The 99,291-nt window shown below is 43.4% G+C and carries 82 protein-coding genes, 8 tRNA genes and 4 pseudogenes (1 of these 94 cut by a window edge); 78 read left to right on the forward strand and 16 right to left on the reverse strand.

What is annotated here, in order from left to right:
• From AB5618_RS06950 to AB5618_RS06960, 3 genes are all read left to right on the forward strand, one after another.
• Positions 1-175: the 3' portion of a phosphodiester glycosidase family protein gene (locus tag AB5618_RS06950; protein WP_368366607.1), read on the forward strand. It extends 1,163 nt beyond the left edge of the window; 175 of the gene's 1,338 nt are visible here — the last part of the coding sequence; its start codon lies beyond the left edge, outside the window; the stop codon is at positions 173-175.
• Positions 176-489: 314 nt separating this feature from the next.
• Positions 490-1,023 carry a methylated-DNA--[protein]-cysteine S-methyltransferase gene (locus AB5618_RS06955; protein WP_173734928.1) on the forward strand — a complete coding sequence of 178 codons (534 nt, stop codon included), beginning with the start codon at positions 490-492 and terminating at the stop codon, positions 1,021-1,023.
• A gap of 414 nt (positions 1,024-1,437) precedes the next feature.
• A complete protein-coding gene (locus tag AB5618_RS06960) occupies positions 1,438-1,608 on the forward strand; it encodes a hypothetical protein (protein WP_173734927.1) in 171 nt (56 codons plus the stop codon).
• 178 nt (positions 1,609-1,786) lie between these two features.
• On the opposite strand, the gene AB5618_RS06965 is transcribed toward AB5618_RS06960, so the two are convergent.
• A complete protein-coding gene (locus AB5618_RS06965; protein ID WP_368366608.1) occupies positions 1,787-3,271 on the reverse strand; it encodes a tagaturonate reductase in 1,485 nt (494 codons plus the stop codon).
• 109 nt (positions 3,272-3,380) lie between these two features.
• Entirely contained in the window at positions 3,381-4,862 is a 1,482-nt protein-coding gene (locus tag AB5618_RS06970) for a UxaA family hydrolase (protein WP_148461764.1), read from the reverse strand.
• 257 nt (positions 4,863-5,119) lie between these two features.
• On the opposite strand from AB5618_RS06970, the gene uxaC reads away from it, so the two are divergent.
• The 17 genes and pseudogenes from uxaC to AB5618_RS07055 form a co-directional block, all read left to right on the forward strand.
• On the forward strand, positions 5,120-6,526 hold the full coding sequence (gene uxaC / locus AB5618_RS06975; protein ID WP_195982889.1) for a glucuronate isomerase: 1,407 nt from the start codon (positions 5,120-5,122) through the stop codon (positions 6,524-6,526).
• Between the two features lie 59 nt (positions 6,527-6,585).
• The gene (locus AB5618_RS06980) at positions 6,586-7,593 is read left to right on the forward strand and encodes a LacI family DNA-binding transcriptional regulator (protein WP_195982890.1); all 1,008 of its coding nucleotides are present in this window, start codon (positions 6,586-6,588) and stop codon (positions 7,591-7,593) included.
• A gap of 127 nt (positions 7,594-7,720) precedes the next feature.
• Positions 7,721-8,038: a rhodanese-like domain-containing protein gene (locus AB5618_RS06985; protein WP_195477704.1), complete on the forward strand. Its 318-nt coding sequence runs from the start codon at positions 7,721-7,723 to the stop codon at positions 8,036-8,038.
• Between the two features lie 143 nt (positions 8,039-8,181).
• Positions 8,182-8,724: a phosphodiesterase gene (yfcE, locus tag AB5618_RS06990; RefSeq protein ID WP_118579808.1), complete on the forward strand. Its 543-nt coding sequence runs from the start codon at positions 8,182-8,184 to the stop codon at positions 8,722-8,724.
• 17 nt (positions 8,725-8,741) lie between these two features.
• Entirely contained in the window at positions 8,742-9,923 is a 1,182-nt protein-coding gene (locus tag AB5618_RS06995; protein WP_148461759.1) for a class I SAM-dependent RNA methyltransferase, read from the forward strand.
• Positions 9,920-10,510: an XTP/dITP diphosphatase gene (locus tag AB5618_RS07000; RefSeq protein WP_118579802.1), complete on the forward strand. Its 591-nt coding sequence runs from the start codon at positions 9,920-9,922 to the stop codon at positions 10,508-10,510. The genes AB5618_RS06995 and AB5618_RS07000 overlap by 4 nt, the downstream gene beginning before the upstream one ends.
• Positions 10,507-10,986 carry a metallophosphoesterase gene (locus AB5618_RS07005; RefSeq protein WP_148461758.1) on the forward strand — a complete coding sequence of 160 codons (480 nt, stop codon included), beginning with the start codon at positions 10,507-10,509 and terminating at the stop codon, positions 10,984-10,986. The genes AB5618_RS07000 and AB5618_RS07005 overlap by 4 nt, the downstream gene beginning before the upstream one ends.
• Positions 10,987-11,273: 287 nt before the next feature.
• Positions 11,274-11,348: transfer RNA gene (locus AB5618_RS07010), tRNA-Pro, on the forward strand.
• Positions 11,349-11,381: 33 nt separating this feature from the next.
• A tRNA-Gly gene (locus tag AB5618_RS07015) sits at positions 11,382-11,452 on the forward strand.
• A gap of 20 nt (positions 11,453-11,472) precedes the next feature.
• Positions 11,473-11,546 (forward strand) — tRNA-Arg (locus tag AB5618_RS07020).
• Positions 11,547-11,551: 5 nt separating this feature from the next.
• Positions 11,552-11,625 (forward strand) — tRNA-His (locus tag AB5618_RS07025).
• A gap of 9 nt (positions 11,626-11,634) precedes the next feature.
• Positions 11,635-11,706 (forward strand) — tRNA-Gln (locus tag AB5618_RS07030).
• A gap of 8 nt (positions 11,707-11,714) precedes the next feature.
• Positions 11,715-11,787, forward strand: a tRNA-Lys gene (locus tag AB5618_RS07035).
• A 62-nt stretch (positions 11,788-11,849) separates the two neighbouring features.
• A tRNA-Leu gene (locus tag AB5618_RS07040) sits at positions 11,850-11,930 on the forward strand.
• 300 nt (positions 11,931-12,230) lie between these two features.
• Positions 12,231-12,989 (forward strand): RNA polymerase sigma factor region1.1 domain-containing protein, encoded by a 759-nt coding sequence (locus AB5618_RS07045; protein ID WP_368366609.1) that lies wholly within the window; start codon positions 12,231-12,233, stop codon positions 12,987-12,989.
• A 252-nt stretch (positions 12,990-13,241) separates the two neighbouring features.
• Complete coding sequence (gene ade / locus AB5618_RS07050; RefSeq protein ID WP_148461756.1) at positions 13,242-14,939, forward strand: adenine deaminase; 1,698 nt, start codon at positions 13,242-13,244, stop codon at positions 14,937-14,939.
• A gap of 148 nt (positions 14,940-15,087) precedes the next feature.
• A pseudogene (locus AB5618_RS07055) lies at positions 15,088-15,192 on the forward strand (DUF6061 family protein); the annotation flags it as partial.
• A gap of 51 nt (positions 15,193-15,243) precedes the next feature.
• Here AB5618_RS07055 and AB5618_RS07060 read toward each other — a convergent pair.
• The 4 genes from AB5618_RS07060 to AB5618_RS07075 all read right to left on the reverse strand — a co-directional run bounded on the left by AB5618_RS07060 (position 15,244) and on the right by AB5618_RS07075 (position 20,281).
• The gene (locus tag AB5618_RS07060) at positions 15,244-17,889 is read right to left on the reverse strand and encodes an ABC transporter permease (protein ID WP_226837384.1); all 2,646 of its coding nucleotides are present in this window, start codon (positions 17,887-17,889) and stop codon (positions 15,244-15,246) included.
• Positions 17,890-17,904: 15 nt separating this feature from the next.
• A complete protein-coding gene (locus AB5618_RS07065) occupies positions 17,905-18,576 on the reverse strand; it encodes an ABC transporter ATP-binding protein (protein WP_148461754.1) in 672 nt (223 codons plus the stop codon).
• A 135-nt stretch (positions 18,577-18,711) separates the two neighbouring features.
• Complete coding sequence (locus tag AB5618_RS07070) at positions 18,712-19,611, reverse strand: sensor histidine kinase KdpD (RefSeq protein ID WP_173734922.1); 900 nt, start codon at positions 19,609-19,611, stop codon at positions 18,712-18,714.
• The gene (locus AB5618_RS07075; RefSeq protein WP_173734921.1) at positions 19,604-20,281 is read right to left on the reverse strand and encodes a response regulator transcription factor; all 678 of its coding nucleotides are present in this window, start codon (positions 20,279-20,281) and stop codon (positions 19,604-19,606) included. Before AB5618_RS07075 ends, AB5618_RS07070 begins: the two co-directional genes overlap by 8 nt.
• A gap of 704 nt (positions 20,282-20,985) precedes the next feature.
• Here AB5618_RS07075 and hflK point away from each other — a divergent pair.
• The 6 genes from hflK (at position 20,986) to AB5618_RS07105 (ending at position 27,603) form a co-directional block, all read left to right on the forward strand.
• Positions 20,986-21,936 carry an FtsH protease activity modulator HflK gene (hflK, locus tag AB5618_RS07080; RefSeq protein WP_173769614.1) on the forward strand — a complete coding sequence of 317 codons (951 nt, stop codon included), beginning with the start codon at positions 20,986-20,988 and terminating at the stop codon, positions 21,934-21,936.
• 37 nt (positions 21,937-21,973) lie between these two features.
• Complete coding sequence (gene hflC, locus AB5618_RS07085) at positions 21,974-22,837, forward strand: protease modulator HflC (protein ID WP_118579775.1); 864 nt, start codon at positions 21,974-21,976, stop codon at positions 22,835-22,837.
• A 62-nt stretch (positions 22,838-22,899) separates the two neighbouring features.
• Complete coding sequence (locus AB5618_RS07090; RefSeq protein ID WP_118579773.1) at positions 22,900-23,172, forward strand: acylphosphatase; 273 nt, start codon at positions 22,900-22,902, stop codon at positions 23,170-23,172.
• A 242-nt stretch (positions 23,173-23,414) separates the two neighbouring features.
• Entirely contained in the window at positions 23,415-23,915 is a 501-nt protein-coding gene (locus AB5618_RS07095; protein WP_173716161.1) for a MarR family winged helix-turn-helix transcriptional regulator, read from the forward strand.
• A 23-nt stretch (positions 23,916-23,938) separates the two neighbouring features.
• On the forward strand, positions 23,939-25,696 hold the full coding sequence (locus AB5618_RS07100) for an ABC transporter ATP-binding protein (RefSeq protein ID WP_173716160.1): 1,758 nt from the start codon (positions 23,939-23,941) through the stop codon (positions 25,694-25,696).
• Positions 25,693-27,603 carry an ABC transporter ATP-binding protein gene (locus AB5618_RS07105; protein WP_173716159.1) on the forward strand — a complete coding sequence of 637 codons (1,911 nt, stop codon included), beginning with the start codon at positions 25,693-25,695 and terminating at the stop codon, positions 27,601-27,603. The genes AB5618_RS07100 and AB5618_RS07105 overlap by 4 nt, the downstream gene beginning before the upstream one ends.
• A gap of 131 nt (positions 27,604-27,734) precedes the next feature.
• Here the strand turns inward: AB5618_RS07105 and AB5618_RS07110 are convergent, their stop codons facing one another.
• The 4 genes and pseudogenes from AB5618_RS07110 to AB5618_RS07125 form a co-directional block, all read right to left on the reverse strand.
• On the reverse strand, positions 27,735-28,688 hold the full coding sequence (locus AB5618_RS07110) for a DMT family transporter (protein WP_179962530.1): 954 nt from the start codon (positions 28,686-28,688) through the stop codon (positions 27,735-27,737).
• Positions 28,689-28,756: 68 nt separating this feature from the next.
• The gene (ilvN, locus tag AB5618_RS07115) at positions 28,757-29,269 is read right to left on the reverse strand and encodes an acetolactate synthase small subunit (RefSeq protein ID WP_118579761.1); all 513 of its coding nucleotides are present in this window, start codon (positions 29,267-29,269) and stop codon (positions 28,757-28,759) included.
• A gap of 19 nt (positions 29,270-29,288) precedes the next feature.
• Positions 29,289-31,007, reverse strand: a complete 1,719-nt coding sequence (gene ilvB / locus AB5618_RS07120; RefSeq protein WP_368366610.1) for a biosynthetic-type acetolactate synthase large subunit — start codon at positions 31,005-31,007, stop codon at positions 29,289-29,291.
• Positions 31,008-31,139 (reverse strand): annotated as a pseudogene (locus AB5618_RS07125) (DUF6783 domain-containing protein); the annotation flags it as partial.
• Here AB5618_RS07125 and AB5618_RS07130 point away from each other — a divergent pair.
• Both AB5618_RS07130 and AB5618_RS07135 read left to right on the forward strand, forming a co-directional pair.
• Positions 31,077-31,226 carry a DUF6783 domain-containing protein gene (locus AB5618_RS07130; protein ID WP_313721083.1) on the forward strand — a complete coding sequence of 50 codons (150 nt, stop codon included), beginning with the start codon at positions 31,077-31,079 and terminating at the stop codon, positions 31,224-31,226. The pseudogene AB5618_RS07125 and the gene AB5618_RS07130 sit on opposite strands and share 63 nt — an antisense overlap.
• Positions 31,227-31,471: 245 nt before the next feature.
• A complete protein-coding gene (locus AB5618_RS07135; protein ID WP_368366611.1) occupies positions 31,472-32,632 on the forward strand; it encodes an AI-2E family transporter in 1,161 nt (386 codons plus the stop codon).
• Between the two features lie 140 nt (positions 32,633-32,772).
• Here the strand turns inward: AB5618_RS07135 and AB5618_RS07140 are convergent, their stop codons facing one another.
• Entirely contained in the window at positions 32,773-34,008 is a 1,236-nt protein-coding gene (locus AB5618_RS07140) for an argininosuccinate synthase (RefSeq protein ID WP_118579752.1), read from the reverse strand.
• Positions 34,009-34,454: 446 nt separating this feature from the next.
• On the opposite strand from AB5618_RS07140, the gene argC reads away from it, so the two are divergent.
• The 4 genes from argC to AB5618_RS07160 all read left to right on the forward strand — a co-directional run bounded on the left by argC (position 34,455) and on the right by AB5618_RS07160 (position 39,027).
• Positions 34,455-35,495, forward strand: coding sequence for an N-acetyl-gamma-glutamyl-phosphate reductase (gene argC, locus AB5618_RS07145; RefSeq protein WP_148461744.1), 1,041 nt, complete (start codon positions 34,455-34,457; stop codon positions 35,493-35,495).
• Between the two features lie 100 nt (positions 35,496-35,595).
• Positions 35,596-36,819, forward strand: coding sequence for a bifunctional glutamate N-acetyltransferase/amino-acid acetyltransferase ArgJ (gene argJ, locus AB5618_RS07150; protein WP_368366612.1), 1,224 nt, complete (start codon positions 35,596-35,598; stop codon positions 36,817-36,819).
• A gap of 134 nt (positions 36,820-36,953) precedes the next feature.
• Positions 36,954-37,850, forward strand: a complete 897-nt coding sequence (gene argB, locus AB5618_RS07155; RefSeq protein ID WP_173771142.1) for an acetylglutamate kinase — start codon at positions 36,954-36,956, stop codon at positions 37,848-37,850.
• Complete coding sequence (locus AB5618_RS07160) at positions 37,837-39,027, forward strand: aspartate aminotransferase family protein (RefSeq protein ID WP_173734915.1); 1,191 nt, start codon at positions 37,837-37,839, stop codon at positions 39,025-39,027. The genes argB and AB5618_RS07160 overlap by 14 nt, the downstream gene beginning before the upstream one ends.
• Before the next feature lie 279 nt (positions 39,028-39,306).
• Here the strand turns inward: AB5618_RS07160 and AB5618_RS07165 are convergent, their stop codons facing one another.
• Positions 39,307-39,636, reverse strand: coding sequence for a DUF1292 domain-containing protein (locus tag AB5618_RS07165; protein WP_368366613.1), 330 nt, complete (start codon positions 39,634-39,636; stop codon positions 39,307-39,309).
• 346 nt (positions 39,637-39,982) lie between these two features.
• Between AB5618_RS07165 and AB5618_RS07170 the strand changes: the two genes are divergently transcribed.
• The 9 genes from AB5618_RS07170 to holA all read left to right on the forward strand — a co-directional run bounded on the left by AB5618_RS07170 (position 39,983) and on the right by holA (position 49,235).
• Positions 39,983-40,192 (forward strand): helix-turn-helix transcriptional regulator, encoded by a 210-nt coding sequence (locus AB5618_RS07170; RefSeq protein WP_330382771.1) that lies wholly within the window; start codon positions 39,983-39,985, stop codon positions 40,190-40,192.
• Complete coding sequence (locus AB5618_RS07175) at positions 40,185-40,988, forward strand: DUF3169 family protein (RefSeq protein WP_173718893.1); 804 nt, start codon at positions 40,185-40,187, stop codon at positions 40,986-40,988. The genes AB5618_RS07170 and AB5618_RS07175 overlap by 8 nt, the downstream gene beginning before the upstream one ends.
• Positions 40,989-41,150: 162 nt before the next feature.
• Entirely contained in the window at positions 41,151-41,585 is a 435-nt protein-coding gene (locus AB5618_RS07180; protein WP_173769620.1) for a DMT family transporter, read from the forward strand.
• Between the two features lie 126 nt (positions 41,586-41,711).
• Positions 41,712-42,548 carry a helix-hairpin-helix domain-containing protein gene (locus AB5618_RS07185; protein ID WP_226837378.1) on the forward strand — a complete coding sequence of 279 codons (837 nt, stop codon included), beginning with the start codon at positions 41,712-41,714 and terminating at the stop codon, positions 42,546-42,548.
• A gap of 13 nt (positions 42,549-42,561) precedes the next feature.
• Entirely contained in the window at positions 42,562-43,251 is a 690-nt protein-coding gene (locus AB5618_RS07190; RefSeq protein WP_173734913.1) for a response regulator transcription factor, read from the forward strand.
• 3 nt (positions 43,252-43,254) lie between these two features.
• Complete coding sequence (locus AB5618_RS07195) at positions 43,255-44,682, forward strand: cell wall metabolism sensor histidine kinase WalK (protein ID WP_148461740.1); 1,428 nt, start codon at positions 43,255-43,257, stop codon at positions 44,680-44,682.
• Between the two features lie 10 nt (positions 44,683-44,692).
• Complete coding sequence (locus tag AB5618_RS07200) at positions 44,693-45,631, forward strand: GerMN domain-containing protein (protein ID WP_195477720.1); 939 nt, start codon at positions 44,693-44,695, stop codon at positions 45,629-45,631.
• Positions 45,632-45,692: 61 nt separating this feature from the next.
• Complete coding sequence (locus AB5618_RS07205; RefSeq protein ID WP_226837375.1) at positions 45,693-48,071, forward strand: ComEC/Rec2 family competence protein; 2,379 nt, start codon at positions 45,693-45,695, stop codon at positions 48,069-48,071.
• A gap of 177 nt (positions 48,072-48,248) precedes the next feature.
• Positions 48,249-49,235, forward strand: a complete 987-nt coding sequence (gene holA / locus AB5618_RS07210) for a DNA polymerase III subunit delta (RefSeq protein WP_256144289.1) — start codon at positions 48,249-48,251, stop codon at positions 49,233-49,235.
• 143 nt (positions 49,236-49,378) lie between these two features.
• Here the strand turns inward: holA and rpsT are convergent, their stop codons facing one another.
• On the reverse strand, positions 49,379-49,642 hold the full coding sequence (gene rpsT / locus AB5618_RS07215) for a 30S ribosomal protein S20 (protein ID WP_330382769.1): 264 nt from the start codon (positions 49,640-49,642) through the stop codon (positions 49,379-49,381).
• Positions 49,643-49,938: 296 nt separating this feature from the next.
• On the opposite strand from rpsT, the gene gpr reads away from it, so the two are divergent.
• Positions 49,939-50,850, forward strand: a complete 912-nt coding sequence (gene gpr / locus AB5618_RS07220) for a GPR endopeptidase (protein WP_118579888.1) — start codon at positions 49,939-49,941, stop codon at positions 50,848-50,850.
• Here gpr and AB5618_RS07225 read toward each other — a convergent pair.
• Positions 50,804-51,016, reverse strand: a pseudogene (locus tag AB5618_RS07225) (DUF6783 domain-containing protein). The gene gpr and the pseudogene AB5618_RS07225 overlap by 47 nt on opposite strands.
• A gap of 118 nt (positions 51,017-51,134) precedes the next feature.
• Between AB5618_RS07225 and AB5618_RS07230 the strand changes: the two are divergent.
• From AB5618_RS07230 to AB5618_RS07340, 23 genes and pseudogenes are all read left to right on the forward strand, one after another.
• Positions 51,135-52,382, forward strand: coding sequence for a stage II sporulation protein P (locus AB5618_RS07230; RefSeq protein ID WP_272105108.1), 1,248 nt, complete (start codon positions 51,135-51,137; stop codon positions 52,380-52,382).
• A gap of 147 nt (positions 52,383-52,529) precedes the next feature.
• The gene (lepA, locus tag AB5618_RS07235; RefSeq protein WP_330382770.1) at positions 52,530-54,338 is read left to right on the forward strand and encodes a translation elongation factor 4; all 1,809 of its coding nucleotides are present in this window, start codon (positions 52,530-52,532) and stop codon (positions 54,336-54,338) included.
• A gap of 101 nt (positions 54,339-54,439) precedes the next feature.
• Positions 54,440-54,871 carry a hypothetical protein gene (locus AB5618_RS07240; RefSeq protein ID WP_148461736.1) on the forward strand — a complete coding sequence of 144 codons (432 nt, stop codon included), beginning with the start codon at positions 54,440-54,442 and terminating at the stop codon, positions 54,869-54,871.
• Between the two features lie 56 nt (positions 54,872-54,927).
• The gene (hemW, locus tag AB5618_RS07245; protein ID WP_195992025.1) at positions 54,928-56,064 is read left to right on the forward strand and encodes a radical SAM family heme chaperone HemW; all 1,137 of its coding nucleotides are present in this window, start codon (positions 54,928-54,930) and stop codon (positions 56,062-56,064) included.
• Positions 56,065-56,223: 159 nt separating this feature from the next.
• Complete coding sequence (uvrA, locus tag AB5618_RS07250) at positions 56,224-59,061, forward strand: excinuclease ABC subunit UvrA (RefSeq protein WP_368366614.1); 2,838 nt, start codon at positions 56,224-56,226, stop codon at positions 59,059-59,061.
• Positions 59,062-59,271: 210 nt separating this feature from the next.
• Entirely contained in the window at positions 59,272-60,261 is a 990-nt protein-coding gene (locus tag AB5618_RS07255; RefSeq protein ID WP_173773094.1) for a rod shape-determining protein, read from the forward strand.
• 126 nt (positions 60,262-60,387) lie between these two features.
• Positions 60,388-60,441 (forward strand): annotated as a pseudogene (locus AB5618_RS07260) (DUF6783 domain-containing protein); the annotation flags it as partial.
• 39 nt (positions 60,442-60,480) lie between these two features.
• Complete coding sequence (locus tag AB5618_RS07265) at positions 60,481-62,757, forward strand: ATP-dependent RecD-like DNA helicase (protein ID WP_368366615.1); 2,277 nt, start codon at positions 60,481-60,483, stop codon at positions 62,755-62,757.
• Positions 62,654-63,394, forward strand: coding sequence for a double zinc ribbon domain-containing protein (locus AB5618_RS07270; protein WP_368366616.1), 741 nt, complete (start codon positions 62,654-62,656; stop codon positions 63,392-63,394). Before AB5618_RS07265 ends, AB5618_RS07270 begins: the two co-directional genes overlap by 104 nt.
• A 92-nt stretch (positions 63,395-63,486) precedes the next feature.
• The gene (locus AB5618_RS07275) at positions 63,487-63,921 is read left to right on the forward strand and encodes a hypothetical protein (protein WP_256144523.1); all 435 of its coding nucleotides are present in this window, start codon (positions 63,487-63,489) and stop codon (positions 63,919-63,921) included.
• Positions 63,918-65,036 carry a hypothetical protein gene (locus tag AB5618_RS07280; protein WP_368366617.1) on the forward strand — a complete coding sequence of 373 codons (1,119 nt, stop codon included), beginning with the start codon at positions 63,918-63,920 and terminating at the stop codon, positions 65,034-65,036. Before AB5618_RS07275 ends, AB5618_RS07280 begins: the two co-directional genes overlap by 4 nt.
• A gap of 44 nt (positions 65,037-65,080) precedes the next feature.
• Positions 65,081-65,968 (forward strand): diadenylate cyclase CdaA, encoded by an 888-nt coding sequence (gene cdaA / locus AB5618_RS07285; protein WP_334301936.1) that lies wholly within the window; start codon positions 65,081-65,083, stop codon positions 65,966-65,968.
• Positions 65,946-67,241: a YbbR-like domain-containing protein gene (locus AB5618_RS07290; RefSeq protein WP_294671488.1), complete on the forward strand. Its 1,296-nt coding sequence runs from the start codon at positions 65,946-65,948 to the stop codon at positions 67,239-67,241. The genes cdaA and AB5618_RS07290 overlap by 23 nt, the downstream gene beginning before the upstream one ends.
• Before the next feature lie 75 nt (positions 67,242-67,316).
• Positions 67,317-67,580 carry an HPr family phosphocarrier protein gene (locus AB5618_RS07295; RefSeq protein WP_368366618.1) on the forward strand — a complete coding sequence of 88 codons (264 nt, stop codon included), beginning with the start codon at positions 67,317-67,319 and terminating at the stop codon, positions 67,578-67,580.
• A gap of 32 nt (positions 67,581-67,612) precedes the next feature.
• Positions 67,613-70,198, forward strand: a complete 2,586-nt coding sequence (locus AB5618_RS07300; RefSeq protein ID WP_368366619.1) for a L,D-transpeptidase family protein — start codon at positions 67,613-67,615, stop codon at positions 70,196-70,198.
• Between the two features lie 258 nt (positions 70,199-70,456).
• Positions 70,457-72,034: a GH25 family lysozyme gene (locus AB5618_RS07305; protein WP_368366620.1), complete on the forward strand. Its 1,578-nt coding sequence runs from the start codon at positions 70,457-70,459 to the stop codon at positions 72,032-72,034.
• Positions 72,035-72,077: 43 nt separating this feature from the next.
• Complete coding sequence (locus AB5618_RS07310) at positions 72,078-72,164, forward strand: DUF6783 domain-containing protein (RefSeq protein ID WP_368366627.1); 87 nt, start codon at positions 72,078-72,080, stop codon at positions 72,162-72,164.
• Between the two features lie 44 nt (positions 72,165-72,208).
• Positions 72,209-72,763 carry a dTDP-4-dehydrorhamnose 3,5-epimerase gene (rfbC, locus tag AB5618_RS07315; protein WP_118579668.1) on the forward strand — a complete coding sequence of 185 codons (555 nt, stop codon included), beginning with the start codon at positions 72,209-72,211 and terminating at the stop codon, positions 72,761-72,763.
• 10 nt (positions 72,764-72,773) lie between these two features.
• Entirely contained in the window at positions 72,774-73,589 is an 816-nt protein-coding gene (locus tag AB5618_RS07320) for an ABC transporter permease (protein ID WP_148461729.1), read from the forward strand.
• Positions 73,590-73,726: 137 nt separating this feature from the next.
• Entirely contained in the window at positions 73,727-74,980 is a 1,254-nt protein-coding gene (locus AB5618_RS07325; RefSeq protein ID WP_294671475.1) for an ABC transporter ATP-binding protein, read from the forward strand.
• 6 nt (positions 74,981-74,986) lie between these two features.
• Positions 74,987-75,916 (forward strand): class I SAM-dependent methyltransferase, encoded by a 930-nt coding sequence (locus tag AB5618_RS07330; RefSeq protein WP_173773104.1) that lies wholly within the window; start codon positions 74,987-74,989, stop codon positions 75,914-75,916.
• A complete protein-coding gene (locus tag AB5618_RS07335) occupies positions 75,913-77,148 on the forward strand; it encodes a hypothetical protein (RefSeq protein ID WP_173773105.1) in 1,236 nt (411 codons plus the stop codon). The genes AB5618_RS07330 and AB5618_RS07335 overlap by 4 nt, the downstream gene beginning before the upstream one ends.
• A 1-nt stretch (position 77,149) precedes the next feature.
• Positions 77,150-79,624: a glycosyltransferase gene (locus tag AB5618_RS07340; protein WP_368366621.1), complete on the forward strand. Its 2,475-nt coding sequence runs from the start codon at positions 77,150-77,152 to the stop codon at positions 79,622-79,624.
• A gap of 64 nt (positions 79,625-79,688) precedes the next feature.
• Here AB5618_RS07340 and AB5618_RS07345 read toward each other — a convergent pair whose 3' ends face one another.
• Positions 79,689-80,942 (reverse strand): D-alanyl-D-alanine carboxypeptidase family protein, encoded by a 1,254-nt coding sequence (locus tag AB5618_RS07345; protein WP_368366622.1) that lies wholly within the window; start codon positions 80,940-80,942, stop codon positions 79,689-79,691.
• Between the two features lie 262 nt (positions 80,943-81,204).
• On the opposite strand from AB5618_RS07345, the gene AB5618_RS07350 reads away from it, so the two are divergent.
• From AB5618_RS07350 to AB5618_RS07390, 9 genes are all read left to right on the forward strand, one after another.
• Positions 81,205-83,073, forward strand: a complete 1,869-nt coding sequence (locus tag AB5618_RS07350; protein WP_368366623.1) for a glycosyltransferase — start codon at positions 81,205-81,207, stop codon at positions 83,071-83,073.
• A gap of 9 nt (positions 83,074-83,082) precedes the next feature.
• Positions 83,083-84,039, forward strand: a complete 957-nt coding sequence (locus AB5618_RS07355; protein ID WP_368366624.1) for a glycosyltransferase family 2 protein — start codon at positions 83,083-83,085, stop codon at positions 84,037-84,039.
• Between the two features lie 209 nt (positions 84,040-84,248).
• Complete coding sequence (locus AB5618_RS07360) at positions 84,249-85,652, forward strand: undecaprenyl-phosphate glucose phosphotransferase (RefSeq protein ID WP_148461723.1); 1,404 nt, start codon at positions 84,249-84,251, stop codon at positions 85,650-85,652.
• A 14-nt stretch (positions 85,653-85,666) separates the two neighbouring features.
• Positions 85,667-87,079, forward strand: a complete 1,413-nt coding sequence (locus tag AB5618_RS07365; protein ID WP_368366625.1) for an LCP family protein — start codon at positions 85,667-85,669, stop codon at positions 87,077-87,079.
• Between the two features lie 153 nt (positions 87,080-87,232).
• A complete protein-coding gene (locus tag AB5618_RS07370) occupies positions 87,233-88,153 on the forward strand; it encodes a glycosyltransferase family 2 protein (RefSeq protein WP_173716144.1) in 921 nt (306 codons plus the stop codon).
• Positions 88,154-88,369: 216 nt separating this feature from the next.
• Positions 88,370-90,055, forward strand: a complete 1,686-nt coding sequence (locus AB5618_RS07375) for a S1C family serine protease (RefSeq protein ID WP_173719289.1) — start codon at positions 88,370-88,372, stop codon at positions 90,053-90,055.
• Between the two features lie 164 nt (positions 90,056-90,219).
• Positions 90,220-91,653, forward strand: coding sequence for an ATP-dependent Clp protease ATP-binding subunit ClpX (gene clpX, locus AB5618_RS07380; RefSeq protein ID WP_118579648.1), 1,434 nt, complete (start codon positions 90,220-90,222; stop codon positions 91,651-91,653).
• A gap of 107 nt (positions 91,654-91,760) precedes the next feature.
• A complete protein-coding gene (locus tag AB5618_RS07385) occupies positions 91,761-92,285 on the forward strand; it encodes a zinc ribbon domain-containing protein (RefSeq protein WP_173734899.1) in 525 nt (174 codons plus the stop codon).
• Positions 92,286-92,298: 13 nt separating this feature from the next.
• Complete coding sequence (locus tag AB5618_RS07390) at positions 92,299-92,763, forward strand: signal peptidase II (RefSeq protein ID WP_173734898.1); 465 nt, start codon at positions 92,299-92,301, stop codon at positions 92,761-92,763.
• A 37-nt stretch (positions 92,764-92,800) separates the two neighbouring features.
• On the opposite strand, the gene AB5618_RS07395 is transcribed toward AB5618_RS07390, so the two are convergent.
• Positions 92,801-93,049 carry a helix-turn-helix domain-containing protein gene (locus tag AB5618_RS07395; RefSeq protein WP_118579639.1) on the reverse strand — a complete coding sequence of 83 codons (249 nt, stop codon included), beginning with the start codon at positions 93,047-93,049 and terminating at the stop codon, positions 92,801-92,803.
• 267 nt (positions 93,050-93,316) lie between these two features.
• On the opposite strand from AB5618_RS07395, the gene AB5618_RS07400 reads away from it, so the two are divergent.
• The 4 genes from AB5618_RS07400 (at position 93,317) to AB5618_RS07415 (ending at position 99,156) form a co-directional block, all read left to right on the forward strand.
• Positions 93,317-93,400 (forward strand) — tRNA-Leu (locus tag AB5618_RS07400).
• Positions 93,401-93,636: 236 nt separating this feature from the next.
• Positions 93,637-94,713, forward strand: a complete 1,077-nt coding sequence (locus tag AB5618_RS07405) for a carbamoyl phosphate synthase small subunit (RefSeq protein ID WP_173719469.1) — start codon at positions 93,637-93,639, stop codon at positions 94,711-94,713.
• A complete protein-coding gene (carB, locus tag AB5618_RS07410; protein WP_173716140.1) occupies positions 94,713-97,928 on the forward strand; it encodes a carbamoyl-phosphate synthase large subunit in 3,216 nt (1,071 codons plus the stop codon). Before AB5618_RS07405 ends, carB begins: the two co-directional genes overlap by 1 nt.
• Before the next feature lie 325 nt (positions 97,929-98,253).
• Positions 98,254-99,156, forward strand: coding sequence for an undecaprenyl-diphosphate phosphatase (locus AB5618_RS07415; RefSeq protein ID WP_173719467.1), 903 nt, complete (start codon positions 98,254-98,256; stop codon positions 99,154-99,156).
• Positions 99,157-99,291: the final 135 nt, after the last annotated feature.

Consider the following 99,291-nt stretch of genomic DNA (forward strand, 5'->3'; position numbering starts at 1 on the left):
CGCCGGTCTGAACCACTGGGATCTTGTTAATATCTTCAATAGCTATGGCTGTCAGTACGCCTACAACCTGGACGGCGGCGGCTCCGCCACATTGTATTACAATGGTCAGGTCATGAATAAGCTGATTAATAATTATGAGAGACCATGTGGGGATTTTCTTTATTTTACGAATTGATGTGTTGACAATGAAAAACATTTAAGGATCATGTTGTTTGAACGACGGTAGTGTAAAACGAATTATGAAAAAAATTATCTCTTTTTTCCTTGGTGCTGACCAAGTATATTTTACTTACGGAAACCCCGTCAAGGCTGAATTTTACGGGCTTTCAGCCCGGCCTTGACTGGTTTTCCAACGTAAAATTAAGGTCACCTAAACCAAAGAAAGGGGAGGTAAAGGCTATATAGCCCAGAATCGTTGATTTTACTGGGGTTGAGCCGATTTTGGAGGTATGAAGTTGACACTACCTCATGCATTTTTGAGGTATAAATATGATATACACATACAAATATAAATCGCCGTTAGGGCGTATTTTACTGGCGGCAGATGAAGTGGGAATTACTGGTCTATGGTTTGAAGGACAGAAATATTTTGGGAATACACTTCCAGACAAGCATATTCCACAGGAAACAGAGATTCTCACGGAAGCAAAAAAATGGCTGGATGTGTATTTCTCCGGTGAAGAACCGAAATTTACGCCGCCACTCCATCCGGACGGCTCAACATTCAGACAAGCAGTGTGGAAGATTTTATTGCAGATTCCCTATGGACAGACGATCACATACGGAGAAATTGCCCGCAAAATGGCAGAGCTGAAAAATGTATCCCGCATGTCTGCCCAGGCAGTTGGAGGTGCGGTTGGACACAATGAAATTTCTATTATCATTCCCTGCCATCGTGTGATAGGCACAAATGGAAGTCTGACAGGGTATGCCGGAGGAATTGATAGAAAGCTTTCGCTGCTTGAACTGGAACACGCGGATATGAGTTATTTATTTGTTCCAAAGAAAGGGACAGCATTGTAGGAGGCAGTGATAAAACTGTCCTCATTTTGGGTTATTTTGGAGAGCCAAGATTGGACGGAAAATAGAATTTTGGACATATTTTGGACATATCTATTAAATATTACAGAAATATTACAAGAATGGTGAACCCCAAAATCCCGCAAACCCTTATAAATCCAAAGAGAAACACCCGGTAGGGGAGCTACCGGGTGTTTCGAGGGGAGTATAAATAATTAAATAAGGGGTTATGTAAAAAAATTTTTGAAGGGTAAATTCTTTTACAAAGTCAATTATAATATAAATTGGAAAAAAAAGCAATATCATTTTGATGAATATTCTTTCTGTAATTGGTCACAATACACAAAGTAATCTGAAAACAGCTGCTGGATGCGGAACAGAACGTGGACAGCGGCATTCAACAGGAGGAATACTCAAATGGCTAAAAATTATGAGTCTGAAAACAAGAACAGCAAAAATGCAACAAACAGATCTTATGAAAGTGAGATAAATTCTCAGGATTGCAAGAACTCTTACACAAAAAACAGCAGCAAAAACAAGAGCCGCAATTCTTACGAGTCAGGGGAAGATACTACTTCCAGATATTAAAATATTTTAAGAAAGGGCGCAGGGTCTGTTGACTCTGCGCCCATGTTGGGAGGTTTAATGTATGCCAGACGTTTTTGATGAGTAATCAGGAATGATTTTTCAGACACGCTCTAACGCTGCACGCGTCCTGCACCGTCGCTTTCAATCATGGAAAGAACTTATGATTCTGTAATATAATTTAAGCCAGTGCTTTCATTACTTCATACGCACCATTTTCACGGATCTGAGTTAAGTAATTGCATACAACTGCTTCAAATCCGGAAATCTGTGTCAGATCTTCGCCCCAGAAGGAAGTATTGGTGCAGACTGCATGAACAAGATCCGCTGCGGAATCATCTTTATGTGCAAGGTAGAATTCGAGAACTGCCTTGTCATCTTTTACAGTGTATTCATTAGCTGCTCTTTTTGCTGTAAGTACGTCTTCGCTCATAGCATATCCGTTATAGAATGCAATGTAGAAGGCGAAAGAAGCTGTGATGCATGCAGGAAGTGTACCTTTGCGTTCTACATATTTTTTGAGTGACGGCATAACACGTGCTTTCCATTTGGATGTAGAGTTCAGAGAAATGGAAAGAAGAGCGTGATCGATAAATGGGTTTTTGAAACGTTCTGTAACAGCAGCGGCAAAATCTTTGAGCTCTGCTTTTGGAAGGTCCAGAGTAGGGATGATCTCATCATAAATAGTTTTGTTCATAAATCCACAGATCACATCGTCGTTCATGCAGTCTCTGACAATATCCTGTCCTGCAAGGTAAGCACCCAGTACAAAGGAGGTATGAGCACCATTTAAGATACGTACTTTTCTCTGCTTGTATGGTTTGTGATTGTCTGTGATCAGGATTGGAAGGTTCGCTTTGTCAACCGGGAATTCGTCTTTGATTGACTGAGGTCCTTCGATTACCCAGAAGCCGAAGATTTCACCTGTGTCGATCAGGTTATCTTTATAGCCAAGTTCTTCACAGATTGCAGCAGCTTCATTTCTTGGATAACCTGTTACAATACGGTCTACAAGTGTAGAGCAGAAGATGTTTTCAGCTTTGATCCAGTTGATAAAGTCTTCACCAAGATTCCACTGTTCAGCATATTTTAATACACATTTTTCAAGCTCTTTTCCATTATCATCGATCAGCTCACAGGAAAGAATGATAAATCCTTTGCCGGCTTCCTGACCGAATTTCTGGAAACGGCGATACATAAATTGAGTAAGTTTTCCAGGATAGCTGCCAGCCGGAACATCAGTAAACTGACAGGAAGAATCATAAGTAATTCCGGCTTCTGTTGTATTACATGCGATAAAACGGAGGTCCGGGTTATCTGCACATGCGAGAACTGCTTCAAAATCCTTATATGGATTGAGACAACGGCTTACACAGGAGATAACACGCTTTTTATTTATTTTTTTGCCATCCTGGAATCCACGGAGAAATAAGGTATAAAGACCCTCTTGTTCGTTGAACCTGTCATCGAGATCTGGAGCGATTGGCTGGCACAGAACAACTTTGGAGTTGAATCCGGCTTTTTCGTTTAACTCATCTATAAAATAATCTACAAATGCACGGAGGAAGTTTCCTTCACCAAACTGAAGTACACGTTCCGGCGCTGATTCAAGAAGGTATCCATCATAGCCCTGTTCTTTTAAAACAGCATAAGATAATTTTTTCATTTTCATTTTTCCTCATATATAATGATATGAGTGTTAAAAGGTCTTTTGACACTCATTTGATATCCGGATTGCTACGCAGCTACGCTGCTTCCGCAATTCGATTTATGTTTTATAAAGTAACGCCCTGTTTGAAGATTGCCATATCATGGAAACCTGCTTCTTCGGATTTTGATTTCTTTCCGGATGCAATCTCAAGGACAAAATCCAGAAGATTTTCTGAAAGCTCATCAAGAGGAGTATCATTTACCATGACTCCACAGTTGAAATCAATCCAGTTCTGCTTCTTTTTTGCAAGCTGGTTATTTGTGGAGATTTTTACTGTAGGTACAGGACTTGCAAATGGTGTTCCGCGTCCGGTGGTAAAAAGTACAATGTGTGCACCGGATGCAGCAAGGGCAGTAGAGGCGACAAGATCATTGCCAGGTGCACTCAGCAGGTTTAATCCTTTTTCCTTTACAGGTTCTCCATAAGAAAGAACTCCCATGACAGGTGCACTTCCGGATTTTTGCGTACATCCGAGAGATTTATCTTCCAGACTGGAAATACCGCCTTTTTTGTTTCCAGGAGAAGGATTTTCATAAATGGTCTGGTTGTGACTTTTAAAATAGTTTTTGAAATCGTTGACAAGGGCAACTGTCTGGTTGAACAGATCTTCTGTCTCGCAGCGGTTCATAAGTAATTCCTCAGCACCGAACATTTCAGGAACTTCTGTAAGAATTGTAGATCCTCCCATAGAAATCAGTTTGTCAGAAAATGCACCAACAGTAGGGTTTGCCGTGATTCCGGACAAACCATCAGAGCCGCCGCATTTCATACCGATCACCAGTTCAGATGCACGGATTGGTTCACGTTTAAATGAGGAGGCATAGGAAATCAGTTCTTTGACAATTTCAATACCATCACGGATCTCATCTTCGCATTCCTGGGCAACGAGAAAACGTACACGCTCAGGATCATAGTCCCCGATAAATTTCTTTAATTCATCGATGTTGCTGTTTTCGCAGCCAAGTCCAAGAACCAGAACACCGCCTGCATTAGGATGGTTCACTAAATCAGCAAGAATCTGACGTGTGTTATTCTGATCATCACCCATCTGGGAACATCCGTAAGGATGTGGAAAAGCACAGACACCATCAATCTGGTCTGTCATGTACTTCTGTGTGGCTCGTTCAATAGCAGATGCCACATTGTTAACGCAGCCTACTGTAGGAATGATCCAGATTTCATTGCGTACACCAACACCACCGTTTTTTCTGCGATAGCCCTGGAAGAACTTTGGCTCCCGGTGTGGAAGCTCTGTGATAGTTTTGTTATATGTATAAGTAAGAAGATCTCCCAGCCCTGTTTTTAAATTGTGAGTATGAATCCAGGAACCTGCAGGAATTTCTGCGGTTGCACGTCCAATGGGATTACCATATTTAATAATGGAATCACCAGGCTTGAGACTTTTTAATGCAAACTTGTGTCCCTGCATGATTTCTTCTGTAAGAGTGAGTGTGGAGTTATCAAGTTTGATCACAGTGCCTTTCGCCAGAGGCTGAAGCGCAACGGCTACATTATCTGAAGGATTAATTTTAATAAAAGATTTCAAGAAATCAACAACCTCCTTTATGTGGAAATAATGTATGTAAGAGCTTACATACAAATTACATCAACAAAACGGGAACGTCAATAGGAAATGGAAAAAAAGCTGAAAATGGTAAAAATACACAATGTGTAGTGCGAAAATTTGTCTGTTCTGCAAATACTTCGTGAATTGAAAATGATACTTATTTGTCGTATACTGTAAATAAAATGTAAGACCTTACATTTTGTTGAAACGGATAGAAAGGAGAGGAGAATTATTTTATGAAAGCATTTATGGACAAAGATTTTTTACTTTCAACAGAAACTTCAAAAAAGTTATTTCATGAGTATGCAGAGACAATGCCAATTGTAGATTACCATTGCCATATCAATCCTCAGGAAATTGCAGAGGACCGTAAGTTTGAGAATATTACCCAGGTGTGGCTTGGTGGCGATCATTATAAATGGCGTCAGATGAGATCAAATGGAGTAGATGAGTACTACATTACAGGTGGTGCCAGTGATCGTGAAAAATTCCAGAAATGGGCAGAAACTCTTGGGAAAGCAATCGGAAATCCGCTCTATCACTGGAGCCATCTGGAATTGCAGAGATATTTCGGATATACAGGATATCTGAACGGAGATACAGCTGAAGAAGTGTGGAACCTGTGCAACAAAAAGCTTCAGGAAGATGATATGTCTGTAAGAAACATTATCCGCAAGTCCAATGTAAAATTAATCTGCACAACAGATGATCCGGTAGATGATCTGAAATGGCATAAAGTTCTTGCAGAGGATGACAGCTTTGAGGTGAAAGTGCTTCCTGCATGGCGTCCGGACAAGGCAATGAATCTGGAAAAACCGGAATATCCGAAATACATGAAAAAGCTTTCACAGGTCAGTGGCGTTGAAATTGCTGATTTCGCAGATCTGAAAGAAGCCCTTCTTAAGAGAATGGAATTCTTTGCACAGATGGGATGCAGCGTATCTGACCATGCACTGGAATATGTTATGTATGCGCCTGCAGCAGAAGAAAAAGTAAATGAGATCTTTAAAAAGAGACTGAATGGCGAAAGCATTTCAAGAGAAGAAGAAATGATCTTCAAGACAGCTTTTATGCAGTTTGTTGGAAAAGAATATCAGAAAAAGAACTGGGTAATGCAGATCCATTATGGATGCAAGAGAGACAACAATGCATTTATGTATGAGCAGCTCGGACCGGATACCGGATATGACTGCATCAATAACTATGCGCCAAGTGCTCAGACAGCAGATTTCCTGAATTCTCTGATCGCATCAAATGAACTTCCAAAGACAATCCTGTACTCCCTGAATCCCAATGACAATGAAGCAATTGGAACAATCCTTGGCTGCTTCCAGGGAACAGAGGCAGCAGGTAAAATTCAGCAGGGAAGTGCATGGTGGTTCAACGATCACAAAACAGGTATGATCGCACAGATGACATCACTTGCAAATCTGGGACTGCTTGCAAACTTTGTTGGCATGCTTACTGATTCAAGAAGCTTTTTGTCCTATACCAGACATGAGTATTTCCGCAGAATTCTTTGCGAGCTTATTGGCGGATGGGTGGAAAATGGAGAATATCCGGCTGATTATAAGACTTTAAAGGAAATCGTGTGTGGAATTTCATACAATAATGCAGTAGACTATTTTGGGTTTGACCTGTAAAATGATTGATATCAGAAAGCTTATTTTCTATTATTACCAGAACGAACAGGAGAACGATAGTGAATATATATGATATTGCAAAGCTGGCAAATGTTTCCATCGCAACAGTATCCAGAGTGGTCAATAACAGTCCGAAAGTCAGCCCGAAGACAAAAGAAAAGGTTCTTGCGGTTATGAAAGAAAATGAATACACGCCGAATGCGTTTGCCAGAGGCCTTGGTCTTGGGTCGATGAAAACAGTAGGAATCATCTGTCCAAATATTGACGATATCTATATGGCAAAAGCAGTATCTTATCTGGAGCAAAATCTTCATGCTCATGGATATGACTGTATTCTTGGCTGCAGCGGATTTAAACAGGAAGAAAAGGTGGATTATGTCAGACTCCTTTTGTCTAAGAAAATAGACACGTTGATACTGGTTGGTTCTACATATGCAGAAAATGGTAAAGATGAATCTGACACAGATTATATTCGGGAGGCAGCGGAACAGGTTTCGGTATTTATGATTAACGCAAAGGTTTCAGGCGATAATATTTATTGCACCTATGCAGATGATTTTCAGGCTACTTATGAAGTGACAAAAGCTTTTATCCGAAGAGGAAAAGAGAAAATTCTTTTTATGTATGATTCAGAATCCTACAGTGCCAGACAGAAAATGGCGGGATACGAAGCTGCATTGCAGGACGCCGGATATCCCATTCGTGGAAATCTGAAATTCAAGACCAGAAATGACATTGAATATACGCGGGATATGCTGCTTGAATATAACCGAACCCTTGATTTTGACAGCGTCCTTGCAACGGAGGATGGAATTGCAATTGGAGCAGTAAAGTATGCAAAGATTAAGGGACTGGTGATTCCTGAGGAACTGGCGGTCGCCGGATATAATAACTCAATTCTTGCAATCAGCAGTGATCCTGAGCTTACATCGGTGGACAGTAAGCTGGGCGTGATGTGCAAAAAGACAGTGGAACGGATGATAGACCTTCTTGAGAGAGAAATACAAATTGAAAAGAATGTGTGTGTTCCATGCGAAATAGTCCGCAGATGTACAACGGATTTCTGATCTTGTTTCATATTTAACCGAATCAAGTAAGTCCCCTGCGGAGGTTGCGAAAAGCAATACTTAAAAAAGGTGCATTTTGGCACCTTTTTTGTATTTGCGGATATACTGATAAAAAAGGGGATTTTCCATGTTTCCTGTAGAGCCGATTTCCGGAAAAATGCTGGATTATTATGTTGGACGGAAGGATTCCTTTATCATAGATTTAAGAGATGCAAAAGAGTATCATAACGGACATATAAGGGGAGCAGTAAATGTGCCATATGAGAAATTTGAAGAAATGCAGACATATGATTTTCCAAAAGGTAAAATACTGGTTCTGTATTGCGACCGGGGCGGGGCAAGTCTTCAGGCAGCCAGGATTCTGGCGCGAAATGGGTATAAGACAAAAACGGTGATCGGGGGAATGAAGGAGTACAGAGGGAGAAATCTGATATGCGATATATGAGAAAAAATTCAAAAGAGTACTATCTTGTAATTTCCATCAAGGCATGATAATGTAAAGAAGAAAAATGTCCTTTTCATGAGGTTATGTAAACCGAAAAGGAGAGAGACAATTCGAACACTAAAAACAGAGGAGAAACCAAGTTTATGAAATATATGTTTGCTTCTGACATCCATGGTTCTGCTTACTATTGCAGGAAAATGCTGGATGCTTTTGAGAAAGAAGGGGCAGAGCGCCTGGTTCTGCTGGGCGATCTGCTTTATCACGGACCAAGAAATGATCTGCCAAAAGAATATGCACCTAAGCAGGTAATTCCCATGCTGAATGCCATGAAAGACAAAATTTATGCTGTGCGCGGTAACTGTGAGGCAGAAGTGGATCAGATGGTTCTGGAGTTTCCGGTGATGGCAGATTACTGTATTCTGTCAATTGACGGCAAGACACTTTATGCGACGCATGGACATGTTTATAATCAGAATAACCTTCCGCCTTTATGCGAGGGAGATATTCTAATCCATGGTCATACCCATGTGCTGAAAGCAGAGCAGATGGAGGGATACATTCTTTTGAATCCGGGTTCCGTATCCATTCCGAAAGAAGGAAATCCGCCTACCTATGCGGTGCTTGAGAACGGTGTTTTTTCCATCATGGATTTTGAAGGAAATATTGTAAAAAGCATAGTGCTTTAAGAAGGGAAAAACGGTGAATGAGTACAGAAAGATTTGAACTGATCGCTCCCTGCCATTTTGGCCTGGAAGCGGTTTTGAAAAGAGAAATACTGGATCTGGGATATGAGATCAGCAAGGTGGAGGATGGCAAGGTTACTTTCCTGGCAGATGCCCAGGGAATTGCAGATGCCAATGTTTTTCTGCGCACTACAGAGCGTATTCTTCTGAAGATTGCGGAAGTGAAAGCTGAGACATTTGATGAGCTTTTTGAGGCAACGAAAGCTTTGCCATGGGAACGTTACATTCCAGCAGATGGCAAATTCTGGATTGCGAAAGCCAATTCAGTGAAGAGTAAGCTGTTCAGCCCGTCTGATATCCAGTCTATTATGAAAAAAGCCATTGTAGAGCGTCTGAAGGGCGTATATAACGTGTCCTGGTTCCCGGAGGATGGAGCAAGTTTTCCTATCCGCGTGGCGTTTATGAAGGATGTGGCAACTATTGGAATCGATACTTCCGGTGTTTCTCTTCATAAGAGAGGGTATCGTCAGATGACCGTGAAGGCACCTATTACAGAGACTCTTGCCAGCGCATTGATTATGTTAACTCCGTGGAAAAAGGACAGAAGTCTTGTGGATCCCTTTTGCGGAAGCGGTACTTTTCCAATCGAGGCAGCTATGATGGCTGCAGATATTGCACCGGGTATGAACCGTTCTTTCCTTGCCGAGGACTGGAAGCAGGTTGTGCCGAGAAGATGCTGGTATGAGGCTGTAGAAGAGGCTCAGGACAGAGTAAATCTGAAAATCGAGACAGATATTCAGGGCTATGACATAGATGCTGAGGCACTGAAGGCAGCCAGGGCAAATGCAAAAATGGCAGGGGTAGAAAGCCTGATCCATTTTCAGCAGCGTCCTGTGAAGGAGCTTCATCACCCGAAGCCTTACGGATTTATTATTACGAATCCACCTTATGGTGAGCGTCTGGAAGAAAAAGCAGCTTTGCCGCAGCTTTACCGCGAGATCGGTGAGAGCTACCGCGGCCTGGATAAGTGGTCTATGTACCTGATCACTTCTTATGACAAAGCTGAGAATGACATTGGACGCAAGGCGGATAAGAACCGTAAAATCTATAACGGAATGCTGAAAACATATTTTTACCAGTTCCTGGGACCAAAGCCTCCAAGACGTGCGGCACAGGAAAAGAAAGAGGGCACTGATAAATGAAGAAGATAATTTTTGCAACAGGAAATGCAGATAAAATGAAAGAAATCCGTAAAATCCTGGCAGATCTGGATGCAGAAGTGGTATCTATGAAAGAAGCCGGGATTCAGGCTGATATTGTGGAAGATGGCAAAACCTTTGAGGAAAACGCAGTGATCAAGGCGACTGCCATCAGCAAGCTTACCAGTGATGGCGAAATTGTACTTGCAGATGACTCGGGGCTTGAGATTGATTATCTGAATAAAGAGCCGGGAGTTTATTCTGCTCGTTATATGGGCGAGAATACAGACTATCATATTAAGAATGCAAATTTGATCCAGAGACTGGATGGCGTGCCGGATGAGCAGCGTACAGCCCGTTTTGTCTGCGCTATTGCAGCTGCCTTTCCAGACGGAAGAGTGGAAACTGTGCGTGGAACCATGGAAGGCCGTATTGGATATGAGGAAAAGGGTGCCAATGGATTTGGGTATGATCCTATCTTTTTCCTGCCGGAATATGGCTGTACATCTGCAGAGCTGTCTATGGAAGAAAAAAATAAAATCAGCCACAGAGGAAAAGCTTTGCAGGCAATAAAGGAAGAATTACGATGAAGGTGCTGGTTGTCAGTGATACTCATGGGAGAGATGAGTCACTGGAGATGGCAGTAGCTTTGGAGCAACCCTTTGACTATCTGATTCATTGCGGCGACGTGGAGGGCAGGGAATTTTTTATTGAAGCGCTGGCAGAATGTCCCTGTACCATTGTGGCAGGAAATAATGATTTTTTCAGTGATCTTCCAAGAGAGGATGAGATTTTGCTGGAAGGACATAAGATCATGGTGACTCATGGACACAATTATGGTGTGTCCATGGATCTTTATGGGGTTTCGGAAGAGGCGGCAGCCAGAGGCTGTGAGATTGTTTGCTTTGGACATACCCATAAGCCAGTGGTGGAGAAGAAAAATGGTGTACTGGTGATCAATCCGGGAAGCCTTTCTTTTCCGAGACAGGAAGGCCGCAGACCAAGTTATGCGGTGATGGAGCTGTATAAAGGGGAAGAGCCGGAAATTGAAATTCGGTATTTGTAACTGAAAATACTTGTATGTTTGACTGTGGAAATGAAATGTTTTTTGAAATATTTTTTTGAAAATAGTCGAAAAAGAGAAAAATGCAGGTGGTGGAGGGCCTGAAAACCCGCATTTTTAGCGGGTTTTCGGGAATTACATCTTTTTTCGAAAAAAATATAAAAATTTATAAAAAAGGTGTTGACAAATGGGAGACCATATAATATAATAACTCTTGCCTTGAGCGAGAGAAAAGAAATTCTTGAGAGCACAAGGAACGACAACTTCATAGAAATGATGTTGTAAGACATCGGGGTGTGGCTCAGTTTGGCTAGAGCGCCTGGTTTGGGACCAGGAGGCCGCAAGTTCGAATCTTGTCACCCCGACTGCTGTAACAACATTACCGTTTCAGCGTAAATGCGGGTGTAGTTCAATGGTAGAACACTAGCCTTCCAAGCTAGATACGTGGGTTCGATTCCCATCACCCGCTTCTCTGATGAAGAGAGATATGTGTCAGTAGCTCAGCTGGATAGAGCAACGGCCTTCTAAGCCGTGGGTCGGGGGTTCGAATCCCTTCTGACACGCTGTGGTGGGTATAGCGCAGTTGGTTAGCGCGCCAGATTGTGGCTCTGGAGGCCCAGGGTTCGAATCCCTGTATCCACCCTTTGCCTTTGGGCTATCGCCAAGCGGTAAGGCACAGCACTTTGACTGCTGCATTCGCTGGTTCGAATCCAGCTAGCCCAGTCCTATATGGAGCATTAGCTCAGTTGGTAGAGCACTTGACTTTTAATCAAGTTGTCCGGGGTTCGAATCCCCGATGCTTCACTTGCGAATGAGAACCGGAAGCCTTATGATTAGGGCATTCCGGTTTTTTAAATAATATATATGCGGATGTGGCGGAATTGGCAGACGCGCCAGATTTAGGTTCTGGTGTTTACGACGTGCAGGTTCAAGTCCTGTCATCCGCAGGAAATGAGGAATGATCTGGATCGGATTTTCGAGATGAAAATTAGATCTGGGTCATTTTTTTAATTTGTTTGTTGCTGTTCACTGGTAACGTTACGTGAGGTGTTTTTGTGAACAAAGTTCACAGAAAACCCGAGAGTTAAGTTTGCGCAGCAAACGCTACTTCTTGTGCTTGTCACAAGAAGGTTCGTCTTTCTGTGCATCGCGAAGCGCGTTACTGTGAACGGAGTGAACAGTAATGCCTTGATTTTACAGGACGGATTTGTTATAGTTTACACAACGAAGAAGCATGGAGGAATAATATGGACGTTATTCAGTTTCAGGAGAAATTAAGGAATATTTGTGAGCTTGGAAAGCAGAATGGAAATATGCTGACGCATGAGCAGATTCGGGAGCATTTTGCAAGTACTGATCTTGAGACCAGTCAGATGTTAAAGGTACTACAGTATCTGAAACTGCAGGGAATTATGATAGAGGGAGACACTGCCCCGGTGGAGACAGAGGAAGTGGGTGAGACGGAACCGGAGTCAAAAGGAACCAGCACCCCGCTTACTTCAGAGGAAGAAGCATATCTGAAGGATTACCTGGCAGAGGTAAGCAACGGTAAGAAAGTAAGTCCGGAGATGCTTCACACACTGTTTGAGAATCTGGCAGATGGGGATGCCATTGCAGAGGCAGCTCTTACCAGCATTTATCTGCCGGTAGCGGCAAATATGGCCGCAGATATGAACTGTACAGAGATTCAACTTGCAGATTTGATTCAGGAGGCGAATGTGGTGCTGCTCACGGCTCTTTCCGACCCGGAGACAGAACGTAAAGATGATGCTTGGCTACGTCTTCAGCTTCGCAAGGGAATCATCGCTGCCATTGAGGAGCAGACACAGCAGAAATTCCAGGATGATTGTCTGGTAACGAAGGTGGAGAAACTGGAATCGGCAGTGAAGGATCTGACGGACGATGACGGGGAGAACCGTTTTACCATTGATGAGCTGGCGGTTATTCTCGATATGAATGTGGATGAGATCAGGGATATTCTGCGTCTTACAGGAGACGATAAATAATTATGGCAAGTGAAATTCCGGGAAAATTATGGAGATAAGGCTATCCTGTCGGAAATGAAAACAATGCTGCAGAATTGATGGAAACACCGGAGGTGATTTAAAAGTAAAAATCATCTCTGGTGTTTTTTGTCTTTTCTGGATGTTTTGAAATTTACATTGAAATTTCACTGTACAAGTGTTACTATCATAAATAATAATCAAAATATTTTTGCGTACAATAAATATTATTTGATAAATGAAAGGAGGATATATATGAATTTGGAAAAATATCAGCAGTATTCCAGAATTGCAAGAGGTTTGGAAAAGGCAGACCTGGTATTGAAGGATGCGAGGATTGTGAATGTTTTTACGGAAGAGATCATCCGCGGAGACATTGCCATACAGGATGGGATTATAGCAGGAATTGGAAGCTTCCATGGGAAAGAAGAACGTGATCTGGCCGGCAGATATGTATGTCCGGGATTTATTGACAGCCATCTTCATCTGGAATCTACACTGGTTACACCGGCTGAACTGGTAACAGCTGCCTCCAGGCACGGAACCACTACTTTTATCGTGGATCCCCATGAATCAGCCAATGTGTCCGGTTTGGCAGGAATTGATTATATTCTGGATCAAACCGAAGATGTGAAAGCAAATGTATATGTGATGATGCCATCCTGTGTTCCTGCTACTGCCATTGATGATAATGGATGCACTCTTACTGCTGAAGATATGGTTCCTTACCTTCATAACAGCCGGATTCTTGGACTTGGAGAAGTAATGGACAGCATTTCTGTGGTACAGGGCGAGAAAAGCATGCATGACAAGCTAGAACTGTTTGAGGGCAGAATCCGTGATGGCCACGCTCCGTTTCTGGAAGAGGGAGATCTTCAGGCATATGCTATGGCAGGGATTGCTACAGACCATGAGTGCAGCTTCTTTGATTATGCCATGCGAGAACGGCGGAACGGTCTTACCATTCTTGTAAGGGAAGGCAGCGCTGCCCGAAATCTGGAGGCGCTTGTTGGCGGTCTGGTGCAGAGACATATGAATGGTGACGGATTCTGCTTCTGCACAGATGACAAGCATATTGAGGATATCCAGCGGGAAGGGCATATTGACCATAACGTGCGAAAAGCTATCCGCCTTGGCATGAATCCAGTGTCCGCTATTAAGATGGCAACTATCAATGCAGCTAATTGTTATGGACTGAAAGACAAGGGGGCAGTGGCACCCGGCAGGCAGGCAGATCTTTTGGTTCTTTCGGATCTTGTCAGTGTGACCATAGAAGATGTGTACTTTAAAGGGCAATTGGTAGATAAAAATGCAAAGATTGTTATAAAGCCGTGTGCCCCTGAATTGAAAAATACAGTGCATGTGGCTGAATTTTCCAGAGAGGCATTTCAGCTGGAGTCTGCAGATGGAATCTTTCCGGTGATTCTGGCAGAAGAAGGACAGATTACTACCAGAAAGGGAACTCTGAAAGCAGGGGATGGTCCCTGCAAATTCCAGTCCGATGACGATTATCAGAAGATTGCAGTTGTAGAACGTCATAAGATGACGGGGAAAATCGGCTGTGGCGTGATCGGAGGTTTTGGTATCCGTGGTGGAGCAATTGCGTCCAGTGTATCCCATGATTCCCATAATATTATTGTGATCGGAGATAATGATGAGGACATGGAGCTTGCTGTGCGGGAACTGATGCGTACTCAGGGAGGCTATACGATCGTAGAGAATCATAAAGTATTTGACACTCTTGCCCTTCCCGTAATGGGACTGATGAGTGATAATGGTTTTGAGAAAGACAATGAGACTCTTGGGCGAATGATCCATAAAGCTCATGAAATGGGTGTGAAAGACGGTCATGATCCGTTTATTACGCTGTCCTTTATGGCTTTGCCGGTTATTCCGCAGATCCGAATTACACCGAGAGGCGTTTTTGATGTGGAAGCGTGGAAGTTTTTATAAGATACCAGGATTGCGGGAGTGCAATGTACGAGACGGTAGTTTTGCTTTCCAAGGGCAAGGTCGACTCGAAAAAGATTCGGGTTGAGTTTCTTTGGAAGATATGGATATGTCAGAATTTCAGGATGGGGCAACCTACACCCAGATCAAGGACTATCTGATCTACAATGATCCGATTGGATATGCAGACTTGATATTGAACGGTGATCCCGAAATTTATCTAAAAACTGTAACTGAATATAAACTCTTAGATTAAAATTCAGCCCTCTGCCTTTTCATTGGCAGAGGGCCGTTTTTTGCTTAACAGTTATTGAGCATCCCTTAATTGCTCTACAACACTGCATTTCGCTGCGTTGTCATACATCATGCAAGGAATCAGCCACCCCAGCAGAAGAAATACCGGAATTGTCAGCAGGACAGGCAGAATGGTGAATCGATACTCAAAGAACCAGAACATACTGCCCAGCATTTTTCCCGCAAGAGGTCCCACCGCCAGCGACAAAATAAAGGCCGCCGCTACAGAAGACATTGCGTAAAACAACCCCTCGTAGATCAGCATGGTTTTGAGCTGCCGGTTCGTCATTCCTACAGCCTGAAGCACAGCAAATTCACGGCGGCGGGAAAGAATACCGGTCATCATGGCGTTGAAGAAATTTAAGAGTCCCACCAGCCCAATGATAGCACAGAGGATACCACCTATCAGAAGGAACATCTGCCGGAACTGAGCAAATTCAGAGCGAGCCGTGGCCTTGCTTTCATACATCAAGGGCGAAAACTCACCGGCAGTGAGCTTCGATAGATATTGCTCTGCTTCGGCCTCGTCAACTTCGTCCGCTGTGTCGAACAGGTAGAGCATCGGAATGGCTGCACCACCGCTGTCCCTCTGTGCGGTGTCCACAGACAAAACTGCGTCATATCCAATACCACCATAACGATAACTCATGGAATTCGGAAGTTCTACCAAGGCGCAGACCGTGTACTCTACATCTCTGGCTCCATACAATTTTGCCTGAAAGTACTCCTCCGGTGTATCTTCGGTGCGGAGTTCCCCGGTGCGGCTGTCGATATATTTCACATCATCCGCATAGGTAGCGGTAATCGTGTCCCCCACCTTGGGGTAGTATTCAGGATTGAGCAGATTGCCGTAATCATCCAAAGAAACCGCAATGGCAATAGCGTTATTGTTTGGCTCCAGCATAGGAGAAATATCTCCGTCGAGCACTTGCAGCTTGTCAAACAGACTGTTATCCAGAGCCTCGATTCTGGTATCTCCCATCACCATATTGCCCCGGTGCTCCAGACGGCTCATATGGCTGTCCAACTGCTCAGCACTTTCGTACCTTGCATAGTCCTGCCGCAGAGCATCCTCCGTCATCCACAGGTATGCGGGTTTTCGCACAGCATATCCCGTGCCGGAAAGATTGGCCTTTGTGTTTGCTGCGATCTCTTCGATTTGTTCTGGCGTGATGAATTCATCTGCCGGGTTGTAACGGAAATAGTCGGGCGTGCTGACGATAAAATCGGCGCAGGTCATGAAGGATACATACTTCTCCATGCTGAAGCCTCCCACAAAGGCACACAGCGCATTGAACAGTGTCACCGACAGTGCCAGAGACACCACCACCAGCACCGTCTTTTTCTTGTTTCGTCCCAGATTGGCAAAGGCCATCTGATGGAGCTTGGCTCCCCGGGTGCTGCGCTGTTTTTTCTTAGTCTGCATTGCATCCGTATATTTGGTAGCCTCTACCGGAGAGACCCTGGCTGCCATTTTTCCGGGCTTGGAACAGGACAAAAGCACCGTCAACAGGGCAAACAGCATGGAACCAAGGAAGATCACAGACGAAGTGCTGATGGTGGTGATGCCTGCATCCAACTGGGTGGAGCGCAAGACAACAGGTACCAGAACAGCGCCGATGCCGTAGCCCAGCAACAGTCCTGCCGGAATGCCGATCAGACAAAGTAGAAGTGCCTGCTGGCGAATGATACGTTTGAGCTGCCGGGGCGTTGTGCCAATGGTTTTCAGAAGTCCGTAAAACCGGATATCCCCTGCAACAGAGATCTGAAAAATGTTATAGATGATAAGATACCCCGTGAAAATCACCAGCAGCAAAAAAGCTGCTATGGCGATCATCAGCTCTGGATCGAGCTGTGACTCCAGCTGGGATGAGGTATATCCCCAGTTGACGCCGATCCGGACGCTGTTGGGATCGGTATAGCTGTCCCATGTGTAGCCAAGATCGGTATCCACCTGCTCCATCTGCCCTTGAATATTTGTGCTGGAGGCCAGCATGACATTCAAATCGGTGCGGAAAGGCTGTAACCCTGTTTTCACTGCCTGCGCTTCGATGTCATCTGCGTAATCACGGCTGATGTTGATGTAATGAACAGGCATTAGTTCATCATAGTCCCAATAGCCCACCAGCGTAAAGGTATCTGTTACAGTAAAGGCGGTTTGATCCTTGTCCGTGATGGAATAGGAAACCGTGACCTCGGCGCCCAGCTCCGGCGTTACGCCAAGCAGCTGCAACGCTGCCGTATCCATGGCTACTTCTTTGCCGCTTTCGGGCATCCGCCCGGTAGTAGGGGTGGCATAGCTCCATTTGGTGCAGTTGGCATCCATGTAGCTGATCTCTGCAGGCGTTTTGGAAAAGACACCATCCACAGTGATGCCGATCACCTTCCGTGCCCCCGCAGCCTTCACCTTTGGGTGGGCAGCGATACGTTCCGCCTGCTCGGGGGAAACATCTTTAAAGGTACCGTGTGCATAGCCACCTACCTGCCGAAACTGGTAGGTTTCATAACTGGCGTTCAACGACAAGACAATGGTGAACATGGACGTAAATAGCATCGTTGTCAGCGCAATGGCAAAAATGGCGATCAGATTGCGGCGGCGGTTCGCATAAAGGGATTTTAAGCTGAGCTTTCGAATACATTTTCTGTTTTTGACATTCATCGTAGCCACCTCCCGTTAGTTCTGGGAGACGATCCGACCGTCTTCGATACGGATAATGCGGTCTGCCATCTGCGCAATTTCTTCGTTGTGGGTAATCATTACGATTGTCTGGGCGAACTTTTGACTGGTTACTTTCAAAAGGCTCAATACATCCTGGCTGGTTTTGGAATCCAGATTACCTGTCGGTTCATCTGCCAGAATGATAGCGGGTGCTGCCGCCAGCGCACGGGCGATTGCCACACGCTGCTGCTGACCGCCCGAAAGCTGATTGGGCAGGGCATCCAGACGCTCATCCAGCCCAAGGGTCTGCACGATCTGCTGTACGAAATCCTTGTTGACCTTGCCGCCGTCCAGCTCAATGGGTAGAACGATATTTTCATACACATTCAGCACCGGAACAAGATTATATGCTTGGAACACAAAGCCTATTTTTCTGCGGCGGAAGATGGTCAAGGCTTCATCCTTCAGGGAGAAAATATCCTGTCCGTCCACCATGACCGTGCCGCTTGTAGGGCGATCCAGCCCGCCCAGCATATGCAGCAGTGTGGATTTGCCGGAGCCGGATGTGCCGACAATCGCCACAAATTCACCTTTCTGCACACTTAAATCCACTCCGTCCAACGCATGAACCGCATTATTGCCGGAGCCATAAATTTTTCTCAGGTTTTTTGCCTGTAAAACTTCCATAAACGAGTACCTCCATGAAAAAATCTGTATGTATGCAAAGAAATCATCCTTTGATACATACAGATTATCGCATAGGATTCTTTCCACATTCTTTCCAGCGGAAAATGAAATCTAACAGTTTTGAAAGAATGGATGCTATTTCGGCAGAAATATGGAAAACGTACTTCCTTTTCCCGGAACGGAAGCGACCTTGATATAACCGTCCTCGCCGGATATGATCTGTCGGGCAAGGTATAAGCCGATGCCTACACCTTCTTGTTTCCGCACACTATTTGAGCGGTAAAAGCGAGCAAATATCTTCGCTTGCTCGCTTTCCGAAATGCCCGAACCGGTATCCGATATATCGATCCTTGCAAACATTTCATAGCTTACAGCAGAAATCCTGATTGTGCCATGCTCTGTATATTTGATGGCATTATCTACGATATTAGCCAGTGCTTCCGCTGTCCATTTGAAGTCGAATACAGCAAAAGCATCGGTATCTTGCAGTTGCAAAGACAATCCTTTTTCAGAAACCTTGGCGGCATATTGTTCTGCAATACCTTGAAGCAGTGGCTGTAATGCTGAGCGCTGCGGCGATAGTGAAATAATTCCGTTTTCCAGCCGGGACAGCTTTACAAGCGAGTCAATCAAAAATCGCAATTTCTCCGATTGATTGTACAGTGCCTCCATATTTGCCTTCGCCGATACAGGCAGAGTTTCCTCCATCAAAAGCTCGCTGTATAACAGCAGGTTTGCAATCGGCGTTTTTGTCTGGTGGGAGATGTCCGCAATCAAGGTCTTAATTCTGTCCTTCTCCTGTGCTACATTTCGAGAGGAAGTTTCTGCTGCGGAAAGATAGTGTGCAAACTTTGTTTCCAAAGCAGACAGCTGGCTTTCATCAAAAGTGGCTTCAGAAAAGGAGCCGGTCATGGCAGCGTCCAGCATCCTTTCGATTTCTTCCATCGTTTTTCTGACCTTTCTCCGCTCCCATAATACAGTAGCTATCGCCGCCAGAAAACATAGCAGTATGATCACAATGCCGGTTTTATTCATCTTTTGTCACCCAGCTATAACCGATTCCATAGATGGTTTTAATGTATTTCTGTGCACCAAGCTTATCCCTCAGACGCTTGATCGTAACAGACAAAGCATTTTCATCCACATATTCTGCGCCATCTGTCCAGATCCGGTCGACAAGGTCTCCACGGGTCATGGTTCGACCACGGTTTTCAACAAGCAGACGCAGTAATTTTTGTTCTGTTTTACTCAATTCCACTTTTGAATCTCCCACATAAAAGGTCATAGCCTCAAAGTCAAAGTGAAATAGATCCATATGGAACGGCGCATTTTTTTGGTTTGACGCTTGCTTTCGCAGTTGGGTATTCACCCTTGCCCGCAAAACCGAAAGAGAAAAGGGCTTGGTAATGTAATCATCAGCGCCCCGCTCCAGTCCGTCTACGATGTCCAGATCAGTGTCATTGGCAGTCAGCAGAATAACAGGAACTCCGGGCAGGTTTTTCTTGACCTCCCGGAGCAGCTCAAGCCCACTGCCATCTGGTAGATTGATATCCAGCAGGATCAGGGATACACTACCGCAAAGCAATTGCTCTCTTGCCGCTTTTAGCTCATGGCAGGATATAATTTGACGGTCATCTGCTTTTAGTGCTTTACTTAAACCTTGATTCAACCCTATATCATCTTCAATAATCAATAATTGTTCCATGTATCTCACTCCCTCGTTATTCAAAGGCCGCCATCATTTCCTTGGGCAATTTTTCGTTCTCACAGTTCAGAAGATAGGCTATTGGCTATTGCTCTGTTTGCAAATTTGTTTGTTTTCGCTGTATCCCAATCAGCAAGCCGGATGATCTATGCTGTGCCGTTTTTTTACTTTCTTAATTGTATCATGCTAATGTAAAGAAATCCATATTCTCTAAAAAGTTGTCCTGTTTTTTGAAACAGGGTTGTTACTGTTCACTGGTAACATTCCGCGAGGCGTTTTTTGTGAACAAAGTTCACAGAAAACCCGAGAATTGCGGCGCGAAATCATGCGAATGCATGATTTCTGTGCATCGCGAAGCGCGTTACTGTGAACGGAGTGAACAGTAACACAGGGTTAGCCCCTGAACAGCAACAAGGCATTAATAAGAACTGAAAAACATAAAAAAACATCTTGATTTTCATGAATACTTATGATATGATATCGCTCAAAGAAAAGGGAGTAGCGGCCATGAAGAGATAAAAGGAAATCCATTTTTTCTGAATGGTGCATAAATGCGTCAGAACGGTAGATGAAACTACCCGCATTATGAGATAATCAGCGAGACTTTTATTTCAGGCATTATAACAGTGCCTGGGATAAAAGTCTTTTTTTTCCCTTTTTGAACGCTTTACAACTATTGTTAGTAAGAGAGATGGAGGAGAAAAATGAGTAAGCGAAATGGAAAAATGAAATATCTGGCAATCGGTGCTATTGGGCTTATAGCGGCAGGGGGATTGGCTCTGGATACAACTTACCAGATTCAGGAGCAGGAACAGGCAGTACTCACAACCTTTGGAGTGCCAAAGGCAGTGAATGAAACGGGATTACATTTCAAAGTCCCTTTTGTACAGCAGGTGCAGAAGGTAAATACCACGATCCAGGGATTTCCAATAGGATACAGTATGGGGAACAATGCGGTGGTGGAAAATGAAGGAATCATGATCACTTCGGATTACAATTTTATTGATGTGGATTTCTTTGTAGAATATCGAATTTCAGAACCTGTAAAATACCTTTACACCTCTGAGCAGCCGGAAGAGATTTTAAAAAATATTGCGCAAAGCTGTATCCGAACTGTAATAGCAAGCTATAACGTGGATGAGGTTCTGACCACCGGAAAAGGAGAAATCCAGAGCAAGATCAAAGAAATGATTTTGAATCAGATGGAGGAACAGGATCTGGGAATTCAATTGGTCAACATAACAATACAGGATTCCGAGCCGCCTACTGAAGAAGTGATGAAAGCATTTAAAGAGGTGGAAACTGCGAAACAGGGAAAAGAAACGGCGCTTAACAATGCTAATAAATACAGGAACGAAAAGCTTCCCGAAGCGCAGGCCCAGGCAGACCAGATTATTCAGGATGCGGAGGCACAAAAACAGGTGAGGATCAATGAGGCAGAAGCTGAGGTGGCAAGATTTAATGCAATGTATGAGGAATATGTGAAGAATCCGGAGACCACAAAAATGCGAATGTTCTATGAAACCATGGAAGATGTGCTGCCTGGTATGAAGATTGTGATCGACAACGGAAGTGGCGTGGAAAAGATATTGCCGCTGGATTCTTTTTCCGGAGACTGGAAAACAGAAGAAGATACAAGTGAAGAAACTAAGTGAAGTTAAGATAAGTATCTGATAGAAAGGATAAAAAATTATGAAAATGAAAAAAGCGGCACTTATAGCAGGCATTCTCGGAGCAGTAATAATCGGTTCTTCCATAACTATAACCCAACAAAATGAATACAAGCTGATCCGTCAGTTTGGTAAAGTTGACAGAGTGATCTGCGAACCGGGAATCAGCTTTAAAATTCCATTGATAGAAAGAACACAGTCTTTACCAAAGGAAACGTTGTTATATGATTTGGAAGCATCTGATGTGATTACCAAGGACAAGAAAACCATGATCAGTGACAGCTATGTTTTGTGGAGAATCACAGATCCCCTTAAATTTGCACAGACTCTGAACTCTTCTTTGGAAAACAGCGAGAGCCGAATTAATACGGCCGTATATAATGCCACAAAAAATGTGATCAGCAGTCTTTCCCAGGACAGAGTGATCACAAGCCGTGACGGAGAATTATCGGATATGGTGATGGAAGCCATTGGAGATAATATGGAACAATATGGAATAGAGCTGATTAAATTTGAAACAAAGCAGCTGGATCTGCCGGACGATAATAAGGCTGCTGTGTATGAGAGAATGATCTCAGAGCGTGATAATATTGCTGCTACATATAAAGCAGAAGGCGATTCAGAAGCAAAAGTAATCCAGAACAAGACGGATAAGGAAGTGACCATTCAGATTTCAGATGCGAAGAAGCAGGCTGAGATTTTGAAGGCAGAAGGGGAACAGGAATATATGAAAATTCTTTCCCAGGCTTATGGGGAAGATGAGAGAAGTGAATTTTATTCCTTCGTAAGAAGTCTTGAAGCACTGAAAGCTTCTATGCAAGGAGAAAACAAGACCGTTATTTTGTCATCGGATTCCCCGATTGCTCAGATTTTTGAGGGAAAATAATAAAAATTCTTGCATCTGCCGGTATTGACGTATATCATAAGGTACATAAGGAGTGACAAAAGATGGCGATAGTGAGAAAACACATATATTTTTCCGGGCAGGTGCAGGGCGTTGGATTTCGTTACCGTGCCAAAAATGCGGCGAGAGCCAATGATCTTACCGGCTGGGTGGACAATCTGTGGGATGGCAGAGTGGAAATGGAAGTCCAGGGAGAGCTTTCCGGAATTGAGCGTATGATTCAGGAAATCGAGATGGGAAGTTTCATCCGGATTGAGAATTATCAGATGGAAGACCTGCCTGTGGATGAAAGGGAGTGGAGCTTTTATTCGAAATAAAAAGGGATGCCAGGAGCAATGGGAATTTTGCTTCTGGTATTTTTTTGTGTAATAGGAATATTACGGAGTAATTTCCTATTACACAAAAAACGCTCCGCGAGCAAATAGCAAAGCGGATATTGAAAAAACAGGATTGACATTCAGAAACATGCCCCTTATAATTAGTTCGTGCACGAACAGTTCGAACCCGAACGGTTCGCACATGAACTATTTTGTATGGAAGTATATGAAAGAAGGGAAAGATGGAGAAAAAGAAGAAAACTGGTCCTGATGAGTGCTGCAGGGCGGAACGGCAAATAGGGTATGAGGTTCGTACTCTCAATCAGGTAATTGGGCGTCTGGTGAATTCGTATCAGTCCAAGGTGGATGAAAAAGCCGGAATTAACCGCATGCAGGGGTGGATCATTGGTTATCTGTACCGACATTCAGAAGAGGCTGTTTTCCAGAAAGACCTGGAAGCAGAATTTCAGATGGCGCGTTCTACTGCTTCAGGAATCCTTCAGGCAATGGAGAAGAAAGGGCTTATTACCAGAGAACCTATTCCAAGAGATGCCAGACTGAAGCGTCTGGTGCTTACAGAAAAGGGAATGGAATTTCAGATGGAAATTATGGAGAATTTTGACCGGATCCAGAAAGTATTGAAGTCTGACATTCCCCAGGAAAAACTGGAATGCTTTATGGAAGTTCTGGACATAATCCGGGAAAATGCCCAAAGAGAGTGCTGTCTGCGGGATGAAAACTAACAAAAAAGAAAGGGGAGAACCTGATGATAAAGACATTACTTGCCCAGGTAAAGGAGTTTAAGAAGGCCTCCTTCCTCACACCGGTATTTATGATACTGGAGGTTGTGGTGGAGACAATGATTCCTCTTGTAATGGCAGATATGATCGACAACGGTGTGGAAACCGGTAATATCAGTTATCTTTACAGAAAGGGTGCCATTATGGCGCTTCTTGCTGTTGCAGGACTTGTTACCGGTATTCTTGGGGGAAAATATGGAGCATACGCATCCTCCGGCTTTGCCCGTAATCTTCGTAAAGCAATGTATACTAACATTCAGACATTTTCATTTTCAAACATTGACAAGTTCAGTACTGCAAGTCTGATCACACGTCTGACTACAGATGTGACCAACCTGCAGAATGCATACCAGATGATCCTGCGTATGTGTACCCGTGCCCCGGCCAGTCTGATCTGTGCCATGGCGATGGCGTTTATGATCAATGCAAGGGTTGCCAGCATTTACCTTATTGCCGTTATTTTTCTTGGATGTTTTCTCGTATTTATTATGAAAAAGGCGACTAAGTATTTCCGGGAAGTATTTGAAAAATATGACGATTTAAATGCCAGCGTGCAGGAGAATATCAGCGCAGTCCGCGTTGTGAAGGCTTATGTACGTGAAGAATATGAGACCACTAAGTTTCAGAAAGCCTGCAATAAAGTTTACGAAATGTTTGTAAGAGCTGAAAAACTGGTAGTTATGAATATGCCGGTTATGCAGTTTACAGTATATGCATGTATTCTTGGAATCAGCTGGCTGGGTGCGAATATGATCGTTGGCGGCAGTCTGACTACAGGTGAATTGATGAGTCTTCTTACATATTGTATGAATATTCTTATGAGCCTTATGATGCTTTCCATGGTATTTGTTATGGTCACCATGAGCGCAGCAAGTGCAGAGCGTGTAACTGAGGTTATCAATGAAACAGCAGATCTTCATGATCCGCAGGATCCGGTTATGGAAGTTGCAGACGGAAGTATTGAATTTGATCATGTGGATTTCAGCTATAAGAAGGACAGTAAGGAGCCGGTGCTGAAGGATATCAATCTTTCTATCCGCGCAGGAGAAACTATTGGTATTATCGGTGGAACCGGAAGTGCCAAGTCCAGTCTGGTAAACCTGATCAGCCGTCTTTATGATGTGAGCTCCGGATCAGTGAAAGTTGGCGGCGTGGATGTGCGTGACTACCATATGGATAGTCTGCGTAACCAGGTAGCAGTTGTACTTCAGAAGAATGTGCTGTTTTCCGGTACCATTCTGGAGAATCTGCGCTGGGGAAATAAAGAGGCTTCGGAGAAAGAGTGCCGCAGAGCGTGTCAGCTTTCCTGTGCGGATGACTTCATTGAGAAAATGCCGGACAAATACAATACTTATATTGAGCAGGGCGGAACCAATGTTTCCGGCGGTCAGAAACAGCGTCTGTGTATCGCCAGAGCTCTTCTTAAGAAACCCAAAGTACTGATTCTGGATGATTCCACAAGTGCGGTAGATACTGCCACAGATGCACGTATCAGAAGAGCTTTTGCAGAAGAAATTCCGGATACTACCAAGCTGATCATTGCACAGCGTATTTCCAGTATTCAGAGTGCGGACAGGATCATTGTCATGGATGAGGGAAAAATCAGCGGATTTGGAACTCATGAGGAACTAATGAAAACCAATGCCATTTATCAGGAGGTTTATAATTCACAGATAAAGGGTGGTGGAGATTTTGATGAGAATAGAGGAGGTGAGCAGGCATGAGCAATGAAAGACCGATAAAGAAGCCAGGCCGCAGCGGGGCAGCCTTCCGTTCAGGCCCTATGGTAGAGAATCAGGGCAAGATGCTTGGAAGACTGATGGGGTATATTTTTAAGAACTACAGGATCCATATTATTGTAGTTGTGATCGGCATTGTGGTAAGTGTTCTTGCCAATGTGCAGGGAACCATGTTTATGAAGACTTTGATTGACCAGTATATCATGCCTATGCTTCAATCTGAGACTCCGGATTTCCATCCTCTTGCAATGGCAATTCTTCGTGTAGCCTGTTTTTATGCAATTGGGGTGGCGTGCACATATACGTACAACCGTCTGATGATCTATGTCAGTCAGGGCACCCTACGCAATCTTCGAAATGAGATGTTTGAGCGCATGGAAACACTTCCTGTTAAATATTTTGATACACATGCACATGGCGATATCATGTCTATCTACACCAATGATATTGATACACTGCGCCAGATGATCAGCCAGAGTATTCCACAGCTGATCTCCAGTGTGATTACCATTGTCAGTGTATTGGTAAGTATGCTTATTTTGAATGTGCCTCTTACCATCGTGACTCTGGTCATGGTTGGAGTGATGCTGGTGGCAAGTAAGAATCTTGCAGGACTCAGCGGCAAGTATTTCATGGAGCAGCAGAAGAATCTTGGTATTGTAAATGGTTACATCGAGGAAATGATGGAAGGCCAGAAGGTTGTAAAGGTATTCTGCCATGAGGAAGAAAGCCTTGAGAAGTTTAATGAGCTGAATGACCAGCTGTTTGAGAGCGCGAATAATGCCAATAAATTTGCAAACGTGCTGATGCCTACCTGTGCACAGATTGGGAATATCAGCTATGTGCTGTGTGCCATTGTTGGCGGCGTGCTGGCAGTAAATGGTGTGGGTGGATTTACTCTTGGCGGCCTGGCAAGTTTTCTTACTTTTAACAAGAGCTTCAGCCAGCCGATCAACCAGGTAAGCCAGCAGTTTAACAGTATTGTTATGGCACTTGCCGGAGCGAAGCGTATCTTCGACCTTCTGGACGAGAAGCCGGAGGTAGATGACGGATATGTGACCCTGGTAAATGTGAAAGAAGAGAATGGTAAGCTGGTTGAGTCCAAGAAACGTACAGGACGCTGGGCATGGAAGCATTTTCACAAAGCCACTGGCAAAACAGATTATATCGAATTGAAAGGTGATATTGTTCTGGATGGCGTTGACTTCGGATATCGTGATGACAAGATCGTGCTTCACGATGTGAAGATGTATGCGAAGCCAGGACAGAAAATTGCATTTGTCGGCTCCACGGGTGCCGGTAAGACGACAATTACCAATCTTCTGAATCGTTTCTATGATATTCAGGATGGTAAGATCCGTTATGATGGCATCAATATAAATAAGATCAAAAAGGGTGATCTGAGACGTTCCATGGGTATCGTTCTTCAGGATACTAATCTGTTTACTGCTACCGTTATGGAGAATATCCGTTATGGAAAACTGGATGCCACAGATGAGGAAGTTATTGCAGCTGCCAGGCTGGCGAATGCGGATGGCTTTATCCGAAGACTGCCGGATGGTTATCATACTATGCTTCGCAATAATGGTGCTAATTTAAGCCAGGGACAGAGACAGCTGCTTGCAATCGCCAGGGCGGCAGTAGCAGATCCGCCGGTTCTGATCCTGGATGAGGCTACCAGCTCTATTGATACCCGTACAGAGAAGCTTGTACAGGATGGTATGGATAAGCTGATGGAAGGCAGAACTACATTTGCAATTGCACATAGGTTATCCACAGTCAGAAACAGTGACTGTATTATGGTTCTGGAGCAGGGACGTGTTATTGAGAGAGGCTCTCATGATGAGTTAATTGCGCAGAAAGGTAAATATTATCAGCTGTATAATGGGTGATATGGGGTAAATAAGTAAGAGGTAACGTTTGGAAGGTTCAAGCGTTACCTCTTACTTTTGGTTTTGGAAGATTTAGAGCGTGTTTGAAAAAGGCTTTCTGCAAGAATTTTTCAAACAGGCTCTAGAGCGCGTTATTTTTCACTGGCAGTTTCTTTCTGCGGCAACTGGGCAAGAACGATAGCCCCGAACATTACCACACAACCGATGATTTCCCGGGTGCTTAATTTCTGTCCTAAGATAATCCAGCCGGCGAGGACAGAGATGCAGGATTCCAGACTGAGAATCAGGGAGGCTACGGTTGGGTTCATATTTTTCTGGCCCACGATCTGGAGGGTGTAGGCGACACCGCAGGACATAACGCCGGCATAGAGAGTAGCGCCCCAGGCACCACTGAATGAAGAAAGACTGGGATGCTCCAGAATTATGGCTGGGATAGCAGTGAGGATTCCGCAGACCAGAAACTGGATGCAAGACATTTTTACTCCATCTGTCTTTGGTGAAAAGTAATCAATGACCAGAATGTGCAGGGAAAACAGGAAAGCACAGATCAGGACCAGAAAGTCTCCCTTTCCAATGGAAAAGCCGTCTGTGATGCAAAGCAGATAGAGACCAATCAGTGCCATTACAACCGCAACCCAGATAAAAGGACTGCATTTCTTTTTCATAAAAAGTCCAAGGATCGGGACGATGATAATGTAGCATGCAGTGAGAAAACCTGCTTTTCCAACGGAGGTGTACTGGATACCAAACTGTTGGAAGTTGGAAGCAAGACACAGGCAGATACCGCAGATTATGCCGCCGGCAATTAAGGTTTTGTTGCGGGAAAATGGATTTGAACCGCTGGATGCCATTGGCTGTCTGTCGGATTCTGTGAAATCAGCTGAATTGCTCTGTGGATTTATTTTATTGAGCAGTAAAATAACCGGGATCAGCACCAGAGAACCGATAATGTTTCTTGTGGCATTGAAAGTGAGAGGGCCGACAGCTTCACCGCCCTCACTTTGTGCTACAAAGGCGATTCCCCAGATCGTTGCTGTCAAAAGGAGAATCAGTGAATTTTTTAATGGTATTTGTTGTTTTTTCATAATGGATTATCCCCTCGTAAAATTTACAAAAATGCCCTCCTTTAACAGGAGGGGCATCATCGTTTAAATTATCTTTCCATCATGCTGATGGATTCAATTCCTACACTTCCACCTCGGACTACTTCGATGCGGCCGAATTCTTCTTTGATCAGTTTGACAACTGCATCATTTTTGGTCGCTGTCTGTACGAATTCCAGAAGCAGGCTGTCTTTACCGTAATCAATGACTCTGGCTTTGAAAGTCTCAGCAATCTGGAATAATTCAACTTTGTCCTCAGAAGAGCAGTTAAAAACCTTGATGTAAAGAATCTCTTTCATGCGGACGAACATATTGGTGAAATCAATAACTTTGATGACTTCTACCATTCGGTTCAGCTGTTTCTTGATCTGTTCGAACGTTTCATCGTCGCTTACAGTTCCGATGGTCATTCGGGAAACGGTAGGATCCTCTGTAGTACCAACGGTGAGGCTGTCCAGGTTATAGCTTTTGCCGGAGAAAAGTCCGGAAATCTTGGACAGAACACCTACCTGGTTTTCTACGTAGAGGGAAATCCATCTTTTTTTCATGCCTTTATCTGCCATTGGATAAACCTCCTGTTAATTAACAATCCATAATTAAATCTTCCAGTGTTCCGCCAGGCTTTACCATCGGATAAACCATTTCTTCAGGATCAATGATGAACTCGATCAGGGTCGGAACTTTGGTATTTTTCTTTGCTTCTTCAAAGGCTGCGGCAACCTCATTTTTATTGAAAACCCGGATCCCTTTGGCACCGTAGCTTTCTGCCAGCTTTACAAAATCCGGTGTATATTTCGGGTATTCCTCGCCATTTGTACGGCGGGAAAGGGCACCGGAGCGAAGATTGGTCATGCTGTAGCGTTTGCCATAGAAAAGCTTCTGCCACTGACGAACCATACCAAGATATTCGTTATTAAATACACAAAGAATCAGTGGGAGCTCTTCCAGAACAGCTGTGGCAAATTCCTGAATATTCATCTGCATTCCACCGTCGCCGGAAATAACGATAACCGGTTTGTCCAGATTACCGATCTTTGCTCCTACACCACCAGGAAAACCGTATCCCATGGTACCAAGGCCCCCGGACATAACAAGCTGCTTGCCTGGTGTGATCTCAGCATACTGGGAAACCAGCATCTGGTGTTGTCCGACATCCGTGACAATGATGGCTTCTTCAAACTGGCAGTTGATCTGGTTAATGATGTCAACCGGACTTAATCTGTCATTTGGACGCATTACAAGAGGATGTTCCTGCTTCCAGCTGTTTATCTCACTGTTCCATTTTTTGCTGGCATAGTCGGAAACGTATTCGGACATTTTTGCAAGGGCATCTTTTGCATCTGCAACGATTGGAATATCTACCTGGATGTTTCTGGAAATAGAGGCCGTGTCAATGTCAATATGGATAATCTGGGCATTAGGGGCAAATTCATGAAGCTTTCCTGTGATTCGGTCGTTAAAACGTGTTCCAATGGAAAAAAGTACGTCACAGTTGCTTACAGCCATATTGGCTGCATAGGCACCGTGCATGCCAAGGTTTCCGATAAAAAGCGGATGGTTGGTAGGGATTGCACCTCGTCCCATAATAGTAGTTACAACCGGAACACCGGTCTTTTCCACTACTTCCTGGAATACCTTATTGGCATGGGAAATATTGATTCCGCCGCCTGCCAGGAAGAGAGGCTTCTTTGCCTTGGAAAGTGTTTTGATCGCACGTTTCAGCTGTCCGATGTGGACACTGGTGTTTGGCTTGTAGCCGCGGATATTTACGCTCTTTGGATATTCTGCACTGCCCAGTTCAGCCATTACATCCTTGGGCAGGTCAATGAGAACCGGTCCAGGGCGTCCGGTACGTGCAATATAGAAGGCTTCCTTGATGATACGTCCAAGATCTTCACGGTTGCGTACAGTGACTCCATACTTGGTAATACTGCGGGTAATTCCTACAATATCAACTTCCTGGAATGCATCGTTTCCAATCAGATGACGTGCTACCTGACCGGTGAAGCACACCAGAGGAACGCTGTCGTAATTGGCTGTAGCAAGGCCTGTGACAAGGTTGGTAGCACCAGGACCGCTTGTTACAAGACATACTCCAACTTTTCCAGTAGTACGTGCGTAAGCATCGGCTGCGTGAACCAGTGCCTGTTCGTGACGTGGAAGGATTACGGTGACATCATCCTGTTTGTATAATTCATCGCTGATATCAATGGTGCATGCTCCGGGATAACCGAAAATGTACTCAACACCTTCTTCTTTCAGTGCTTTTACCAGCAGCTTATTGCCTGATATCTGTTTCATTTAGTGAAGATACCTCCTTTTCGCCGGGGAAAAACCCCACAATATAATTATAAAAAAATCTCCCACAAGATGTGCGTCACAATTTGTGGGAGATTTTGTCCGGATGAGGGCGCCGTAGCGGGCTACGGCAACCGAATTCGGGCAAAATATACCGCAAAGTGGGGCGTGCAGATTGCGGGAATGATTTTTCAAACACGCTCTAGAGCAAACGATATTTAATCAATATTATAGCGTTAACGTGGAAAAGTGTCAATAAAGTTCAAAGAAAACCAGAGAATTGCGGCGCGAAATCATGCAAAGCATGATTCTTTTGCATCGCGAAGCGTGTTACTGGTCACGGAGGGAACAGTAACACGTTGAATTAAAAGAGGTGGGAAAAAGAAAGGGATAACTGGTCAAAAAGTGGATTTTGTGGTAAGATATGCAGAACAAAAGTGTACTGAGAAAGGAAGAGGTTGAAAATAGTGGAACTAAATAAGGAAAATATGAAAAAGATAAGGTGGCTGATCGCTTTTTCAGTGCTTCTGTATCTGGGAGTGCAGAATCTGGATGTGGTGCTGAAGTATGCGAAAATTGTGTGGGGACTTCTTCTGCCATTTGTGCTGGGTGGAGCTATGGCGTTTGTGCTGAATGTACCTATGGCATTTATTGAGCGTCATGTTTTTGGAAAAGCAAAGGAAAAAGAAGACAGGAGGGGACGTGCAGCGGCAAAATTTGCAAGACCGGTGAGCCTGATCTTTTCCATTGTTCTGGTGGTGCTGGCGATTCTCGTTGTAGTACTGATTGTGGCACCGGAGCTTGGAAGAACTCTGGTAAATGTTGTGAAAAAGGTGGAAGAAGATATTCCGTTAGTTCAGAAATGGCTGACAGATACCTTCCAGAGTGATTCTGAAATTGTGAAATGGGCATCTACCATAGAAATTGATCCGCAGAAAATTATTGATTCTATTGTGAGCGTTTTGAGAAGTGGGGCGGACAATCTGGTATCATCCACTATTACCGTGACTATGGGATTGGTGAGCATGGCTATGAATTTTGCAATTGGTTTTGTGTTTTCCTGTTATGTGCTCCTTCAGAAAGAGAAGCTGGGCAGGCAGGTCCTGAAAGCGGCTTATGCGATCTTACCTGTGAAAACAGTGGAATATCTGGGACATGTATGTACACTGGCAAGTAAGGTGTTTTCAAGCTTTATTACCGGGCAGTGCATAGAGGCGGTGATCCTGGGAAGCATGTTCTTTGTTTCCATGACGATCGGAAGATTTCCATATGCAATGCTGATCGGAGTGCTGATCAGTTTTACGGCGCTGATTCCTGTGTTTGGCGGAATTATTGGATGCTGGGTGGGATTTTTCTTGATTTTGATGGTAAGTCCTCTGAAAGCTTTGGCATTTCTTGTATTGTTCTTGATCCTGCAGCAGATTGAGGGAAATCTGATCTATCCTCATGTAGTTGGAAACTCTGTGGGACTGCCGGCAATCTGGGTACTGGTTGCAGTGACTCTGGGCGGAAATCTTATGGGAATTGTGGGAATGCTGATTTTTATTCCGCTGGTGTCTGTAATTTTTACATTGTTTAAGGAATGGGTGGCTGAGAGGCTGGAGCAGAAGAAGGTAAAAATCAGTTGAGAAAATGTTTAATAAGCGCTGGTTGCTAAAGGAATGAAGCTTTGGAAAATAATAGGTTTACATAAAATAGAAAGCCGCAAAAAAACATCTCCGGGAGGATTAAGAACTTCCGGAGATGTTTTTGGTTTATTTTATGAAGATTAGTCGTTGGTCTGTTTCTGACTTTCTACTTCTGCAAGCTTCATTGCACGAACTTTCAGCGGCAGACCGAACAGAGTGATGAATCCGTCTGCATCATGGTGATCGTACATATCACCTGTTGTGAAGGACGCAAGAGATTCATTGTAAAGGCTGTATGGAGAAGTGGTTCCGGCCTTGATGATGTTGCCTTTATAAAGTTTGAATTTTACTTCACCGGTTACATATTTCTGTGTGGACTCTACGAATGCCTGGATTGCCTCACGAAGTGGTGTGAACCATTTTCCTTCGTAAACAACCTGAGCCAGCTGGCTGCCAAGTTTCTTCTTGGTTTCCAGAGTTTCACGATCAAGGATCAGTTCCTCAAGCTGTTCATGTGCTTCCATAAGGATTGTTCCACCAGGAGTCTCATAAACACCACGGGATTTCATACCTACAACACGGTTCTCAACGATATCGATAATGCCGATTCCGTTCTCGCCGCCAAGCTTGTTCAGCTCTGTGATGATCTCGGAAACTTTCATTGCCTTTCCATTTAAGGTCTTTGGAACACCTGCCTCAAATGTCATGGTGATTTCGGTCTCTTTATCCGGAGCTTTCTCAGGTGTTACGCTGAGTACTAACATATCATCATAGTTTGGAGCCTGCGCCGGATCCTCAAGCTCAAGTCCCTCATGGCTGATGTGCCACAGGTTACGGTCACGGCTGTAGCTATGTTTTGCATCGAATGGAAGGTTGATACCATGAGCCTGGCAGAACGCGATCTCGTCTTCACGGGACTGCATGGTCCAAACGTCAGTCATACGCCATGGTGCAATGATTTTGATGTCTGGTGCAAGAGCTTTGATTCCAAGCTCGAAACGGATCTGGTCATTTCCTTTACCAGTTGCGCCGTGACAGATTGCAACAGCGTTCTCTTTTCTTGCGATCTCAACCAGTTTCTTAGCAATAGCAGGACGTGCCATGGAAGTACCAAGAAGATATTTGTGCTCGTATACAGCACCTGCCTCAACACATGGCATAATATAGTTGTCGCAGAAGTCATCTACGATATCCTCAATATATAATTTGGAAGCTCCGGAAAGCTTTGCTCTTTCCTCAAGTCCGTCCAGCTCATTTCCCTGTCCGCAGTTAACGCAGCAGCAGACAACATCATAATCAAATGTTTCTTTCAGCCACGGAATCAATGCTGTGGTATCAAGTCCGCCTGAATATGCAAGTACAACTTTTTCTTTCATAATATTTACCTCTTTTCTTTTATCCCTCTGAAACAGATAGGGTTATAAAGCATATTAAATTTTGAATAAATATTCATCGTGATAACGGCTCTTACGTTCTGCACGTTATTCACAAAGAATAATATACAACAATACTCATAAATATGCAATAGTAAATTTGAAAAAAGTTTATAAAAACTTTGCATAAAAATGCATCATATAATAGGTAAATACGCGTTGAAATGCACAAAAAAAGATTGATTGAATGGAAAATAAGGAAAAAATGACTATTGCATAATATGCAAAGAAGATGTATAATTCATTCATCATTGTTTATAAAGCACATGTTACTGTTCACTCCGTTCACAAAACGGACATTGTTGCCAGTGAACAGAGTAACAAGTATGAGTTCTAGAGCCTGTTTGAAAAAGCATGCTTTTGACACCATAATAATGGAGGACACTAAAATGATAAAAGCTGGAATTATTGGAGCAACCGGTTATGCGGGAAATGAAATTGTACGTCTCCTTCTGGGACATAAAAATGTGGAAGTAGCATGGTATGGATCAAGAAGCTACATTGATAAAAAATATGCAGGAATTTATCAGAACTTTTTTAAGCTGGTAGATGCAAAATGTATGGACGATAACATGGAAGCTCTGGCAGATGAGGTTGATGTGATTTTCACTGCAACACCGCAGGGGCTGTGTGCTTCTCTTGTAAATGAGGGAATCCTTTCCAGAGCGAAAGTAATTGATTTAAGTGCAGACTTCCGTATTAAAGATGTGAAGAAATATGAAAAATGGTACGGAATTGAGCACAAATCCCCTCAGTTTATTGATGAAGCTGTGTACGGATTATGTGAGATTAACCGCGAGGACATCAAAAAAGCCCGTCTGATCGCGAATCCGGGATGCTATCCAACTTGTTCTACACTTTCTATTTACCCATTGTTAAAGGCCGGAATGATTGATCCGAACACGATTATTATTGATGCTAAATCCGGAACAACGGGTGCTGGAAGAGGGGCTAAGGTTGATAATCTTTATTGTGAAGTAAATGAAAATATCAAGGCTTACGGTGTTGCTACACACAGACATACACCAGAGATCGAAGACCAGTTAGGATATGCCTGCGGACAGGAAGTGACCATTAATTTTACCCCGCATCTTGTTCCAATGAACAGAGGCATTCTGGTTACAGCATACGCTTCCCTGACAAAGGATGTGACCTACGAAGAAGTAAAAGCTGCTTATGATGCATGTTATGAGAATGAGACATTTGTGAGGGTTCTGGATAAGGATGTGTGTCCGCAGACAAAGTGGGTAGAGGGCAGTAATTACGTGGATGTGAACTTCAAGATCGATCCGAGAACCCACAGAATCATCATGATGGGAGCTATTGACAACCTGGTAAAAGGTGCTGCCGGACAGGCAGTTCAGAATATGAATCTGATGTTTGGGTTTGATGAAGCGGAAGGATTATTACAGGTTCCGATGTATCCGTAAAAGTGAAATTGGAGACAGGCTCCGGGCATGGTTTCAGGACTGAGTTACATCAAAAAATAAACATATAATTTGCCTGATCGGGCAAAGGAGGAGTATCAATATGGAAATAATTACAGGTGGTGTTACCGCAGCAAAGGGGTTTAAAGCAGCAGCGGCAGCAGCAGAAATTAAATACAAAGGCCGTACAGATATGGCCATGGTTTACAGTGAAGTTCCATGTGTTGCAGCTGGCACTTTTACAACAAATGTGGTGAAGGCAGCTCCGGTAAAATGGGATCAGAATGTGGTCTATAATCACCCATCTGCACAGGCTGTGATCTGCAACAGTGGTATTGCAAATGCATGTACCGGAGCAGAAGGATATGGCTATTGTAAGGCGACTGCTGATGCAGCTTCTGAGATACTTGGAATCCCTGCAGACAGTGTACTGGTTGCATCTACAGGGGTGATTGGAATGCAGATTCCGATTGACAGAATTGTAAATGGTGTAAAGGCTATGGCTCCGAAGCTTGACGGTTCTTTAGAGGCCGGAACAGAGGCAGCCAAGGCTATCATGACTACAGATACCGTAAAAAAAGAGGTTGCTGTACAGATCGAAATTGGTGGAAAAACAGTAACAGTTGGCGGTATGTGCAAGGGATCCGGAATGATCCATCCTAATATGTGTACCATGCTTGGATTTGTCACAACAGATGCTGCAATTTCCAAAGAAATGCTTCAAAAAGCACTAAGTGCTAATATTAAAGATACTTTTAATATGGTTTCTGTAGATGGTGATACTTCCACAAATGACACTGTTCTTCTCCTTGCAAATGGCATGGCAGGCAATCTTGAGATCACAGAAGAGGGTGCTGATTTTGATAAATTTATGGAGGCTTTGAATTATATTAATACCTGTTTGTCAAAGAAAATTGCAGGTGACGGAGAGGGCGCGACTGCACTTTTTGAAGTGAAAATTGTGGGCGCTAAGACAAAAGAAGATGCAGTTACGCTTAGCAAATCCGTAGTAACTTCTTCTCTTACAAAGGCTGCAATTTATGGCCACGATGCAAACTGGGGACGTATTTTGTGCGCTATGGGATACTCTGGAGTACAGTTTGATCCGGAAAAAGTTGACCTGTATTTTGAGAGCCGCGCAGGAAAATTAAAGATTATTGAGAACGGTGTTTCAACAGGATATGATGAAGCAGAGGCAACCAGAATCCTGTCTGAGGATGAGGTAACGGCTATTGCAGATGTGAAGATGGGTGACGCAAAAGCAACTGCATGGGGCTGTGATCTTACTTATGACTATGTAAAAATTAATGCGGATTACCGTTCCTGATATTAGGATTTGAGAGAGTGTAGATTTAGGCGGAATTTGGTCAAAAAAAGACTGGAATCGGGAGAAAATCAACAGGTATGCGGTTGCAGGAACTCTATGACATAGAAGATATAGGAAAGAAAGGTTAAGAGAAAATGGTAAATCAGAAATATCTTGACAAGGCAGAGGTGCTGATTGAGGCACTTCCTTATATACAGCGTTTTAATCGTAAGATCGTAGTAATAAAATATGGCGGAAGTGCTATGCTGGATGAAGAACTGAAGGCAAATGTAATTAAGGACGCAGTTCTTTTGAAACTGGTTGGTTTCAAGCCGATCATTGTGCATGGTGGTGGCAAGGAAATCAGCAAATGGGTTGGAAAAGTAGGCATGGAAGCCAAGTTTATCAATGGTCTTCGTGTAACCGATGCCCAGACAATGGAGATTGCCGAGATGGTTCTCGCAAGAGTAAACAAAGAGCTTGTTACCCATGTGGAATCCCTTGGAGTACAGGCTGTTGGTATCAGTGGAAAAGACGGTGGATTGCTGAAATGTAAGAAGAAATATTCCAATGGAGAGGATATTGGATTTGTAGGGGATATTACAGAAGTAAACCCGAAAATTCTTTATGATCTGCTGGAAAAAGATTTTCTTCCGATTGTTTTTCCAATCGGATTTGATGATAATTATGACAGCTATAACATCAACGCAGATGATGCAGCTTGCGCAATTGCAGAGGCTGTACATGCAGAGAAGCTTGCATTTCTTTCTGATATTGAGGGAGTTTATAAGGATAAAGATGATCCGTCATCTCTGATTTCTGAGCTTCATATTCAGGATGCCAGAAAACTGATCGAGGATGGATATGTTGGCGGTGGAATGATTCCGAAGCTGAATAACTGCATTGAAGCAATTGAGCATGGTGTTAACCGGGTTCATATTCTTGATGGAAGAATTCCTCATAGTTTACTGTTGGAAATCTTTACAAACAAAGGTATCGGAACTGCTATTTTAAGAGAGGATGGAGAGGAATATTACCATGAACATGAATAATCAGATGGAAGAAGCGGAGTCCAGTATTCTTCATACATATAATCGTTTTCCAGTTGTTTTTGAACGTGGAGAGGGTGTGCATCTTTTTGATTCTGAAGGCTCCAAATATCTGGATTTTGCAGCAGGAATTGCTGTAAATTCGCTTGGATATCACTATCCGGGATATGATGAAGCATTGAAAAATCAGATTGACAAGCTGACTCATATTTCTAATTTGTATTACAATGAGCCAATTATTGAAGCTGGTGCAAAGCTGGTAAATGCAAGCCGCATGGACAAGGCTTTCTTTACAAACAGTGGTACAGAGGCTATTGAAGGTGCATTAAAGGCTGCGAAAAAGTATGCTTATGAACGTGACGGACATGCAGATCATGAGATCATTGCCATGAATCATTCCTTCCATGGTAGATCAATCGGAGCACTTTCTGTCACTGGAAATGCACATTACCGTGAGCCTTTTGAGCCGCTCATGGGTGGTGTGAAATTTGCTGATTTCAATGATCTTGAGAGTGTAAAAGCCCAGGTTACAGATAAAACATGTGCAATTATTATGGAGACTGTACAGGGAGAAGGCGGTATTTATCCAGCGGAAAGAGAGTTTCTGGAGGGCGTTCGCGCACTGTGTGATGAGAAAGATATTCTCCTTATTCTGGATGAAATCCAGTGCGGGATGGGACGTTCCGGATATTATTTTGCATGGCAGGCATACGGTGTACAGCCGGATATTATGACCTGTGCAAAAGCGCTTGGATGCGGTGTTCCGGTAGGTGCATTTGTACTGAGTAAGAAGGTTGCACAGGCTTCCCTGAAGCCGGGAGATCATGGTACAACCTATGGAGGAAATCCGTTTGTATGTGCTGCAGTAAGCAAGGTTTTTGACATTTATGAGAAGGATATGATTCTTACTCACGTACAGGAATTAACTCCATATCTTGAAAAAAAACTGGATGAACTTGTGGAAAAACATGAGTGTGCTGCAGCAAGAAGAGGTATGGGATTCATGCAGGGAATCGTCATTGCAGGACGACCTGTAGGAGAGATTGTTAAGAAGGCTCTGGAGAAGAAACTGCTGGTTATTTCTGCAGGAAGCGACGTGCTTCGTATTGTGCCTCCGCTTGTGATTACCAAGGCGGATATCGATGAAATGGCGGAGATTTTGGATGAATGCCTGGCGTAAATCAGGACTGGAGTTTTTGTGAAAAAACAGGTGAAAATTAAAAAAGATTCGCTAAAAAAGCAGCGTAGGTTGAGTTTAAGCCATAAATGAGAATAAAACGACAGAAAAAAAGGTACTTTGAAATGGTTTTCAGGTACCTTTTTTCTATCGCTCAAGATTCTGTTTTAAAAAATTATTCCGGAAATCTCCCATAAATCCTGACATACATCTTGTCAAAAGTTGGGGGATGGAACTTTTTACACTGTATGGAGTACAGCTGCTTAAAAGCTTTTTGTAAATTTACTCTTCTGCGAAGTCGAATTCGTCTTTAAATTTCTCTTTGAAAATGTCAAAAACAGCGGTGAGAATGTCATCGTCATCAACGAAAACATAGCTCTCGTTTTCTTCATTTACGTCGTCCTCAACCTGAAGAATCAGTACTTCTTCATCTTCGTTCTCGTCCTCACCTTCCACGTCCTCTACAGGTGGGAGAAGAACTGCGTAACGCTTTCCTTCATATTCAACAAGGTCCAGGAACTCAAAATCCATGTCTTCGCCGTTTTCGTCTGTGAGAGTGATGATCTCGATTTCCTCTTCTGCTGGGGTACCAATGTTCTTTTCGTTTGCCATTGTGATTCTCCTTTCAAGTTGACATGCCAGCCCGGCTGTCATATTTGTTGAAAATATTATATCAATTGTGAGAGCTGTTGAATAGATGGAAAATATAGAAAATTTCGAAAATGTTTTTGCATAATGTCAGAAGAAAGACTGGAAAAGCGGTTTTCAGTAGAGATGTAACAGGATTGCAAGGTTGTTTTGGGAAAATATAAAAAACATGTTGACAAATAAAGTTGTCAATGATACTATTCAAATACAGGAAATGACAAACAAACTTGTCATAATGACAATGAAATAAGTCATTTCAGAAAAAATAATTGAATACACTACGAATGAGAAAGGAGCCTTTGAAATGGCGCTGGAGAATCGATTGAAGGAATATCGTGCCAGGCTTGGAATCAATCAGGCGGACATGGGGAAACTGGCTGGTGTGTCCAGACAGACGATCAGCCTGATTGAGAGGGGAGACTATTCACCTTCAGTGACGCTGGCTTTGAAGCTGGCGAAGATCTGTCAGGTGACAGTGGAAGATATTTTTACTTATACGGAGGATGGAGAAGATGAATAAGGGAAAATCTAAGAAGAAAATGAATTCCTATTTAAAAATGGTACTGATTATGCTGGCTGGTGGTGTTGTTGGAGGAATTTTTGGTTTTGTTACATCATACAGCGGGGAGAATTCTATAGCAGTTATTGGGCATGGGATGAATGCATTTCTTTTGGCTGTACGTGATCATACAGTGCTGCTGGAATGTATCTGCGGTGCGATCTGTATTATGATCTGTGAGATCCATTTTGGAAAGATGAAGAGAATGGGAAGCCAGATACAGGATGCAGAGGATGAAGAATATCATGAATTGCAATATCATATTGAAGTGTCCTCCAGCTGGGGGATGATCGCAAGTACAGTGGGAACTGTTCTTATGATGCTGATCATTTCACCAGGATATTCTATGAAATATATTGAGAGCCAGAGTGACGGTGAGACCGGGAGGTTCTTAGCAGGACTAGTTGTGTTTATGGGAATGGTTGTATATTTTGGTATGTGGCAGGTTCGTTATGTAAAGATGGTCCAAAGAATTTATCCTGAGAAGAAAGGCGATCCTGCTTCTATGAAATTCCAGGAGCAGTGGCTTGCAAGCTGTGACGAAGCAGAGAAGGAAGAAATCTACGAAGCAAGTTATAAGACTTACCTGTTGACTGGAAAGGTACTTCCTTTTTGCACATTGGTAGCCATGCTGCTTCATATGGTATGGAATACGGGCGTTCTTGCTATTATCATTCCTGCTTTTCTCTGGATCTTATCGGCGTTTAATTTCTGCCGGTGCTGTGTTACGAAAAAAAGCGAAAAACTTGCGAAGTGAATGAATCTTTGAAAAATACATATAATACTATTATGGAGGTGCCTGCTGCAAGTGCACCTCCTTTTCTTCCCGGGAAAGGGAGTATCCTTTTGGAGGCTGTCAGAACATCGATTGGATTAGAGAAAGAATCTGGAAGTATAGGATAGTTTATGGAGGTATTGTATGTGGGGATTTCTTGTAGCGTTGATATCTGGTGCATTGATGAGTATTCAGGGCGTTTTTAACACAGAGATGACTAAGCAGACCAGCTTGTGGGTATCCACCGGCTGGGTACAGTTTTCTGCGTTTTTGGTCTGTGTGTTGGCGTGGATTTTTACCGGGAGGGATAGTATTGGCGCGTTGTGGCAGGTGGAGAATAAATATACTTTACTTGGCGGTATTATCGGAGCATTTATTACCATAACTGTCATTCAAAGCATGGGAAGTTTAGGTCCTGCAAAGGCTGCTATGCTGATTGTAATTTCCCAGCTTGCAGTTGCCTATGTAATTGAATTATTTGGTCTGTTTGGTGTAGAAAAAGTGGATTTTCAATGGCGGAAACTGATCGGTATGGCTGTGGCTATTGTAGGAATTGTCATATTTAAATGGGAGAAATAAGGTAAATAGATAAAAGACTGATAAAATTTAGAAATGGTATTGTAAAAAATGTAAAGTTTCGTTAAAATAGATTAGGTAAAGCATGAGTGGAGGGGAACCTGCGCATAAAGCGAAAGGGGAACCTGCATGGGAAGAAAAATGAAATACAGATGTGGAATCTGGACAGTTTTGTTCTTTCTCTGGACGGCGTCTGCAATGACAGGCTGCGCACGTCGGGAAGAGGTTTTTCTGGAAGAGTTGGATTCAGATGAAGAGAACTCGAATAGAAAAGCCGGAGAAGAGAGCACTGCGTATGAGAGTAACGTGGCGGCAGGGGAAAATCCCGAAAAACAGTCTGCTGTTTCAGATGCTGGATCAGAGGGAAATACAGAAAATTCAGCTTTGGATTCGCCACCAGAAACGCCAATTCCACAGAAAATATTCGTTGATGTATGTGGAGCCGTTGTAAATCCAGGCGTTTATGAGCTGGATGAAGGAGCGCGTATTTTCCAGGCTGTTGATGCAGCTGGAGGATATTTGCCAGAGGCAGCCATAAATTATCTGAACAGAGCCAGAAGCATTGGAGATGGGCAGCAGATTTATGTGCCTACTGAGAAAGAAGTGTCTGAGGAGCTGGAACTCGCTATGGCGAAAGTGCCAGAGGCATTGAACGATGGTGACAAGTCTGGAAGTTCAGGATTGGAAGAAATTCAAGGCAGCTCAGTGGAAAATCCATCGGGAACTGTTGAAAGAGATACAGGAAGTTTCGGAGATGGCGCAGGCGATGATCCGCGAATTAATCTGAATACTGCAGATGCCGGGCAGCTTTCCACATTAAGCGGAATCGGGCAGTCAAAGGCAGAAGCCATTATTGCATACAGAGAGGAGCATGGAGACTTTGCTTCTATAGAAGAGATTATGAATGTAGAAGGTATCAAGGAAGGTACCTTTTCAAAGATAAAAGACAAGATATCAACTGGATAAGGGAGATTCTTAAATGAGCAGGAAAGTTTTGGTAGTAGATGATGAGAAACTGATAGTAAAGGGTATCCGTTTCAGTCTGGAACAGGATGGAATGGATGTGGATTGTGCCTACGATGGAGAAGAAGCCCTGGAGATGGCCAAAGAGAAGAAATATGACATTATTCTCTTGGATCTTATGCTTCCCAAGATGGATGGCTTTGAAGTATGCCAGCAGATCAGGGAATTTTCAAATGTTCCTATTGTAATGCTTACAGCGAAAGGTGAGGATATGGATAAGATCCTCGGCCTTGAGTATGGCGCGGACGACTATATCACCAAACCATTTAATATTCTTGAGGTAAAGGCAAGAATCAAGGCCATTATGCGCCGTGCAGGCAGCAATCAGGAAGAAAAAGACAAGGCGAAGACAATAGAGGCTGGTGACTTGAAGATGGATTGTGAGAGCCGTCGCGTGTTTATTTCTGGTAAGGAAATCAATCTGACTGCCAAAGAATTTGATGTGTTGGAACTTCTGGTGTTTAATCCCAATAAAGTGTACAGCCGTGAGAACCTGCTGAATATTGTATGGGGATATGAATATCCTGGTGATGTTCGTACAGTGGATGTACATATCCGTCGTTTACGTGAAAAAATTGAGGCGAATCCCAGTGAGCCCAAATATGTACACACCAAATGGGGTGTGGGATATTATTTTCAGGCATAAGCCATGCCAGAGAAAAAGAAACCAAGCTTTTTAAAAAGTCTGCGTTTTCGTATTCTGATCATTCTGGTCATTCTGGGAATCGTACCAAGTGTCATTGTTGCTCATGTGATGGTGGCGGCCTATGAGAGCAAGGCTGTGGCTGTCCGTAAGCAGACTGTTGAGAAGCAGTGTGACATTCTGTGTAACCTGTTAATTAAAGAGAATTATATGAATGACTCCAGCTCGCAGGATGTAAACAGCAAGCTGGAGTTGTTGTCTAATGTGTATGACGGCAGAATTCTGTTAGTTGACAGGGATTACAGGATTATCAAGGATACCTATGGCGTAGATGAGGGAAAAACTTTGATCTCCACTATGGTGATCAAATGCTTCAAAGGTGAGGAAGCCAGCCGCTATAATAGTAAGACACAGAAGATTGAGATGGCTCTCCCTGTGAAAAGCCCGGAGGTGAAGCAGCTTCAGGGTGCTATGCTGATCAGCTTTTCCTCCAATGAAATTGCAGAGAATATTCTGGAGCTGGAACAGAAGAGTCTTCTGATCACAGGAATCATTATTGTGCTGGCGGTCCTTCTTGGATATGTGCTTTCTACGGTTCTTGTAAAGCCGTTTGCCAGAGTTACCAAGTCCATTGAGGATTTGACGGATGGATACCAGAATGAGGAGATTTCTGTCCCGGATTATACAGAGACAGCACTTATTACGGATGCGTTCAACAAAATGCTTTCCAGAATGAAGATTCTGGATGAGTCCAGAAATGAGTTTGTTTCCAATGTGTCCCATGAGCTGAAGACACCGCTTACCTCCATGAAGGTACTTGCCGATTCACTGGTGGGCCAGGAAGGGGTGCCGGAGGAGCTGTATCAGGAGTTTATGGGAGATATCACTGCAGAGATTGATCGGGAGAATAAGATCATCACAGACCTGCTTTCTCTTGTAAAAATGGATAAGAAAGCAGCTGATCTGAATGTGGAGCACCTGAATATCAATCAGCTTCTGGAGGATATCTTGAAGAGACTCCGTCCAATTGCAGATAAGAGGCACATTGATCTGATCCTGGACAGTTTCCGCCCTGTTGAAGCAGATGTGGATGAGGTAAAGTTTACTCTTGCCGTGAGCAATCTGGTTGAGAATGGTATTAAATACAATGTGGATGATGGCTGGGTTCGTGTAACCCTTGACGCTGACCATAAATATTTCTATGTGAAGGTTGCAGATTCCGGAATGGGCATTCCGGAGGAGTCCATCGGAAGAATTTTTGAACGTTTTTACCGCGTAGACAAATCCCATTCCAAAGAAATTGGCGGCACAGGTCTTGGACTTGCGATTACCAGAAGTGCTGTGACCATGCACCATGGAACTATTCAGGTGGCAAGTAAGGAAGGCGAGGGAACCACCTTTACTGTCCGCATTCCTTTATCATATATTCCGTAGGAGGTGCCAGATGAAGAAATTATTGAGTACAGCGATGGCTCTGGTTCTGATCATTGGCCTTCTTACCGGATGCTCGGTGGAAAGCCAGGGCGAGAAGACTGAAAGTGTCAGTAATCAGTACTATCTATATTACCTGAACAAAGATGAAACGAAAGTAACAAAGACAAGATATTATCCGGAGCAGGAAAGTGCGGAATTTATGCTCCAGGATTTAATGGGAATCCTGAATGGACAGGAGAGCAGCGGCGAGAACCTGCCTTTGCTTCCAGCAGGAGTTCAGCTGGTGACTTACCGCTTAAATGAATCCCTTCTGGAATTGGAGTTTAATGCAGATTACAGTAATATTTCCCGAACCAGGGAGATTCTGGTGCGCGCAGGTGTGGCAAGAACATTTCTTCAGATCCCAGGAATCACCGGCATAAAGATTTTTATAGGAAATCAGGAGCTTACCGATTCCAAGGGACAGGCTGTAGGCGTGCTTGACGGCAACACTTTTGTAGAAATGTGGGGCTCTGATAAAGATGCGTATCGGTATGATACTTTTACTCTGTATTTTACAGACAAGACAGGAGAGCATCTTGTGGCAGAACAGAGAAATGTATATTATAAGAGAATTCTGCCAAGAGAGAGAGTAATACTGGAACAGCTTGCCAAAGGACCGATGGTGAAAGGGCATTATCCAACAATTCCGCAGGATACGGATATTCTGGGAATAGAGGTGTCTGATAATGTGTGCTATGTGGATTTTAGTTCCGCTTTTTCAGATTCAGGAATTGATATTCCGGTGAACACCATGATTTATTCCGTGGTAAATTCTCTTCTGGATACGACATCTGCTGATAAAGTGCAAATTTCAATCGAAGGTGATACAGAGGCTAAGTTAAGTGATGGAACATCTTTGTACAGTCTTTTCAGTAAAAATACAGATCTGATCCTGAAAGAGAATTAGAGCGTGTTTGAAAAAATCAATCAATAACGCTTATAAAATGAAATACTAAAGGAGTTTATAAATGACGAAAAGACCGCTTTGCATGGTGTGTCTGGTCTTGATGCTCCTTATGTGTGTGGCCGACCGGGCAGGATTTCCACTGATCCGAGGAAATCCTGTGCCGGAAAATGTGGACTCCTGGATCCGGAAGCATCCCAAGGTCACAATCTGCGGAGAAGTGACACAGACCACAGAAAATGAATTTTCACAATCTGTTTATCTTAGCAATACATATCTGATTTATCAACCAAAGAAGAATCAATCAAAGGAAAATCAACCGAAGAAAATATCTATTGAAAATGTAAAAGTATTTTTAAAGAAAAAAGAAGATGTTCCGGCAGGAACTGTTGTTTTGGTGTCTGGAAATCTGGAGAGAGTAGGTGAGATGCGAAATCCAGGAGAATTTGATGCCAGACAGTACTACGCCAGTCAGCATATTTTCTATTTTATGAAAAAGGCGGAATTGTTAAAAAAATCGGAAAATTATTCTGCTTATCGACAAGGTATGAATGATCTAAGAAAATATTTCAGTGAAGTTCTGAATGGAATTGGTGGAAAAGAAGCTGGGATTTTTCAGGCAATTGTTCTTGGGGATAAAAGCAGCCTGGATGAGGAAGTGAAGCTTCGCTACCAGATGGCTGGTATTGTGCATGTTCTGGCAATTTCAGGGCTGCACATCAGCGTGATTGGAATGGGAATTTATAATCTTCTGATGAAGACGGGAATGGGAATCTGGCCGTCTGGGATAATTGCCCTGCTGATTTTGCTTCAATACGGTGTGATGACTGGTGGAAGTGTGTCTACTATGCGTGCGGTCTGTATGTTTTTGATATCTGTAGGGGCGAAAATAACCGGAAGGATTTATGATCTGCCAACGGCGCTGGCTGTTTCGGCTATGTTAATTCTTGGAGATTCAGGAGCATATTTATATAACAGTGGGTTCCTTTTGTCATTTAGCGCGGTAGCAGGAGCTGGCGTAGTGGTTCCTGCATTAACAAAGAGTATGGATTCATCCCGGATTGAAAAAGGGAAAAATGAGCGGAGAAGAAAGAGTGCATGGAAAAGACATGCTGGAAAAAAGTTTAAAGATATTTGCTGTATGATTTTAGGAAAACATACAGGGCAAATATATGAAAAATTCGCCAGAGGTTTTTGCAAAGCAAATCTGGCTTTAGGCGCATCTATAGGAATACAGCTGACCATGCTTCCTGTTTCCTTATATTTTTTCGGAGAAGTTTCACTGGTTGGAATTTTTTTAAATTTGCTGGTGCTTCCTACAGTAGGAATTGTTCTGGGAAGCGGAGCTACTGGATTGCTTGCAGGGTGTGTAAGCTTTTCTGTTGGGCGTGTTGTGATTTTGCCTGGAAAGGTTCTTGCTGGAATTTATGAAGAGTTATGTAAACTATCCGGAAATCTGCCTTTTGGTATCTGGATCACAGGACAACCAAAGCTGTGGCAGGTGGCTGCATATTATATTTTGTTTGCAGGAGCAGTCTGGATACTTACACAGAAAAGAAAGCGGGAGAGAAAAATAATTGCTTTCGTAGTTGCATGTCTGGCCATATCTATTCTTATATGGCGTGAGCCGGAACCATTTTCTGTCAGCTGTCTGGATGTGGGACAGGGCGACGGGCTTGTGCTGCGGACGCCGGAAGGAAATTGTTTTCTTGTGGATGGTGGAAGCACAAACAAATCAGGTGTGGGACAATATCAGATTTTACCTTATCTGAAAAATCAGGGGATTTCTCAGATTGATGGAATTTTTATATCTCATACAGATCAGGATCATATCAGTGGTGTACAGGAAATATTGGAGATGGCTGTAAAAAAACTGAATTCAGTAAAATTGGGATGTTTGTATCTGCCCGAGTGGGAAAATCCCCCTGCTGCATGGGAAAAACTGAAACAGACAGCAAAAGAGGCCGGAATTCCAGTGAGAACCCTGAAGGAAGGAGACTGCCTGAATGCAGGTAAATTGCAATTGCAGATAATTGCTCCTGCGGTCAGTGCTTCTGGCGCAGATGTAAATGAAGATGGCATGGTGATTAAAGTAAAATATGAGGAGTTTCTTGGTCTTTTGACAGGTGATATCGGGGAAGAAACAGAAAAGAAATTGCTGGAATTGGGAGTGTTGGAAGATGTGGACTTTTTGAAGGTGGGACACCATGGCTCCCATTACTCTACCTGTCAACAGTTTCTTGATACAGTGCGCCCGGAATATGCTGTGATTTCCTGTTCTTCTACCAATACTTATGGTCACCCGTCACCGGAAATTACGAAACGCCTGGAAGAAGCCGGATGCCAGACAAGTTTTACTATGGAAAGCGGTGCTGTAAAAGTTTGCTGGGAGAAAGAGAGGATAAGGATTAAGAAATTTTTGGAAAAGGGAAATGGTTTGTAGATCGAAAAAGGTACTTTTATAAAGACACAATTTGTGGTATGGTTTAATAGAATGTCGGATACAGCTCTATCCTCCCTGGCAGAAAGAGTTTGGGGGGGCTACTGGTCAGATCAGATCGTGAATAGTAACCTTTTGGGAAAAGTCCTGACCGACAAGAAGATAACAGGAGCGTACATTTTGAAGAATATCCAGGAAGATATAAAGACGGGTAATTTTAAACAGGCGTATTTGCTGTATGGTGAGGAAGCTTACCTGAAACAGCAGTATAAACATAAACTGGTACAGGCACTGAATCCGGAAGATGACACCATGAATTTTAATCATTATGAGGGTCGGAACATTGATGTGAAGGAATTGATCGACCTTTGTGAGACCATGCCTTTTTTTGCGGACCGTAGGGTGATTCTGTTGGAAGATACCGGATTTTTTAAGAATAAATGTGATGAACTGGCTGATTATATGAAAGAACTGCCAGACTATCTTTGCCTCATTTTTGTGGAAAATGAGGTGGACAAAAGAAACCGTATGTATAAAGCTGTAAAGGCAGCAGGAAGAATCGGAGAATTTGTGCAGCAGGATGAGAAAACGCTAATGCGCTGGGCTGCCGGGCTTCTGAAAAAAGAAGGCAAGATGATCACCCAGCGGGATATGGAGCTTCTTCTTACCATGACTGGTGTGGACATGGGAAATCTGCGGATGGAGCTGGAAAAGATAATTTCCTATACCGGTGACCGGGATGTGGTAACGGGAGAGGACATTCTGGAGATTTGTACCACTCAGACCCAGAATAAGATTTTTGATATGGTCCGGGCAGTGACGGAGAAAAATCAGAAGAGGGCACTGGATCTGTATTATGATCTTCTTACGCTGAAAGAGCCCCCGATGAGAATCCTTTTTCTTTTGGCGAAACAGTTTCGCCAGCTGCTTTTGGTAAAAGAATATGCAGAAGAAGGAATCCCTCAGCCGGTGATGGCATCAAGACTGGGAGTGCCGTCTTTTGTGGCGAAAAATATTGCAGTCTGTGCAAGATCCTATAGAATCAGTGAACTTCGTCAGGCAGTGACGGATTTTGTGGATGCAGAGGAAGCTGTGAAGACAGGCAGATTGCAGGATGTGCTTAGTGTGGAATTACTGATTGTGAAGTATAGTTCAGCCAGAAGATGACGCTTTGGTGCAGGCTATGATGTTTGCAAAAATAGGCAGTGGGCTGAACAGGAATGAAAAAAATACAGAAAAAAGGCAGTCGATGACGGTTCGACTGCCTTAATTTTCACTTATAAGCTTATAACTAAAAATTCAGATATCTATTAGCCAATGCTGTTAACGGCTTTGGATAAACGGGAAACTTTTCTTGCGCAGTTGTTTTTGTGATAAACACCTTTGGAAGTTGCTTTGCTGATTGTAGAGATAGCCTCTTTTAATGCAACCTCTGCTGCTGCCTTATCGTTGTTTGCTACTGCCGCGTCAACTTTTCTGATGGAAGTCTTAACAGCAGAACGGATGGATTTGTTTCTCGCAGCTTTTGTTCTGTTAACTAAAATTCTCTTTTTTGCAGATTTGATGTTAGCCAATTCGTACACCTCCAATTCGTGAATGATGATTAATTTTTTGCACCATAAGAACAGACACGGGCGTTCCTATGAACATGCTTATATAGTTTATAATAATTACCTTGGATTGTCAATACATATTTTTACAAAAATGCTTGACATACATATTTTTGCAAAAAAGTGGGGAGATTATATAAAAATCGAAAGGTGTGGCTGTGAAAGGTATGAATTGCAATGAGAAATACATTTTGCACATAGAAAACAGCAGGGCGGAGCCGGTGATATGGGAGAATTTGGGAAAGTATGGAGGAACTGATATGCTGGGAACTTATAAGATCAGAACCGATTTGGCGGTAGAGGCAAGAGAACGCTTTACAGAGGACAATGTAGAAGTGCGCGGGGTGGAGGTTCAGGAAGATTATAATGAGGAAAAAGACATTCGAACCACTGTGGTGAAAATAACCACGGAAAATGGTGCTAGGGCGATGGGGAGGCCTCAGGGGACATATATTACAATTGAATCGGAAGGGCTTTCAGCGCCAGATGAGGACTATCACAGGGAAGTGTCTGAAGAACTTTCCAGACATTTACGCCAGCTGATCGGTCTGGAAAAGGAAAAGTCCGTGCTTATTGTTGGGCTTGGAAATCCGGGTATTACGGCGGATTCATTGGGACCGGAAGTAATTGGGAATCTTCATATGACACGCCATCTGATCCGCGAGTATGGACTGAAAAGTACAGAAAAGCAGATTCTTCATGCAATCAGCGGAATTGTTCCAGGAGTAATGGGGCAGACTGGAATGGAAACTTCGGAAATCGTGGAGGGCGTGGTGGAAATAACACGGCCAGATGTAGTGATCGCTGTGGATGCTCTTGCCGCAAGAAATACCAGGCGCCTTAATCGGACCATTCAAATCACGGATACAGGAATTACTCCGGGATCAGGGGTGGGAAACCACAGAAATGGTCTTACAGAAGAAAATCTGAATGTAAAAGTGATTGGGATCGGAGTGCCTACGGTGGTGGATGCGGCGACTATTGTTCATGATTCTATGGCTCATTTGCTTGAGACACTGGACGAGGCCGAACAGAAAGAATTTTTGGAAGAAATGATTTCCCCACATCTTCATGGAATGTTTGTGACGCCGAAAGATGTGGACGAGACCATAAAATATCTGAGTTTTACGATTTCAGAAGGATTAAATATGACTTTTGCAGAGATCTATTAGAGCGTGTTTGAAAAAGGCTTTCTGCAAGATGTGCGTCACAATTTGTGGGAGATTTTGCCTAGATGAGGGCATCGTAGCGGGCTACGGCAATCGAATTCGGGTGAAATCTCCAGCAAAGTGGGCGTGCAGATTGCGGGAATGATTTTTCAAACACGCTCTGGCGCATGAAGCTGATGTAAAGGTGGTGAGCTGTGGAAAAATACTGAAAATATGGAAAGTTAGCCTAAAAAAAGAAACATACGGAGGAAAAATCTGTCATAGGATAACCTTAAAGAGGTGATTTCGTGACAAAAGTCCAGAAGGTTTTCTGCGTGTTTCTTTGTCTGTGTTTTTTTGCGGTTCTGGCTATGCTGCCAGGACCTTTTTCCATGCGGGAAATTGTGCATAATGTGTACAGGCAGTTTCCGTTCTATTATTTTACAGAGGAAAAAGCACAGGAAACCTGGATGGAAATGGATGGGGAAACTCTGGCTGAGATTGAGAAGAGAAATGGAGCATATTTAGAAGAAGTTGCAGAGAATGAGCGTAATTTGCGAGAGGAAAATGCAAAGAAATCCAAGGAAGCCAATCTGGAAAAAAACAGCAGTGTTTCTGAGGAAAGTAAAAAAATAAATAATACAGATAAAATAGAAAATAAAGATAACTCTGAGATGTCAGAAATCATAGAAAATAGTGAAAATCACTTAAAGTCAGAAACTCAGCCTGCAAATACCCTTCCTCAGTCTAACATCGTTCTCCCGCATCCAATTCTGGATCTGTCCAGAGACAAGCTGTCGGATTACGATTATCTAATGAACAATTTTTACATTGTAGATGAGAACACAGATGCATCTGCCGTAAAAATAAATGCTGCTGAATTTCTGGCAGAGGATTTTTCCTTGAGTCATGGACCGTTGGAGCCGCAGATTCTAATTTATCACAGTCACTCCCAGGAAACGTTTTCCGATTCCAGGAAAGGAGAAGAGGAAGATACGATTGTGGGTGTTGGAAATTATCTGACCAGTTTGCTGTCAGAAAAATATGGTTATCAGGTGATCCATATAAAAGAAGCTTTTGATATGATGAGCGGAGAACTGGATCGGAATAAGGCCTATAATTATGCTTGTGATTACGTAGAAAAGGTTTTGGAAGAAAATCCGTCTGTGGAGGTGGTTATTGATCTGCACAGAGATGGCATCGATGAAGACAGACGGCTGGTAACTGAAATAAACGGAAAAGATACTGCGCAGATTCTTTTTTATAATGGCCTTAGCTACACGAATGACCAGGGGAAGGTTTCTTATTTGCCAAATCCTTACATACAGGACAATCTTGCTTTTTCTTTTCAGCTGGAATATCAGGCGGCGTTGTATTATCCTGATTTTTACAGAGGGATTTACCTGGCGGGCTTGCGCTACAATCTTCATTTACGAAAAAGAGCCCTGCTTCTGGAAGCCGGTGCCCAGACAAATACGGTGCAGGAAGTAAAAAACGCCATGGAACCCTTTGCAGACATTTTGAACAGAGTGTTAAAGGGCTGCGGAACAGGATAAAAATAATATAATTTATCCCGTCAAGAATGTTACTGTGAACGGAGTGAACAGGAACCATATAAAAGGAAGTGACAAACAGATTTAATCTGTGCTATAATCTCTTGATAGAATAAACAGTAAAGCATAACCAGAGGAGGAATGTCTGGAATGACAGACCAGAGTAAAATTCGAAATTTTTGTATTATTGCACATATTGACCACGGTAAATCTACACTGGCCGACAGAATTATAGAGATGACAGGACTTTTGACTGAGAGGGAAATGCAGGCCCAGGTTCTGGATAATATGGAACTGGAGAGAGAACGTGGAATTACCATCAAATCCCAGGCTGTCCGCACGGTATATCATGGAAAAGATGGAGAAGAGTATATTTTCAATCTGATCGATACACCTGGACATGTGGATTTTAACTATGAAGTTTCACGAAGCCTTGCAGCCTGCGACGGTGCCATCCTTGTAGTTGACGCTGCACAGGGAATTGAAGCGCAGACGCTGGCAAATGTTTATATGGCACTGGATCATGATCTTGAGGTTATTCCAGTAATCAATAAGGTTGATCTTCCAAGTGCAGAGCCAGAGCGTGTTATCAATGAAATTGAGGATGTGATTGGACTTGAAGCCCAGGACGCACCGCAGATTTCTGCAAAAACAGGTCTGAATGTAGATCAGGTTCTGGAGCAGGTAGTGGCTAAGATCCCGGCACCTGCAGGAAATCCGGATGCACCGCTGAAGGCGCTTATTTTTGACTCCATTTATGATTCTTATAAGGGTGCCATTGTTTTCTGCCGAATGGTAGATGGAAAAGTCCGCAAAGGCACAACCATCCGTATGATGGCCACTGGATTTGTGGCAGAAGTTGTGGAAGTTGGGTATTTTGGAGCTGGGCAGTTTATTCCATGTGAGGAACTGACAGCTGGAATGGTAGGTTATATTACCGCCAGCATTAAGAACGTAAGAGACACTCGTGTTGGTGATACTATTACGGACAATAACCGTCCATGTGAGGAGGCTTTGCCTGGATATAAGAAAGTAAATCCAATGGTTTACTGCGGCCTTTATCCGGCTGACGGAGCGAAATACGGGGATCTTCGTGATGCTTTGGAGAAACTGCAGTTAAATGACGCCTCTTTATTCTATGAGCCGGAGACATCTGTTGCTCTTGGATTTGGTTTCCGCTGCGGATTTCTTGGATTGCTTCATCTGGAAATCATTCAGGAACGTCTGGAACGTGAATATGACCTGGATCTTGTTACTACAGCTCCAAGCGTTATTTACAAAGTACACAAGACAAACGGCGAAGTGATTGATCTGACAAATCCGACCAATCTTCCAGATCCATCTGAGATCGAATATATGGAAGAGCCAATCGTGAATGCTGAGATTATGGTAACTACAGAATTTATCGGTGCCATTATGGATCTTTGCCAGGAGCGCCGTGGTCAGTATCTTGGCATGGAATATATGGAAGAGACACGAGCTCTTCTGAAATATAAGCTTCCATTGAATGAGATTATTTACGATTTCTTTGATGCCCTGAAATCTCGTTCCAGAGGATATGCGTCTCTGGATTACGAACTTTGTGGTTATGAGAGAAGTGAGCTTGTGAAACTGGATATTCTGGTAAATAAAGAAGAAGTGGATGCCCTTTCTTTTATTGTGCATGCAGATACTTCTTATGAAAGAGGCCGCAAGATGTGCGAGAAGCTGAAAGATGAGATTCCGCGTCAGCTCTTTGAAATTCCAATCCAGGCCGCAATCGGAAGCAAAATCATTGCCAGAGAGACGGTTAAGGCTATGCGTAAAGATGTTCTTGCCAAGTGCTACGGCGGTGATATTTCTCGTAAGAAGAAACTTCTGGAAAAACAGAAGGAAGGTAAGAAGAGAATGCGCCAGGTTGGAAACGTAGAGATTCCGCAGAAAGCATTTATGAGCGTACTGAAACTGGATGAAAATTAATTGTTGTCAATCCTGTGGTGAAAAGCAACAAATAAAGGTGTCTGAGTGTGACTGATTGACATAAGATATATGCCAGCTGGCATCAGACGCGGAGGTATCCGATGAAAGCTAAGATACGTATTTTGATAAGAAGAATAAAGAGAAGTTATAAAAAAGACAGGGAACAGTGGATCAAGGGCGGGATTTTGACAGTGATCCTGCTGGTGATCGTAATTTTTGCAGGCAGCTGTGCATGTGGGAAGAAAACGGTGAAAGCACCAGACGCAGAGTCGCAGGGCGTAATGAAGATCACGCCGATCCCTACAGCAACACCTACGCCGGTACCTCGCCAGGTAAATAAAGATGCGGTAGCGCAAAGCGGAAGCGTGACTATGGTGAATGAGTATCTGGTTCAAAAAGAAGAGGGAAAGGCTGCAGGCAGCAGTAAGAGCGGCTCTTCAGAAGAGCAGACTGCTGCAGATTCGTCTGACAGCGGCAGTGATGCTACTGGAAATTCAACAGATGAAGAAACTGAGACCGGTAGTGGAGATTAATTTTACAGAAACAGCATTGTAAACAGAAGAAAATAAACAATGTGGAGAAAATCAGAATGGGAACAAAGAAGAATGGTTTGGAATTGTACCTTCACATCCCGTTTTGCATAAAGAAATGTGATTATTGTGACTTCCTGTCAGGTCCCTCTACCAGGGCCGGGCAGGAAGCTTATATTTATGCACTTTTACGGGAAATGGAGACGGTTTCAAAGAATCTGAAAAAACGTCCGGTAGATACAGTTTTCATTGGCGGGGGAACACCTTCTGTGCCGGAATGTGATGTAATGGAAAAGCTTTTACAGGGGCTGAGAGATTATTTTTTGTTTTCGGCGGATGCGGAGGTAACGATTGAAGCAAATCCTGGAACATTGACGCCTGAGAAACTTTCTATTTACAGAAAATACGGAATTAACCGGATCAGCATTGGCTTACAGTCGCCAAACAATAAGGAACTGGCTATGCTTGGAAGAATTCATAATTATGCACAGTTTCTGGAAAGCTTTCAGATGGCAAGAGAGGCTGGCTTTTCCAATATAAATGTGGATCTGATGTTTGCCATTCCGGGACAGTGTTATGAAGATTGGATAGAGAACCTTCGGATGGTGGCGGCACTTGGCCCGGAGCACATTTCGGCATACAGTCTTATTATTGAAGAGGGCACCCCTTTTTCCAGAAAAAAGCTGGATTTGCCTGATGAAGATACGGAGTACCGCATGTATGAAGATGTTGCTGTAGTTCTGAAAGAGTATGGCTATCATCAGTATGAGATTTCCAACTATGCAAAAGCAGGGTGTGAATGCAGACATAATGAAGGATACTGGCAGAGAAAGGATTATCTGGGGCTTGGGCTTGGAGCGGCTTCCTTATTGGGAAAGGAACGTTTTTCCAATACTTCCGATATGCAGGAATATCTGAAAAACAGCAGTGCACCAGAAAAAATTCGAAAAAACAGGGAACTTCTTACAAGAGAAGATGAGATGGCAGAGTTTATGTTTCTTGGACTTCGTATGACACAGGGCGTGTCCAAAAAGGAATTTCAGGAGTATTTTGGCACTGCAATAGAGAATATATATGGAGAAGTTCTGAAAAAATATAAGAAACAGGGACTGCTGTTGGAAGAAAGCGGCAGGATATTTTTATCAAGAGAAGGCATTCATGTGAGTAATGCAGTGATGGCAGATTTTTTGCTGTAAGTTTTGGTGGAAAAAGAATTTAGAAATGGTTGACGAACAAATGTTCTTGTGATATTCTTGAAGAACACATTAAGAAATATCTGAGCCGGAGGATTCCGGATCAGATCAGGATACAGGGAGTTACAGCCGGTGCTTTCCGGTTAAGAAATGGAGGAACAGATGGCAGCAGAGAATAAGAAACAGTTTATCAGAATCAGAGGAGCCAATGAGAATAACCTGAAGAATCTCAGTGTGGATATTCCCAGAGATAAGTTTGTAGTTCTTACCGGCTTAAGCGGATCAGGAAAGTCTTCACTGGCATTTGATACGATCTATGCAGAAGGGCAGAGAAGATATATGGAATCTCTGTCTTCCTATGCCAGACAGTTCCTTGGCCAGATGGAGAAGCCAGATGTGGAGAGTATAGAGGGACTTCCACCGGCTATTTCTATTGACCAGAAGTCTACTAACCGCAATCCCAGATCCACAGTAGGGACTGTGACAGAAATTTATGATTATTTCCGTCTTTTATATGCCCGCGTTGGTATTCCGCATTGTCCGAAGTGCGGCAAGGTGATCGCCAAGCAGACTGTAGACCAGATGGTGGATCAGATCATGGAATTGCCGGAGCGTACCAAGATCCAGCTTCTTGCACCGGTAGTACGAGGCCGCAAGGGCACCCATGCGAAATTACTGGATCAGGCCAGACGCAGCGGTTATGTGCGTGCGGAAATCGATGGAAATGTGTATGAACTTTCCGAGGAGATTACTCTGGACAAAAATATTAAACATACGATTGCTATTATTGTAGACCGTCTGATCGTGAAGCCTGGAATTGAGAAAAGACTTACAGATTCTCTTGAGACAGTATTGAATCTGGCTGACGGATTGGCTGTGGTGGATACCATGGATGGAAATTATATGAATTTCAGCCAGAGCTTTTCCTGTCCGGATTGTGGAGTCAGTATTGATGAGATCGAGCCCAGAAGTTTTTCATTTAATAACCCATTTGGGGCCTGCCCGGAGTGTCTTGGCCTTGGTTATAAGATGGAATTTGACCCGGATCTTATGATCCCGGATAAGTCTCTGAGCATTTCTGAAGGGGCTATTGTAGTGATGGGCTGGCAGTCTTGCACAGATAAGAGCAGTTTTACCAATGCTATTCTGAATGCCCTTTGCAGGGAATACGGTTTTGATCTGGATACACCTTTTAAAGATTATCCCAAGAAGATACAGGATATTATTCTATACGGCACAGGCGGACATTCTGTGAAGGTTTATTATAAGGGACAGCGCGGAGAGGGTGTTTATGATGTGGCTTTTCCAGGTCTTATAAGGAATGTGGAACAGCGCTATAAAGAGACTGGCTCTGAATCTATGAAACAGGAATACGAGAGCTTTATGCAGATCACTCCATGTAAAGCATGTAAGGGGCAGCGACTGAAGAAGGAGTCACTTGCTGTCACGGTAGCGGATAAGAATATTTATGAAATTACCAATATGTCCATTGATAAGCTGAAGAGATTTCTGGCAGAAATGCAGCTGTCTCCGCAGCAGCAGCTTATTGGAAGGCAGATACTAAAGGAGATCAGAGCCAGAGTGGGGTTCCTGGCAGATGTAGGTCTGGAGTACCTTTCCCTGGCACGTGCTACCGGTACTCTGTCTGGTGGAGAGGCACAGAGAATCCGTCTTGCTACCCAGATCGGTTCCGGCCTTGTTGGGGTTGCCTATATTCTGGATGAGCCAAGCATTGGTCTGCATCAGAGGGATAATGATAAACTTCTTGGAGCTTTGATGCACCTAAGAGATCTGGGAAACAGTCTTATAGTGGTTGAACATGATGAGGATACCATGCGCGCAGCGGACTGTATTGTAGATATCGGACCCGGTGCAGGAGAACATGGTGGACAGCTTGTTGGAATGGGCACTGCAGAGGAACTTATGCAGAATCCGAAGTCCATTACAGGAGCATATCTCAGCGGAAAACTGAAAATCCCGGTTCCGGAAGTACGAAAGGAACCTACCGGTTATCTGACTATTAAGGGGGCGGCAGAGAATAATCTCAAACATATAGACGTGGATATTCCTCTTGGAATTATGACCTGCATTACAGGTGTTTCCGGGTCAGGAAAGAGTTCTCTGATCAATGAAATCCTTTATAAACATCTTGCAAGAGATCTGAACAGGGCCCGCGTGATCCCGGGAAAGCATGATGAAATTATTGGAATAGACCAGTTGGACAAGGTAATTGCCATTGATCAGTCTCCAATTGGACGTACACCAAGATCTAATCCTGCTACTTATACAGGCGTGTTTGACCAGATCAGAGATCTTTTTGCTGCTACAGCAGATGCCAAGGCAAAAGGATATAAGAAAGGGCGCTTCAGCTTTAATGTAAAAGGCGGACGCTGTGAAGCCTGCAGTGGTGATGGTATTATTAAAATTGAAATGCACTTCCTGCCAGATGTTTATGTTCCTTGTGAAGTTTGCAAGGGTAAGCGCTATAACCGGGAAACTTTGGAAGTGAAGTATAAGGATAAGAGCATCTATGATGTACTGAATATGACAGTTGAGGAGGCAATGACGTTCTTTGAGAACGTTCCATCCATCAGAAGGAAGATAGAGACTTTATATGATGTAGGGCTTTCCTATATTCGTCTTGGACAGCCTTCCACCACTCTTTCCGGCGGAGAAGCACAGCGTATTAAGCTGGCTGCAGAGCTGAGTAAGCGCAGTACAGGTAAGACTATTTACATTCTGGATGAGCCTACTACAGGATTGCATTTTGCAGACGTTCAGAAACTGGTGGAGATTTTGCGACGACTTTCGGATGGTGGAAATACAGTTGTTGTAATTGAACACAATCTGGACGTGATCAAGACCGCTGATTATATAATTGATATCGGACCGGAAGGCGGAGATGGCGGGGGAACAGTTGTTGCCAAAGGGACACCTGAAGAAGTGGCGAAAAACCCAGCTTCTTATACAGGACGTTATGTTGCGAAATATTTGAAGTGATTCTGATAATAAACCTCTTTCCAATTGAAGCATTTTTGTTTATAATGGTACGAAGACTATTAATTATGAAAAATCTATGAGACAATTATAAAGTCACATCTGCAGAATGTGGTATTTATGATTACGGTTCGGGTTGTGAATGGTAATCATTTATTGCACAATTCTTGCAGAGAAAGTGTGACAATGTGTTTTGAGAGAAAGGGGAATTTAATGCCTGCCAGTGATATTGGAATTGACCTGGGAACCAGAAACAGTCAGGTATATTCTACTGGACGGGGACTGGTAGTCAGTGAGCCGTCTGTAGTGGTTTATGATAAGAACTCAGAGAAAATAAAAGCAATCGGTGAGGAAGCCAGACAGATGACCGGACATGTTTCATCCAATATGGAAGTAATCCGGCCAATCCGCCAGGGAGTGATCGTAGATTATACGGTTATGGAGAAGATGCTGAAGTATTTCATTTCCAAGGCAATGGGACGCCATGCCTTTCGAAAGCCTAGAATCAGTATCTGTATCCCCAGCGGAACCACAGAGATTGAAAGAAAGGCAGTAGAGGAAGCTACTTATCAGGCTGGAGCAAGGGAAGTGTTTCTTGTGGAAGAGCCGATTGCAGCTGCAATTGGTGCCGGAGTAGATGTGACGAAGCCTTTTGGTAATCTGATCGTGGATATAGGAGGCGGAACCACTGATGTTGCCGTGATTTCCATGGCTGGTTCTGTTGTGTCTGCTTCCGTAAAGGTTGCCGGAGATAATTTCGACCAGGCGATCATGAGTTATGTGAGAAAAAATCACAGTCTTTTTATTGGTGAAGAGGCCGCTGAGAACATAAAAATAAAAATCGGAACTGCCTGCCAGGAAGCATCTCCGCGGATGCTGGAGGTAAAAGGCAGAAATGTGATCACCGGACTTCCAAAGGTTGTAACTCTGACTTCTGAAGAAATCCGTATTGCATTGAAGGATGCTACCAATCAGATTGTAGAAACTGTGCACGGAGTGCTTGAGAAAACTCCACCGGAACTGGCTGCTGATATTGTAGACAGAGGAATTGTTCTTACTGGTGGCGGAGCATTGCTCCATGGAATGGACACCCTCATTGAGCAGAAGACTGGCGTAAGCACTCTTACTGTGCAGGATGCTATGTCTGCTGTTGTGGTGGGTACCGGTAAATATGCGGAAGTAATTACCAGGATGGAAGAATAATCTGGTTGCTGTGAAAATCGTAAACAGTAACATATAATTTGGCTATTCTGTTTTGCAAAAGATAAAATATTATGTAAACTATAATGAAAAGGGTACTGCGTTCTAGAGTGTGTTTGAAAAAGGCTTTCTGCAAAGTGTGGCGTGCAGATTGCGGGAATGATTTTTCAAACACACTCCGGCAGTGCCCTTTGGTTAGTGCTGGCGGCAGGAGAAGAACAAATGAGTGAGAAAGTTACAGGCTATATAGATCATGTCATATTCCGCAATGATGAAAATGGATATACAGTTATGGTCCTTAAGACCTCGGATTCAGAGGAAGAGCTGACCTGTGTAGGAACATTTCCCGACATTACACAGGGCGTGACCATTGAAGCTGAGGGACAGTTTTCCCAGCACCATATATACGGCAGACAATTTAATATCCAGTCTTATGCGGAAAAGGCACCAGAGGACACCCAGGCTATGGAACGTTATCTGGGTTCCGGAGCGATTAAGGGGGTAGGTGCAGCACTTGCTGCCAGAATTGTGCGGTGTTTTGGCGAGGATACCCTTAGAATAGTGGAAGAAGAACCGGAAAGGCTGGCGGAAGTCAAGGGAATCAGTGAGAAGAAAGCCAGAGAGATTGCAGTACAGGTGACTGAGAAGGCAGATATGCGAAAAGCCATGATGTTTCTGCAGAAATATGGCATTTCTCTGAATCTTGGAGCAAAGATATATCAGAAATATGGTCAGTCAGTATACAGTGTGCTTCAGGAGAATCCCTATCGTCTGGCAGATGATATCTCGGGAGTTGGCTTTAAAATTGCAGACACCATTGCGTCACGTATTGGTATACATGCAGATTCAGATTACAGGATCCGCAGCGGTATGATGTATACTCTTCTCCAGGCTTCAGGGGAAGGGCATGTATATCTTCCGAAGGACGAACTGTTTGACAGAGCTTCCCAGCTGCTTCAGGTAGATGTTTCTTATATGGAGAAACATCTGATGGATATGGCAATTGACCGGAAAGTTGTTTTAAAAGAGAATGACAGAGAGGTACTGGTTTATCCAAGCCAGTATTACCGCTTGGAGCTGAATACAGCAAGAATGCTTACTGAATTGAATATCCGTTATCCGCAGAATGAGCAGATGATGGAGCGAAGAATTGCCCAGATTGAGAAAGAAACAGGTACTGTTTTGGAGGAAATGCAGAAGAAGGCTGTTATAGAGGCTGCTGGAAATGGTCTTTTTATCCTTACAGGAGGACCAGGTACCGGTAAAACTACTACGATCAATGCAATTATTCGTTTTTTCGAGGGCGAAGGTGCAACTCTTCGTCTGGCAGCACCTACAGGACGCGCAGCCAAGCGGATGACAGAAGCTACAGGTTATGAAGCACAGACAATACATCGGCTTCTGGAATTGAACGGTGTGCCGGATGAGGATGGCAGAGAGTCTCAGGGTGTTCATTTTGAACGGAATGCAGAGAATCCGCTGGATACAGATGTAATCATTATTGATGAGATGTCCATGGTAGATATTTTTCTTATGCATTCACTGCTTCTTGCGGTGACTGCGGGAACCAGGATCATTCTGGTAGGAGATGAGAACCAGCTGCCAAGTGTAGGTCCGGGAAATGTGCTGCGGGATATTATTCACAGCGGTGTTTTTCCAGTAGTAGAACTGAAGAAAATTTTCAGGCAGGCCTCTCACAGTGATATTGTAGTAAATGCACACAAGATCCATAACGGAGAGCAGGTTTCACTTGATAACAAAAGCCGCGATTTCTTTTTCCTGAAGAGATATGATGCTGATATTATTATCCGTGTGGTCATCGCACTGATTCAGGAGAAACTGCCGAAGTATGTGGATGCAAGACCTTTTGAAATACAGGTTCTGACTCCAATGCGAAAGGGGCTTCTGGGCGTAGAGCGGATGAACCAGATCTTACAGAGATATCTGAATCCACCAGAACCAGGTAAAAAAGAGAAAGAAATTGGAGAACGGCTTTTCCGTGAGGGAGACAAGGTTATGCAGATCCGGAATAACTATCAGCTGGAATGGGAAGTCCGGGGGAAATACGGAATTCCTGTAGAAGAAGGGGTGGGCGTATTTAACGGAGATACTGGCATTCTGAAGGAGATCAATGAATTTGCGGAGACTGCCACTGTGGAATTTGAGGATGGCCGTTTCGTTGACTATTCTTTTAAGCAGCTGGAAGAATTGGAACTTGCCTATGCTATAACCATACATAAATCCCAGGGCTCAGAATATCCGGCAGTTATTCTGCCGCTCCTTTCCGGCCCCAAGATGCTGATGAACCGCAATCTTTTGTATACAGGTGTTACAAGAGCCCGGAAATGTGTTACTGTAGTTGGAAGTGAGGAGACTTTCGGGGAGATGATCCGCAATGAGAAGCAGCAGAAACGTTACAGCTCTCTTTGGGCAAGGATACAGGAACTTTCTGAATCTGTTGTACCCAAGACGGTGCCCTCTGTGTCACAGGATTCTTAGGAACAGCCATCAGTTGATCTGTCCGGACTGTGCCGGAGATTTAAGACCTGTATCGGGACCAAGGTGTTACAAATGCGGAAAACCGGTAAATGGGGATGAAGAATACTGCAGGGACTGCAGCGCTCATCCAGGCGCTTTTGACCAGGGACGCGGGATTTTTCTTTATGATGACCGGATGAGATACTCTATAATGAAATATAAATATTTTGGCTGTCAGGAATACAGCCGCTTTTATGGAAAAGCATTGTATATCTACGGAAAAGATCTGCTTGCAGTATGGAAACCACAGATAATTATTCCGGTTCCGCTCCATAGAAGAAAGCAGCGCATAAGAGGGTTTAACCAGGCTGAACTTCTGGCGAAGGAACTATCCCGTTATGCCGGGATTCCTGTAGATACTGCTATTCTAAAAAAGTGCCATGCTACCCGATCACAGAAAAAACTGGATGCGGCTGAAAGAAAGAAGAATCTTCAAAAAGCTTTTCAGGTTGTAGGAAATCCTTCAGGAATGCGTATCTTGCTTATTGATGATGTATATACTACTGGAAGTACCATGGATGTGCTGGCAAAGCTTCTGCTGGAAAAGGGAGCATCCCATGTATATTTTCTCACGCTGTGTATTGGAAACAACAGGTAAAAAAATGCTTTTCATGGCATGGGATATATGATACAATCATCCTGTATGAGTATAGCTTTTCAGCTTTAAAAGAAACGCATAAGGAGCCATTTATGATAAACGAAGAAAAAGTAAAGATAATGGACCGGCTTGCTGTATATGAGAAACAGGAAGGCAGAAAGTATCTTCCGGTAAGCAAGTACTACAGGAGTGATTATATTGGTCTGGCACTGATTAAGAATTTCTTTCTTGTAACAATTGGATATGGATTGATACTGGCTGTGCTTGCAGCGTATAATTTGGAATATCTGCTGGATAATGTGCACAAGATGGATCTGATCTCTCTTGGAGTTGTAGCCCTGGGGGGATATATAGGAATATTGGTATTATATTCTGTGCTGACATATATCCAGTACACTGTGAAGTACCATAAGGCGAAGAAGAGTGTGAAGCAGTATTACAGTCAGCTGACGAAATTAGAGAAGATCTATACTCGTGAAGAAAAGAAATTCGCAGGACGTGAAATGTCAGGAGGATATAGAAAATGACAGCATTACTTGAGTTAAAGCAGAAAATAAAAGAAATATACGGACAGTATGAAATGTATATCCTGCCTGTAATGAAGTTTGTTCTTGCACTGGTTTATTTCCTGTGGATCAATGCGAATATGGGATATATGTCTCGCCTGAATAATGTATTTTTAGTACTGATCCTGGCATTGATCTGTTCCATTTTGCCGTCTTCCGCTATGATGTATATTGGTTTTGTGCTGATCCTTGTGCACAGTTATGCACTTGGAATTGAAATTGCGGCATTTATGCTTGTTCTGATCCTTCTGATGATGATCTTTTTCCTGAGGTTCAGTGGTGAACAGAATGTAACATTTGTATTTACACCGCTTTCCTTTGCATTCAGCATTCCAGCATTACTTCCTATTGGAAGCGGACTTATGGAGAGCAGTTTATCTGCAATTCCGGCTGGCTGCGGTGTGGTTATGTATTATTTTATCCGTTTCTTAAGATCACAGTCAACAATCCTTGTAAATCCGGATCTGGAGATGACAGATAAGCTGCAGATCATGGCTGACGGTCTGGTACAGAACTGGGGAATGTGGATTGCAGTTGTTGCTTTTGTAGCAGTTATCCTTCTGGTACATCTGATCCGTACCCGCTCTTTTGATCATGCATGGAGGATATCTATTATTACAGGCGGTGTTGCCTATGTGTTTATAATGCTTGTTGGAAGTTTTGGAATGAACCTGAATGCAACTGTTGCAATGGTTCCGCTTCTGATCTGTACTATTGCAGCTGTTCTTCTGGCACTTGTGCTTGAGTTCTTTGCATTTGGAGGAGATTACAGCCGTGCAGAGCATCTGGAGTATGAGGATGATGAATACTTCTATTATGTAAAAGCAGTTCCCAAGGCTTCTGTTGCAACTTCCGAGAGAAGTATTAAGAAAATAAATGCAGAACCTGTTCGTGAAGAGCGCAAGGCAGAGGACAACTCTGGTACTTATGCCAATCCAATCTTCCGACAGGATGAGAAGCCTAAAAGAAAGAAAGCTTCTCCAGCAGCAGACAGAAAGCCAAGACAGGCAGAGAAACCTGCTGCTAAGGATGTTGATTTTGAAAAAAAACTTGAAGAATCTCTTAAAGATCTTTAAGATTACTGCTCGGCAGTGAATGGTAACAAAGAAAGGAGTACACTATGCAGGATATGGCAGTCAGATTATCAGGATATTTGTCAAAACTCTCCCTGCCCAGTCTGGGAGTAACAGACATACTGGAGATTGCCCTGATTTCCTTCTTTATCTATCAGTTTATGGTGTGGATCAAGTTTACCCGCGCTTATACTCTGTTGAAGGGAATTCTGATAGTACTCCTTTTTATTTTATTTGCATATGTGTTGAAAATGAATACGATCCTCTGGATCATCAAGAATCTTTCTACTATACTTCTTACCAGTGTAGTTGTTATTTTCCAGCCAGAACTTCGGAAAATGCTGGAACAGCTGGGACAGAAGAAATTTATGGCTTCTATTTTCCCTTTGGATGCTGGTAAAGAGGTACAGGAAAGGTTTACAGATAAAACCATCAATGAGCTTGTGAAGGCATGTTTTGACATGGGAGAAGCAAGAACTGGCGCATTGATCGTTATTGAGCAGAATATCCGCTTAAGTGAATATGAGCGTACAGGAATCAATGTGGATGCAGTTCTTACAAGTCAGCTCCTGATCAATATTTTTGAACATAATACACCACTCCATGATGGTGCAGTTCTGGTGCGTGGCAATCGAATTGTAGCAGCTACCTGTTATCTGCCTCTTTCCGATAATATGGAGCTGAGCAAACAGCTTGGAACCAGACACAGAGCTGGTGTGGGAATCAGTGAAGTAAGTGATTCCCTGACAATTATTGTTTCAGAAGAAACTGGGCAGGTGTCCATGGCCCAGAACGGACAGCTCAGTAGAGGTCTTACCAGTGCTGAACTGAGATCTGCATTGATCAAGGCTCAGAATAAAAAGGTTGTAACTAACAGTAAACTGCGTCATCTGTTGAAAGGAAGAATGAGACATGAAGAAGACAAAGCTGACTAGGAATTTTACCTTGAAGATCATGTCTGTTTTCATCGGATTTCTGATCTGGTTTATTGTGGTAAATGTAGACAATCCGGTATCTAGTAAAAGTATCACCATTGCCGGAGAAAATGTAGAACTTCAGAATACGGCTTATGTGGACAGTGCCAACATGATGTGTATGCAGGATGATGATCCGGATCCTATAAGGGTTACAATTACAGGAGAGAGAAGACTTCTTTCCAGGATTACACAGGCCAATATAACATTGACGGCAGATCTGCAGCAGGCAGGAAGCCTTGATACAGATCCGGTTATGGTTCCGATCACTGCCTCCTGTCCGGGAATCAGCCCTGAGAATATTAAAGTGACACCACAGTATCTCAGTGTCAGACTGGAAGAAAAAGTGACGCAGGAGTTTCTGGTTAATGTAAATTACGGTTCCAGCCAGCCGGGCAAAGGCTACGAGGTTGGTTCCCAGACTGCAAGTCCGGAGAAAGTTAAAATTACAGGTCCGAAATCTCTTGTGAATAAAATTGACAAAGTAAATGCGACCGTTGATGTTGATGGCAGAACAAAGGATTTTTCCGAAGAAGCAGAACTGAATATTATTGATAAGAATCAGGACAGTCTTGCCGGAAGAATGGCTTATCTCACCATAGATAATACTAAGGTTGTTGTTACAACTAAATTTTGGAAGATTCGTACTGGCGTTAATATTGGTGCGGACTATGTAGGTGTGCCGGCAGATGGCTATCAGGTGGAGAGTGTTACTACTGTTCCGGATACTGTAAGTATTGCGGGAACAGATGAGGCATTGGAGACTCTGAAGCAGAATGACAACACGATCTGGATAGGCGGTACTGATATTGATATTACAGGAGAGACAACAGATATTGAGAAGAAAGTCAGTCTGAAGGATGTGCTTCCTGAGGATGTGAAGCTGACAAGCGGAACCAGTGAGGACGTTTGGGTGAAGGTAAGTATTTTACCTATTGGAAGTCATTCATATGGTCTGCCATCTAATCAGATTACGGTAGATAACCTTGCTGATAACCTTTTGGTAACATTTGGAACAGATAAGATTGAAATCCGTGTGAAAGCAACAGATGGAGAGCTTGATGACTTTAATCTTGATGAAGTGAAAGCTTCTGTTGATCTGAAGGATATGGGAGTAGGAAGCTATCAGATTCCTGTGACTGTGAAACTGCCTAAGGGATTTGAACTTCTGGATGATGTGGTTGCAGATGTGACTATATCAGAAGTTTCCAATTCAGATACTAATAATGAATGAGCTGCTGTTTACGGATGACGTCTGGCGAAATATTGCCATGGATGCAGGAAACAGCAGCAATAAGGGAGAGAAACTATGGTAAGTGAGAAAGTAAGGGTGAACAATCCTTCCGGCCTTCATTTACGACCGGCAGGCATTCTTTGTAAAGAAGCTATGAAATATAAATCTTTTATAACATTTCAGTATGGTCAGGGGTCTGCCAATGCCAAAAGCGTGCTCAGTGTTCTGGGTGCGTGTGTGAAATGTGGTGATGAGATCACTATATTTTGCGAAGGCGAGGACGAGATAGAGGCTTTAAGAAATCTTGTAACTGTTATCAACAATGGTTTAGGAGAATAAGATTTACAACGTTACAATAGGGAGGTATAAAAGTGAAAAAGAGAGTAGCAGCCGCAGTTTTAGGGATTATGTTAAGTGTATCCATGGGTCTGGAAGTTCCAGCCGCAGCTTTGGATAGCGGATTTGAATCCGGATTTACATCTGAACAGGCAGCAGATGTGCAAACAGAAGACGGAGCCGAAGCAGTACAGCCGTCTGAGGATACAGAGGCGCCTGCAGATACGGCAGCAGCTGGGGAGCAGCAGGCACAGGAAAGTCAGGACAAGGAAGAAAATACAGATAGTGAAAATTCAGTAGAAAGTACAGATGGTTTTTCCGACGGCTTTACTTCAGATGAAACAGTGGAGGAGAACGGAAGTACTGCTCCGGTAGATGGATTTGAAGCTGTTCCTGAAGGCACATTAGATGGGACTCAGAAAGTGCAGGAAGATAATTCAGATGGAGTATTTGACTGGAAGGAATGGGAGCAGACAGCTGCTGGTTTTAAGCTTCGCAAGAAAAAATCAGCTGTAAGTCCAGCTGCTGAAGCTCAGAATGTGGCTGGTTCTGATGAGATTCAGGCTTTTGATGAAGTACAGGAGAATGGCGAAGCAGCAGGTACGGAAAGTGCGGAGGCTGAAGGAGCAGCTGCCCAGACTGAATATTATACTGCAGCAGATGGCATTGTAGAGATTACTACACGAAACGAGGCTGGCGCAGTTCATACAGGAAGTTATCTGTTTGATGCCAATGGATTTCTGGTTACCGGCATTAAGACTTTAGCTGGAACGGAGAGTGCAAATGGGGCTGTTGGTGAATTCTATTTTACAGCTTCCGATAGTGCACAGGCATATACAGAATACAATGGACAGGGTGCTGCACTGGTTCCGTGGAAGACCACACTTGGTCAGATGAAGAAGGATTACTGGCTGTGGAACAAAGAAAGCAGAAACTTCCATTATTATGGCGCAGATGGAAAGGCATTAACCACTGCACAGCTGGATGAAGCCGCCAAGGCAAATAATACATATACAGGATATTATAAGATCAATGATGAGTATTATTGTCTGGATGAGAATGGAACACCACGTACAGGGGATGTTACTCTGACCGTAAACGGAGTAGCTGCACAGTACTACTTCCAGCCGGCAGAAACAGATCAGGAAATTCCAGGAAAGATGTACCGTGATGGATGGAAGAGCTTTGCAGGAACAGCCGGTGAGCAGTGGAAATATTATGATTCCGGTGAGCTGGACAGCAGTAAGATTGGACAGCTTATGGTTCATGGCGTTATTGTAACAGATCTTGACGGACGTAAAGATGCGGAGAATTCTTACCTGATCGATAAAAATGGCTATCTTCTTAAGAAGACTATGAAGAAAGCCACAGATGGCAAATATTATCTGACAGATAAGAATGGCTGCATTTATAAGAATCGCATTGTCACTTATAAAAAGAAACAATATTATGTAACAGAAACCGGAGCAAGAGCAACCTGGAAAAAGGTATGGCACCGCTGTCCTGGGGCTGGAAACAGAATGTACTATTTTGGTTCTACTGCTGGCAGGATCGTGAAGAAAACCGGATGGCAGAAAGTAACCACCTCTAAGGGGAAATTCTATGGCTGGTTCCTGTTCAATAAAAAAGGAAATCATTATGCCAATACACTGAGAAACGGATATTATTTCAAAGCTGACGGAAGACTTGCCAGCGGAGTTACCGTGATCAATGGCAAGAGTTATTTCTTTAAACCATCTACCTCTAATACCAGAAATGGCCAGATGGTTAAGAATGAAATGTTTGTTTACAAGAAAAAAACATATTTTGCAGACTCTAAGGGTGTACTTCGCAAGAGCGGATGGCAGAAGATTGATGGAAACTGGTATTACTTCAAGAATATGAGTCTTGTGAAGAATGCATTCGTGAAGAAAGGCAAAAAATACGGATATGTAGATGCTACTGGTAAGTTCACTACAGGCTGGGTAGTTGTAGACAATTCCCAGAATCTGGTTCGTTACATTAACCCGGATAAGAAGGGCTTTGTGCAAAATGAATCCAAGTGGATTGATGGTAAGCTGTATTATTTTGATAAGAATGGTTACAGGATCAATGATGTAACAAATATTTACAAATCCGGATATACAGTTGAAGTGGACCGTATAAATGGTGTTATGACAATTTATGCAGATGCGAACCGTACAATTCCGGTTAAGACCATTCGTGTTTCAGTTGGAAATCCTGGAACAGATACTCCGACAGGCAGATATAAACTGACAAGATACAGCAGATGGCAGGCGCTTATGGGACCGTCCTGGGGACAGTATGGTACTCATGTAGATGGTGCTGGTCAGGGCGGAATTTTCGTCCACTCTATTGCATGCGGCTCAGCAAACAGCTATAATTTGCCGGTAAGTGCATATCTTAAGCTTGGAAGCCCGGCTTCCCATGGCTGTATCCGTACCTGTGTTGCCGATGCAAAATGGGTATATGAGAACTGTAATGGTTCTACCATTTATATTTTCGATGGAACCTATAAATCTGACGAAGTGTTCAAAGGACCGCTGGGACGTCGCGCAATTACACCGCTGAAGGGAACTAAGAATGGCGGATACTACGATCCGACCGATCCGGCAGCTTAATAACTTACTTTGAAAGATATTTGTTAAAAAAACGACATAAAAAGCCAAAAAGGGTGTCTTAAAATTATCAGATTTGATGATTTTAAGGCACCTTTTTACTGTTTTGGAGAATAACATTGAAATTTGAAAATGGAAACTGTATAATAACAAAGTAACACATTTTTAACATCTTGTAAGAAACAAGCGAATGAGGGAAAAACGGTAAACACTACTGGTCCGGTAAGGACCGTAACCTGAAACGGTTTATCAGGAGGAGATATGGGAAAATGGAAAAAATGGCTGTCTGCCGGTTTATTTACAGCTATGCTTGGAACTGCAATAATTGCAGGACCAACTGCAGATGTAAGTGCCAATGCAGGAAATAAGCCATATAATATTGAAAATGTTTCACCAGATGCGCAGCTGGCGCCAAGTGTAGGAGATTCCTCTTCCAAGACAAGCTCAAAGGCATGGCACAAAATTGACGGAGTCTGTTACAATGGAAGCGGAAAGAAAGTAGAAGGAGCCATTACCAGAGGTATGGATGTCTCAGAATGGCAGGGAAAGATCAATTGGAAGGAAGCCAAGAAAGATCTGGATTTTGCCTTTGTGCGTATTTCCTATGGAACCAGACATCTGGATGATTATTATGACTATAATATGACTGAGGCAGAAGCAGCAGATGTGCCGGTGGGAACTTATGTATACAGTCTTGCCAAGACAAACAAAGAAGCACTTGCTGAAGCGCAGCTGGCTATTCGTCAGATGCAGGGACATAAGGTTTCCTATCCGGTAGCTTTTGACCTGGAAGATGAAGCTACATTGGGAACCTTGACCAGAAAGGAAATTTCCCAGATTGCTCTCACATTCTGTGATGAGATCCGCAAGGCAGGATATACACCAATTCTCTACATGAATCTGAATTGGTATAATAATTTTGTAGACTGGAACGTTCTGGAAGGCTCCGGTCTGGATGTCTGGATTGCAAGCTACGGAGATACAATTCTTGCACCGAGCGCCAGCAAATACAAATACACCATCTGGCAGTGCACAGCTGGTGATGAAGTTTCAGGTATGATCAGTACCAAGAAGCTGATCAGTGGAGTTCCCAAAGAGAACAATGTGGATCTGAACTTTGGCTATGTAGATTATACAACCAAGGTTGTTCCCAGATGGAATTCTCAGGAAGGCTATACCCCTGCAAAACAGCCTTTATATTCAGATCCCAAGCTTCACAAGAATGGCTGGACCACTGTTAAAGGCAGAAAATATTACTACACAAATGATAAAAAGGCCAAAGGATGGCTGGAAATTGATGGCAAGTATTACTGCTTTAGTTCCGTAGACGGACACTTATATAAAAGCAAGCTGATCAAGAAAGACGGCACTGCTTATTACGTGGACAAAAACGGCGTACGTGTAGAAAATAAAGTTGTGACAAAGAAAGGCAAGACCTACTATTTCGGAGCAGATGGCAAAGCCCTGACAGGTATGCGCAAGGTGGGCAGGAAATATTATTATTTCAGCACTACATCCTTTTCCATGGAAAAGAATTACAAATATGTAGCAGCCAACGGCAGCATTTACTATTTTGGAAGTAAAGGTTACCGTGCAAAGAACAAGTTTATCACCCTCACAGAGAATGGCAGGAAGAATACTTATTATTTTGGAAAAAATGGAAAGGCTTATAAGGGCTGGTACACTATCAAAGGAAAAAAATATTATTTCTACCGCGGAACGGGTGCTGGCGCAGGAGTACGTGCGCAGAACGTGAGCCTGACCAGTGCAGATGGACTCGTTTCCGTATTTAACAAAAATGGTGTATGTACCAAACAGTACAGATCGGATGAACAGTAACCAATAATCTTGATTTATCAGACGGAATCATGTATATTAGAGCGTGTTTGAAAGATCTCCCACAAATTGTGACGCACATCTTGCAGAAAACCTTTTTCAAACACGTTCCAAGAAGTCGATAAGACTGTAAATTTGATTGAATATAAAATGAAAGATAAATAAGGAGAAAAGAAAATGGGAAAAATTAAAGTAACAAATTGTGATGATATTGAAGGATTAAAAGTAATTGAGCCAACCGTATTTGGAGATTCCAGAGGTTATTTTATGGAGACTTACAATTACAATGACTTCAAAGAGGCAGGAATTGACGTAGAATTCGTACAGGATAATCAGTCCAGCTCACGTTATGGTGTTCTTCGCGGTCTCCATTTCCAGCTTCATTATCCACAGGACAAACTTGTCCGCGTAGTAAACGGAGAAGTGTTTGATGTGGCTGTAGATTTAAGAGAGGGCTCCAAAACTTATGGAAAATGGTACGGAGTTGTTCTTTCAGCAGAGAATAAGAAACAGTTTTTTATTCCGAAGGGATTTGCACATGGCTTCCTGGTTCTTTCTGAGAATGCTGAGTTTACTTATAAATGCTCCGATTTTTATCATCCAAACGATGAGGGCGGTCTGATCTGGAATGATCCGGACATCAATGTACAGTGGCCAATTCCGGAAGGTATGGAGCTGATCTTCTCTGACAAGGATCAGAAATGGGGCAGCTTTAAGGAACTTAACAGATAGGAGACTGTAAATGCTTAAGTCTATTTTTTCCCTGCCGGCGGATTTATATAAAAACCGCCGGCTGGTTATGAAACTGGCAAAAAATGATTTCAAGACCCGATATGCAGGTTCTTATTTTGGAACCTTCTGGGCTTTCGTTCAGCCGGTGGTAACAATTCTGGTATACTGGTTTGTATTTTCAGTGGGGTTCCGGTCCAACACAGATGAACTGGGAGTCCCTTTTGTGCTTTATCTGGTAGCTGGTATTGTGCCCTGGTTTTTCTTTTCTGATGCTCTTTCCGGAGGTACCAATTCGCTTCTGGAATACAATTACCTTGTAAAAAAGGTAGTATTCAACATTAGTGTCCTTCCAGTGGTAAAAATAATTTCTGCTTTATTTGTACATGGCTTTTTTGTACTTCTGGCAATTATTCTTTATATATGTAACGGAAGATTTCCAGACTGGTACTACCTTCAGATATTGTATTATAGTGCATGCGTCTTTTTCCTTGTGCTGGGACTTTGTTATGCTACCAGTGCAATAGCAGTCCTTTTCCGCGATCTGAACCAGATTATTGGTATCGGATTACAGGTTGGAGTATGGCTGACTCCTATTATGTGGGTGTCAGAGAGCATGATCGGTACCAACAGCCTTCTATACAAAATTCTTCAGCTGAATCCTGTATTTTATATTGTATCAGGATATCGTGACGCATTTATCATCAAGCGCTGGTTCTTCGAAAGACCAGTCTGGACATTATATTTCTGGGTATTTGCCATCTGCTGCTTCCTGTTTGGAAACTGGATCTTTAAACGGCTTCGGGTTCATTTTGCAGATGTTCTGTAAAAAGGAGAAAAGCAGTTATGACTCGAAATGTATTCAGCGAAGAGGGAAGGTAACGGCTCATGAGGCATGTTCGATGAAGTACAGAACTGTAGAGATACTGAGCAGTTACAAAGCGGATAGAAAAGAAAGGAAACAACGTGGAAAGTAAAAACGCCATTGAAATAAGAAATTTGTCCAAGATGTATAAGCTCTATAACAGACCACTGGACCGCCTGAAGGATTCTCTGGGGCTTAGTCGTAAGAAGCTGTATAAAGAGCATTATGCACTTAAGGATGTTAGTTTTGATATTGGAGAAGGAGAATGCGTTGGTATTATTGGAACAAACGGCTCCGGAAAATCCACTATTCTGAAAATTATTACCGGTGTACTGGCTCCTACAGCCGGAACCGTAACCGTAAATGGAAGAATTTCAGCTCTTCTGGAGCTGGGAGCCGGATTTAATCCGGAATATTCCGGTATGGAAAATATTTTCCTGAATGGTACCATGTTAGGCTTTTCAGAAGAAGAAATCAACGCAAGGCTGGATGAAATCCTCAGTTTTGCAGATATTGGTGACTTTATCCATCAGCCGGTAAAGACCTACTCCAGTGGTATGTTTGTACGCCTGGCCTTTGCTGTGGCTATCAACATAGATCCGGAGATCCTGGTAGTGGATGAAGCACTTTCTGTAGGTGATGTATTTTTTCAGGCGAAATGCTATCATAAGTTCGAGGAATTTAAGAAACAGGGCAAAACCATTTTGTTTGTAAGTCACGACCTGGGAAGCATTTCCAAATACTGCGATCGTGTTATTCTTTTGAATCAGGGTGTTATGCTGGATGAGGGCACGCCTAAAGCTATGGTAGACATGTATAAGCAGCTTCTGGTACATCAGGATCCGGTGAAACAGGCAGAAGGCTCAGATACAAAGAAAGAAGACTGGAAACAGGGATTTCTTGTGAACCCGAACACATTGGAGTATGGGGAAAAACAGGCTGAGATCACAGACTTCGTTGTAATGGATTCCAAGGGACTTCAGACCAACACGATCGAGAAGGGGTCTAAATTTCAGATTAAAATGCGCATTCATTTTCATGAAAGCATTCAGCAGCCTATTATGGCTTTCACGTTCAAGAATATTCAGGGAACTGAGATCACAGGAACCAACACTATGTATGAAGGTGTGAATGTGGAACACACAGACGCAGGGGATGAGTGTGTAGTGGTTTTTGAACAGAAAATGGATATGCAGGGTGGGGAATATCTTCTCTCCTTTGGCTGTACCGGCTATCGGAATGGAGATTTTACCGTATTCCATCGTTTATATGATGCATGCAACATAACTGTGGTTTCTTCCAAAAATACAGTTGGATTCTACGATATGAATTCCAAAGTGTGGATAGAGGAATAATAAAATATGCAGGAAAAAATCGGAAACGTAACATTAGATTATGAATATTACCCAGGCGAGGATCTGTACAGCGATGGTCCTGTGGAAGAAGAACTTCTGGAAATTGCGAAAAATTATCAGGAGAAGGAACTAAACCAGTTGATCTATGAGCGAAACAGCTGGCCGGTCCTTTATCATTTTTCACATATTCGTCAGAACATTCTGGAGTGGCTTCCTATCACAAAAGAACAAAATGTTCTGGAAATCGGGTCCGGATGTGGACCGATCACAGGAGTTCTCGCGCGAAAAGCCAAAAGTGTCACCTGTATCGATCTGTCAAAAATGCGCAGCACCATCAATGCATATCGAAATCGCGAATGTGATAATGTGAAAATTATGGTAGGAAATTTTCAGGATGTGGAGAGTAGCCTTACTGAGAAATATGATTACATTACCTTGATCGGTGTGTTTGAATATTCCCAGGGCTATATCGGGACAGCACAGCCTTATGTGGAAATGCTCCGACGCATTGCCCGCCATCTGGCACCGGGAGGCAGAATCGTGATCGCGATCGAGAACAGGCTTGGTCTGAAATACTGGGCCGGCTGCACCGAAGATCATGTGGGAAAATATTTTGAAGGACTGGAGAATTATCCGGATACCAGAAGTGTTCGGACTTTTTCCAGAAAGGAACTGTCTGATATTATTGACCAGGCTGGTGCATTTAGGACCACTTTCTATTATCCATACCCGGATTATAAATTCCCGATGACTATTTATTCAGACAAGCGTCTGCCGAAGAAAGGCGAGCTCCGGGATAATTTCTGCAATTTTGACCGTAACAGAATACAATTGTTCAATGAGGGAAAAGTATACGATTCCCTCACTGATGCAGGACTTTTTCAGGAATTTTCCAATTCATTCCTGGTGATCGTGGAAAGGAAGGAAAACAAATGAAAGAGATTATTTTCAGTAAATATTCCAATGAAAGAAGCCGTTCCTTCGCAATCCGCACTGACATTGCAGAAGAAGATGGGAAAAGATGGCTGGAGAAAAAATGGCTGTATCCGGAAGGAAAAGAACACGTTCTTCGTATGAAAAAATGGAATCAGAAGCTTGATCAGATGTATGGGGAAGTTCCGTTTCTGAGCAACAAGTGCGAGATAGGCGAAGACTGTGCTTATTTTGAGTATTTGGAACAGGAGAATCTTGCAGAATATCTGGATGATCTGCTGGGAAAGGGAGAAAAGGAAAAAGCTGAGAAAATTTTCACAGAATATCTGGAAAATGTACAGAAGCTTCACAGCAAAAAGCCGTTCACAATAACTGAGGAATTCAAAAATGTTTTCGGTGATGTGCCTATGCCTGGCGGACTGACCTGTACAGATGTTACGAATATTGATATGATCTGTGACAATGTTGTAATGACCAGTCCATATACGCTTCTGGACTATGAATGGACATTTGAGTTTCCTGTTCCCTGTGAATTTGTACTGTATCGGATCATCCATTACTATATACAGACGCATAAAGTGCGTGAAGTGCTGAATGCATCCAGACTTTATGAGAAATTTGGTATTTCAGAAGTGATGAGAACCAGTTTTTTCAGGATGGAAAGCGGTTTTCAGGTATATATCACAGGCACGCATGTTCCTATGAGGGAGATGTATGCCACAATGACTCCAGGGGTGGAATATCTGTCCCTGAGTAATCTGGGACCGCTGCAGGTATATTTCGCAGAACAAAGAGGTATGTATTCCGAAGCAAGTTCTGTAAAAAGGCCTATTATGGCTGGAAAGGTAAAATGTACCTTGAATCTGCCGAAAAGCTGCAGGTTTATAAGAATTGATCCAGGTGATCATCCATGTACGGTACATCTTGCAGCAATCCGCTTTGATAGGATGCCTGCTTCCCTGGAAGGGGTTCTGACACCCGATGGAACAATCTGCGGCAGCTGGGCCTTCCTTTCACGGTTTGATCCCTGCATTGTAGATATAGAGGTTCCGGAAGGTGCTAAGAATCTTACACTGAATCTGGAGATTGATGAGGCAAAAGAAGATATGCTGAATGAGATCTGTGCCATTGAGGTGAGAAGCCACAGTCTTAAAGGAGTGCTTGGAGAGCGGGCGAGAGAAGCAGTGGGCCGTCTGAAAAATGGTCGGGAATCTTCTGCAAAGAAAGGAAAGTAGAATGAATCAAAAGGTAATGCTGGTTGAAAAAGAACGGTTTCTTTTGAATGATAATTGTAAATATATGATCACAGGAAGGGTTTCAAAGGAAGCAGATATAGAGTGTTATCTGGATGGTATCCGCCTTCCTTCTGAGGTAAACCTGATTACTGTGATGACCGGATTTATGAGGGCTGTGGAGACGAAAAATCCAGGAGGCAAATGGGTGGAGATACTGGTTACCTTGCCTGAGAATCTGCAGAATTACAAAAAACTTGAGGTGTACGCTGTTAACGGAAAGGAGCGTTTCCTCTGGTATAAGATGAAAACCCCGGATCTTATGAGAAAACAGGGAAAACCTCAGCTTTTTGTTGATGGGGAATCTATAGTCAGAGAGCAGAAGAAGGTTATACTTGCCGGCTGGGCAGTAGGAACTACACCAGTTTCCCTGCAGGTATATGACGAAAATAAAAAGCCTGTGAAAATAACCCTGAAGCGGAATACCCGAATGGACGTGGCTGAAATGTTTCGGGAATGCGAAGTGAATAAGGATTGCGGATTCCATATCCAGGCAGAAAATGTATCTGGAAAGAAGGCTTATCTTGTTGCAAAGGATGAGAACGGAAAAAAGGCAGTCTACCAGATTGGTATTTCAAAGGGCGAACGCTTTAAGGCAAAAGCCAGCCTTTATTCGAAAAAGGCAATGGAGAATTATCGTTCTAATGGTATTCATACTGTGATCCGGAAGTCTCTGATCAAGCTGGAAGCGTTGAGCAAGGGAGACGGTCTTTATCAGACCTGGCTGAAGGAGAACCGGGTTACTAAGAAAGAACTGAATCAGCAGAGAAAGACTGTTTTTCAGGAAAACATTAAGTTTAGCCTTGTGGTTCCTCTCTATAAGACGGATAAGTATCTTTTGAAGGCTCTTGTGGATTCTGTGCTGGCGCAGACATACAGCAACTGGGAACTTTGCCTTTCAGATGGAAGCGGAGCAGATTCTCCGATCCGCAGTATTCTGGAAGAGTATCAGAAAAAGGATCCAAGGATCAAAGTTGTTTTCAATGAGAAACAGCTGCAGATTTCAGACAATACAAATGCTGCTATTGGAATTGCCACTGGAAATTATATTGCATTTGCAGATCATGATGATACCCTGGCAGAGGAAGCTTTTTATCAGATGGCGAAGGAGATCTCACAGCATCCGGATGCAGATCTTATTTATTCCGATGAGGATATTATTGATATAAGAGGAAATCGGCTTTTCCCTCATTTTAAGCCGGATTTTAACCCTGATTATCTGTGCTGCGTAAATTATATCTGCCATCTGGTAGTTGTAAAGAGAACGCTTCTCGACCGAACAGGACTTCTGAGACCAGAATATGACGGCTCTCAGGACTTTGATTTTCTGCTTCGCTGCACGGAGCATACAGACAGTGAGAAGATCCGCCATATTCCCAAAATTCTGTATCACTGGAGAAGCCATGAGGGTTCCACAGCGGGAAATCCGGATGACAAGCCATATGCAGTGATCGCAGGAGAAAAGGCACTTGCAGGGCATTATGAGCGCATGGGAATTAAGGCAGAGGTGGAATACACTGGATGCCCGGTCGTTTTCAGAACCCATTTTGTTATAGAGGGTGACCCGAAGGTATCAATTCTGATCCCGAATAAGGATCATACAGAGGATCTGAATAAATGTGTGACTTCCATTCTGGAGAAGAGCACCTGGAAAAATATCCAGATTATCGTAATTGAGAATAACAGTGAGAAGAAAGAGACCTTCCACTATTATGAGGAACTTGAGAAACGGTATCCTCAGGTAAAAGTGGTTACATGGGATGGTCCCTTCAACTATTCAGCAATCAACAATTTTGGTGCAAAATATGCAGATGGAGATTATTTCCTTCTGCTCAATAATGATACAGAGGTTATTACTCCAGAGTGGCTGGAGAACATGATGGGCTACTGCCAGAGAGAGGATGTGGGCATTGTAGGTGCCAAGCTCCTTTACCCGGATAATACGGTCCAGCATGCTGGTGTTGTGGTAGGAATCGCAGGTTTTGCGGGACATATTCTTACCGGATACGACAGATATGCCACGGGATATTTGTGGAGACTGGCAACTACACAGGATGAGAGCGCAGTAACAGGCGCCTGTCTGATGGTGAAGCGAAGCGTTTTTGAGGAACTTCATGGGCTGGATGAAAGCTTTGCAGTGGGATTGAATGATATTGATTTCTGTCTTAGGGCAAGGGCACTTGGTAAACTGGTTGTATTTACTCCGGAGGCCTGCCTGTACCATTATGAATCTAAGTCACGCGGACTGGAGAATACGCCGGAGAAGAAGGCGCGTCTTCAGAAAGAGGTGGATCATTTCCGGGAACGTTACAGCGATTTTCTGAAAAAAGGTGATCCGTATTACAATCCGAATCTGAGTATTGTGAGAGGGGATTGTGCATTTAGGATGGCATATGAGAAGAAGGATGAAATAGTTTGATGCAGGCTCTAATATAAAAACCCAGTCGGGAGAGGAAGATACCTTGTCCTGACTGGGTTTTTTATTAGGATTTTACAATTTTCACGATTCGCCAGATCAGAAGAATCAGAAGAAGTAAGAATACACCGGCAATTACAAAATACGGAATTTCAGTGTGATTATCGGAGTAGTCCTTGGCCGCCTGCATGTGCTGCTGACCTTCCTGGACGGAGGCAGTATCATCAGACTGAACAACTTCAAGGACTGCAGATCCCACAGAAGTGCCGTTAAAAAGGTAGGTGCGGTCAATCTGGTCGCCGTTCTGGGAATCTTCTGTGGTAAGGCTATCGGCACCGGTTCCGGCTGGAACCACTACGTCACCGCCGGAGATAATGCTGAAATCGCTGTCTCCAAGGGATAAAGTTACAAACTGATCGAATCCATAATTGAGAATAGAGGCTGCATCAGGAGCTGTCTGACCGGAAGCACCTTTCAGGACTACGCTGATCAGAGTCATGCCATTTCGCTGGGCTGCACATACCAGTGTACTTCCGGAGGCTTCCGTATAACCTTCCTTACCGCCGATACATCCTTCGTAAAATCCAGTGCTGCCAGTATCTGTCATGGTGAATTTACTGGTCAGGTTACGGGCTGCCGCTTTATTGGTGGCAGGGATCGTGTAGCTGGTGGCTGCTGCGATGGTTCTGAAAGACTCATTCTGGATGGCGGCTTGCATGATCAGCGCCATGTCGTGGGCCGTAGTGTGCTGGTTGTCATCCGGAAGTCCGGTGGGATTCGTGAATACGGTATTGGTACATCCAAGCTCCTGCGCTCTGGTATTCATCTGCTGGACAAAGCCGTCTACAGAACCGCCTACATGCTCTGCAATCTGCAGTGCAATATCATTGGCAGAGGCAACCATAATGGCATACAGGCACTGCTCTACAGTGAAAACCTCATCAACCTGTGAGGAAATACTGGCACCGCCGTCTGTGACACCAGAAACTCCGGTAGCGGTCATGGTAACCTCATCTGTGAGCTGTGTATTCTCAAGAGCCAGAAGACAGGTCATGATCTTGACTGTACTTCCGGGGAAAAGTACTTCGTCTGCATTCTTGGAATAGAGAATGGTATTGGTGGTATTCTCCATGACTACAGCCGCTTCAGAAGAAATATCGGAAGCCTGGGGCCATCCGGAAATGGAATTGGTAGATATGGTACCTGATGCTTCAACTGCTGCACTCTGGTCTGCCTCTTCTGCAGATATGGGAACCTGGAAAAGAAGAGATGCAAAAAGACCAAGAGCCAGAAAAACTGAGGTTATCTTTTGCTTTTTCATAGTATAATGAACTCCTGTATTAAAATAAGGGTATCTGCAGTGATGTCTGAGAACAACATGGTAACACTCTTTCTGACAGTGCAGATACAATTCTGTTGCAAGTATAACATATAGTATATTTTTCCTGTAAAATAGAAAAATATAATACAAATATAATCATATCCTAAAATGTGGTTCAATTCAACCTTTCTTTTACAGCTTCCTTGCAAAATTGTTTCTTCAATGTTAAAATAGGGTCATTATAAAAGCAAAGGATTTTAATATGAGCGATAAAAACGGATCAGAGGGACGGATCCAGTGGTCTCGTTTCTTCAAAAAATTATCTCCTTACATGATCCAGAAGGGACTTTTATATCTGAAGCATTATGGTCCCAGGGAGTTCTGGATACGGCTGCACGAGCGATTTGAGCCGGAGGAGATCCCTTATGGTCCCTGGTACGCGGCATATGTGCCGGACCAGACGGTCCTTGACAAACAAAGAAAGAAAAAATTTGCTTACGCACCTCTTATCAGCGTGGTAGTTCCGGCTTATCGTACTCCGGAATTATTTTTGCGGCAGATGATCGATTCACTGGAAGCACAGACCTATGAGAACTGGGAGCTTTGCATTGCCAATGGAAGTCCGGAAGATCAGTCTATGAGAAAAGTGCTGGAAGAATACAGCAGCAGGGACAGGAGAGTACGCTGGCAGGAGCTTACTGAGAATAAAGGAATTGCAGAGAACACCAATGCTGCATTTGCCATGGCAAAGGGAGAATTTGTGGGGCTTCTGGATCATGATGATCTTCTTGCGCCAAATGCTCTTTACGAGGTTGTGAATGCACTGAACCAGCATGAGCATGGGGATGCAGTATACACAGATGAGGATAAGGTGACTGCTGAACTGGACGAGCATTTTCAGCCACACCTGAAGCCGGATTTTAATATTGATCTGCTTCGTTCCAATAACTATATCTGTCACTTTTTTGTTGTGCGGCGGCAGCTTGTAGAAGAAGTGGGCGGATTCCGCAGGGAATTTGACGGAGCACAGGACTATGATTTTATTTTCCGATGTGTGGAAAAAGCCAGGGAAGTGGTGCATGTACCGGAGATTTTGTATCATTGGCGTACCCACAAGGCGTCTACTGCTGATAATCCTGCGAGTAAGATGTACGCTTTTGAAGCTGGCAAACGTGCTATCGAGGCACATCTTGAGAGGACTGGAGTAAAAGGCACTGTAAGCCATACTCCAGATCTTGGATTTTACAGAGTGAAATACCCGGTACAGGGACATCCGCTTGTTTCCATTATCATTCCCAATAAAGACGAGAAGGAAACTTTGGAGAAATGTCTGGAATCTATTAAGAAGAACACACTCTACGACAATTATGAGATCATTATCGTGGAGAATAACAGCACTACAGATGAGATTTTTGATTATTACAGGAAGATTTCAGAGGATCCCAGGATCCATCTGATCTGCTGGAAAAAGGAATTCAACTATTCCGCGATCAACAACTTTGGGGTTAAAAATGCCAGAGGTGAATATCTCCTTTTTCTGAATAATGATGTAACGGTCATTACAGAGGACTGGATGGGAGAAATGCTGGGGGTGTGTCAGCGAAGAGAAGTGGGAGCAGTAGGCGTGAAACTGATCTATCCGGACAATACTATCCAGCACGCAGGCTGTGTGATCGGGATTGGAGGAATTGCAGGTCATATGTTTGTGGATATGCCTGCGGATCGTACCGGATATCTCCACAAGGCGTCTATTTTACAGGATATGAGCGCTGTAACTGCAGCCTGTATGATGATGAAGCGCAGTGCTTTTGACAAAGTGGGCGGCTTCACAGAAGAACTTGCAGTCGCCTTTAACGATGTGGATCTGTGTCTGAAGACTACGAAAGCAGGTTATCTGGTGGTTTATGATCCTTATGCAAGGCTTTATCACATGGAGTCCAAGACCCGCGGAGCAGAGAACAATGAGGTGAAAGTCAGACGTTTCCAGCGAGAGATTGAATATATGAGATGTAACTGGATCGATATTCTGAAGAACGGTGATCCCAATTATAATAAGAATCTTTCCCTGACCAAGTGGAATTATTCTTTAAGACCACTTCCGGGCATGACCGGCAAAAAGGAGGAAGACTAAGAAGACATTATGCAGGAAGTATCAGTCATTATTCCCAATTATAATGGGATGGCATATCTGGAAGGTGTGCTTTCAAGCCTGGAGCAGCAGGAGTTTCAGAATTTTGAGACCATTCTGGTGGACAATGGATCCTCAGATGGAAGCGTTGCCTTTGTAATGGGAAATTTTCCCTGGGTACACATTGTGGAGCTGCCAGATAATTTCGGCTTTTCAAGAGCTGTAAATGAGGGGATTTATGCATCACGGACACCTTATGTGCTCCTTTTGAATAACGATACAGAAGTAGATAAGAATTTTGTAGGGGAAATGCTGGCAGCTATAAAGCGTCATAAGAAGGCCTTCTCCTGCAGTGCAAGGATGATCTGTTATCATGACCGGGATAAACTGGATGACGCAGGGAATTATTATTCTGCTCTTGGCTGGGCATATGCCCGGGGCAAAGGGAAGGATATCCATTCCTTTGAGAAGGAAGGGCGGATATTCACTTCATGCGCTGGCGCGGCTATTTACCGCAAGAAGGTTTTTGAGAAAATCGGATATTTTGATGAAGAGCATTTTGCATATCTGGAAGATATTGATGTGGGCTATCGTGCCAGAATCTTTGGATATGAGAACTGGTATGTGCCAGCTGCACTGGTCTATCATGTAGGCAGCGGAACAAGCGGATCCAGATACAATCAGTTTAAGACCAGATATTCTTCAAGAAATAATATTTATCTGATCTACAAAAATATGCCGGTTCTTCAGATTATTTTGAATCTACCTTTTCTGGTGCCGGGCTTTGGCATGAAGATCCTGTTTTTTTCCCAGAAGGGAATGGGCAGGGAGTATGTGGCAGGAATCAAAAATGGGTTCCAGATCAGTCATAGAAATAAAAAAGTGAAGTTCCACATGAGAAATCTTGGAAGATACGCCAGAATCCAGCTGGAACTGTGGTGGAATATAATTTACAGATTTATGGTATAAAAAGTTTGTGCAGAAGTGATTCGTTATTATTTCGTAACTATTTTTCATGTTAATGTATGAAGAATTTATTGCAATTCTGTTTTATCTATTATAAGATAGAGGAAGTCACAGACCGGAGAGTGTTTGAAAAAGGCTTTAAAGCGTGAGATGTGGATGAAACGCTCAGCAGGAAACGGTTTGTGAAGGAAGAAGGGCAGAGGTGGAAGAGATTGATTAAAGATAATCAGAAGAACTTCAGTCGGCTCCATGTCGTTATAGATGCCTGTGTAATTACGTTATCTTATATGTTTGCCTGGGCGCTGAGATTTATCGGACCTTTTGCAGCAAATGCTGTCCGGGCCAGAAGTTTCCAGCAGTATATGTCTGCACTGGTATTTATCCTGCCGGCGTATATTCTGCTGTATCATGCGTTTTCGCTGTATGAACCAATGCGGATGCAGGGAAGACGTCTTGTGCTGTCTAATATTGTGAAAGCCAATTCTCTTGGTATTCTGATCACTACATTTATTTTGTATACCATTGAAGAAGGCGATATTTCCCGTTCTGTACTGTATATGTTTTACGGAATCTGCATTGTGGCAAGCTGGGGAGCAAGAATGTTCATTTTCTACAGCCTGCGCAAAATGCGAAAGAAAGGACTGAACCAGAAACAGGTAGTGCTGGTTGGGTACAGCCGGGCAGCAGAAGAGTATATTGACCGCATTCAGCAGAACCCTCAGTGGGGATATGTGGTAAGAGGCATTCTGGATGACAATATTACTGCAGGTACCATGTATAAAGGCGTCAAGGTGATCGGAAGAATCGCCAATCTGAATGTGATCCTGCCGGAGAGCAGGCTTGACGAGATTGCGATTACACTGGGATTAAGTGAATATTACCGACTGGAGGAGATTGTAGCACTTTGCGAGAAATCAGGAGTGCATACAAAATTTATTCCGGATTATAATAAGATTATTCCTACGAAACCATATACAGAGGATATTCTGGGACTTCCGGTGATCAATATCCGGTATGTTCCCCTTAGTAATACTTTTAATGCCATGATAAAAAGAATAATGGACATTTGTGGCTCCATTATTGGAATCATTGTGGCGTCGCCGATCATGCTGGTATTGTGTGCGCTGATAAAGCTCACTTCTCCTGGACCATTGATCTATCGTCAGGAACGTGTGGGTCTCCATAATCAGACGTTCTGGATGTATAAATTCCGTTCTATGGAGATTCAGCCGGAGGCAGAGGAGAAGAAAGCCTGGACAGTAAAAAATGATCCCAGGGTTACAGCAATCGGCAGATTTATGCGAAGAACCAGCCTGGATGAACTTCCCCAGCTTTTTAATATTTTAAAGGGGGATATGAGTCTGGTAGGGCCAAGACCTGAGAGACCATTTTTTGTGGAAAAGTTCCGTGAAGAGATTCCGAGATATATGGTGAAGCACCAGGTAAGACCCGGGCTGACCGGATGGGCACAGGTAAACGGATACAGAGGTGATACTTCCATCCGCAAGAGGATTGAGTGTGATCTTTACTATATCGAGAACTGGACTGTAGGGCTTGATATCAAGATAATGTTTATGACGATCTTTAAAGGATTCATTAATAAGAATGCGTATTGAGAAAGGAAAGAAAAATGGCAAGACCTGGTAGAAAAAAGAGGACTGCTTTGTTTATTGTGGAAATTATCTGTCTTTTGCTGTTTATTGGCGGATTGTATGTATATGGACAGATTGATTCCAGATTGAACAAGATTGAGACACCTCAGCTGGATGAGAGCAAGATTGTTACGAATGTGACAGCACCACAGATGTCTGGCTATACAACTTATGCACTTTTCGGAATCGACCAGCGCTCCAAGAATGCTGCGCTTGATGCACAGAACAGTGATACCATTATCATTGCAAGTATTAATAATGATACCAAAGAGGTGAAACTTGCTTCCGTATATCGTGATACTCTTCTGGATATTGGAAATGATACTTATACCAAGGCAAATGCTGCTTACGCATATGGCGGTCCGGAACAGGCCATTTCCATGCTGAATACCATGCTTGACCTGAAAATTACGGATTACGTAACTGTTAATTTTAATGCAATGGTAGCTGCAATAGATGCACTTGGCGGTCTTGATATTCCTCTTTCCTATGCGGAAATGGTGTTTATGAATGACTATTGTATAGAAACTTCCCAGGAGACCGGCAAAAGTTACACGCCAGTAGAACTGCCGGATCCCAAGCCGGAGAACGAGGAGGAAATCCTTGGAACATACCATCTGAATGGTGTACAGTCAGTTTCTTACTGTCGTATCCGTTACACTGCAAGCATGGATATGGGACGTACTGAGCGTCAGCGCCGTGTGATCGGAATGATGGTTGACAAAGCAAAGGCAGCAGGAATTACCACCATTTTCAATATTATGGACGAGGTATTTCCTATGATTTCCACATCCATCACGAAGACTGAGATTCTGAACCTGATTCCGACGCTGATGGGGTATAACATTGCGGATACTACCGGTTTCCCAGCCAAGTACAAATTTGCGGATGTGAAGAAGGCCAGCATGGTTGTTGCAGACACGCTGGAGGCTAATGTAAAGGAACTTCATAAGTTTCTGTATGGTGCTGACGAGAATTACCAGCCGTCACAGAACATTGTGGAGGCGAATGCCCGGATCATTGAGCTTGTAGGCGGTGCAGATACCTTGGTTGACCAGTCTCCGATTGCAAGTAATGAAGCAGGAAATTCTTCTGATATTGTATGGCAGGGTGACGGAAGCGGAAACTATGATTACAACGATTATGGTGGAAGCGATTACGACAATAGCTATGATAACAGCTACGACAACAGCTATGATAACAGCTACGACAATAGCTATGACAGCGGAAACGACTATAGTGGAGACGATAGCGGCGATTATAGCGATGGCAGTTATGACAGTGGAAGTGATTCTGGCAGCAGTTACGATAATGGAGGAGACTACAGCGGCGGAGATTATAGTGGAGACAGCTCCGGCGATGGCGGTTTCGAAGATGGAAGCGGATATTGATCAGTAGATAAATATTCCATGATTGAAAATTTAAAGGGACCATCCGAAAGGAAGTGGTCCCTTTTTCGCGAAAAGGATGTGCGCTCTGCCAGCAGTGTTACCATATTGCAAAAGTATATTTATTCGTGCAGAGCATGAAAGAGGAGAGATACTATGGAAACAGTTGACGTAATTATTCCTGCATACCGTCCGGGAAAAGAATTTGAGAAGTTGTTGGATTCTCTTTCCACACAGAATTATCCAGTGGAAAAAATTCTTGTTATGAATACAGAAGAGAAATTCTGGAACACGGCCTGGGAGAAAAAATTTCCAAAAGTGAACGTGGTACATTTAAAAAAGGCGGATTTTGACCACGGTGGAACCAGATGCCGGGGAGCAAGACTGTCTGATTCAGATATTATGGTATTTATGACTCAGGATGCAGTTCCGGCAGACAGAAATCTGATTGGAAATCTGATCCGTCCACTGCAGGAAAATTCCAAAGTTGGAGCTGCCTACGCAAGACAGCTGGCTCGGGAGGACTGTGCTTACCTGGAAAAATACACCAGAAGATTTAATTATCCGGAAACTTCTTCTATAAAATGGGAAAAAGATACTGGCATATATGGAATAAAAACTTATTTTTGCTCCAATGTGTGTGCAGCTTATAAGAAAAGTATTTATGAGGAAATTGGCGGTTTTGTAAAAAAAGCTATTTTTAATGAAGACATGATTTATGCAGGAACTATGGCAAAGCGGGGATATGGAATTGCCTATGCTGCAGATGCCTGTGTGATCCATTCACACAATTATTCATGCAGACAGCAGTTTCACCGGAATTTTGATCTGGGTGTTTCCCAGGCAGATCATCCGGAGATTTTTGAGGGAGTACCATCAGAGGGAGAGGGACTTCGCCTTGTGAAAAAGAGCCTGGCTTATCTTATAAAAACAGGGCATATCTGGCTGGTTCCCAAGCTGGCAGGGCAAAGTGGCTTCAAATATATGGGATATTTTCTTGGAAAAAGATATAAAAAGCTGCCGAAAAAGGTGATTTTGTTTTGTACTATGAACCGTGAATATTGGAAAAACGAGTAACTGTTCAGTGTTTTTACAGTTATGCACTTCGTGAATAGGGACTGTGGCTATGAAAGGTGACACTTTTTTTCGTGTCACCTTTTCTTAATGAATCTATCACATTTTCAACACAATTGCTTGCTAAACTTGTATCATAAATAAAAGAAAATGTTACAGAATGCTGCAGATTCCAACGTGAACAGCAGCACTGTTTATGAACATAGAAGGGAGCAGAAAATGAGTGATGAATGGAATTGGGGACAGGAGCCAGAGAAAACGGATGGCAGCTCCCAACAGCCAGAGAATACAGATGAATCCGGATCGGCTGCATCGGATCAGACAGCGGCCCCCGAAGATGAATTGAATGAAAATGTAACTTATCATTACAAATATACCAGCAGCAGAAATTCAGATGGTGCAGGAAGCACAGACAATGGAAATTATTACGCTTCCAGCAACAATTCAGATACTTCCGGAAATTCATCCAAAGACAGCGGTTTTGAGTCCCAATCTTCGGAACCCAGATATGCGCATTATCAGGTTGATGAACAGGAGAAGAAGCCTGAGGAAAAAAAGAAAGGAAGACATCACAGACTTCATAATGATAAGGCAGCATCTTCCGGTTTTGGAAGGAAAGCAGGAAATACTATTACGCTGGCTGTGATTTTTGGTCTGGTGGCAGGTCTGGTATTTCAGGCAGTGAATATGGTGTCGGATAAATATTTTAAGAAAGAAACTCAGACTGCAGTAGGGTCTGCAGAGACACTTACTTCTTCAGCATCTGCCAGTACCACGGCAGAAGAAAGCACAGATGCAGGCGAAGGCATCAATGCAGAAATCGTAGCAAATGAAAAAGGTCCCGTTGCAGGGGTTGCCCAGGCTGCAATGCCCTCAGTCGTGGCAATCACTTCAGTAAGCATGCAGGAAATTCGCAGCTTTTTCGGCTATGGAATGGAATATCCCAGTACAGGAAGCGGTTCTGGTATTATTGTCGGAGAGAATGATGATGAACTTCTCATTGCTACCAACAATCATGTAGTGGAGGGCGCTACTACACTGAGTGTCTGCTTTATCGGAAGTGATGTGGTAAGTGCAGAACAGGAAACTGAGAATTATATAAATGGAAATGGAGACTTGAATATTGATGGTGCAGTTTCCGCAAAGATAAAAGGAACTGACGAGGATACAGACCTTGCGGTGATTGCAGTTGAAAAAAGTGACATTCCGGAAGAAACCATGAGCCAGATTAAAATTGCCCAGCTTGGCAATTCGGATGATCTTGCTGTTGGTGAGCAGGTGGTTGCCATTGGTAATGCACTTGGTTATGGTCAGACTGTAACATCTGGCTGGGTAAGTGCCCTGGATCGCACTGTTCAGTCCGATTCCAATACTTATGAGGAGCTGATCCAGACAGATGCAGCAATCAATCCTGGCAACAGTGGTGGTGCCCTTTTAAATATGCAGGGAGAATTGATTGGAATTAACTGTGCCAAAATTGCATCAAGCAGTATAGAGGGAACCGGATATGCCATTCCGATTTCCAAGGCACAGCCCATTCTGGAAGAACTTATGAATCGTAAGACAAGGGATAAAGTTTCAGATGAGTCACAGATTGGCTATCTGGGAGTTAAATTCGCCGATCTTTCCAGAGAAGCAATCCAGATGTATAATATGCCATCTGGTGCATTTGTTATGGATGTGTATCCGGGAGAGGCAGCAGATAATGCCGGAATCCAGAAAAGCGATATTATTACCAAGCTGGATGGCCAGAAGGTTTCAAGTAAGGCTGATATCAACGATAAGCTTCAGTATTATTCAGCTGGTGAAGAAATCGAAATTGAGGTGGCACGGTTAAATAACGGAGAGTATGAGGAATCGACAGTAACTGTTACATTGAGTGCAAGACCGGATGGTAATCAGTAATATGCAAGGGGAGCTGATAAGGCTCCCCTTTTCACATTTTATAAAAAGTTAATTTCTAAATCAGAGAAAAGTATGGTACAATAAGAAAACAAAAATGATTTTTACATAAGATAGGAAAGACTGCTGGTCAGCCTGATAACAGCAGCAGGAAAGGAAATAATTATATGACTGAACATTTTGACGATGAAAAAGACGAAATCATCGATGGCGATATAACAGAGAAGAACGATGATCACGAAGATGACAGCGATTATGAGAAATTCTGTTTTCTCTGTCATCGTCCGGAGAGCCAGGCAGGCAAAATGATCGAGCTTCCTAACAATATACATATCTGTAATGATTGTATGCAGAAAAGCTTTGACACCATGACCCAGCAGATGAATAACGGACTGAATCTGAACGATCTTCTTAATATGCCTAATGTGAGTATGATCAATCTGGGCAGTATTCAGGATGCAATTCCCCGTCCGAAGAAAGTAAAGAAGAAAAAAGAAGATGCCAGGCCAGAGATTGATCTTAAGAAGATCCCGGCACCACATAAGATCAAGGCAAGCCTTGACGAATATGTAATTGGTCAGGAGAGAGCCAAGAAAGTAATGTCTGTTGCTGTCTATAATCATTATAAGCGTGTGGCTACAGACACTATGGATGAGATTGAGATAGAGAAGTCCAATATGCTGATGATCGGACCTACCGGATGTGGAAAGACCTACCTGGTAAAAACTCTTGCCAGACTTCTGGACGTGCCGCTGGCTATTGCAGATGCTACTTCTCTTACAGAGGCAGGCTATATTGGTGACGATATTGAGAGTGTGATCTCCAAGCTTCTTGCTGCAGCAGATAATGATGTGGAGAAAGCAGAGCATGGGATTGTCTTTATTGATGAGATTGACAAGCTGGCCAAGAAAAAGAACACCAATCAGCGTGATGTAAGCGGTGAAGCGGTTCAGCAGGGACTTTTGAAGCTTCTGGAGGGAAGCGAGGTAGAGGTGCCGGTCGGAGCCAACAGCAAAAATGCCATGGTTCCTATGGTAACGGTAAATACCAGAAATATTCTGTTTATCTGTGGAGGGGCATTCCCGGATCTGGAGAATATTATCAAGGAGAGACTGAATAAGCAGGCATCTATCGGCTTTTACGCAGACCTGAAGGACAAATATGACAATGATCCACATATTCTGGAGAAGGTAACAGTAGATGATATCCGTGCATTTGGCATGATTCCGGAATTTATAGGACGTCTGCCGATTATATATACACTGGACGGACTGAATGAGGATATGTTAGTGCAGATCCTGAAGGAACCGAAGAATGCAATTTTGAAACAGTATCAGAAGCTCCTTGCCCTGGATGAGGTGAAGCTGGATTATGAGGAGGATGCGCTTCACGCGATTGCGGCCAAGGCACTGGAGAAGCATACTGGAGCCAGAGGTCTTCGCGCCATTCTGGAGGAATATATGCTGGATATCATGTATGAGATTCCGAAAGATGACAGTATTGGACAGGTGATCATTACCAGAGAATATATTGAAGGTACAGGCGGTCCGAGAATCCTGCTTCGCGGACAGGAAATTCCCCTGATCGGGATGGCTCAGTAGACAGGGAAACAGGTGTTTCATCACTTTGCAACTGTTCAGGAGACAGCTTTTAGCCGTAAAAGTACTAAATAGTTACAACACTTTTTATATGTAAAGGAGATGGTATTATGGCACGCGATTTTTTTGACGAGTTAAGTGACACAATTACAAGGACAACCAAGGATCTTGGAAAAAAAGCCGGTCAGCTTTATGAGGCGCAGAAGATCAGAAGCAAGATTTCCAGTGAAGAGCAGATGGTACAGAAACTGAAAGCAGACATTGGAAATGTGATCTTTGAGAAGTACAAAGAAGGTGCAGAAGTAGAAGAAGCTCTTAAAGGGTTCTGCGAAGAGATTGAGCAGCATCTGGATATTATTGACGGATATAAGGATGCAGCAGCGGAGATGAAGGGACGGAAAATCTGTCCGGCATGTGGAAAAGCTGTAGACAGAAGTGTCTCCTTTTGTCCATACTGTGGCTCTGTATGCCCGACTCCGGAACCAGAGAAAGCTGAGGGCGATGTGGTGGACACTGAGACTGCAGAACCTGTAGAAGAGACAGAAGAGAAGCAGGCAGAGAATGAGGCAGGTGCAGAGGAAGAAAAGGCCTCAACAGAAGCTGAGAAAAGTGGTCAGGATTTTCCTGGTAAATAAGGAGGCTGCATGTATGCTTTCGCTAACAATTGCCGGCGGAATCTTTCTGCTGGATTATAAGATAAAAGAACATATTGACAGTACCCGCCTTCAGGGAAGCAAAGAAGAAGTGCTGGGAGGCAGACTGCTCCTTCGGAACTGTCACAATAAAGATAAGATTCTTGGTAAGGTGAAAATCGGCAGGGAGAATTGTCAGGAGCTTGCAGCAGCCGGTATGGGCTGTGTGGCAGGAGAATACTGGCACCAGCTTCTCCACGGCGGAAATAAGCTTAGCAGAGCCGGTCTTGCCATGATCCTGGGTGGTGGAATGTCCAACTACACAGACCGTCGAAATAAAGGATATGTTACAGATTATGTGAGCCTGAATGTGAAGAACAAAGAAATTCGTAAGATCGTATTTAATCTGTCTGACGTATGTATTGCTGCAGGTACCATTCTGTGGGCAGCAGGAAATTTATTTTCATATAGGAAAAAATAATCTGAGACAGAAAACAAAAGACACCTGGCACAGTGCGCTAGGTGTCTTTTGTTTTTCTGGAGAGCAGTGAGGGAGGATAAGGCTGCTTTGTATCTGTGCGTTCCAGCAGATAATCTACACTTACATTATAGAAGTCTGCAATTTTGCATAAGACATCAGGAGGAATGATTCTTTCCCCTCGTTCATAACGTGAGTAGGTACGCTGGATCACATTGAGATAGTGAGCCATGTATTTCTGTGTCAGATCATGATCTTCCCGCAGCTCTCTGATTCTTTTGTACGTCATATTTCATTTCTCTGGTGTAAAAGTATAAATAGTATCAGCCGTCAGCCACAGGTGGATAACGGTTGATTTCATTATAAATTGCGGTTCCCCTGGAATAGGTAAAAAGACCAAAATGGACTAAGAACAAATCTCTGTCGGAATCCTAAAGGATACAAAAATATATTTTTTAAATTTTTCAAATTTTTTTGAAAATTAGTGTTGACATTTGACTGAATGTGTTGTATTATAATCAAGCAGTCGCGAGAGAGCGATTGAAACATAAGAAATGCAGGAGTGGCGGAATTGGCAGACGCGCAGGCTTCAGGTGCCTGTGGTCGCAAGATCGTGTGGGTTCAAGTCCCATCTCCTGCATTATTTTTTTTCTTTTGTTACGAATGCCAGAGTTGCGTATAAGGTTGGCTGTGAGGCACAGGATGTCTCTTTTATTCAGACTCGGATCCAGTAGCTTTTTTCTGTTGTGCAATTTTTTTCAGCACAACAGAATTTTTTTTTGCTCATATTTTGTTGAAAAAAGCATTTTGCTATGATACAATCTTGAAGATTTAGGATAAAATAAGAAAGAAAATGACATAAGAAAGGGAGATTGTATGAAAGCATTTCTGATATTAGAAGATGGCCATGTATTTACAGGAACCAGCATTGGTTCTGCAAGGGAAGTCATCAGTGAGATTGTTTTTAATACTTCCATGACCGGTTATCTGGAAGTAATGACAGACCCGTCTTACGCAGGACAGGCGGTATGCATGACCTATCCATTAATAGGAAATTATGGAATCTGTTATGATGACCAGGAATCCACCAGACCGTGGATCGACGCATTTATCGTACGTGAATTATCCCGTGTTCCAAGCAATTTCAGAAGCGTTGACACCATTCAGCATTTCTTGACCAAGCATGATATTCCTGGAATCGCAGGAATCGACACCAGAGCTCTTACCAAGATCCTCCGTGAGAAAGGTACCATGAACGGTATGATCACAGTGGATGAAAATTATGACTTAAACGCAATTCTCCCCAAGTTAAAAGCATATACAACTGGTAAAGTAGTGGAAAAAGTAACCTGCCGTGAGAAAGAAATCCTTCCTGGAAATGGTCCGAAGGTTGCACTTATGGATTTTGGTGCAAAGCGCAACATTGCCTGTTCCCTGAATAAGCGCGGATGTCAGGTAACTATTTACCCGGCTCTTACACCGGCAGAGGAGATCCTTGGAGATCATCCAGACGGAATCATGCTCAGCAATGGCCCTGGAGACCCGAAAGAATGCACTTCTATTATTAAAGAAGTAAAGAAACTTTACGATTCCGATGTTCCGATTTTTGCAATCTGTCTTGGACATCAGCTGATGGCACTTGCAACAGGCGGAGATACCTATAAGATGAAATATGGTCACCGCGGTGGAAACCATCCGGTAAAAGACCTTACAACAGGCAGAGTTTACATCTCTTCCCAGAATCATGGCTACGTAGTAGATGCCAAGGACCTTGAGGAGAAAAACATTGCTCATCCTGCATTTGTAAACGTAAATGACGGAACAAACGAAGGAATGGCATACGTTGGAAAGAATATTTTCACTGTACAGTTCCATCCGGAGGCATGCCCGGGACCGCAGGATTCCAGTTACCTGTTTGACAGATTTATGGATATGATGGGAGGAAATAAATAATGCCAAGAAATAAAGACATTAAAAAAGTACTTGTTATTGGTTCAGGTCCGATCATCATCGGCCAGGCAGCAGAGTTTGACTACGCAGGAACACAGGCCTGCCGTTCCCTGAAAGAAGAAGGTCTGGAGGTTGTTCTTCTGAACTCCAATCCGGCTACAATCATGACAGATAAAGATATTGCAGACCGTGTTTACATTGAGCCTCTTACCGTAGAAGTGGTAGAGCAGCTGATCCTGAAAGAGAAGCCAGACAGCGTTCTTCCTACCCTGGGCGGTCAGGCAGGTCTGAACCTTGCCATGGAGCTGGATGAGAAAGGCTTCCTGAAAGAACATAATGTAAGACTGATCGGTACTACAGCCCAGACCATTAAGAAAGCTGAGGATCGTCAGGAATTCAAAGATACCATGGAGAAAATCGGCGAGCCGGTTGCAGCTTCCAAGGTTGTTACCACGGTGGAGGATGGTCTTGCATTTACCAATACCATTGGCTATCCGGTTGTTCTTCGTCCTGCTTACACCCTTGGCGGAAGCGGCGGCGGAATTGCCCACAATGAATACGAGCTTCGTGAGATTCTGGAGAATGGTCTTCGTCTTTCCCGTGTTGGAGAGGTTCTGGTAGAGCGCTGTATCGCAGGCTGGAAAGAAATTGAGTATGAGGTAATGCGTGACAGTGCAGGAAACTGCATCACTGTCTGCAATATGGAGAACATTGACCCGGTTGGTGTCCACACAGGAGACTCCATCGTAGTTGCTCCGTCCCAGACTCTTGGAGACAAAGAGTACCAGATGCTCCGTACCTCTGCCCTGAACATTATCACAGAGCTTGGAATCACAGGCGGATGTAACGTTCAGTACGCACTGAAACCAGACAGCTTCGAATACTGTGTCATTGAGGTTAACCCTCGTGTAAGCCGTTCCTCTGCACTTGCAAGTAAGGCTACCGGTTATCCGATTGCAAAGGTTGCTGCGAAGATCGCACTTGGTTATACACTGGATGAGATCCCGAATGCCATCACCGGAAAAACATACGCAAGCTTTGAGCCAATGCTTGACTACTGTGTTGTTAAGATCCCGAGACTTCCATTTGATAAATTTATCACAGCTAAGAGAACCCTTACCACTCAGATGAAAGCTACCGGTGAGGTTATGAGTATCTGCCATAACTTTGAGGGTGCTCTTATGAAGGCAATCCGCTCCCTGGAGCAGCATGTGGACAGCCTTATGTCCTATGATTTTACCCAGCTTACAGACGAGGAGCTGCTTGCTGAGCTGGCAATCGTAGATGACCGCAGAATCTGGAAAATCGCAGAGGCAATCCGCCGTGGTATGCCGCAGTCCATGCTTCATGACATCACTCAGATTGATATCTGGTTCATTGACAAGCTGGCAATCCTGGTTGGAATGGAAAATGCCCTGAAGAACAGAAAGCTTACCAAAGAGCTTCTTCTGGAAGCAAAACGTATGGAGTTCCCGGACTACATCATTGCCCGTCTTACAGGCAAAACAGAAGAAGAGATCAAAGATCTTCGTGCAGATTACGGTATCAAGGCTGCTTATAAGATGGTAGATACCTGTGCAGCAGAGTTTGCAGCTGCAACTCCATATTACTATTCTGTATATGGTGATGAAGGCACTGAGAATGAGGCAATTGCCACACCGGATAAGAAAAAGATCCTGGTACTTGGCTCCGGCCCGATCCGTATTGGACAGGGTATTGAGTTTGACTTCTGCTCTGTACACTGTACCTGGGCTTTTGCGAAAGAAGGATATGAAACTATCATTATCAACAACAACCCAGAGACAGTTAGTACAGACTTTGATATTGCAGATAAACTGTATTTCGAGCCTCTTACACCGGAAGATGTTGAGAATATTGTAAATATTGAGAAACCGGACGGAGCTGTTGTACAGTTCGGTGGACAGACCGCCATCAAGCTGACAGAAGCTCTTACAAAGATGGGCGTAAAGATCCTTGGAACATCTGCTGAGAATGTAGACGCTGCTGAGGACCGTGAGCTGTTCGATGAAATCCTGGAGAAATGTCAGATTCCGAGACCGAAGGGACACACTGTATTTACCGCAGAAGAGGCGAAGAAAGCAGCAAATGAGCTGGGCTATCCGGTTCTGGTTCGTCCTTCCTACGTACTTGGCGGACAGGGTATGAGAATTGCTGTAAGCGATGAGGATGTGGAAGAGTACATTGGTGTGATCAACCAGATCGCACAGGAGCATCCGATCCTTGTTGATAAGTACCTGATGGGAAAAGAAATCGAGGTTGATGCAGTTTGCGATGGCGAGGACATTCTGATTCCTGGTATTATGGAGCACATTGAGCGTGCCGGAATCCACTCTGGTGACAGTATTTCCGTATATCCGGCAAGAACCATCAGCGAGAAAGCCAAAGAGACTATTGCAGAGTACACCAGACGTCTTGCAAGAGCACTTCATGTAGTGGGTATGATCAATATCCAGTTCATCGTTCTTGGGGATGATGTATATGTAATCGAGGTTAATCCACGTTCCAGCCGTACCGTACCTTACATCAGCAAAGTTACCGGAATCCCGATTGTACCGCTGGCAACCAAGGTAATCCTTGGATATAAACTGAAAGATATGGGCTATGAGCCTGGTCTTCAGCCAGAGGCAAAACACATTGCCATCAAGATGCCGGTATTCTCCTTCGAGAAGATCCGCGGCGCTGATATCAGCCTTGGACCGGAGATGAAGTCTACCGGTGAGTGCCTTGGTATTGCAGAGACCTTCAATGAGGCTCTTTACAAAGCATTCCTTGGAGCTGGAATCCGTCTACCGAAGTATAAGAACATGATTATGACTGTAAGACCGGAAGAGCAGGAGGACGCTGTACCGATCGCTAAGAGATTTGAGGCACTTGGATACCGTATCTATGCCACAAGAGGAACAGCCAATACTCTGAAAGAGCATGGTGTTAAGGTGATCCGTACCAACAAGCTGGAGCAGCCTGCACCGAACCTTATGGACTTGATCCTTGGTCATAAGATTGATGTGGTTATTGATATCCCATCTCAGGGTGTTGAGCATCAGAAGGATGGTTTCGTGATCAGACGTAATGCTATTGAGACAGGTGTAAATGTTCTTACCAGCCTTGATACTGCAGAGGCTCTGGTAACAAGTCTGGAAAACACAGATGCTAACAAGCTGAGCCTGATTGATATTGCGACTATTGCAAGAAGGTAATAAACACGCTCTAAGACATTAAACAAAGGTTACTGTTCACTCCGTTCACAGTAACGCGCTTCGCGATGCACAGAAAGACGAACCTTCTTGTGACAAGCACAAGAAGTAGCGTTTGCTGCGCAAACTTAATTCTCGGGTTTTCTGTGAACTTTGTTCACAAAAAACGCCTCGCGGAACGTTACCAGTGAACAGTAACAAACAAAGGCTAAATTTTGCGAAAAATGCAAAATACAAGTTTACGAAAGCAAAGTTGTGTAATATACTAAAGAGGACGGAGAAGTTCAGGTCTCCGTCCTCATTTTGTTGAAGTTAGAAAGGGGTAGAAATGGATATTATCGAACTTTTAAAGGTAATTTTCCTGGGTATTGTTGAGGGAATTACTGAGTGGCTCCCTATCAGCAGCACCGGGCATATGATCCTGGTTGATGAATTTATTCATCTGAATGTTTCACAGGATTTTATGGACGTATTTCTGGTTGTGATCCAGCTTGGAGCCATCCTTGCAGTTGTTGTTTTGTATTGGAATAAGCTGTGGCCTTTTTACATAAAGAAGCTTCCAAGAAGAACCCAGATGGCTATTGCGAAGAAGCCCAAATGGGCACAGGTGATCCTGAATTTTGTGGAGCGCTTCTGCGATAAAGAGAAATGGGTGCTGTGGTTTAAGATTGTGGTAGCATGTCTGCCGACCATTGTGATCGCACTTCCGTTTGATGATTTCATTGAAGAACATTTTAATAACTATGTGGTTGTTGCCATTGCACTGATCGTCTACGGTGTTCTGTTTATTATTGTGGAAAACTATAATAAAAGCAGAGAGCCGCAGTGCACAAGTCTGGAAGATTTATCTTTCAAGACGGCGTTTCTCATCGGCTGTTTTCAGGTGCTTTCCGTTATTCCTGGTACATCCAGATCTGGTTCTACCATCATTGGAGGAATCCTGGTTGGTACTTCCCGTACCGTTGCAGCTGAGTTCACCTTTTTCCTTGGAATCCCGGTTATGTTCGGAGCCAGCCTTCTGAAGATTGTGAAATTCGGTTTTGGATTTACCGGTACAGAGGTGCTGATCCTGGTGATCGGTATGGTGGTAGCGTTTGTAGTTTCCATCCTGGCAATCAAGTTCCTGATGGGCTATATCAAGAAACATGATTTCAAGGCATTTGGATGGTACAGAATCGTACTTGGTGCGCTGGTTTTGGTTTACTTTATTGGTAAGACTTTACTGGCATAAATTATATATAAGAAATTTCGGCGCCAGCCTGCAAGGGAAAATTTGCAGGTTGGCGTTTTTGCTATTTAGTGGGTTGAAAAGTTCTTCAGGAGGGACGCATTTGGACAATGTGTATTACTCACTCGCCGGCGCAAC

The organism is Ruminococcus sp. J1101004sp1_RTP21198st1_B9_RTP21198_201120, assembly GCF_040924245.1.
GTDB lineage: Bacteria > Bacillota > Clostridia > Lachnospirales > Lachnospiraceae > Blautia_A > Blautia_A faecis.

Excerpts from the sequence above, each read along its gene's own strand:
- ilvN (WP_118579761.1), bottom strand. The coding sequence starts at position 29,269 with ATGGCAGATAAAGGCATGAAAAAAAGATGGATTTCCCTCTACGTAGAA.
- AB5618_RS07270 (WP_368366616.1), top strand. The coding sequence starts at position 62,654 with ATGAGAAGCAGCAGAAACGTTACAGCTCTCTTTGGGCAAGGATACAGG.
- AB5618_RS06965 (WP_368366608.1), bottom strand. The coding sequence starts at position 3,271 with ATGAAAAAATTATCTTATGCTGTTTTAAAAGAACAGGGCTATGATGGA.
- hflK (WP_173769614.1), top strand. The coding sequence starts at position 20,986 with ATGAGTAAGCGAAATGGAAAAATGAAATATCTGGCAATCGGTGCTATT.
- AB5618_RS07395 (WP_118579639.1), bottom strand. The coding sequence starts at position 93,049 with ATGACGTACAAAAGAATCAGAGAGCTGCGGGAAGATCATGATCTGACA.
- AB5618_RS07005 (WP_148461758.1), top strand. The coding sequence starts at position 10,507 with ATGAAGGTGCTGGTTGTCAGTGATACTCATGGGAGAGATGAGTCACTG.
- AB5618_RS07190 (WP_173734913.1), top strand. The coding sequence starts at position 42,562 with ATGAGCAGGAAAGTTTTGGTAGTAGATGATGAGAAACTGATAGTAAAG.
- AB5618_RS07205 (WP_226837375.1), top strand. The coding sequence starts at position 45,693 with ATGACGAAAAGACCGCTTTGCATGGTGTGTCTGGTCTTGATGCTCCTT.
- lepA (WP_330382770.1), top strand. The coding sequence starts at position 52,530 with ATGACAGACCAGAGTAAAATTCGAAATTTTTGTATTATTGCACATATT.
- AB5618_RS07240 (WP_148461736.1), top strand. The coding sequence starts at position 54,440 with ATGAAAGCTAAGATACGTATTTTGATAAGAAGAATAAAGAGAAGTTAT.
- gpr (WP_118579888.1), top strand. The coding sequence starts at position 49,939 with ATGCTGGGAACTTATAAGATCAGAACCGATTTGGCGGTAGAGGCAAGA.
- ade (WP_148461756.1), top strand. The coding sequence starts at position 13,242 with ATGAATTTGGAAAAATATCAGCAGTATTCCAGAATTGCAAGAGGTTTG.
- AB5618_RS07200 (WP_195477720.1), top strand. The coding sequence starts at position 44,693 with ATGAAGAAATTATTGAGTACAGCGATGGCTCTGGTTCTGATCATTGGC.
- AB5618_RS07090 (WP_118579773.1), top strand. The coding sequence starts at position 22,900 with ATGGCGATAGTGAGAAAACACATATATTTTTCCGGGCAGGTGCAGGGC.
- AB5618_RS07130 (WP_313721083.1), top strand. The coding sequence starts at position 31,077 with ATGTGCGTCACAATTTGTGGGAGATTTTGTCCGGATGAGGGCGCCGTA.
- AB5618_RS07160 (WP_173734915.1), top strand. The coding sequence starts at position 37,837 with ATGAACATGAATAATCAGATGGAAGAAGCGGAGTCCAGTATTCTTCAT.
- AB5618_RS07340 (WP_368366621.1), top strand. The coding sequence starts at position 77,150 with ATGAATCAAAAGGTAATGCTGGTTGAAAAAGAACGGTTTCTTTTGAAT.
- AB5618_RS07370 (WP_173716144.1), top strand. The coding sequence starts at position 87,233 with ATGGAAACAGTTGACGTAATTATTCCTGCATACCGTCCGGGAAAAGAA.
- carB (WP_173716140.1), top strand. The coding sequence starts at position 94,713 with ATGCCAAGAAATAAAGACATTAAAAAAGTACTTGTTATTGGTTCAGGT.
- ilvB (WP_368366610.1), bottom strand. The coding sequence starts at position 31,007 with ATGAAACAGATATCAGGCAATAAGCTGCTGGTAAAAGCACTGAAAGAA.
- uvrA (WP_368366614.1), top strand. The coding sequence starts at position 56,224 with ATGGCAGCAGAGAATAAGAAACAGTTTATCAGAATCAGAGGAGCCAAT.
- AB5618_RS07000 (WP_118579802.1), top strand. The coding sequence starts at position 9,920 with ATGAAGAAGATAATTTTTGCAACAGGAAATGCAGATAAAATGAAAGAA.
- AB5618_RS07350 (WP_368366623.1), top strand. The coding sequence starts at position 81,205 with ATGAGCGATAAAAACGGATCAGAGGGACGGATCCAGTGGTCTCGTTTC.
- AB5618_RS07185 (WP_226837378.1), top strand. The coding sequence starts at position 41,712 with ATGGGAAGAAAAATGAAATACAGATGTGGAATCTGGACAGTTTTGTTC.
- AB5618_RS07290 (WP_294671488.1), top strand. The coding sequence starts at position 65,946 with ATGAAGAAGACAAAGCTGACTAGGAATTTTACCTTGAAGATCATGTCT.
- AB5618_RS07305 (WP_368366620.1), top strand. The coding sequence starts at position 70,457 with ATGGGAAAATGGAAAAAATGGCTGTCTGCCGGTTTATTTACAGCTATG.
- AB5618_RS07175 (WP_173718893.1), top strand. The coding sequence starts at position 40,185 with ATGAATAAGGGAAAATCTAAGAAGAAAATGAATTCCTATTTAAAAATG.
- AB5618_RS07275 (WP_256144523.1), top strand. The coding sequence starts at position 63,487 with ATGATAAACGAAGAAAAAGTAAAGATAATGGACCGGCTTGCTGTATAT.
- AB5618_RS07390 (WP_173734898.1), top strand. The coding sequence starts at position 92,299 with ATGCTTTCGCTAACAATTGCCGGCGGAATCTTTCTGCTGGATTATAAG.
- AB5618_RS07105 (WP_173716159.1), top strand. The coding sequence starts at position 25,693 with ATGAGCAATGAAAGACCGATAAAGAAGCCAGGCCGCAGCGGGGCAGCC.
- hemW (WP_195992025.1), top strand. The coding sequence starts at position 54,928 with ATGGGAACAAAGAAGAATGGTTTGGAATTGTACCTTCACATCCCGTTT.
- AB5618_RS07100 (WP_173716160.1), top strand. The coding sequence starts at position 23,939 with ATGATAAAGACATTACTTGCCCAGGTAAAGGAGTTTAAGAAGGCCTCC.
- cdaA (WP_334301936.1), top strand. The coding sequence starts at position 65,081 with ATGCAGGATATGGCAGTCAGATTATCAGGATATTTGTCAAAACTCTCC.
- rfbC (WP_118579668.1), top strand. The coding sequence starts at position 72,209 with ATGGGAAAAATTAAAGTAACAAATTGTGATGATATTGAAGGATTAAAA.
- argB (WP_173771142.1), top strand. The coding sequence starts at position 36,954 with ATGGTAAATCAGAAATATCTTGACAAGGCAGAGGTGCTGATTGAGGCA.
- AB5618_RS07070 (WP_173734922.1), bottom strand. The coding sequence starts at position 19,611 with ATGAATAAAACCGGCATTGTGATCATACTGCTATGTTTTCTGGCGGCG.
- AB5618_RS07365 (WP_368366625.1), top strand. The coding sequence starts at position 85,667 with ATGGCAAGACCTGGTAGAAAAAAGAGGACTGCTTTGTTTATTGTGGAA.
- AB5618_RS07095 (WP_173716161.1), top strand. The coding sequence starts at position 23,415 with ATGGAGAAAAAGAAGAAAACTGGTCCTGATGAGTGCTGCAGGGCGGAA.
- AB5618_RS07045 (WP_368366609.1), top strand. The coding sequence starts at position 12,231 with ATGGACGTTATTCAGTTTCAGGAGAAATTAAGGAATATTTGTGAGCTT.
- AB5618_RS06995 (WP_148461759.1), top strand. The coding sequence starts at position 8,742 with ATGAGTACAGAAAGATTTGAACTGATCGCTCCCTGCCATTTTGGCCTG.
- AB5618_RS07110 (WP_179962530.1), bottom strand. The coding sequence starts at position 28,688 with ATGAAAAAACAACAAATACCATTAAAAAATTCACTGATTCTCCTTTTG.
- AB5618_RS07195 (WP_148461740.1), top strand. The coding sequence starts at position 43,255 with ATGCCAGAGAAAAAGAAACCAAGCTTTTTAAAAAGTCTGCGTTTTCGT.
- AB5618_RS07415 (WP_173719467.1), top strand. The coding sequence starts at position 98,254 with ATGGATATTATCGAACTTTTAAAGGTAATTTTCCTGGGTATTGTTGAG.
- AB5618_RS07405 (WP_173719469.1), top strand. The coding sequence starts at position 93,637 with ATGAAAGCATTTCTGATATTAGAAGATGGCCATGTATTTACAGGAACC.
- argC (WP_148461744.1), top strand. The coding sequence starts at position 34,455 with ATGATAAAAGCTGGAATTATTGGAGCAACCGGTTATGCGGGAAATGAA.
- AB5618_RS07355 (WP_368366624.1), top strand. The coding sequence starts at position 83,083 with ATGCAGGAAGTATCAGTCATTATTCCCAATTATAATGGGATGGCATAT.
- AB5618_RS07060 (WP_226837384.1), bottom strand. The coding sequence starts at position 17,889 with ATGAATGTCAAAAACAGAAAATGTATTCGAAAGCTCAGCTTAAAATCC.
- AB5618_RS07265 (WP_368366615.1), top strand. The coding sequence starts at position 60,481 with ATGAGTGAGAAAGTTACAGGCTATATAGATCATGTCATATTCCGCAAT.
- AB5618_RS07075 (WP_173734921.1), bottom strand. The coding sequence starts at position 20,281 with ATGGAACAATTATTGATTATTGAAGATGATATAGGGTTGAATCAAGGT.
- AB5618_RS07385 (WP_173734899.1), top strand. The coding sequence starts at position 91,761 with ATGGCACGCGATTTTTTTGACGAGTTAAGTGACACAATTACAAGGACA.
- yfcE (WP_118579808.1), top strand. The coding sequence starts at position 8,182 with ATGAAATATATGTTTGCTTCTGACATCCATGGTTCTGCTTACTATTGC.
- clpX (WP_118579648.1), top strand. The coding sequence starts at position 90,220 with ATGACTGAACATTTTGACGATGAAAAAGACGAAATCATCGATGGCGAT.
- AB5618_RS06960 (WP_173734927.1), top strand. The coding sequence starts at position 1,438 with ATGGCTAAAAATTATGAGTCTGAAAACAAGAACAGCAAAAATGCAACA.
- AB5618_RS07375 (WP_173719289.1), top strand. The coding sequence starts at position 88,370 with ATGAGTGATGAATGGAATTGGGGACAGGAGCCAGAGAAAACGGATGGC.
- uxaC (WP_195982889.1), top strand. The coding sequence starts at position 5,120 with ATGAAAGCATTTATGGACAAAGATTTTTTACTTTCAACAGAAACTTCA.
- AB5618_RS07065 (WP_148461754.1), bottom strand. The coding sequence starts at position 18,576 with ATGGAAGTTTTACAGGCAAAAAACCTGAGAAAAATTTATGGCTCCGGC.
- AB5618_RS07255 (WP_173773094.1), top strand. The coding sequence starts at position 59,272 with ATGCCTGCCAGTGATATTGGAATTGACCTGGGAACCAGAAACAGTCAG.
- hflC (WP_118579775.1), top strand. The coding sequence starts at position 21,974 with ATGAAAATGAAAAAAGCGGCACTTATAGCAGGCATTCTCGGAGCAGTA.
- AB5618_RS06985 (WP_195477704.1), top strand. The coding sequence starts at position 7,721 with ATGTTTCCTGTAGAGCCGATTTCCGGAAAAATGCTGGATTATTATGTT.
- AB5618_RS07280 (WP_368366617.1), top strand. The coding sequence starts at position 63,918 with ATGACAGCATTACTTGAGTTAAAGCAGAAAATAAAAGAAATATACGGA.
- AB5618_RS07335 (WP_173773105.1), top strand. The coding sequence starts at position 75,913 with ATGAAAGAGATTATTTTCAGTAAATATTCCAATGAAAGAAGCCGTTCC.
- argJ (WP_368366612.1), top strand. The coding sequence starts at position 35,596 with ATGGAAATAATTACAGGTGGTGTTACCGCAGCAAAGGGGTTTAAAGCA.
- AB5618_RS06955 (WP_173734928.1), top strand. The coding sequence starts at position 490 with ATGATATACACATACAAATATAAATCGCCGTTAGGGCGTATTTTACTG.
- AB5618_RS07345 (WP_368366622.1), bottom strand. The coding sequence starts at position 80,942 with ATGAAAAAGCAAAAGATAACCTCAGTTTTTCTGGCTCTTGGTCTTTTT.
- AB5618_RS07165 (WP_368366613.1), bottom strand. The coding sequence starts at position 39,636 with ATGGCAAACGAAAAGAACATTGGTACCCCAGCAGAAGAGGAAATCGAG.
- AB5618_RS07180 (WP_173769620.1), top strand. The coding sequence starts at position 41,151 with ATGTGGGGATTTCTTGTAGCGTTGATATCTGGTGCATTGATGAGTATT.
- AB5618_RS07295 (WP_368366618.1), top strand. The coding sequence starts at position 67,317 with ATGGTAAGTGAGAAAGTAAGGGTGAACAATCCTTCCGGCCTTCATTTA.
- AB5618_RS07320 (WP_148461729.1), top strand. The coding sequence starts at position 72,774 with ATGCTTAAGTCTATTTTTTCCCTGCCGGCGGATTTATATAAAAACCGC.
- AB5618_RS07140 (WP_118579752.1), bottom strand. The coding sequence starts at position 34,008 with ATGAAAGAAAAAGTTGTACTTGCATATTCAGGCGGACTTGATACCACA.
- AB5618_RS07330 (WP_173773104.1), top strand. The coding sequence starts at position 74,987 with ATGCAGGAAAAAATCGGAAACGTAACATTAGATTATGAATATTACCCA.